The following is a 115,343-nucleotide window of genomic DNA, read 5'->3' as shown; positions in this document are numbered from 1 at the left end:
ATCAACTGGGTTCCGTCTGGCGCGGTGTACTGAATTTCGCGAGTTTTAATGCTGAGAGCCATGGATTTGATCCTTGTAATAAATAAAAAATGTCTAAATTAAAAAGATAGAAATGAATTTTCTTTAATGATTGTACAAGATCGTTCAGTTTTGGCAGCAACTATTCTGCATAAATTGAAACATGCTTTTAATTAACCAGGATATGTATCTAAATGTTGAATAAATATAGGGTTAATCTTATTTCTAGGGTGTGGCAAAAGAGAAAATAGATCGGCAGGATTTTAAAAGAATGACCTCTGCCAGCATGAAGTGCAAATGGTCTAATGCATTTCATCCATGTTAAAAATGGCGAGCAGCCCTAACTGTGGGGGGGGGGCAGGTTAACTCACTCGCTATTTTTACATGAAACAGGGGCTGATCGATTACTTGCTGGATTTAGGCAATACTTCAAGCAGTTCGACATCAAAAATCAAGGTGCTATTCGGTTCAATCACATCGCCGGAACCAATTTGACCGTAGCCCAGCTGTGCCGGAATGAAAAAGCGGTATTTGGCCCCTTCTTTCATCAGCTGTAAGCCTTCCGTCCAGCCTTGAATCACCTGGCTGACCTGAAATTCCGCTGGCTGGTTCCGGGCGATTGAACTGTCAAACACGGTTCCATCAATGAGCCGACCTTCATAATTGACTTTAACCACGGAATTGGCCTTCGGTGATTTTCCTGTACCCTGTTTTAAAATCTGATATTGCAAACCGGATTTGGTGCTTTGAACACCTTCTTTTTTGGCATTGGCTGCTAAAAATTCCGCCCCAATTTTGGCATTGGTTTCGGCCTTTTGTTTTAATTCAATCAGCTGTTTTGCTTCACTCTGCTTTTTATGCTGGTTCAAAACACGAGCCATTTCTTCATCGGTCAGGGCAGATTTACCGCCTTGCGTGGCTGTCTTTAGACCCAGGATGAAAGCCTCCAAGTCTAAATCTTTAAACGAGTCAGCATTGCTACGTCCCATTAAGTAACCGAAACTGTAACCAACCTGTTCCTTTAAACTGCTGCTATTAGTCACCGTTTTTGCAAAACTTGCCGTGGTACACATGCATAAACAAAGGAGTGTTATAGATGTTTTCATTTTCTTATCTCAAGATAAATAAGGAGAGCAAAAGCTCTCCTTAAAATTTTTATTTTACTTTAATCAGTTCAACATCAAAAATCAGGGTGCTATTGGCAGGAATCATGCCCGGAACACCTTGTTCGCCGTAGCCCAATTGTGAAGGAATATAAAGGGTAGCTTTACCGCCTTCCTTCATCAGTTGTAGACCTTCAGTCCAACCCGGAATGACCTGATTGAGCGGGAATTCAATCGGTTGTCCACGTTCAATCGAGCTGTCAAATACCTTGCCATCGACCAGTTGGCCTTTGTAATGAACGGTAACAACAGAAGTTGCGGTCGGCTGTTTACCGGTACCTTCTTTGGTGATTTTGTACTGCAAGCCTGAAGCCGTGGTTTTCACACCCGGTTTTTTCGCATTTTCAGCCAGGAAATTGTCACTTGAGGATTGAGCTGTTTTGGCTTGATCCAGCTGTTTCTGTTGCATCTCTTTCTGGAACTGCTGATAGGCTTGTTGAAGTTCTTGTTCTGTATAAGCCGGTTTATTACGAGCATGTCCTTCACGCACACCTGTAACAAAGCTGTTAATGTCTAATTCAGGCGGGGTTTGATGTGCGACTTCATAACCGAGCGCATAACTGATTTTTTCAACAGCAGAGGCATTTTTTGATGCTTTTGATGTCACAGTAGCCGGGTTTTGAGTTGCATAATAAACAGGTACAAGTGCAGCACCGCCTAAAAGAACAGCGACAGCGATGGGTAAGGCTTTACTCATAGGTTTTCCCAAAATCATTTTATATTAAAAAAGTTGCATTAATTTTAGCAGACTTTTCTATCCAGCACGTTTCGAGCGAATCGTGGTGTATAGAAACCCAATATATTCTTATCAACCCAACTATTCTATAACAGTCTGAATATATAAAACATTTCTCATACAATAAAATATCTGTTTTTTATTTTTATAAAAATAATTATAAAAAACAAAAGCCAGTGATTTCCACTGGCTTTTAGCCTGCAACACTTTAAATTATATTCATGAAACAGATTTAATCATTATTTTTCGAGGTCTTATAACTATAAGCATAGTTATAGCCATATCCATAGCCATAAGCGCCCGAGCCACGTTGAATATCATTCAGAATAAAGCCATTCACTTTCACATTGACCTGTTCAAAACGATTGACCGTTAATTCCAGTTCTTTCATCTGCGATTTTGCATATCGTGCAATAACTAAATTCACACCCGCATATTGTGAAATGATAATACCATCTGTTACTGCCAGTACAGGTGGGGTATCGATAATAACATGATCATAACGGGGTGAAATTTGCTCTAAAAGTTCCGAAAATTTTGCCGAACTCAAAAGCTCTGAAGGATTGGCTGGGCTTTTGCCACGAGTGATCACATCCAGATGGGTAACTTCAGTGGATTTAACAATACTCTCAAGTGCTTGTTGGCCATTTAAATATTCAGCCAAACCGGATTGATTGTCTTGGTTAAAATATCGGTGTAAATAACCACGACGCATATCGCCATCAATAATTAAGACCCGCTTATTACTTTGCGCCAAAATTGTCGCTAAATTGGCCGAAATAAAAGATTTACCCACTTCAGGGGCAGGGCCGGAAATCATGATGATATTGTTTTTGGCTTCGCTTAAAGCAAAATGAATGGCGGTACGCATACTGCGTAAGCTTTCAATCGCGATATCATCGCTATTTTTAATGGCTAAGATAGGAATATGCTTTTTCTTTTTCAGAAGCTTAATCCGACTTTCTTGAATCGGTGAACGTGGAACAGTGGCATAGACCGGCAAATCCAGTTCATTTTCAATTTGATCGGAATCTTTAATTCCAGAGTGCATCATATTGCGTAATAAAGCCAGTAAGGTTCCCAGGAAACCACCCAGGAATATGGCCAAAATTAAAATTTGCAGTTTCTTTGGCGCAATAGGCTTAATGGGTTCAACGGCTGTATCCACAACCCGGACATTGCCAATTTCACCTGCTTTGGCAATACGCAATTGCTGGTATGAGTTAAGCAGGGCAGTATAAAGCTGCTGTTTGACTTCAACTTCACGGTAAAGCTGCAAATAGCGGCGCTGCAAATCAGGCAACTGTTTTAAGGTGCCATTCAGCTCACCAATTTTTTTGTTGATTGCACCCAGTTGAGCATTCATCTGTTCCATCACCGGATGTTCATTGGTGTATTTTGCAGAAGCTTCCGCCAGTTTCTGTTCCAGTTCAGCTTTAGATGTTTCAAGCTGAATGCTCTGGGTCAAATATAGTTCGGATTCTTTGGTTACATCAACAGTATTATATTGTTGACGGAATTTGTTGAATTCGCGTTCAGCCACATCAAGCTGCTGCTTTAATTCCGGTAACTGTTCTTCAAGAAATTTAAGCGTTTGCGCAGTTTCAGCAGAACGGCGTTCAATGTTTTGATGGCTATAGGCAACCAGAATTGAGTTAAGAACTTTGGTAATATGTTCTTTATCTTGACCTTGATAATTTAGGCCCAAGATGCCAGTCATTTTGCCTTTTTCGGCCACAGAATAGTTATTTGTGATTGAACTCATGGCTGCGGGTAAAGACATTTTTTGAATGTTGTAGCTGTCTTTTAGCTGGCCTTGAGTATAAATGGCGACTTTCCAGGTTCCGGATGCTGAGCTGTGTTGGTTCTCCTGGTTGATCGGGCCACTAATAACCACTTGCTGAGTTGTTGCATCCGTTAGAGTGAATTTATTGTCATTAAAATTGAGCGACAAATTTTTGTCTAAATAGGCAGGTGGAACTTCAAACTTGCGAACCTCAAAAGACTGGGCATCATCCTTAAATAAAACAGATTTGTTTTGATATTGGGTTTGATAATCATGGGGGTGTAATAAACGATCAAAAAAACTGTTTTCTGTACCTGAAATTTTTAAATCGAGGTTTAAGTTTTTAATAACAGAACCCAGTACCAAACGGGATTTGAGCAGTTCTATTTCAGCTTGAGCTGGTTGCTTCTGCTCAATCATATTGGATAAATCACCCAATAAAGCGGCAGAGGTTCCTTTACTTTCCTCTACTTGTACCAAAGCATCCACTGAATAGGTATCCGGCGTTGTTTTTAAATACAGCAGTGCAGAAACCAGACTTAAAATGATGCAGAGTGCAATAAGTTTCCATTGCGCAATCAGTGAAAATAAAAGTTCTTTTAAATCAATAGTATCTTCAGTATTGGTATTTTGGCTCATAATTTTGCTATCAAAAAGTTAAATATGTTGTGTCCAGTCACTAATACAATCCTGTATTAACTGACAGGTTTCATCAAAGACCAATTGCTCATGCTGGTAAGGGTCAGGAACGTTTTTGCCTTGCCAATGCCCTAAGCGAAAAGTTTTTCCTTTCGCAAAAGGCCAGGTCTGCTCTATATGCTTTTGCTGATTTTGACTCATCACTAAAACCAAGTCTGCTTGCTTGATTTGCTTTGCATCCAGTTTTTTTGCAATATGAGCACTTATATCAATACCTAGATGCTGCATACAAAGTGTCGCTTTGGGGTCTGCGTTATGGCCGACTAAAGCGGCAATACCTGCAGACTCAATATGCAGTTGCGGATATTGCTGTTTTAAGAAATATTCAGCCATCGGGCTACGACAGATATTGCCTACACAAACTACAAGAATGTTCTGAATTTGCATTATTGCCCCAGGCGATCCAAATTATAAAGTGCGTTCGAGAAGGGAATAATTTGGTTGACCACACGTTGCCAGCGGGCTAAACCTGAAGCATCGACATAGACAATATCATTGCTGCGCATTTTGAATTTATTGGCCAAACCAAAATCGGCAATACTGGTTAAATCCAGTTGATACACTTCTGTGGAGGTATCTACAGCATTGCTACGGACGACATAAATTTTACTTCGACTTGCAGACAGCGGATTTAAACCTAAACTTTCACCTAAAACATCACTTAAACTCATGCCCTGATCGCGCATTGGCAGGGATTGGTTTTTACCCGATTCACCCATCACATAAACTTTTTGGTTTTCACGTGAATTGACATATAAAGTGTCATTGGGTTGGAGCAGCAGGTTATGTAAGGACAGTCCGGCTTTTTCCAGCTCAATACTATTGAGCTGATAGCTACGACCTTGTCTGACCAGCGTTATAGAAGCATTATCCCCTTGCTGGGAATTCACCCCACCTGCCATACCTAAAGCTGTATATACGCTGACAGGTTGGTCGCTGAGCGCAAATTGTCCGCCTTTCATCACATTGCCTTGCACGGAAAAGCGTTGACCTTGATAAGACAATACCCGGGCAATCACATCCGGTGTTTTTAAATAATGGGAAAGCTGGTTACGCAACTCCTGGTTGACCTGAGTCAATGACTTTCCTGCGGCCTTATAACGCCCAATCATGGGAAACTGGATATAGCCATTTTGGTCAATTTGATAACCGTTGGCCTGAACGGCTTGTTCGTTGCTGATTGTATTGGTAGGCGGAGTAATTTCAGGATAGGCCCAAAGATAAATGGAAAGAATATCTCCAGGACTCAATTTATAATTTTTATGGGAAATATTAAATAAATGGGCATAATCCTGACGAATATTGATTTCAGCAGGCTGTACGGCAAACAACGCTTCTTGGGTGAGCTTGATTACATTGACTTGAGTGCCCAAATCCGTTTGATAAACTCCTTCGCTTGGTAAGTCATAAGTTTGAAGACCTGATGTAATAGCACAACCTGCCATGGAACAACTTAAAACCAATAAAGCAGTAAACTGAATTTTTCTCACTCTAAATCCTGTTGTAAAAATTATTAAACACTTCAAGTGAAAGCATTTTACCTTTCAAATTAGAAAAAAAATATAACAAATTGTAAGTTATTTAAGTGGAATAAAAAGATGATACTTATTAAGTAAAAAAAGATAATTTAAATTTAAATTAAATAAAAATGATTTTCTTTTGATTAATGTCATTCATTTTTTAATGGATTTTTATATAAAATGGCAACAAAAAAGACGGGGTTTTCTGCTATAGTACAACCCGTTTTTATTTCCCTTTTAGATTATATAAATAAGCAAGGCTCAAAAATGCTAACTCTATCAGAACTTAAGATTGCCGTTATTGGTTTAGGATATGTCGGTTTACCTTTAGCGGTTGAATTTGGAAAAAAAGTAGCTGTAGTTGGCTTTGATATTTATCAGAAGCGTATTGATGAACTCAAAAGTGGGCAGGACCATACATTAGAAGTTTCTCCAGAAGAATTAGCGCAGGCAAATCACTTAACCTATTCAGCAAATTTAGAAGAATTAAAAGACTGTAATTTTTTTATTGTGACTGTGCCCACCCCTATTGATGAGTTCAAGCAACCGGATTTGACTCCTCTTGTAAAAGCGTCGACCAGTATTGGTAAGGTGTTAAATAAAGGAGATATCGTTGTTTATGAGTCAACTGTTTATCCTGGGGCAACAGAAGAAACCTGTATTCCAGTTTTAGAACAAGTATCGGGTCTTAAATTTAACCAGGATTTTTTTGCCGGGTACAGTCCGGAACGGATTAACCCGGGTGATAAACTACACCGCGTAACCAATATCTTAAAAATTACTTCGGGTTCTACTCCAGAAGTTGCCGACTTTGTTGACCAAGTCTATAACCTAATTATTAAAGCCGGTACGCATAAAGCAGCCAGCATTAAAGTGGCCGAAGCTGCAAAGGTGATTGAAAATACCCAGCGTGACGTCAATATTGCCTTAATTAATGAACTTGCCATTATTTTCAATAAAATGGGTATTGATACAGAAGCGGTTTTACAAGCTGCAGGAACCAAATGGAATTTCCTACCATTCCGTCCGGGTCTGGTTGGCGGTCACTGTATTGGTGTAGACCCCTACTATTTAACCCATAAAGCACAAGCGATTGGCTATCATCCTGAAATTATTTTAGCCGGTCGCCGTTTAAATGATTCAATGGGTGCTTATGTCGTGACTCAGCTTGTTAAGGGTATGATTCAGAAGAAGATTCAGGTTGAGGGTGCAAAAGTCCTGGTGCTTGGCTTGAGCTTTAAAGAAAACTGTCCGGATATTCGTAACACCAAAATCATTGATATTGTAAATGAACTGAGTGAATACCATATGAATGTCGATGTTTATGACCCATGGGTGGATGCACAAGAAGCTGAACATGAATATGGAATTACCCCTGTACAATCTGTAAATGAAAATACTTACGACGCAGTTATTTTGGCAGTTGCTCATCATCAATTTAAAGAGATGGGCGTAGAGGCAATTCGTGCTTTAGGTAAAGGTCAGCATGTTTTGTATGACTTAAAATATGTGCTGAATCCAGCTGAAGCTGATATTCGTCTATAACTCTAAAATAAGGAATAAATATGAGCCAATATCAAACTGTATGTGAGCAATTAAAACAGGCACCTAAAACGTGGTTAGTCACTGGTGTTGCAGGTTTTATTGGCTCCAACTTGTTAGAAACCTTATTGAAGTTGGATCAGAAAGTTGTAGGGCTAGATAACTTTGCAACCGGTCATCAATATAATCTGGATGAAGTGCAGGGTTTGGTTACTCCTGAGCAGTGGGCAAACTTTAGCTTTATTGAAGGTGATATCCGTAAATTTGAAGATTGTCAGAAAGCTTGTGCTGGCGTGGATTATGTCTTGCATGAAGCAGCTTTAGGCTCAGTACCACGTTCGATTGCCGACCCGATCACCACCAATGAAACTAATATTAGTGGCTTCCTGAATATGTTGACTGCGGCACGTGATGCGCAGGTTTCAAGTTTTACTTACGCAGCCAGTAGTTCGACTTATGGTGATCACCCAGCCTTGCCAAAAGTAGAAGAGCATATTGGCAATCCATTGTCACCTTATGCAGTAACTAAATACGTCAATGAGCTTTATGCTGATGTATTTGCACGCACGTACGGTTTTAAAGCGATTGGTTTACGCTATTTTAATGTTTTTGGAAAACGTCAAGACCCAAATGGTGCTTATGCCGCAGTCATTCCAAAATGGACAGCGGCCATGATTTCCGGTGAAGACGTGTTTATTAACGGCGATGGTGAAACCAGCCGTGATTTCTGTTTTATTGAAAACACCGTTCAGGCCAACATTTTAGCTGCAACAGCAAATGATGAAGCTAAAAACCAGGTTTATAATGTGGCGGTCGGTGACCGTACCACTTTAAATGATTTGTTTAATGCCATTAAAGCTGCATTAAATGAAAATGGTGTGACTTATACTAAAGAGCCTGTATATCGTGATTTTCGTGCTGGGGATGTTCGTCATTCACAAGCAAGTGTTGAAAAAATTGAAAAATTATTAGGCTATGATCCAAAATTTTTAATTTCACAAGGAATTGATCAAGCAATGCCTTGGTATATTAGCTTTTTAAAATAAAGTTATGTCAATTAAAAAAAATATAGCTTTACTGATGGGGGGAACTGCATTAGCCCAAATATTCACTTTTGCAATTTCTCCCTTATTGGCTAGATTATATAATCCTGATGATTTTGGGGTTTTAGGTATAGTTTTATCTGCCAGTAGTATTATAGCTGTGATTGCACATTTAAGACTAAATCTAGCAATAAACTACGCTAAAAATATAGGTGAGGCATATGTAATTTTAATAACAGCAGCAATATTATGTATTCCTATTGTTTTTTTAGCTACAGGTATATTAAGTTGTTTTGTATATCTATTTAATATAAGCGGTTATAGTCTAATAATATATTTTTTTATTATTATTTTAGCAATATTAAATGCATATATAGATCTACTTACATATTGGAATAGTTATTTACATAATCATAAGATTTCTGCTAAGAATTCAGTGGTAAGAAGTTTTCTTACAGGTTTTTTTCAATTATCTTTTTATAAATTTTCAGGTTTGTCTTTGATATTAGGGGTTATATTTGGAACTCTTATTTCTTTTATATCTTTTTTAAAAGATAAACTTATATTTAAAGAACTAAGATTTTTGCACTTAAAAGAAATAAAAAATACTGTATTTAAATATAAAGAGTTACCTCTATATAGTATGCCACAAGGATTCCTTGCCTCTCTAAGCTTGAATTCTGCACCTATATTATTAGCTAGCAATTTTAGTGTAGCTATAGCAGGTCAATATTGGTTGGCTTATAGGTTATTAATTGCACCTATATCAATTATTGGTACTACCTATAGGCAAGTAGTGATGCCAATTTTTGTTAAAAATGATTTTGCTTATAATAAAAAAATTGTCTTTAAGCATACAACTTATTTATTCCTTACAATACTTCCAATAATTATTATACTATTTTATGTTTTTCCTCTAATTTTTAGTATAGGCTTTGGTGAGAAATGGAAAGTTGCAGGTTATTTTGCAAGTTGGTTAGTACTAGGTTTTGGGTTTGATATAATTAAGGTTCCAGTATTCTGTTTTTTACAGGCATATAATAAACATAAGTTTCTACTGGTATATGAAGTAATATTAGGTTTGTTTAGATTTTTTGCTTTATTTATAGGTAGTATGTTTTTAAATTATATAGATGTTATTAGTGTTTTTTCTGTAGTCAATATGATGTTTTCATCTATCTTAATAGTTTCTTGTATTTTTTCTAAAAATATGCCGAGTAATTAATTTTATGATATTTATTATATATTTCCCACTTATTTTGATATCATTATTTAATTTAATATATTTTTTATCTAAGAAACCACACAATATTGGTTTACACATTTTAAATTTTATATATTTCTTTATATATGGTTTGGCTGGTTGTTATAGTATATTTCAATATAATGAACAATTAGATCTATATGTTAACTTAAATAGACAAGATTATTATATCGTATTTTCTTGTATTTTGGTAACTCTATCATATTTTATTTCTTTATATTTTTATAATTTTTTTCAGAAAATTAGTTTCTTAAAATTAAATTTAAAACTGAATTTTAATTCAATAAAAGTAGCGTCAATAATATCATTTTTTTTGTGCTCAATATTTATATTGGTTTATATCTCTCAATATGGTGGATTTACTAAAGCACTAGCAGCTACATCAGCTATTCGAGCGGGATTTGGTGAGTTAGAAGAAGGTGCATCCGGAGCAACTTTCGTTAAATACCTTATGCCAATAGGTGTGTTCCCTCTTCTCTATAGCACTTTCATGCTATTAGATACTAATAATAAAAAATATATATTACTTTTTATTATTAGCTTTTTACAAGTATTTATAGCATTTTTATTAATGGGCGGTAGAACGAGAATTGTTATTTATTTAACGTCTATAATAATAATTTACTTATATATGAAGGGAAAGAGTATAAGATTTTATCATATTATTAAATTCTCTCCTATTTTCTTGCTAGTTTCTTTTTTTATTATTTTTGGAAAACAGTTTTTTTCATCATTTGATGCTATTATCAAAGGTGAAAGTATTAAGGAAACTTTTTTAGAGAAAGAAAGCTCAAGTTTTTTTGAGTCATCTGTTGGGTACTTTTGCCATCGGACCTATTCAATAGAAATGGCATTGATTGAGTTTGATAAATCTAATTTTATATATTGGTTTAAAGATAATTTTCTATCTTTATTATACTTTATACCTGAAAGAATTACAGGTATTGTTAAACCAAATAGTATTAGTTTATATAATACTGAAATGTTAACAGGTATTAGTTCGTCAATGATTCCCCCAGGAATAATTGGTTATGGTGTATATAGTTTATGGTTTCCAGGAGCTTTTATAGCTGCAATTATATATAGCTTTATTTTTTCTTTTATGGACAGAATTTATCTGTCAAATTTAGATAGAAAATATTCATTGATTATTGTGCTTCCAATATTAATTGTTTGGGGGCTATATGGTTCTACTGGCGATTTTAAGATTATAGTAAACTCGATCTCTTATATATTAATATTTCTAATTATTATGTTTATCTACTCTAGGATTAAAGGATGATGAAAATAATTAATCTAGTTTTTGATTTGTTTTTCTATATGTTATTAGGCTCAATAAAATACGCTAGGAGAAGAGGAGTCAAAGTTGGTGAAAATTGTCGACTATATACCAAAAATTGGGGCTCTGAACCTTTTCTAATTAGTATGGGAGATAATGTAACAATTACATCGGGTGTAAAATTAATAACACACGATGGTAGTACCTGTTTAGTTAAAAATGCAGAAGGTAAACGTTATCAACGTTTTGCTCCAATTGAAATTGGTTCAAATGTTTTTATTGGAGTAAATTCTATTATTATGCCTGGTGTTACAATTGGATCAAATGTAGTAATTGGTGCAGGCTCTGTGGTTACTAAAGATATTCCCGATGATAGCGTAGCTATTGGTGTACCAGCAAAAGTGGTTTCAAGTTTTGCTGACTATCAAGTCAAAATTCAAAATACTTGTGCTAATGATAGTGAGTTAGCTGGAATTACTAATTATTTTGAGCGGGTTGAGCGTTCATTAGAAATTCAAGCGCAAAAATCGAATTAATTGTTAATTATATATTTAAGGGGCTAATTATGTTGAGTAAAGTTATGTTCTTTTTGCCAAGCTTGGGTGGTGGTGGTGCAGAACGTACAGTCATTCAACTGGCAAATAGCTTTGCTGAACAAGGATTAAATATTCATTTAGCTGTCTGTAACTTAAATGGTGAAAAAGCTAAATTGTTACCTGAAGTCAGTCCTAAAATTGAATTGATAAATTTGAATTGTGGTCGAGTGATGAATGGCATTACGCCATTGAAATTATGCCTGCAAGCCGAGCAATACGATTGCCTAGTCGCTACCCAAACTCATACAAATATTGTGGCAGGAATTGCGAAAAAATTGGCAGGGGTAAATACTCGACTGATTTTCCGTGAAGTATCCACACCTTCAAAAAATATAAAGCTGCAAGGCATTGCCAAGTTTGTGTTAAAAAGCTTAGTAAATTGGACTTACCCAATGGCACAGCAAGTGGTATGCGTATCTAAAGGCGTTGAAGCAGATTTTCGTGACTATTATGGTTATAAGAAAAATAATCTCAACACGATTTATAACCCTGTGCTGGATGATACCTATTTTGAAAAACTCACAGCGCCTGTAGCACACAAATTTTTTAATGAGACGAATAAAGTCATTTTAGCAGTGGGTCGTCTGACTGAAGCCAAAAACTTTGGTTTTCTAATTCGTTCTTTTAAAGCCTTGCATGATCAGCATCCTGATACGCGACTCATTATTTTGGGTGAAGGTGAACTACGTGCTGAGTTTGAAGCTTTAGTTGCAGAATTAAGCTTAAAAGATGTTGTCGATTTACCGGGCTTTGACTCGAATCCTTATGCCTATTTTAAATACGCTGCGTTATTCGTTTTAAGCTCAAATTGGGAAGGCTTACCGGGCGTATTGATTCAAGCACTTGCATCTAAAGTGAAAGTGGTGAGTACCGATTGTCCAAGCGGTCCGATGGAAATTTTGGACAATTCCAAATTTGGCTTCTTGGTGCAATGTAATGATCAAGCAGGTCTAACACACGCCATGCAACAGGCAATTTTTGCTGACTATGTACAATATAAAGAGGCTGATTTTACAGCACACATTCAGCAGTTCCATAAGCAAACGATCTTGAAGCAGTACCTGAATATGATGGAGTCTGCATCATGAGCAAGCCTGTAATGGTTCATGTGATCACCAACTTTGCGGGTGTCGGCGGGGCAGAAATGATGCTGTCACGGCTGATTCAGCAAACCCAGTATGAATATGATCATGTGATTATTGCATTGATGAACGTATCTGATGTTTATGCCGATACGCTGGCTTTGTGTCAGTCATACTACGCTTTAAACTGGAATGGTCTAAACACTTTAAGTATCCTCAAAAAGCTGCGTAATTTACTGCAAGCATTGGCTCCAAAAGCGGTGCAATGCTGGATGTATCATGCCAATGTGCTGACCAGTCTCAGTGTTATAGGGTTAGCGAATCAACCAAATGTGTTTTGGGGGATCCATCATTCGCTCGCTTCACCTAAAGATGAATCCATCAGTACTAAAGTTGCTTTAGCACTGAGTAAAATACTCGCAGTGAAGCCCAGAGGCATTGTTTATTGTGCGCATTCTGCTTTGGAGCAGCATCAAAACTTTGGCCTGAACAATGCCAATTCACAGGTGATTGCCAATGGCGTATCTCTGGATAAATTTCAGCCTAATCCTGCGCTTAACCATCCCACAGTGATTGGTTTTGCCGGACGTTATCACACGGCTAAAGGCTATCCCTATTTATTTGAGGCTATGGCCAAACTGAAAGATCAGCCGGTGATGTTTAAAATCGCAGGCAGTGGCGCGAGCCTGAGTAATCCTGAGGTTAAAGCTTTATTTGAGCAATATCAATTGGATGAAAACAAAGTGCAGTTGCTTGATCAAATCTCTGATATGCCGGCCTTTTATCAATCCATTGATGTTTTCCTGATGACCTCGATTACCGAAGGTTTTCCTAATGTGCTGGTGGAAGCGATGGCATCCGGTTTACCTTGTATCAGTACCGATGTCGGTGATGCAAAATATATCGTGCAACAGCTGGGTTCAATTGTTCAGCCACGCGATGCTGCTGCCTTGGCAAAAGCCATTATGGATTATGTTCATTTAAGTCCAAGTCAGAAACTTGAACTGAAGCAGTTGACCCGTCAGCGCGTGGAACAGAATTTTAGTATCGAATATGTCAGTCAGCAGTATCTGGCAGCGTGGAGACAGCAGGCATGAAGTTTTTAATGATTTGTAGCTATCTTCCTTCAGCCTTGAACTTTAGGGGAAAACTGTTAGAGGCGATTCATGCTCAGGGTTATGAAATTCATGTGTTTGCACCTGATTTGACGGATTTTCCCGATGAATTAAAGCAGTTGCAGCAGATGGGTTATCAGGTGCATTGCATCCCCATGCAGCGCGCAGGCACCAATCCACTGGCCGATCTCAAGCTGCTGCAAAACCTGTATCAGATGATCCGCCAAATTCAGCCGGATATGGTGCTGAGCTATACCATTAAACCGGTGATTTACGGGACACTGGCGGCATGGTTGGCGCGGGTGCCTAAACGTTTTGCCTTGATTACCGGGCTGGGTTATGCCTTTCAAAATATTGAATCGGGCAAACGCAGCCTATTCCAGAAACTGGTACATGGGCTCTATGCCCAGGCACTGAAACATGCTGAAAAAGTCTTTTTCCAAAATCCGGATGATCTCAAGCTATTCCAAGACATGAACTTGCTTGATGCCAATAAACCGACAGTGGTAGTCAATGGTTCAGGGGTGAATGTGCAGGATTTTGAGCTCTTGCCTTTACCACTCAATGAAGAAGGGCAGGTGAAAGCTTCATTTCTATTGATTGCCCGTTTGCTCGGTGATAAAGGTGTACGCGAATATGCCGAAGCTGCCCGCATCATCAAGGCTCAATATCCTGAAACGGAATTTCATCTGGTCGGCTGGATTGATGACAATCCCTCTGCGATTTCGCAAGCTGAGCTGGATACCTGGGTACAGGAAAAAACCGTGAAGTATTGGGGTAAACTGAGTGATGTGCGTCCGGCCATCGCTGTAAGTTCGGTTTATGTATTGCCTTCTTACCGGGAAGGAACTCCGCGTACGGTCTTGGAGGCTATGGCGATGGGTCGTGCCATTATTACCACCGATGCACCGGGCTGCCGTGAGACGGTGAGTAAGGGCGTAAATGGCTATCTGGTGGCGGTTAAATCGGTCGATGATCTGGTGCAAAGCATGCTGTATTTTATTGAAGATACCCAGCTGATTACCTATATGGGACAGCGTTCCCGGGAAATAGTACTCAATAAATATGATGTGCATCAAGTGAACCGGCATATGCTGACAGAAATGCAGATCATTGCTAAGCCATGATCGAGATGAGTTGGGTGCACAGGATAAATAATTCAGAGATGGTCTTATGATCGTGAAATACATTAAAAGTGACTTGTATCGTTATACCGGAAAGATCAGCTTTAAACTCTTTTTAAAAAATTATTTGTTTAATCGTGGTTTTAACTTTTCAGTCTGGTTGCGACTCGCCAGCGCAAAATCCATTTGGGCAAAATTTGCTTATCCCATTTATTATTATAAGAAAAAGCAATATGGCATTGATATTCACATCACCACAAAGATTGGCTATGGTTTGTATATCGGTCATGGCGGGCCATTGGTGGTAAATCCTTCAACAGTCATTGGGAATAATGTAAATTTGTCGCAATTTAGCACCATTGGTGCGAATGGGGGACGTCAGGCTGCCGAAATCGGCGATAATGTTTATATTGGTCCTCAGGTCTGTATTGTGAACCAGGTTAAAATTGGATCTAATGCAACGATTGGGGCGGGTAGTGTCGTCACCAAAGATATTCCAGACGGTGCCACCGCTGCGGGCAATTATGCGAAAGTGTTGCATATGAACAATCCGGGTAGATTAGTGAATAGACGTTGGACCAATCTTTAATATATAAAATGAGTGAAATGAATGTTAAAGCGTGTTCTGGATTTTGTGATTGCCTCTACAGCCTTGCTGCTGTTGTCTCCAGTCTATTTTTTTGTGGCCTATAAGGTACGTAAAAATTTAGGCTCACCGATCCTGTTTCGTCAGGTACGTCCAGGTTTAAATGGCAAGCCCTTTGAAATGATCAAGTTCCGAACCATGAAGGATGCTGTGGATGAACAGGGTAATCCATTACCGGACAGTGAACGTTTAACGCCTTTTGGTCAAATGCTACGTTCTACCAGCCTGGATGAAATGCCGGAACTGTGGAACGTGATTAAGGGTGATATGAGTATTGTCGGCCCGCGCCCTCTGCTGATGGATTATCTGCCACTTTATAGCCCTGAACAAGCCAAACGCCATGATGTACGTCCGGGCATGACAGGTCATGCACAGGTCAATGGCCGTAATGCAATTAGCTGGGAAGAAAAATTTAAGCTGGATACCTGGTATGTTGAAAATCAATCCACATGGCTCGACTTTAAAATCATGTTTAAAACAGTACATAAAGTTTTAGCAAAAGATGATATCAGTGCCGAGGGTGAAGCGACCATGACACGCTTTACTGGCTCACAACACAAGGACGAAACATAATGAAAGCTTTATATATTGGTGTGTATGGTGCAAGTGGTTTTGGTAAAGAAGTTATGCCATTGGTTCGTCAACAATTTCCAACCTTTGCCAAAGATAACTTTGTTTTCATCGATGATGGTCAAGCTGGCAATAGTTTAAATGGCTATGCTGTTCTAAGTTATCAGGATTTTCTCGCTCAACCAAATACACATAAGGCTGTAACAATTGCTATCGCGAATAGTCAAGTTCGTGAAAAACTGGTTCAGCGTTTAAATGAGGACCAGATACAGCATCTAGATGTTCATGCAGGCAATACAGTTATTCTAGATGAGGTGCATATTGGTGAAGGGAGCTTACTTTGTCCTTTCACTTGTCTGACATCCAATATCAAAATTGGAAAATTCTTTCATGCCAATATTTATAGCTATGTCGCTCATGATTGTGTCATTGGTGATTACGTTACCTTTGCTCCCGGGGTGAAATGCAATGGCAATATCCATATTGAAGACCACGCCTATATTGGTACAGGTGCCGTGATTAAACAGGGGACACCCGACAAACCTTTAGTAATTGGTAAGGGGGCTGTAGTGGGTATGGGCGCTGTAGTCACCAAAAGCGTTCCACCGGGTGTAACAGTTGTGGGTAATCCTGCACGAATTCTAGAGAAAAAATAAGCTTTTCAATTTTAAAAATTCAGGAAACATCATGTTAAACACTGCATTTGAACCATGGCCAAGTTTTACTCAGGAAGAAGCGGACGCGGTTTCCCAGGTTTTATTGTCGAATAAAGTCAACTACTGGACCGGACAGGAATGCCGTGAGTTTGAAAAAGAATTTGCCCAGTTTGCAGAAACTAAATATGCAGTCGCCCTGGCTAATGGAACGGTAGCGCTGGATGTCGCACTCAAGGCATTCGGTATTGGCGCAGGGGATGATGTGATTGTGACTTCACGCACCTTTCTGGCCTCAGCCAGCTCTATTGTGACGGCTGGGGCAAATCCGGTCTTTGCCGATGTCGAGCTGGACTCCCAGAATATCTCCCATCGTACCATTGAAGCGGTCCTTACACCCAATACCAAGGCCATTATCTGTGTGCATCTGGCAGGCTGGATGTGTGACATGGACCCAATCATGCAGCTGGCTTCCGATAAAGGCCTGTATGTGATTGAGGACTGTGCCCAGGCGCATGGCGCAAAATATAAAGGCAAATCTGCCGGTTCAATCGGCCATGTCGCGGCCTGGTCTTTCTGTCAGGACAAGATTATGACCACAGGCGGTGAAGGCGGCATGGTGACCACCAATGACGAAACCCTGTGGAAAAAAATGTGGTCCTATAAAGATCATGGCAAAAACTTTGACAGCATCTATAACAAGCAGCATCCACCGGGTTTCCGCTGGCTGCATGATTCCTTTGGTACCAACTGGCGCATGATGGAAATGCAGGCAGTTATTGGGCGCATTCAACTGAAAAAAATGCCGGAGTGGACTGCAAAACGGCTTGCCAATATGCAGAAAATTTATACCGCATTTGCAGACAGCCCATATTTTACTGTCCATCGCCCATCCGATGACTATGTACATGCTGCCTATAAATGTTATGTACAAGTCAATAATGAAAAATTGCCTGAAGGATGGTCACGTGATCGCATTATGGGTGAAATTAATGCGCTGAATGTGCCTTGTTTTAGCGGTTCCTGTTCAGAAGTCTATCTGGAACATGCGTTTGATGGCACGTCATGGCGCCCGGCACAGCGCCTGGCGAATGCACAAAAACTTGGCGATAACAGTCTGATGTTCTTGGTGCATCCTACCTTAAGTGATGAAAGTATTAACAAAACTGTGACGGTAATTCAACAGGTCATTAATAGAATAGTTGCTTAAACTTTTGCAAGAGAAATGCACCGTATTCGGTGCATTTCTCTATTATCACTCTAAGTTACCAATAGAATCATGATTCATTAAAAATTTATTAGAATTGAGACAACGTACCCAGTGAAATCGATCATTACGCCTTTCGTAGAATCACCGCGAGCCGCCAAACTTGCATTTTTAATTATTCTGGATTTTTGTACTTTTCCGGTCTTGATCTGGCTATGTTATGCGATTCGCCTTTTTGATTTAGGCGCAGAGGTAGTGCCTCATCTGGCTTTTGGTGCAGTTTGGGTGAGTGTCATTGCCGTTGCATCGCTTTTGCTCTGTGGGGTTTACCGCTTTATTGTCCGTACTTATAATGAAGTGTTTATGATCAAAATAGGACTGGCGACTGCATTGGCTGTCTTCGGTCTTTATGCCTTGGCTTATTTTACCCCGGCATTTATTCCGACCTCTATTCCGCTGATGTTCGGCTTTATGATGTTTGCCTGGATCTGGTTTAGCCGTGGCATTATCCGCTTTATTATCCGTTCCTATTTGCAGGCTGACGTACAGAAAAAACGCATTGCGATTTATGGCGCGGGTAATGCAGGCCAACAGGTTGCTGCTGCACTTTATCGTTCCAATGAGCATTTACCGGTCATGTTTATTGATGACAAACGCTCATTGACTGGACAGCAGCTGGGGCGACTTAAAGTCTATGATGCCCAGACAGCCCTAAAGCTCATGAGTAAGCAAAAAATTGATGAAATTCTGATTGCTTTGCCTTCAGTCGGACGGGTCCGTAAAAGTGAAATCATTAAATTTTTAGAACCGGCACATTTAAAAATTACCGAGATTCCGGGATTGACCAAACTGGTCGATGGTGAAATCCGGATTTCTGATATTCAGGAAGTAGATATTATTGACCTGCTGGGACGCGATCCGGTGCCGCCCGTAGCAGAGCTTCTGGCCAAGAATATTAAAGATAAAGTGGTGATGGTCACCGGTGCAGGCGGCTCTATAGGTTCAGAGCTGTGCCGGCAGATTGTGAAAAACCAGCCGGCAAAAATCATTATTTTCGAGTTAACCGAGTTTGCCCTGTATAGCATTGATAAAGAATTACGTTTAATGTCTCAGTGTGAGATTATTCCGATTCTGGGCTCGGTGCTGGAGCAGCAAAAACTGGAACGTGTGATTGAGCAGTATGCAGTGCAAACCGTCTATCATGCGGCAGCTTATAAGCATGTACCGCTGGTAGAGTGTAATCCGCTAGCAGGGCTTAAAAATAATGCAGTAGGGACAGCATTCAGCGTTAATGCTGCGGTCAAAAAAGGCGTCGAAACCTTTGTCCTGATCTCAACCGATAAAGCTGTACGTCCAACTAACGTCATGGGTGCCAGTAAGCGCATGGCAGAACTTTACTGCCAGGCGATGGCAGAAGCGCAACAGCAGACCCAGATCAGTATTGTCCGTTTTGGTAATGTGCTCGGTTCTTCCGGCTCAGTGGTACCCTTGTTCAAGCAGCAGATTGCCAAGGGTGGACCGATTACAGTCACTCATCCGGATGTGACCCGTTACTTTATGACTATTCCGGAAGCCTCACAGCTGGTGATTCAGGCCGGTGCCTTAGGCGTTGGTGGTGATGTGTTCCTGCTAGATATGGGCGAGCCAGTGCGTATCCAGGATCTGGCCCGTCAAATGATTGCCTTGAGTGGGTTGAAAGTTCGTGATGAGCAGCATCCGGAGGGCGATATTGAAATTCAGTATGCCGGTCTGCGTCCAGGTGAAAAACTCTATGAAGAATTACTGATCGATCAAGAAGACACTGAAATTACCCAGCATAGCCGTATTCTTAGATCTTTTGAAAAGCATTATGCACTGGATGAACTGCTTCCTGTGTTTGATCGCCTGAATATTTTAACTGCGATTCCGGAAGATATTGATTGGGCCTTACAGCGCATGGAACAGTATGTCGATGGTTATCAACGTGGTAAAGAAATTAAAGTTAATTAAGTGAAGTTTATTTATGATCAAAAAAGCCATTCTCCCGGTTGCAGGCCTCGGTACACGTTTCTTGCCTGCAAGTAAATCCATTCCTAAAGAAATGGTCACTGTGGTTGACCGTCCAGCGATTGAATATGTGGTACGTGAGGCTGTCGCAGCAGGAATTGAACAGATTGTTCTGGTGACCCATTCATCTAAAGCATCGATTGAAAATTATTTCGACCGGAACTTTGAGCTAGAAACGACGCTTGAAAGTAAAAAGAAATTCGATTTGCTGAAAGAAATTACCGAGATTTTACCCCCTCATGTGAGTGTAATCAGCGTGCGTCAGCCCCAACCACTCGGTTTAGGTCATGCCGTGCTCTGTGCCAAAGCAGTGATTGGAGAAGATGACTTTGCTGTTTTACTGCCCGATGTACTGGTGAAAGATTCTGATTCGGTTAATGACCTAAGTTTAATGATTCAGCGTTTTAATTCATCTCAAGCCTCACAAATTATGGTGGAAGCTGTGCCTGATCATATGGTCGATCAATACGGTATTGTCGATGTTGCAAGTTCACCTTTAGAGGGTGAAAGTATTAAAATGCAAGGGATTGTAGAAAAACCGGCAGTCGGCACGGCACCCTCCAATCTTTCTGTGGTTGGGCGTTATGTCCTGCCTGCCAAGATTATGCAGTTATTGGAAAATACCCCCAAAGGTGCAGGTAATGAAATTCAGCTCACCGATGCGATTGCGGAATTACAAAAGACCGAAACAGTTGAAGCCTATCGAATGAAAGGTCAAACCTTTGACTGCGGCAGCAAACTGGGTTATTTGAAAGCCGTGTTACATTATGGCGTAGATCATCCTAAATTGGGGGCAGACTTTAAAGCTTTAATTCAAGAACTTGCTTTATAAGCTTACAATATGAAAGTTGCAATATTTGGCCAAACAGTTTATGCCGGTATGATGTCTGCACTGCTTTTCGAATGTGGACATCAGGTATAGGCGGATCTATTTCAGCAGTCAATTGTTTACTGAAAAAAGCTGGAAGTGGGTTGCTTAAATATTGTAACTTTTCTGATTTGAGTCTGGAGATAGATGCCTATTTTTTCTGTTTCAATCCGACTAAAGAACACTAGAGCTAGATCTTTTAGAACAATTACAATAGTACTGAATTATTTATGTTTCAACTTCGGTGATGGATGGAACTGAAAAATTTAGGAAAATGCTGATAGATGATCATTGGATTTATCTGCCAGATGTTATTCAGGAATGCAATGCGTTACAAAGTATGGCAAAAGCCGAGCCATTGATAGTAGGCTGTAACCCATCTGAAGTTTAAAACAAAGTCAGGAAATGGTTACATCTTTTATTTCCCATCAGCAATAATACCTATTTATGCCTGTTTTTAATGCTGAATTGACTAAACTTAATATTCGGGAGGGTTGTAACACGGATTGGTTATATCAATGATTGAGCTGTAGTTTAGAGCGATTAGATAGAGTTAGATATTTTTCAATTACTTATATAAAAAATGAACTTGATGTTTTCCAGACATAGTTTAGGGGGGTACCTTTAGTCGGAAAATGCTTCTTCGATTGTTCAACTATTAAATGAAAAATTGATCATAAGAAGCTCCTGTATTACTTGAATTGAGTAAAAAGAAGCATCTTCGAGCTGATGTATTTCAGACGTATATTATGCATGAACGCTAAAAAAATGTAGTACAAATATCCATCAAAAAAAGATCAATTCTTGATTTATGAGAGAGATTGAGTAATTTAAAAGTGGGTTGATGTAGAGGGTAATAATGTGGAAGATAAATTGCATAATTTGGTACATTCGCATTTGTCTTGGCATAATTTAAAATAAATCTTTAATTTTTTTGATAATATACGCGGGTGCCAAGTATTCATAATATTATTGAATAATTGAAATTATTATCTGAAACTTTTTAGAAGAGGAGCAGATGAGCGAGTTTTTAGATTCGAGATGCTAACGGTGAATGCTGATCATATTAAATTTATAGGCAGGATTGATTCTAGAAGGAAGTCTGAAGGCTTAAATGCTGGAGATGTTTCTATAGGTACTCTAACTGAAGGGGTGTATGAACTTGGTGTCGCAATAAAAGCCTACTATTTATTCTAGGGCGGCTAATAAAATGGAATAAGGAATCTGAAGGATCTGCTTTGATTAAGAAGCATAGTTTGGGTTGGTAGTTCATGATAGAAATCCCAAAAGTTGGCTAAAAAGTTTTTAAAAATTAATGATGAATTTCATAATATGAAACATATTTCTGCAAAGCAAACTTTAATAGAGCATTATATTGAACCGGTAGCTATGAAAAAAATTATTTCAATAATAAATGAACTTTATTAAAAATAAGGCCGTAGAGAATTTGTTATGAAAAGACTAATAGATTTTATTATTGCATCTATCGCTCTTATAGTACTTTCGCCTATTTTTGTTTTTGTGGCGCTTAAAGTCCGAAAAAATCTTGGCTCGCCTGTCTTTTTTTATCAAGAACGACCTGGTAAAGATGGTAAACTTTTCAAAATGATTAAGTTTCGTTCTATGAAGGATGCCTTTGATAAAGAAGGTAATCCGTTACCAGATGAGCAACGGATTACTGCTTTTGGACAAAAACTCCGTTCCACAAGCCTAGACGAAATGCCACAGCTTATAAATGTTTTAAAAGGTGAGATGAGCGTGGTTGGTCCACGACCAATGCTTAAGGAATTTGTTGAGCTTTATTCTCCTGAGCAAGCTCGACGTTTGGAGGTTAGACCGGGAATGACCGGCTTGGCACAAGTAAGCGGTCGTAATGAACTGGATTATGAAGATCGTTTTAAATGTGATGTTTGGTATGTAGACAACCATAATATTAGGATAGATTTTAAAATTATGTGGAAAACAGTGGGCGTAATGACAAGGGGTGATGGTATTAATGCTCCTGGGCATGTAGGACCTTCATTGTTCCAGGGTAATGAACCTAAAGATGACTCAAAAGTATGTTAGGTTAAGCTTAGTTAATATGATCAAAAAAGCTATTCTCCCAGTCGCAGGTCTAGGCACACGTTTTTTACCGGCCAGTAAATCTATTCCTAAAGAAATGGTCACTGTGGTTGACCGTCCAGCCATTGAATACGTGGTACGTGAGGCTGTTGCAGCAGGCATTGAACAAATTATCCTGGTAACCCATTCTTCCAAAGCCTCCATTGAAAATTATTTTGACCGGAACTTTGAGCTGGAAACCACACTTGAAAACAAAAAGAAATTTGATTTGCTTAAAGAAATTACTGAAATTCTCCCTCCCCATGTCAGCGTGATTAGTGTACGTCAACCACAACCCCTAGGTTTAGGTCATGCCGTGCTCTGTGCGAAAGCAGTGATTGGAGAAGATGACTTTGCCGTGTTACTGCCTGATGTATTGGTAAAAGATTCAGATACGGTTAATGATTTAAGCTTGATGATTCAACGTTTTAACGCATCTCAAGCTTCACAAATTATGGTGGAAGCTGTGCCGGATCATCTGGTCGATCAATACGGCATTGTAGATGTTGCAAGCTCACCTTTAGAAGGTGAAAGTAGCGTGATGCAAGGGATTGTAGAAAAACCGGCAGTTGGGACTGCACCCTCCAATCTTTCTGTCGTAGGGCGTTATGTGTTACCTGCCAAGATTATGCAATTATTGGAAAATACCCCCAAAGGTGCAGGCAATGAAATTCAGCTCACCGATGCGATTGCAGAATTACAAAAGACCGAAACGGTTGAAGCCTATCGAATGAAAGGTCAAACCTTTGACTGCGGCAGCAAACTGGGTTATCTCAAAGCCGTGTTACATTATGGTGTAGATCATCCTAAATTGGGTGAGGACTTTAAAGCGCTTATCCGGGAACTTGCATTATAAGGCGGTGAATGATGAAGGTTGCAGTATTTGGACAAACCCTGTATTCAGGTGTTCTGTCAGCATTGTTGGCCGAATGCGGCCATCAGGTGTATTGGTGTGATTTTCTAAAAAAAAGTGCTTTAGAACAAGCCTATGCCCAAGATGATGCAGTCAAACAGTTACTGGATAAACAGGAAAAAAATGGTTTTTTAAAATACTGTCACCTGAATGACATTGCCTTGGATATGGATGCCTATTTCTTTAGTTTTAATCCGACTGAAGAAAATTTAGGCATTGAAATATTAAAAGAAATCGGCCAGCGTCAAATTATTCATCCTAAACTGATGATTAACGCGTCCACACTAGGCTTGCATGGTACCGACGAATTACAAAAGTATTTACCTGAAGATGACTGGGTGTATTTACCCGATATTATTCAGGAGGGGAATGCCTTGGCCAGCATGACTCAAGCCGAACAGTTGATTGTGGGCTGTGAGCAAAGCAAGGTTCAACTCAAAATCCAGGAATTATTGCGTCCATTATTTCCACGCCATCAGCAATATCTATTTATGCCCATTTTAGATGCTGAATTTACCAAACTCAGCATTTCAGGCATGTTGGCGACACGCATTAGTTATATCAATGACCTGGCTGTCGTGGCTGAAAAACTGGGGATTGATATCGAGCATGTGCGTCAGGGCATGGCAGCGGATAGCCGGATCGGGTCGTCCTATCTGTATCCAGGTGCGGGTTTTGGCGGAGAGAACTTCTCGCATGATATTCTTACTTTGGCCAATACCGTGTCCGGGACAGGGGCTAAAAGTCAGCTGTTGGCTCAGGTTTGGGAAATCAATGAACAGCAAAAAGAGTTGCTGTTTAGAAAACTATGGAATTATTACCATGGCAATTTAAAAGCTAAAACGGTGGCAATTTGGGGTGCCTCTTTTAAAGAAAATACGGCACGTATCCAGCAGTCCCCCATTCATACCATGCTGAAAGCCTTATGGGCACAGGGCGTAACGGTCAAGCTGCATGATCCGCAGGCCTTGGCGGAAATTGAGAAAGTCTATGGTCATCGTGCGGACCTGATTTATTGTACTGACCAGTATGAAGCCGTAAATGGCGCACATGCCTTATGCCTGTTAACTGCCTGGAAACAATATTGGAGTCCGGATTACCCGACTTTATTAAAAATCATGCGGCATCCGCTGATTTTGGATGGTCGAAATATTTATGATCCAGACTATGTGAAAGGTCAGGGATTTGCCTATATGGGGGTAGGGCGTTAATGATGAATCAAGCACAACCTTATCCAGTAGAAGAGATTGATAGTGTTCTAAACAAGCTGCTGAACTTGAAAAATGAATTGAAAAATAAACATTTAAGCGATTACTTTGCAGAAGATCATGAGCGTTTTCAAAAATTCTCTGTAAATTTAGACAATGTGATTTTTGATTTTAGCAAGCATCGGATCAATCAGGCGGTACTTGACCATTTGGTTGAATGGGCACATGCACAAGAGCTCAAGCCCTGGATTAAACGGCTATTTTCTCGTGAAGCCATTAACTATACCGAACAGCGTGCAGTGATGCACTGGGCATTGCGTTTGCCTCCGCATGATCAACAGCATGCTGAAGTTGCAGCGCAGGTTCATCAGCAACTTCAGCGCATGTATGCCCTGGTGGAAAAAATCCATGCCGGTCAGTTTCGCGGTGCGACCGGGGAAGTGATTCAGGATGTGGTCAATATTGGGGTGGGAGGGTCAGATCTTGGACCAGTGATGGTCAGCCATGCTTTATCAGATTTTAAAAAACAGACCACCAAGCCTTTAGATGTACACTTTGTCTCGACCATGGATGGCAGCCAGCTTTCAGCGTTGTTGCATCAGCTGCGCCCCGAGACCACTTTATTTATTATCTCATCCAAGTCTTTTGGCACCATTGATACTTTATCCAATGCACAAACCGTGCGTTTGTGGCTGGAAAAAGCACTTGGTCAGCATCCGCATATTCTCAAGCACCATTTTATCGGAGTATCCACCAAACCCGAGAAAATGACCGAATGGGGCATTGCGCCTGAAAATCAGTTGTTGCTCTGGGACTGGGTCGGCGGGCGCTATTCGCTCTGGTCGTGTATTGGTTTGCCGATTGCATTAACCATTGGGATTGAAGGCTTCAAGCAGCTGCTGGCCGGGGCTTATGCCATGGATCAGCATTTCCGGAATGCTCCTTTTGCACAGAATATTCCGGTGTTGATGGGTTTGCTGGGTGCCTGGAATGCCAACTTTCTAGATATCCAGACCCATGCCATTTTGCCTTATGATGGCCGTTTAAAATATTTTGCTTCGTATTTACAACAACTGGAAATGGAATCGAATGGCAAATCGATTCAACGTACAGGTGAGCATGTTGAAACCAATACTTGCCCGATTGTGTGGGGCGAGGTCGGACCGAATGCCCAGCATGCTTTCTATCAGTTATTGCATCAAGGTACACAAGCGGTCAGCTGTGATTTTATTGCTCCTGTAAAACGCTATAATGCCCAGCAATTTACTTATGTAGACAATGCCGAGGCCTTGATCGAGCAGCATCATTTGGCACTGTCCAACTGTCTGGCACAGTCGCGCTTGCTGGCATTTGGCAATCAGGCCTTGGATCAGGCTGAACTTAATGATTTACCGGCCTATAAACAATATGCAGGCAATCAGCCCAGTAGCACCATTTTACTTAAAGAGCTGACACCCTATAGCCTGGGGATGCTGATTGCCATGTATGAACATAAAGTGTTTGTACAGTCAGTGTTATGGAATATTAATCCCTTTGACCAGTGGGGCGTTGAAAAGGGCAAGGAAATTGCCAATCAACTGCTGCCGATTTTAAGTGGCGAAAGTCAGAACATTTCAGAGCTGGATGCCTCGACTCAAGGTTTATTAAAGATACTATTAGGAAAAACCCATGGCTAAAATTTTGGTGACTGGCGGTGCAGGCTATATTGGCTCGCATACCTGTGTAGAGCTGTTAAATTCAGAGCATGATGTCATTGTGCTGGATAATCTCTGCAATAGTTCGGAAGAATCTTTAAACCGTGTACAACAGATCTGCGGAAAAACCCTGACTTTTGTGCAAGGTGACATTCGCGATGCACAGGTTCTAGATCAGGTTTTTCAGCAGCACCACATTGATGCTGTGATTCATTTTGCCGGTTTAAAAGCGGTAGGGGAAAGCCAGCAAATTCCACTGGCATATTTTGACAATAATATTTCTGGCTCCATTCAACTGGTACAGGCCATGCAGCGCGCTGGGGTATTTAATCTGGTCTTCAGTTCATCGGCCACCGTGTATGATGAGGCCAATGTCTCGCCTTTAAATGAAGACATGCCTACAGGTATGCCAAGTAATAACTATGGTTATACCAAACTGATGGTTGAACAGCTTTTACAGAAATTGTCCTTGGCAGATGAACACTGGTCGATTGCTTTATTACGTTATTTCAACCCGGTCGGTGCGCATAAAAGTGGCCTTATTGGGGAAGATCCGCAAGGCATTCCGAATAACCTGATGCCATTTGTTACTCAGGTGGCAGTGGGCCGCCGTGAAAAACTGGCGATCTTCGGCAATGATTACGATACAGCTGATGGAACTGGCGTGCGCGATTATATCCATGTGGTGGATTTGGCGAATGCGCATTTGTGTGCTTTGAATAATCGCCTTATGGCAAAAGGCTGTCGTGCCTGGAATATTGGAACAGGTCAGGGGTCATCGGTTTTAGAAGTGGTGAAAACGTTTGAACGGGTCAACCATGTGCCAGTCGCCTATAGCATTGAGCCGCGTCGTGAAGGCGATGTGGCAACTTCATTTGCAGACAATAGCCGTGCCGTGCAAGAGTTAGGCTGGAAACCGCAATATACTCTGGAAGATATGCTGGCAGACAGCTGGAACTGGCAAAAGCAAAATCCGAAAGGGTTTATCTAAGATCCGATCATGAACAGACAGGTGAATTCGATGATCTTGAAATTAATTTTGAGTGATTTATATCGATATACAGGCAATCAAAAACTGAGTTCTTTCATTAAAAATTATTTTTTTAATCGAGGGTTTAATTTTTCTGTCTGGCTTAGAATCGCCAGTTCCAAAACCTGGCTTGCCAAGATTGCCTATCCTGTTTTTTATTATAAAAAGAAAAAATATGGCATTGATATTCATGCCAATACAAAAATTGGCTTTGGCTTATATATTGGTCATGGCGGACCATTGGTGGTGAGTCCAACGGCAACCATAGGCAATAATGTAAATTTGTCGCAATATACCACCATCGGTGCAAATTTAGGTCCGGCGGCGATGATTGGGGATAATGTCTATATCGGGCCGAATGTGTGTATTATTGAAAATGTTAAAATTGGCAATAATGTCACCATCGGTGCGGGCAGTGTAGTGACCAAAGACATCCCTGAAAATGCGACTGCTGCGGGTAATTATGCCAAGGTGCTTAATTTTGAACAGCCAGGAAAGTTTGTGAACAAAAGATATAAAATTTAAATGACTGGTTTTTAAAATAAAAAGAGCTCAAATTGAGCTCTTTTTATAAGATGGCAATACCAGGCGATTGCCATCTTATTTTTAATGATTGCCTTGAATCAGCAGGGTCAATTCATCGACATAATCCTGTATCGGTTCAGGATTTCTATCTGCACGGCTTTCAATATTTAAGCGCAGTAATGGCTCGGTATTGGAAGCACGTACGTTTAAACGCCATGCGCCAAAATCCAGGCTCACACCGTCTGTTCGATCAATGACCGGATTTTGACCGGCATAGTGATCAAAAATCTTGTGAATGGTCGTTTGGGTATCTGCCACTTTGAAGTTGATTTCGCCTGAACATGGGAATTTTGCAATCATTTCTTCTACCAGGGCGGACAACGGTTTTTGGGTTTCAGACAATACTGACACCGCTAACAGCCATGGAATCATGCCGCTATCGCAATAGGCAAAGTCACGGAAATAGTGGTGCGCACTCATTTCTCCACCATATATGGCATTATGCTCGCGCATTTTTTCTTTAATGAAAGAATGGCCTGATTTAGACTGGATCGCTTCACCCTGGTATTGTTCAACAATGTCAAAGGTATTCCAGACCAGACGCGGGTCATGCACAATTTTCTCACCCGATTGTTTCAGCAAGAACGCTTGTGCCAATAGACCCACAATATAATAGCCTTCAATAAACTGGCCTTTTTCATCAAACAGGAAGCAACGGTCAAAGTCGCCATCCCAGGCAAGCCCCATGTCAGCCCCATGCTCAATGACGGCTTGACGCGTGCTATCCCGGTTTTCAACCAGCAGCGGGTTGGGAATGCCATTCGGGAAGGTACCATCGGCTTCATGGTGAATTTTAATAAATTCTACCGGTACATTCAGAACCTTGAATTTTTCTTCAATCGCATCAATTACATGACCTGCTGCACCATTACCCGCATTTACCACCAGTTTCATCGGTGCGATCTTGCAAGGTTCGATGTAAGTCATGAGGTGATCTACAAATTCAGGCAGGATATTGTATTTTTCAGTCGTGCCTTTTACGGCAACGTCATTAAATATGCCAGATTCAGCTAGAACTTGAATCTCTTTAAGGCCTGTATCTGCACTGATTGGGCGGGCATTTTCACGCACCAGTTTCATACCGTTGTAATCCATCGGATTATGACTGGCAGTCACTTCAATGCCACCTTGAACATCGAGGTGGAAGGCAGCAAAGTAGACTTCTTCCGTTCCCGTCATGCCTAAATCGAGTACCTTAACACCTGCATCATTTAAACCGCGAATGGTCGCCTGTTTCAGGCTTTCACTGCTGAGACGAATGTCACAACCAATGACCACTGTTTTAGGTTGATAGATTTGTCCATAAGCCCGGCCAATTTTATAGGCAATGTCTTCATTTAATTCTTCACCCAATTTTCCACGAATATCGTAGGCTTTAAAACAACTCAGGGTCATATTCTTTTACTCTTTCCTTTGCAAGAAAAAGGCCGGTTACCCAGCCTTATATCAAAATTTATTATTCCACCGTGACCGATTTTGCCAGGTTACGCGGCTGATCGACATCCGTTCCACGTAAGACAGCCACATGGTAGGACAGCAGCTGTACAGGAATACTGTAAACAATTGGCGCAAGAATCGGACTGATACTTGGTACATGAACCACATGCTGACGGTCTTTGCCTTTAATGCCGCTGTTTTCGTCGGCAAAGACAAACAGTTCGCCACCACGGGCCTGAACTTCTTCCATATTGGATTTGAGCTTGTCGAGCATGTCGTCTTGCGGAGCCAGAATCACCACCGGCATGTCATTGTCTACCAGTGCCAATGGACCATGTTTCAGTTCACCTGCTGCATAACCTTCGGCATGAATATATGAAATTTCTTTCAGTTTTAATGCGCCTTCAAGAGCAATTGGGAACTCGGTACCACGGCCTAAAAACAGGCAGTGCTGTTTTTCTACAAACAGCTCGGATAAACGCAAAATGTCTTTATCTTGCTGTAGGGTATCTAGGATAACTTTAGGCGTATGCCATAAATCAGTGGTAATGGCAGTAATTTGTTCAGCCGAGATGCTTTGCTTCACTTGACCAATCTTCAGTACCAACAACATGAGTGCGGCAAGCTGCGTGGTAAATGCTTTGGTTGACGCAACGCCAATTTCAGGTCCGGCCAGGGTTAGCAGGCTATAATTGGTTTCACGCACCATTGAAGAGGTAGCCACATTACAAATGGTCATGGTGGTAATGTTTAAACTTTTTGCAGCAGCGCGTTTTTGGGTATCGCGCAGTGCAGCCAAAGTATCGGCAGTTTCACCAGATTGAGAAATACACACATACAGTGTGTTATTGACAATCACAGGGGTGCGGTAACGGAATTCGCTGGCAATTTCCACCTGACAAGGCAGGTCAATCAGCTGCTCAAACCAGTATTTTGCAATCATGCCGGCATGGTAACTGGTCCCGCAGGCAATAATTTGCACCTGTTGAATTTTTTCAAAATCGCCCACCGCATTTTTCAAGAAATCTTCGCGCAAATCGTTGCCATTCAAGGCTTGGGAAATGGTTTGCTGAATCGCTTCAGGCTGCTCATAAATTTCTTTGAGCATGTAGTGTTTATATTCGCCTTTAGATGCATTGCTGACGGTGGCATCCAGCTCTTTTACTGGACGGTTCACCAATTGCCCATCCACAAACACTTCAATGCTGTTGCGGGTTAAACGTGCAATATCACCTTCTTCCAGGTAAATAAAACGGTTGGTAATTGGCAGCAGCGCCAATTGATCCGAACTGATAAAGTTCTCGCCAATCCCGACCCCAATGACCAGAGGTGAACCTTCACGAACGGTAATCAGTTCATTCGGATGATCGGTATGCACGATACCCAGTGCATAAGCCCCTTTGAGCTGGGGTACAACCTGCTGAACCGCTTCTAGAAGGCTAGAGGTTGATTTCAATGCATCATTGACCAGATGTGCGACAACTTCAGTATCCGTTTGTGAAGTAAACACATAGCCCAGGGTTTCAAGATCATCTTTCAGTTCTTGATAGTTTTCAATAATGCCGTTATGCACCACAGCCACCGTTCCAGAAACATGCGGATGGGCATTATTTTCAGTCGGTTTACCATGGGTTGCCCAACGGGTATGGGCAATCCCCAGTGAGCCTTCGATATTCGATTCACTTACCGCCTGTTCCAGATTGATCACTTTACCTACACGGCGTTCGCGCAGGACATGACCGCCATTGATCAGCGCAACACCCGCTGAATCATAGCCACGGTATTCAAGGCGCTTTAAGCCTTCAATTAAAATATTGCTAATATTACGTTCTGCAACGCCACCGACAATTCCGCACATATTTATAATCCTCTTATTTTTTCAGTTTTTGGGGGCGTTGATAGTTTTCTTTAGCCACTTGTTTAGATCGTTCAAAGGCCAAACTATTTTCTGCTACATCACGTGTGATGACTGAGCCAGCGCCGACAGTTGCACCATTGCCAATACTGACCGGGGCAACCAGGGAACTGTTCGAGCCGATAAAGGCTGAATCACCAATAATGGTTTTAAATTTATTGGCCCCATCATAATTGCAGGTAATGGTACCGGCACCAATATTTGAACCTGCGCCCACTTCGGCATCCCCTAAATAGGTAAAGTGATTGGCTTTGGAGCCGAGGCCAATCGTGGAATTTTTAACTTCAACAAAGTTGCCAATATGCACTTCATTGGCAAGCTTGGCACCTGGGCGTAAACGGGCAAATGGACCAATTTGCGTATCTTCACCGACCACGGCATTGTCGAAAATACTGTAGGGTTGGACCTTGGTGCCTGAAGCAATTTTACTATTCTTAATTACACAGCCTGCACCAATTTCGACATTGTCGCCGAGTTCACAGTTACCTTCGATAATCACATTGATATCGATTCGCACATCTTGACCAACCACTAAGTTACCACGCAGGTCGAAGCGGCTTGGATCAATGATATGCACGCCTTGCTGCATCAGAAGCTTGGCCTGATAGGCCTGGAATTCACGTTCCAACGCTGCCAGCTGAAGACGGTCATTCACGCCTTCAACCTCAAAGGCACGTTCCGGTTCAACAGAAGCCACTTCAAGACCATCGGCAATCGCCATGGCCACGATGTCGGTCAGGTAATATTCGCCTTGGGCATTGTTGTTGCTCAATTTTGGTAACCATTGATGCAATTTTGCATTGCTGACACAGTAAATCCCGGTATTGATTTCCTGGATTTGACGCTGTGCATCGCTGGCATCTTTATGTTCAACAATGGCCTGAATTTTATTGTTTTCACGTACGATACGGCCATAGCCCGTTGCATCCGCTAAAGTCAGGGTAACCAAGCCAATGCCTGTTTCACGTGAAACAGCCAGCAGCTTTTCCAGGGTGTCTTGACTAATGCAAGGTACATCACCGGAAAGAATGAGTGAAACGCCATCGGTAGGAAGTACCGGTAACGTCACTTTAACCGCATGACCTGTACCCAGCTGTTCGGCTTGTTCTACCCACTGTACATTTTCCTGTGCAAAGGCTTGTTGAACTAAATTACCGCCGTGTCCAAAAATGGTAATAATATTTTTGGCATTTAATTTTTTAGCAGTTTCAATGACATGACCGAGTAGAGGGCGTCCTGCGAGCGGCTGCAATACTTTGGGTAGGCTCGAACGCATTCGAGTTCCTTTGCCGGCAGCAAGAATAATCACAGAAGTTGACATAATACACCTTAAAAACTTGGCTTAAGCCATTGAAATGTTGAGGTACACGAGAATACAGATTGCGGCCCAAATGCCGGCAATAATATCGTCAAACATAATGCCGAAACCGCCACCGACCTGACGGTCGATGACACGAATAGGCCAGGGTTTCCAGACATCGAATAAACGGAACAGGACAAATCCGACAAGTACCCAAAACCAGCTCATTTGTGTAAAGTAAATCAGGGGCAGAAACGTAATTGACTGTCCAGCAAATTCATCCCAGACAATGCGGCCATCGTCATGTACGCCCATGACTTTAGCGGTTTGTCCACAAATATAAATGCCAATAAGTGACATTAAAATCATGGCAATAATGGAGGCGGTAAAGCCAATTGCAAGCCAGGCCGGAATAAACAGCAATGCAAAGGCCGAACCAAAAGTGCCTGGCGCTTTGGGTAACAACCCGGAACCAAATCCGACACCGCAAAAAACGATAAAGCGGTTGTACCAGGACATGTCTTTAAAGTGAATCGCAGGTTTATGCAAAGTGTTGATATCCATGAAGTTGCAGCGAATGATCTACGCCATTCTGCACAAAAGTTAATTCAGTTTGTTGGGTTATTTGTCCAATCTTGCTAATGTTGACATCTAATTGTTGTTGCAAAAGCTTTTCATAATTTTGCGGGCTTATTGTAAAGCATAACTCATAGTCATCGCCACCCGCGAGGGCATATTGCCATTGCTGTTCTTGAGTTAAATTTTGTAAATCTGGACTGATCGGCAGCTGATTTAATTCCAGCGTTGCCCCTACCTTTGACGCTTTTAAGATATGGCCTAAATCTTGTGCCAATCCATCAGATACATCAATCATGCTGGATGCCAGGCCCTTTAACTTTTGACCGAGCTGACAACGTGGGGTTGGATAATCCAGACGCTTTTGTAGCGGATGTCCTAAATTGTGCAGGGCAAATGCGGCATCGCCGACTGTACCAGAGACACAAACATAATCGCCGGCTTGTGCGCCTGAACGTGTGATGGCTTTGCCGGTTTCTATCCAGCCAAGCGCGGTAACCGAAATAGTGAGATGAGGACTTTGGGTGGTATCGCCACCAATTAAACTCACACCAAATTGATCGCAGCAATCATATAAACCCTGGCTAAAGTCTTTGAGCCAGTCATGATCAATTTGGGGTAGGCTCAATGCCAGTAAGATGCTGTGCGGTTTGGCACCCATTGCGGCAATGTCAGACAGATTCACCGCGACAGATTTCCAGCCGATGGCATGCGGATGGGTATCTAGGGGAAAATGTCGTCCGGCAACCAATGTATCGACACAGATGACCAGTTGTTGCTGAGGAGGAGGGGTGAGCAAGGCTGAGTCGTCACCAACACCTAAATCGACCGACGCAGAAGTCTGCCGATGAAAATAAGTATCAATGATCGAGAACTCAGCCATACAACAAATCTACTTTATTTAGTTGGTTTGTTGCTTTTCTGCTGCACGTAAAGTTGTTGCTAAACGATCCAATACACCATTGATGTATTTATGGCTGTCTGCACCGCCAAAATGTTTAGCCAGCTCGATTGCTTCGTCCAAAACAACGCGATATGGAATTTCAAGATGTTCTTTCAATTCATACGCACCCAGACGAAGAGTAGCGAGTTCAACGCCGTCAAGCGCATCAATTTCGCGGTCAAGCACAGGGATTAAGAGCGCATCCAATGCTTCATGATTGGCAACCACTTGAGTCAACAATTCATGATAATAGCCGAGATCCACTTTGTGCATGGCATTTTCCACACGTGTACGTGCTTCAATTTCATGTACCGGATTGTGGCTCATCTGCCATTCATAAATTCCTTGTACAGCAAAACGACGTGCTTTGCGTTTTGCTGCATAAGTTGCTTGAAGTGTTTGCGACATAGCGTTAAATAGCCTTTAACAAGTTAACCATTTCAATTGCAGTCAAGGCAGCTTCACTGCCTTTATTACCTGCTTTTGTACCCGAGCGTTCAATCGCCTGTTCAATACTATCCGTAGTCAATACACCATTAATGACTGGTAAGCCAGTGTCCAGGCCAACCACGCCTAAACCTTTGGCACATTCACCAGCAACAAAATCGAAGTGAGGCGTGCTACCACGAATCACTGCGCCAAGCGCAATAATGGCATCAAAACGATCAGCAGCAGCCAGTTTTTTAGCCACCACCGGAAGTTCCCAGGCGCCAGGTGCATGAACAACGGTAATATTATCCTCTGATACACCATGACGTTTCAATGTATCAATTGCACCTTCTAAAAGATGTTCGACAACAAAACTATTAAAACGACCCACTAAAATCGCGTAACGGCCTTCGCTCGCGAGATGTAACATACCTTCAATACGGCGAACTGCCATAGCAACCTCGATTATTTCTCTGTTGTTTGATTTGCGGCGACGTATTCCACCACTTCTAAATTAAAACCTGATAATGCATTAAAACGTAATGGAGAGCTGAGTAGTTTCATTTTCTCAACCCCTAAATCACGTAAAATCTGTGCACCGACACCAATGGTTTGGTACTGCTGTGACAATGCAGCATTGGATTTGGATGGCTTAGGTGTAGTCAAGCTTTCCAGTGCTGGACCGAGGTCCTGTAAATGACGCTGACCAATCCAGACCAAAACACCGCGCTCGCTAGATGCGATCTCTTTCAGTGCTTTGTCGAGATTCCAGGCCGGTTCGCCATTTTGCTTGTTAATTTTCAGCAAGTCACGTGCCGGACTAAAGCCATGTACGCGAACGGTAGTGACCCCCTGTTTAGGCTCACCTTTGACCAGGGCTAAATGAATATCCGGGTTACCAATTTCACGGTAACGGAACAATTCAAACGTACCGTATTCGGTATCTAACGTTTGTTGATCCAGACGTTCAACCGTTTGCTCATTGGTCATGCGGTAGTGAATGAGATCCGCAATCGTTCCGATTTTCAAACCATGCTTTTCAGCAAAAATTTCAAGGTCAGGACGGCGCGCCATGGTGCCATCTTCTTTAATGATTTCACAAATCACTGAAGCAGGTTCGAGTCCTGCAAGACGGGCCAGATCACAGCCGGCTTCGGTATGGCCGGCACGGTGCAATACGCCGCCTGGCTGTGCCATCAGCGGGAAGATATGCCCCGGTTGTACAATGTCCGCAGGCTTGGCATGTGCGGCCACTGCCGTCTGAATGGTATGTGCACGTTCAGCGGCTGAAATACCGGTGGTAATACCGTTGGCAGCCTCAATTGAAAGCGTAAAGTTAGTCCCGTGCTGTGCGCCGTTGGCATCGACCATGAGCGGAAGATTGAGCTGCTGGCAACGGTCGCGGCTCAATGTGAGGCAAACCAGACCACGGGCGTGGGTGATCATAAAGTTGATGTCTTCAGGACGTACGTGTGTCGCAGCAATCACCAGATCGCCTTCATTTTCACGGTCTTCATCATCCATCAGGATGACCATTTTTCCTGCACGGATATCTGCTACGAGCTCTTCAACGGTATTGAGCGGCATCAACCTTCACCTTCTTTTTGTCTCAAATGACATTTTACTTGCATTGATTGTTGCATAGTCTACCGTTTTTTTACGATGTTTGCCTATGCTTATCGGTTTCCATTCCCGGTTCATTGTTATACACAGTGCCTGAACACTTGAAAAGGGGACTTTATTTTAAAAAGCCACGATTATGCTGAATCTTTAAGCAGTTGAAATACATAAATAATGACAAGCTTATGCGAAATGCTGCTGATTTATGGGGTGGGGTATACTATTGGGATAAAAAAAGCCCCAATCTTTAGATCAGGGCTTTTTGAATCTAGAGCGGGAAAGGAGACTCGAACTCCCGACCCTAACCTTGGCAAGAGTCACCGACATAAAATACACTAAATTACATAATTGGTATGTTAATAAACTCTATATATAACAGTTATATAGAGTTTTAATTTTGTGTGACGTAATTTAAGGTGGGGTAGGGTACTTTGATTTTTGGTCACTAATTTATTGTGATAATCAACAATAATAACCAACATTCATATGCTTAATCTAAGAGTGTTTTCTCTGTACAANGTTTGGATACACGAGTGTGGCAGGGATGCCACACGTTATCCATCATAATAGGGATGTTATGTATGGGTAACAAAGGCTTTTGCTTTCTTTTGGCTTATCAAAAGTAAGGGTATTGCCTACACAAACACCTTTTATACTTTATTAAAAAGTTGAGGCGGTGTACGCACCTAATTTTAAATTGGATAAAAAGAAAAATTAGATAAAACTTTATATCTCATTCGTAAATAAATTGACTAATCAACATAGGAAAAACATCTCCACGTTTTAAATAATACTCCGAAACTGACTAAGTGCTTTTCTATCTTTTTCTCATGATTTTAGATTTCATAAAAATTATCTCTGTACACNTTTGATTTTTGGTCACTAATTTATTGTGATAATCAACAATAATAACCAACATTCATATGCTTAATCTAAGAGTGTTTTCTCTGTACAAGACAAATTTCATAGGATCCTTGTCCTATCAGGCTTTTTCTTTCTTAAAATTGCTAGCACTTTCTTAAATTTTTCTTTTTTCCAAAACCAATCAAACGTAGAATAGCCATTTGAACATAGTCCAAACCGTAGCGAAATAAACTTACTGAAAGTCGTCCATGCTTCTTTATTTTTATCGCTTTTTTCCGATCATGTTGCCATTCACCTGTTAAATAGCACCAACAGAAACCGATAGCTAGCACTGCTATCAATTTCTTGACTCGTCTAGGGTGGGTCTGTTAAACGAGTATTTTCAAGATTGAATCCACGTCCTTTGAGACAACTAAATAACGTTTCGATTTCCCAGCGTAATGCATAATCACGAATAGCAGAAGCATTAAACATAGGAGAAACAACAAGTAAAAGTTCTCCATCTTCTAATCGTAGCGCACTAATATACAGTTTCACTCGACCAACCCAAATACGTCGTTTACGACATTCAGTTTGACCAACTTGAAGATGACGAAATAAATCACTAATTTTATGATTCTTGGCTAAGTGATTGGTCACAATAAAGTTTTTTTAACACGTATACAGAAGTTAATGTCATTTTCAATTAACCATGTAAACCATTTCTCACCGATAAATTCTCTGTCTGCAAACACATTCACAATACGATCTTTACCAAAAATGGAGATAAAGCGTTGAATCAAAGCAATACGCTCTTTTGTATCTGAATTTCCACGTTTATTGAGCAATGTCCAAACAATAGGTATCGCTATTCCACGATAGACGATGGCTAACATCAAGATATTAATATCTCGTTTTCCCCATTTCCAATTAGTTCTATCCAAAGTTAATTGGACTTTATCGAATGAAAATATATTGAAAATTAACTGAGAAATTTGACGATAATCGAAATACTGATCTGCAAAGAAGCGTTGTATACGTCGATAAAATGATTGTGGTAAGCACTTGATGGGTAAGGCTTTAGATGCAGAAGAAAGATTACATGTCTGTTTTACAATTAATGCAAGCATAATCAGTGTAAAACATTTTGCATGTGACTTGTTCCACTTTAGATATTTGTTTAAGATGAGATGTAACTCATTGAAATGTGTCATCATATTCGTCGTCAGAAAACAAGTATTATGCCATTATTTCAATGAGTTATCTTTTTTTGTCGTGTACAAAGGTATAAACATTTTTGGTTTCTGGTAATTATGTCCTCATTGATCAATTTTCTATCTCGGTTTAGTACTGCAACTCTTCAGCGCAGTCTGAGCTATGCTAAACACATTGATAGGGAAACGATTGAGTTCTTTGAGGAAAAAGATGGGGTTACGATGTATGCCCAAATTGAAGGGACAGATTATTACGATACTGCAATTACCTATAATCCCCAAAAAGACCGTTTAATCGATGACGACTGCACTTGTCCGGTTGGATATAACTGTAAACATGCTGCTGCTTTAGCGCGGTTATTCTTTCAGGAATATCGCCAGGAATTTCAGCAGCGTTATGCTGACTCTCAATCCCCGCAGGGAATCGCAAAGCGCCAACGTGGGGATGATCAGGCACAGCGCTGGTTGAATGATTTTAAACGGTATTTACAACAGACTGAACCAGAGCAATCTGTCAAAACAAACAATTATTTAATTTACCTGCTAGATCAGTCGGTCAGCTTAAAGAAATTGACAGTTGATGTTCAGAAGGCCAGACGCAATAAAAACGGCTCAATTGCGGGGGAAAGTTATTATACCCAATATGAAAATATCACCAGAAAGCATCTGACCTTACCTGAACAAAAACGACAATTATTTAACCAGATTTATTATTACGCCAAAATAAACAGCGACGAACGCTTTTATCAAAGCAATCTTGATATCTCCGGAATTTTATTGGAGCATTTCAAATCTTTTATTCAAAGTGGCGATGTATACTGGCAAAAAAAGAGCCATACTGCACTTCAATGGTCAGAACAAGGCTATCACATCGAACTGATCTGGCAACAAGGTGTAAACAAACAGACAGAGCATTTAAACATTGAATTGGTCAATGGTGATATTCGACTCGATTTAAAATCAAATCCTCATATTCAGATTCTCGCGAGCCATCCACCATGTTATGTGGATATTCAACAGAACACGGTGGGCCAGTTATATGGTGAATATACGGCAAATCTTCTGTACCATTTTTTACAGATGCCTGATCTTCCATCTATGCTCTTGCCAGAGTTTGAGAAACTGACTCATCAATATTCAGACGTGAAAAATCTGCCTCAGCCCGAGTCTATTCAGCATATTGATGTCCTTGAGGGTAGTCCCCAGCCAATTTTACGCTTCGGTGTTTTAGATAAATTTGATTGGAAATGGGAAGAGTCTGTTTGTGCTGAAATTGAATTCTCCTATGCAGGCGGAAGAATAAAAGCAGGTACATCAGGCGACAGTTTTATTGGTGAGCAGCATGGCAAAATGGTGCGACAGCTTCGGGACTTAGTTCAGGAACAACAGTCAATCCAGCGTTTACAGCTATTGGTCGAATCACTGAAGTGGGTGAAAGATATTAGTAGTTATTACCAGCAATTAAAACTGGATAAACAACGTCTTGATTCTATGGTTTTTGCTTTCTATGGAGACTGGATCAAACAGCTGATGCCCATCAATCAAATTGAATTGATGGGATGGCAGATAGAGCATCTGGAACACAGCCCATTTAAGCTGCAATATGTTGAAAATTTAAATATTTCTATCACTGAATCTGAAAGCCAACAAGACTGGTTCAATATCGGGGCGACCGTTCAGGACAGTGCAGGCAATAGCTATGATTTACTCGATGCACTTGTGGCTTTGGTGAAAGAACAGCCTGATTTACTTGATCCACGGATTTTTAGTCATCTGAATGATAGTCAAATTTTCACCCTGAAAACTGCAGCGGATCAACCCGATTTGGCTTTATCCGCAAAGGACATTAAGCCGGTATTGTTGCATCTGCAGAGCATTTTACAGCAAGAAGAGCGCAGTATTGATCGCTATGATGCGAGTCAATTATTAGAATTGCAGCATAATCTTGGGATGACATGGCAGGTCAGTGATCGCCTGCAGCAATTTGTACAGAAATTCAAACAAGGCTACCAGCAACAACTGCCGACACCACAAGGTTTTCAGGGGGAGTTGCGTCCATACCAGCAGCAGGGCTTAGGCTGGTTACAGTTTTTAAGAGAAACCCAGCATGGCGGGATTCTGGCAGATGATATGGGCTTGGGGAAAACAGCACAAACTTTAGCCCATTTACTCATGGAAAAGCAGGCTGGTCATTTGCAGGACAGACCCGCCTTAATTGTTGCACCCACATCGCTGATGCATAACTGGTTCAAGGAAGCGGAGAAATTTACCCCTGAGCTCAAGGTATTGCTGCTACAGGGCCCCGACCGCCATCAGTATTTTGAGCAGATTCCGCACTATGATATTGTGTTAACCACTTATCCGCTTCTAGCGAGAGATGAAGAACAATTAAAGCAATATGAATATCATCAACTCATTTTAGATGAAGCGCAGAATATCAAAAATCCGCGCGCCAAAGCTGCACAGGTAGTACGGCAATTAACAGCGCGACATCGTCTATGTCTAACCGGTACACCTATGGAAAATCATTTGGGTGAGCTGTGGGCACTATTTTATTTCCTGATGCCAGGATTTTTATATTCACAAGAAATTTTTAATAAAAAGTACCGTCATCCGATTGAAAAGCGCGGTGATGAGCAGTTAAGACAAAAGTTGGTCAACCGGATTAAGCCCTTCATTTTACGTCGCTTGAAAACTGACGTAGCCAAAGAGTTGCCAGAAAAAACCACGATTGAAGTCAATATTGATATGAATGACCAGCAATCCAAGTTATATGAGGCTGTTCGTGCCACGATGCAGGCAAGCATTCAGAAAATTGTGGCAGAAAAAGGCTTTAAACGTAGTCAAATTCAAATTTTAGATGCCTTACTGAAGCTACGTCAGGTGTGCTGCCATCCTAGCTTACTAAAGCTGGATTCAGTGAAAATTGGGCAGGCAAACTCTGCCAAACTTGAACAGTTGATGGATATGGTTGTTCCAATGGTGGAAGAGGGGCGAAAAATTCTTATCTTCTCTCAGTTTACCTCAATGTTGGAACTGATTGAACAACAGCTCCATCACGCAGAAATTGGCTATGTGAAGCTGACTGGAAAGACCAAAAAGCGAGATGAAGTCATTACAGCGTTTCAGTCTGGACAAGTGCCGGTATTTTTAATCAGTCTGAAAGCAGGAGGGGTCGGTCTGAATCTAACTGCCGCAGATACGGTCATTCACTATGATCCATGGTGGAACCCTGCTGCTGAAGATCAAGCTTCAGATCGTGCATGGCGGATTGGACAGGACAAGCCGGTATTTGTGTATAAGCTGATTACTAATAAAAGCATAGAAGAAAAAATTCTTGCCTTACAGCAAAATAAAGCAGAACTGGCACAGTCTATTCTAAGCACAGATCATGAGGGCGAAGCGAAACTGACGGAAAATGACGTGATGAACTTGTTTGAGAAATTTTAGCTTGGTTACAGGTTTCCTCTAATCATCTGTAAGTATCTGAAAGTCTGGATGCAATTTTTTCCAATGTTCTCTTAATTTTTCTTTATGAACAGAAATCATAGGTAAGTCTAGTAATAGCACTGGCCATACTGACCGTGCTTTGTCCATGATCGCGTGAAGTTGTTTTTCAATAACACGCCATGGAACACCGATTTTTTCAGCCCATTGTTCAAAGTGTTTCATCTCAGCTAAATACCAATCTTTATTTTTGGCAAGATTCAATGCGAAATGACGCTCATTTTCAATATATACACTAGTCATCAATATATCGTATGCGGGAGATAATCTTGGTGATCTTTTGTTCTGATAAATCATACTCCAGTTTTTTAAGTGTGCAGCTCCATTGGCGAGCAAAATGTTGACAAGTAAACGGCTGGCAAATTGCTGAATATCAAGAATTTTGTTATCTGAAAATTGATAAATGATCTTTCCTATCTGCTCATAATTTGTGGTGCTGTATTTCTGCTGTGGATATGAACCAAAGATCTGAGCAAAATCTTCAATATGAATAAGCTCTGTAGTATTAGCAGTACTCTGCCTATCGAATCTCTTAATTGCAAAAGCATATTGCTCTTGGGGTAGATTTAATGGTGGAAGGTCTTGTAAGAGTGCCATATCTACCAAACGAATCTCTGGGATATCTATTCCGACCATTTTGGCAAGGATCATCATAGAGTATTCATTCAGCGGAACAAAAGCATGTCTGGTAGAAGGAGTTTTGACAATCCAATCACCGAGTAGGCTGGATTCCGTTGCCTGTGCTAATGTAAAACGCCCATCTTTGGCTTTCATGGAAAACTTCATTTGGACGCCAGCCAAGGAAAACTTATTATTTGTCCGAATCTCTTGTTTTAATATCTGATCTGGATTCGAGATCTGCAGTTTAAATTTTATTTCATCTGGAATTTCTTCTGGATCTAATGGAGTCGCAATGAGTGCTCCAGGTAAATCATGACCTAAAGCTGCCAATAACTGAAATTCATTATCTATATGTACTTTGAGGCTTTGTGCAATGAGTTCGCGTAATGCACCTTCTGGTAGCAAGTTTGATAGCAAGGGGTGTAAGCGCTGATGTGTAACATAGGTCTTTTCTAAAATTTTATCCGCTTGAGGATACAAGGGGGAAGTCAGCAGGCTCAAGGTCGGACGTTGCTGATCAAAGCGGAAAGAATCTGTAAAAACCAGAATATTTTTTCCGCTCTGAAATCCTGCCAAGTATCCAACGATACCGTGATGTAATGTTAATTTCAGGACGGCAACAGTATTCATGGTTCCTCTCCTCCGAGAAGACCCTTCCATGGGTTAGTCATTAAGTCATCCTGATCTTCAATAGTGACTTTAATTTCATCATTCAATAATTGTCTGATCAAATGAACCTTATCATCAGGGATGAGCATCAGTTGAGCATTTAATCCTGCCGCTATAATTTCTAAGGTCTCTAATCGAGGGTTGCCCTGACTTTCCAGTTTTTGGTACTGCTGTCTTGAAATGCCTGTACGGGATTGCATATCAACTTGCTTTAAGCCCAATTGGGTTCGTCTTTTTTTGATTTGCTGAAGTAAAGACTTATTCATTGTAGATACATTTATTGCTTTTAGGTCCTTTAAGAAACATATTAGTTTCTTTTTTTTTGAAAAGCAATTTATGACTTTATCATTTCGATCTGTAAAAGCCCTAGCTACGTAGTGATCTGAAATCACTCTGAAAATACAGTTAAAATACGCGGTTCAATTTAGCTTAATCTCCTTACGGAATTGGCAGCCAGATCTGAACTGTCGGCAACTCTCTGGCAAAATTTCCTGGCAGCCCTGCATTTAACTGCCTAGCGCAATCTGATAATAAATAATAACAAACCCGCCGTGCAGTTAGCATACAGTAAGTAAAGGAATGGTTGACTGTGATCATAAAAATAGCATATCAAGCCGGAGGGAAACTAGATGGCTAAGTATAGTAATATCAATAGTTTTAATACTTTAGAAACATTAACCGTCGGTTCAGAACACTATCAGATTTTCAACCTGTCCAAATTGCAAGTGCAGTTAGGTGACCTGTCCCGACTACCAAAATCTTTAAAAGTCTTGCTAGAAAATTTACTACGTTTTGAAGATCAGCTCACGGTGAAAACCGAGCATATTCATGCATTGGCAGGGTGGCTAAACAACCGAACCTCAGAACAGGAAATCCAGTATCGTCCGGCACGGGTGCTGATGCAGGATTTTACCGGTGTTCCCGCAGTGGTTGATCTTGCCGCGATGCGTGCCGCAGTGGCCAAAGCCGGTGGTGACCCGGAAAAAATTAATCCGCTGTCACCGGTGGATTTAGTCATCGATCACTCGGTTATGGTCGATTACTTTGCCAGCCCGCAAGCTTTTGAGCAGAATGTCGCAATTGAGATGCAACGCAATGGCGAGCGCTACCAGTTTCTACGTTGGGGGCAGGCTGCGCTCAATCAGTTTCGCGTGGTGCCGCCAGGAACCGGGATTTGCCATCAGGTCAATCTGGAATATCTAGCACAAGTGGTCTGGAGTAATGAGGTCGATGGTCAGCGCTTTGCCTTTCCTGATACATTAGTTGGTACTGACTCACATACCACCATGATCAATGGCTTAGGCGTGTTAGGCTGGGGGGTAGGCGGTATCGAGGCGGAAGCGGCCATGCTGGGCCAACCGATCTCCATGCTGATTCCGGAAGTGATCGGCTTTAAGCTCATCGGTAAACTCAAAGAAGGGATTACCGCAACTGATCTGGTACTGACCATTACCCAGATGCTGCGCCAAAAAGGCGTCGTTGGAAAATTTGTCGAATTTTATGGCGATGGCCTGGCCGATTTACCCTTGGCGGATCGTGCCACGATTGCCAATATGGCACCCGAATATGGCGCTACCTGTGGCTTTTTCCCGGTTGATGAGGTGACGCTTTCCTATTTACGTTTAACTGGACGTCAGCCGAAAAGAATTGCCTTGGTAGAAGCCTATAGCAAGTTGCAAGGATTATGGCGCAATCCGGGGGATGAGCCCGTCTTCACCGACACGCTGGCTTTAGATATGTCGACGGTAGAAGCCAGTCTGGCGGGTCCGAAACGCCCGCAGGATCGTGTGCTCTTGTCGCAAGTGCCAAAAACCTTTCATGCCTTCATGGATCTGACCTTAAAACCGGTCAAGGAAGAAAAAGAGCGTCTGGAAAATGAAGGAGGTGGAGGTACGGCTGTTGAAGCGAAACAGGCCAACCTGCCCCATGAAAATGCTTTTTGTGTAATTGATGGTACAAAATATCCGTTGCAGCATGGTGATGTAGTGATTTCAGCGATTACCTCCTGTACCAATACCTCGAATCCCAGTGTCATGTTGGCAGCAGGGCTATTGGCCAAAAAGGCAATCGAAAAAGGTTTACAGCGGAAACCCTGGGTGAAAAGTTCACTGGCTCCAGGTTCCAAAGTGGTCAGCGATTATCTGCATGCAGCAGGGTTGACGCCTTATTTGAATCAGCTGGGTTATAACCTGGTGGGTTATGGTTGTACCACCTGTATTGGTAATTCGGGACCTTTACCTGAAGTGATTGAAGAAGCTGTGCAATGTTTTGATTTGAATGTAGCTTCAGTGCTCTCCGGAAACCGTAACTTTGAAGGACGGGTGCATCCTCTGGTGAAAACCAACTGGCTCGCCTCGCCACCCTTGGTAGTTGCCTATGGTCTGGTCGGGAATATTCGAACTGATCTCACGACTGAACCGATAGGTGAGGGCTTTGATGGCCAGGCGGTTTATTTAAAAGATATCTGGCCGACACAGACGGAAATCGATGCCGCACTGCAAAATGTGAATACCGAGATGTTCCATAAAGAATATGCGGAAGTTTTTGAAGGCGATGCCAAGTGGAAAGCGATCCAGATTCCACAAAGTCAAACCTATGCTTGGGATGAACAATCCACCTATATCCGGCATCCTCCCTTTTTTGCAGAAATTGATCAGCCGCTACAACCAATTCAGCAGATCAGCCAGGCACGGATTTTGGCGGTATTAGGTGACTCAGTCACGACAGACCATATTTCCCCGGCGGGCAATATCAAACAAGATAGTCCGGCCGGACGATATTTGCAGCAACAGGGTGTTGATGTAAAAGACTTTAACTCTTACGGATCCCGTCGTGGTAACCATGAAGTGATGATGCGAGGTACCTTTGCCAATATCCGCATTAAAAACGAAATGCTGGGTGGCGAGGAGGGTGGCAATACCCTGCATATTCCAAGTGCAGAAAAACTCTCGATTTATGATGCGGCAATGCGCTATCAGGCAGAACAAACCCCACTCGTGATTATTGCCGGGAAAGAATATGGTACCGGTTCTTCACGTGACTGGGCGGCTAAGGGCACCAACCTGTTGGGGGTGAAAGCGGTGATTGCTGAAAGTTTTGAGCGGATTCACCGTTCCAATCTGGTCGGCATGGGGGTGTTACCTTTACAGTTTGTGGAAAGTCAGAACCGGCAGATATTGAACCTGACCGGACATGAAACCCTATCAATTTCAGGCTTGTCGGATGATATTCATCCGCATCAAATGCTGGATGTAGAGGTGCAACATAGCGATGGTACGTGTAGTCATTTTCAAGTGTTGTGTCGTATTGATACCTTGAATGAGGTGGAATACTTTAAGGCCGGTGGGATCTTGCACTATGTCTTGCGCAATTTACTCACTTTCTAAATTGAATGATGAAAGCCCGATACCTACCACAATGCCGGTCAGTTAAGAATTGAAAAACTAAAATTATGCTCAATAAGACATAAATTTAGATCAATTTAAATTCAAATATACGGAAATTTAGATTTATTTTTAATCCAAATTTCCTTAACTGACTGGCATTAATCTTTTGATGGCCTTTTTATAATCTAATGGATAGCGCTGACCATTGGAACTATGCCTATATTATTAGGCGTAGATATCAAATGTGAATATAGATCTAATAGAATTTTTTATTGAATCGAATAACAAAGGAAGAAGAATTTTTAAAAACTATAATAAAATCAACATAAAAAAAGCCCCAATCTTTCGATCAGGGCTTTTTAGAATCTGGAGCGGGAAAGGAGACTCGAACTCCCGACCCCAACCTTGGCAAGGTTATGCTCTACCAACTGAGCTATTCCCGCGGAGTCTATAAAGTTTTTTAAGTGAAAAAACTAAATGAAAAAATTTTGAGCGGGAAAGGAGACTCGAACTCCCGACCCCAACCTTGGCAAGGTTATGCTCTACCAACTGAGCTATTCCCGCGGAGTCTATAAAGTTTTTTAAGTGAAAAAACTAAATGAAAAAATTTTGAGCGGGAAAGGAGACTCGAACTCCCGACCCCAACCTTGGCAAGGTTATGCTCTACCAACTGAGCTATTCCCGCGGAGTCTATAAAGTTTTTTAAGTGAAAAAACTAAATGAAAAAATTTTGAGCGGGAAAGGAGACTCGAACTCCCGACCCCAACCTTGGCAAGGTTATGCTCTACCAACTGAGCTATTCCCGCATGCCGTGTATAATACATTATGCAAAAATAGGGTCAATAACTTTGTGAAAAAACTTATGTCGATTGCATAAAATAAAACCATTCTGCTTAAATTTGTTGCTTTTATAAACAAAATTGAGATTTAAAAAGAAATTTTTATCTTGAAATGCAGGAATGATAGGGTAGACAGACACGAAGATTGAGTCGGAACACGCTATACTGAAGCCAGAGATTGAGCTATTTGGGAGCATCTTGATGAATTTAGAACAACAGTTGATTCAACGCCTGCAAGAGTTATCACCGGTTCATTTAGAAGTAGTGAACGAATCCTCCGGTCATGGCGGCTATTTCCCGGGTAAAGAATCGCATTTTAAAGTGATTGTGGTCAGTGACATTTTCCAAGGCTTGCGTTTAGTGCAACGTCATCAAAAAATTTATGCAGCAGCAGGGGACTTGCTTGCGCCAAGCCGTATTCATGCCCTGGCGATTCATGCTTTTTTGCCATCAGAATGGCAAGGACAAGACAAGCCAAGTCCTGAATGTGCACATGCGCCCAAAGCAGAATAATAAGGAAGATTAAACAATGGATATGCAGCTGACGGTAAAAATTGTGCATATGATTGCTGTGACCTTATTGATTGGGGCAATCCTTGCACGTGCTTTTACTTTATTTGTTGGAGTCAAGGACAATCAGCCCAATCCGGTGGCACGAAAATTCCTGGTCGCTTGGCAACATCTTGCCATGACGGTTATTGTTTTGACCGGGCTAACTTCAGTAGTGATCAAGAATTTTGAAGTACAATCCTGGTTTTATGCCAAGATCATCCTGTTTTTGGTGTTATTTTCTTCCCTGATTAAAGCCTATAAAAAAGATGACAGTATTTTACTGGTGCAGCGTCGCGCAGGTTTAATGATTGCAGTGGTCGCACTGATCGCCATTATGGGATTAGTCATCATTAAGCCGAATTTTGGCTAATTGTTAGACATGATTATTTTAGATGTAAGACGTGTGAGTTAAACTGCAATTCATAGATAACTATAAATGATAGGGGCTTCCAATGCTGATACGTGTGGTTTTTAATCAAAAAGGTGGGGTAGGCAAGTCCAGTATTGCCGTCAATCTGGCTGCAATCAGCGCACATCAGGGGTTGAAAACCTTGCTGATTGATCTCGACCCACAAGCCAATTCCAGTCAATATCTATTGGGGGATGATGCGACCTATACCGTGGATAAACCGGCGCTGGAACCCAATATTGAAAACTATTTTGAAGAGGTGCTGGGGACCACCCAAAGCAAAGGACTTTTAGGCAATGCCATTGGTTCGATTTTAAAGAACCGGGATAAAGGTCTGGAGCGCTATGTGCATCAATCTCCTTTTAAAAATCTGGATGTGATTCCTGCAAGTCCGACTTTGGGTGCGCTGGCACATGCCTTGGAGTCGAAACATAAGATTTATAAATTGCGGGATGCCTTACAGCAACTGCAAGGGCAATATGACCGGGTGTATATCGATACGCCGCCGGCTTTTAACTTCTTTACCTTGTCGGCGCTGATTGCAGCCAGTCGCGTACTGATTCCTTTTGATTGCGACGTATTTTCAAAACGTGCCTTGCAGACCCTGATTGAAAATGTCATTGAAACTCAGGATGACCATAATGAGCGTCTGGAAATTGAAGGGATTGTGGTAAATCAGTTCCAAGCACAGGCCAAATTACCGCGTGAAGTGGTGCAACAGCTGAAGGATGAAAGCTTGCCTGTATTAGACAGCATGTTGCCGCCGTCCATTTTAATGAAGGAATCGCATCTTAAAAATCAGCCTTTAATCCATTTGGCAACGGATCATAAATTGACGCAAGCCTATCAATCGTTGTTCAATGAAATTGAGCATATATAAGTATTGAGATTTCTCATGAAAACGATTTATCTAGGCTTCCTTGTGGGAAGTACGGTTTTATTGGGTGCTTGTGCAACGACGGTGAAACCGAGTTATGTTTCTCCGACCCAGTATCAAGCGCTGAATTGCCAGCAGTTGCAAAGTGAATATAACCGTATTCAGCAATATATCGATAATGGTGTGCAGGCACCTAAACGCACTGGCGTCGGTGTGGGTGTCGGTGTTGGCGGCGGTTGGGGCAGTCATGGCGGCTGGGGGATTGGTCCGAGTGTTTCAGTCAATATGGGACAATCTTCCAATACCAAAAACACTGAATTGGCACGTCTATTGGGTGAACAGGAAGCTGTGGTTCAGGCGGCAAAATTCAAAAACTGCCCAATTATTGTTCGCAATAAAGTTCAATAATTCATCAATTTATCCCGCTGTTGAGGTGCTGTGCCCGACAGCGAGGTGATAAAATATTAGCAAAATGTTTCAATGTAAATATTATTAATATCAATTGGTTGTTGTTTTTCGATGGAATCTTTAAACGCATCAGGTGATGTTTTTTTATCGAGAAATACTTGTCACTTTTCATCTGTTTCATATAAGGTGTGCCCCTAATTAAGGGTAATGTCGGGTATGTATGATCGAGAGTTGGCTTTTTGTCTTGGCGGTGATTGCGGTATTGATGATTCCGGGTCCAACCAATGCATTACTTGCAAGCTCGGCGCATCAACAAGGCATTGCCAGAACCAGTCTGTTTATTCCGGCAAAATTGCTCGGCTATTTTTATGCCATTAATTTGTGGGCATTACTGATTCATTTATGTAGTCCGGTGTGGCCGAACTTTATTCATATCCTGCATGTTTGCAGTGCTGTTTATGTGGTATGGCTGGCCTTCCATTTGTGGAAAGCGTCAGATTTAGAAAAGCATAATCAACATCATCGTTCTATTCAGCCGCGCCAACTGTTCTTTTCTACTTTCAAAAACCCGAAAGCCTTATTATTTGCTGCCGGTGTTTTACCGCTTGAAACCTGGAGCAATCCCACCAATTTTATTTTGGTATTTGCAATGTTCAGTCTGGTCCTGTTACCTACAGTGGTGTTCTGGATGTTTTTTGGGCGGGCCATTCTGGCGGGTCAGTCCAGACAAATAAAAGCCGATCTCTTATATAAAGGATCGGCCATGTTACTGATTATGTGTATGTTGCCCGTTGTAATTCGCTTCTTTTAATGCGCCTTTTTAAGTTTCTGGCGAATAAAACCAATAATGCCCGGCAAGACACTAATAATAATGATGCCAAAAATCAGATGGGTAAAATTGTCTTTAACAATCGGCATATTGCCAAATAAGTAGCCCAAAATTACAAAAGAACCGACCCAGCAAATGGCACCAATGATATTAAAGCTCAGGAAATATTTATAATTCATGTGACCTGCACCGGCGACAAACGGGGCAAAAGTACGGGCGAAAGGAACAAAGCGGGCAAAAATAATGGTTTTACCACCATGTTTTTCAAAGAATTTTTGCGTATACATTAAATGCTTTTTATTAATGAAACGGGATTCAATTTCAAAGACACGCGGTCCAATAAATTTACCAATATGATAATTCAGCGTGTCGCCCAATACTGCGGCAATAAACAGCAAGATGACCAGAATATAAGGATTCATTGCGCCTGTGGATGCCGCTAAGGCTCCTGCCGCAAACAGCAGGCTGTCACCCGGCAGAAATGGCATCACCACCAGACCGGTTTCCACAAAAATAATCAAGAAAAGAATGGCATAAATCCACACGCCGTAATCGGTGATAAATTCGAGCAGATGGGCATCAACGTGTAAGATAAAATCAAGCAGTTCCATGGCGCTACAGATAGCAAAAATGTGCTGAAATCCTAGCAGTCTGGGGCATGAAAGTCAGTACCAAAAAGAAAATTAATTGCATTTTCATCTTTCCTTTTTTGAGCAACGATTTATCTTACAAATTATTTATTGACCCTGATAAAAACAGGCTTAGGATGTAGAGGTCATTAAAACAAAAATCAAAAGGTGACCTCATGTTTAATCCGAATACTTTTATAAAAAATCTGGTGCAAGGCCTGCAAACCGATGCCTTTATCGCTTTGGTTGCACGTGTTTTGATAGCCTATATTTTTCTGATGTCTGGCTGGATGAAAATCAATGCTTATGCTGCAACGGCCGGGTATATGGAATCTAAAGGTGTCCCAAGCAGCCTGCTGCCTTTGAGTATCCTGGTCGTTGCTGGCGGTGGTCTGGCCCTATTGTTTGGTTTTCAGGCCCGTCTGGCTGCCTTGGGCTTAGCCATTTTTACCTTTATTTGCGGCTTTATTTTCCATGGCACCGGGACTCCGGATGATGCCATTCACCTGATGAAAAATATTGCCATGACCGGTGGACTATTGTTCCTGATGCTGCACGGTGCAGGTAAATTCAGTGGAGATGACATGCTAGAGAGACTATCGCCAGCATTGAGAAAAATTGAAGGTTGATTCTTGCTTGTACAGATTTTTGTAATTACATAAAAGCTGTGCACACTACATAAAAGCTGTGCACACTACATAAAAGCTGCGTACAAATTGCCGGAATTTTGCTTCAATAAAGCTTGATGAAGCTAGCAAAGTGGAGTCAATCATGAAGCAAATGTTATGGGTCATTTTTATCTCTGGTGTTATGTTTTCTACAGCCTCCTGGGCGGGTAAAAGTGATCAGATGATTGTGAATGAAGCTGCCCAAAATACGGTCACGATTGCAGAAGCAAAACAGCTGGCGGATGAAACTGCAGTGACCTTATCCGGCGTTATTGTCAAACGAATACGGGGCGATCATTTTCAGCTCAAAGATGGTTCCGGTTCAATTGACATTGATGTAGATGATGATTTCTGGAAACCGATGGGTTTAAAAGCCGGTGATCAGGTGAAAGTGATGGGTGAAGTGGATACCCAGAGTGGCCAATCTGCCAACATCGATGTCGTTAAAATAGAAAAACTGGCCAATCGGAACGATCAATGGCTTTGGTATAACCAGAACTAAGCTGCAAGATTTTACTTAATAACCAAAGTCCTAGAGAACATAAGGCAAGATCAGACTGATGGAGTGGGATGATATCTATCATGACGACATTGAGCGATATCCAAATCGCAAAAATAGAAAAATGGTAAAACAAACAAGGCATCCGGAGGGGTGCTTTGTTGTGCCAGAAATATAATGCAATCAACGAATTGAAAGCCTTGTGCGAATAGTGTGCTTAATGCGCCGAAAAATGATAGAATGCAGCGCTTATTTCGTTTGCCTTGCATAGTTGTTTGTCATGACTACCAATACTCAAATCACTGAAGACCGCATCCTGATTCTGGATTTCGGTTCTCAATACAGTCAGCTTATTGCACGTCGTGTACGTGAAGCTGGCGTATATTCTGAAATGTATGCCTATGACATGTCTGAAGAAGACATTCGCGCATTTAAACCAAACGGTATCATCTTGTCGGGTGGTCCGGAAAGTGTTCATGAAGAAGGTAGTCCACGCGCGCCTGAAGTTGTATTCAACCTGGGTGTACCTGTATTGGGTATTTGCTACGGCTTGCAAACCATGTCAGAACAGCTTGGCGGTAAAGTAGAGCCAGGTACCGTACATGAATTTGGTTATGCTGCGGTAGATGTTTTGGTTCGTGACCAGCTTTTGGGTGATTTAGACGATGGCGAAAACAAACTCAATGTTTGGATGAGCCATGGTGACAAAGTCAGTGCGATTCCGGAAGGTTTCCAGGTGACTGCAAGTACACCAAGTTGTCCATTTGCAGCAGTAAGCGATGAAAAACGCCGTTTTTATGGCGTGCAGTTCCATCCGGAAGTGACTCATACTGCAAAAGGTGCCGAATTGCTGTCTAACTTCGTACACAGCATTTGTGGTTGCCGTAATCTCTGGAACTCTGAAAACATCATCGACCTGCGTGTTGAACAGTTACGTGAACAGATTGGCGACCAAAAAGTATTGCTTGGTCTTTCAGGTGGCGTAGATTCATCTGTAGTTGCTGCGCTTCTTCATAAAGCCATTGGCGATCAATTGACTTGCGTATTCGTAGACAACGGTTTGCTACGTTTGAACGAAGGCGAGCAAGTGATGGACATGTTTGCGAAAAACATGGGTATCCGCGTGATTCGTGCCGATGCTGAAAACCGTTTCTTGTCTGCGCTTGCAGGTGAAGTGGACCCTGAGAAAAAACGTAAAATCATTGGTCGTGAATTCATTGAAGTATTTGCTGAGGAAGCGCGTAAGCTTGATGGCGTAAACTTCTTGGCTCAAGGCACAATTTACCCGGACGTGATTGAATCTGCGGCAACTAAAAACGGTAAGGCACACGTAATTAAATCACACCACAATGTGGGCGGTTTACCAGATGATTTAGCCTTTGAACTGGTTGAGCCAATCCGTGACCTGTTTAAAGATGAAGTACGCCGTTTGGGTACTACTTTAGGTTTGCCACACGAGATGCTTTATCGTCATCCGTTCCCGGGTCCAGGTTTGGGCGTGCGTATTTTGGGTGAAGTGAAAAAAGAATATGCCGACATTCTTCGTCTGGCGGATGACATCTTCATGCAAGAACTTCGTGCCAGCGGTTGGTATGACAAAACTGCACAAGCCTTCGCGGTATTCCAGCCGGTTAAATCTGTTGGTGTAGTGGGTGATGGCCGTCGTTATGCGTGGGTGATTGCACTTCGTGCCGTTGAAACCGTGGACTTTATGACTGCACGTTTCGCGCATCTTCCATATGAATTGGTTGATAAGATTTCGACTCGTATCATGAACGAAATTAAAGATGTTTCACGTGTTGTTTATGACGTGTCATCTAAGCCACCAGCGACGATTGAATGGGAGTAAAACTGGGCTTTCACGAAGCACTGCTTCGTGCCAGTTTTACGCCAAGCGCTGTGCGCGCGGCAGTTTGGGAACCTGGAATTATTCAAATAAAAAAGAGCGCTTAGGCGCTCTTTTTTGTCTAAAAATATTATTTTGTGGGTGGTGTTGGTGGCTTAGGAGTTTCTACTTGTGGAGAGGTAATTGTAGTTTGAGTGCTTTTATATCCAAAATAATAAGTGCCGCCTGCAGCAGATATAGCAATTAATATTCCAATAATTACTGTTACTTTTGAGAAACTCCATTGAGAGTCTTCTTTATTAATTTTTTTCGCCTGGACAATTAAGCAATTAGCAATTGCTCGAAATTGTTTTTGAATTAGCTCAAGTTCGTCAATTTTTTCAACAATTTTCTTATAGTGAGTCTCTCTATCATTTTTGCTGATCGCAAATTGATTGACTGATTCAGTATCAGTTGAAATATCAAATTGACCAATTTCATGTACTGAGTCTATCCAATTGAAAAAATCAGGGAAATGATCGGTAACGACTATGTTGAGATCTTGAAATTTTGTTTCATAAGCTGAGAGCTGAGCTGATATCTGTTGTGTAAGTTGATCAAGAGAGTCAAAATAGGCACGCAATAAATGTTTATATGCAGAGCGTAGGTCGTCAATATTTACTAAAGATTGATCAGGACTTTCTATAGGAAAAAAATTAGATTTACTCAGTACTTTACTAATGTGATAACCTGCATAACGCATTTGATTAATCGCAGCGATAGGCACATCATCTATAATATTTTCGACACGTTTTGCCCATGTCTCAGCATTTTGGAATGCTGCATGAAGTTCATCAAACATGCTTTTTATTTCATAGTGTGAATACGTTATGACTGATGGTGTCGAAGTTAGAGTGTTTGGAGTGACATCCACAATCTGATTCATATTCATCCTTAAAAAATTGAATAAAAAAGGCATCTTAGATGCCTTTTTTTGAAATGTAAAATATTTATGCTGATGCTTGTTTTAATCGTGAATTGATAGAAAAACGCCCGGTTTGTAAGCGAACATTTCCTTCAGCTAAGCGTTGAGTGACTTTGTGAGCAGCTTGGTCACGTACTTGAATATATAACTCTTCTTCAGTCATACGAGCTAATTGAGCTGCTAATTCTTTACGGCGTTGAGCAAGAAGTTTCACTTTATAACCCTTTTTAAAGGTGACAAAAAAAGACTTAAACCTACACAGTCAAGTCTTAACTAAAGCTTATAATTAAATTATAAGCTATTAATTTTTAAATAATTTATTGGGTAAAACCAATATTGTTGAGCTAATTATATACAATATATATTTTAAATCAATCAGTGGGTGTAAAAAATTACAGAACTTTGATAAGCGGTAATTTTTAAAAGTTATTAAAATAGTATTTTCTATATAAATATAAAAAGTAATTTATCTATCTAAAAAATCAATTTGATGAAGAAAACTTTTAATGACTTGTTTTAATTATTCATGGGTATAAATCGCCACCTGATTGCGTCCATTTTTCTTGGCTTGATAGAGGGCAATATCGGCATTTTTAATCAGCAGGTTTAAATCACTTTGGTTCGGCTGCAGTTGGGATACCCCAATCGACACACTGAAATTAAAGAAGCACTTATCTTTCACACAAATTTGATGGCTTTCAATTTTTCGGCATAAACGGTTGGCGATGTTTATCGCATCTTCCAGTGTGGTATCGGGCAGCAAAGCAATAAATTCTTCACCGCCAAAACGGGCCAGTACATCACTATGACGCATTTCCCGACGGGTAATATCAGCCAGTACCCGCAGCACCTCATCCCCCACATCATGGCCATAGGTATCATTAATATTCTTAAAAAAATCGATATCAAACATCAATAGACAGGTTAAATTATATTTGGGCCATTGCTGTATGTTCTGTTCGGCCAGCTGCAAAAATTGTCGGCGGTTATACAGCTGGGTCAGTTCATCTGTATGCGCCATTTCAGTTAAGGTGTAATAGTTCCAGTCGTTGAGTAACACCCGCAAAAAATTACGTTTCGAATTCAAGGTGTTATTCCAGCTGATATACATGCTGAGCAATAAAACCGGCGCGTAAATGAGTGAAAATAAAATTAGTTCCTGGACGCTGACCAACCTGAATACGCCATTAAAAATTACCGCGCTAATCAGCAGGGAACTAAAAATGGAATTACGAAAAGACACCTGTACGCATAAATTGCCCAATAAAATAAAAATGATGCTGGCGTAGAGATAGGTACTCACAAAGGGACTATGCGACAGATACAGCAGTTCAAGCCAGATTGCAGCTGCAGCTGCAACAGAGGCCGGCAGCAGGCTGTCCAGAACTTTAATATTCTTGCAGTAGCGGAAAGCCAGCCAGTTGACCAATAAGGCAAAAATGACAAGACTGAGCCGTGCAATACCGGACAGCATGCCAATGTCCGGTAATAAAACCCAGTCGACAAAGAAATAACTTAAAAACGTCAGCTGACCAATAAGATTGACGCATTTCAAAAATTGGCGCTGGTGCTTATTTTGATAGTCCAGATAATATTGTTGAAACTGCTCCGGAATACGGGTTGTAGGATGCTCTAATTGTTGTTTGATCAATTTTTTATTGTCAAGCGTACACAGCCGCTTCGGTAAAATGGCAGTTCCGATATTTGAATATTTGTCTTCATTGTCCCCAATATGGTTATGTTCTTGATTTTCGGGGCAATGAGCATTTTCCTGCTGTCCTTGGGACATGATTATCCTCTTCTATAGCAAGACTGGTCAGAGGGAAATAGTATGCTGAGGAAAAATATCTGTATACAGAAGACTCGGTAAGTCGTCGCTATAATTGTGACAAAAAATTTTTTTCCTATAAAATTCATATGAATAGGGTAAAAATAGTCAATAATTTATCGCGTTTAAACCTTGTTTTATGAAGAAAATTTCAAAAATAATATTGTCCTATCCCTGGTATTCACTGTATTAACTTAACTATAGGCTGAATGACGAAGAATCTATATGATTGATGACAATAGATTAAAAACTGTCAAGAACAGTCACGTTCATGAAATTCAGGGATAGGCATATGACCAATAGCAGCTATACGGAGCTTTCCAATTCGGACGATTGTGAAAAATATGTAAACCGGTTTATTCAGGAGTTTCCTTTGCGTAGTGCGGAAATTGGACAAGGTACCGTGATTAAGCGTGCCTTGCCCAGCCGGCATAAGCGTTTAATTGGGGCATGGTGCTTTCTGGATCATGCCGGTCCAGTGGTTTTTCCCCAAGGTGATGGATTAGATGTCGGACCCCATCCGCATATTGGCTTGCAGACTTTTACCTGGATGATTGAAGGTACCATGATGCATACCGACAGCCTGGGGACCAAACAGCTGATTCGTCCCAAACAGGTCAATTTAATGACTGCAGGGTATGGAATTTCCCATACCGAAGTGGCACCGGAAACCGAAACCCATATGCATGCAGCCCAGCTCTGGATTGCCTTGCCGGATGACAAGATTAATATGGCACCGCGTTTTGATCATTATCCCGAACTGCCGGTAGTGGAAAGAGATCAGGTTGAATTTACCGTATTGGTGGGTGAGTTCTTACAGACCCAGTCACCGGTTGCGGTGCATAGTGAATTGCTGGGTGTGGATTTAACCGCACAGGAGTCCACAACCACCCGAATTCAATTGAATCCAAAATTTGAATATGGTTTTATGGCACTCGAGGGTGCAGCTGAAGTCAATGGACATGAACTGACGGAAGATAACATGGTGGTGCTGGAGCCAGGCATGACTGAAATTGACATCCGCTTGCATAAAGGCAGCCGCGTTTTATTGTTGGGTGGGGAACCCTTCGAGTCACCAATATTACTGTGGTGGAACTTTGTCGGGCGGACTCAGGAAGAGCTTTGCCAAGCCCGTGACCACTGGATTGCTCAGGATGACCGTTTTGGTACCATTCCTGACTATCCTGGCCCCCGTCTGGAAGCACCCGCATTCCCCGATAAGATGCGTGCTTCAAAATAACGATAAAATTCAGGATTTTGTGAATATGTCAATTATTGCAAATGCAGAAGTACAGAGCTTGGCTGAACCCTGGTCAGGCGAAGTGAAAAGCGGAAAACACCAGTTTATTACCGACAAACCCGAATCCTTTGGCGGGCAGGATCAAGGTCCTGCACCTTATGATTGGATTTGTTCAGGACTGATTTCTTGCACCATGATTACCTTGCGTATGTATGCCCGTCATAAAGGCATAGAGCTCGGTCAGTTTTCAGTAGAAGCCGATTTTAATGCCAATAAGGAAGGCAAAGAATGGATTGAGCGTCGCTTGTCTTTTGCTCAGCCCTTATCGGATGAGCTACAGCAAAAAGTTTTAGACATCAGCAGTAAAACACCAGTGACCAAGACACTGTTACGCAGTCTGGAAATTAACACGGTTCTGCTTTAAATACGTGACCCGATACACCTGACATTGTGGGCAAAGAAATGTCATTTTTTAACATGACCGGTCATAAGCAAAATATAAAAATAGGGATCAACAGATAATGATTACACTACACCATTTAGATCAATCTCGTTCTTTTAGAATTTTATGGGCTTTAGAAGAACTGGCTCAAGATTACCAGGTCAAATTTTATAAACGTCTACCCACGCTGGCTGCACCGCCTGAATTAAAACTGGTTCATCCTTTGGCTAAAGCACCCATCTTGACCGATGAAGACCAAACTATTGTTGAATCGGCGGTGATTTTGCAACATTTGCAGGAAAGCTATGATACAGCGCAGAAATTTAAACCGACGGCCAAAAAAGATCAGCAACAATACCGCTACTGGATGCACTATGCCGAAGGTTCATTAATGCCTTTATTGGTGATGCAACTGGTGATAAGCAATGTGCCCAAACATGTTCCTTGGCTGATTAAGCCGGTGGCACATAAAATTACTGCTGGGGTGAAAGCAGGATTTATTCATCCGCGTTTAAAAGAGCATATTGCTTATCTAGAAGATTATTTATCCAAGCATGAATATTTTGCCGGAACATTTTCTTTTGCCGATATTCAGATGTGGTTTCCACTTGATGCCATTCAATCCAGAGTCTCCGGTTCATATCCGCATATCGCTAAGTATCTGAAACGTCTTGAGGAACGTCCTGCCTTTCAGCGAGCCAAGTTTAAGGAACAGGGCCTGACTTAATACAGGCAGGTGGACTGTGCTTTAATCGGGGGTTAAAACAGGCAGGTCTAGCAGGGTTTGTACAGGCGCTCTTTAGGGAAAATGACTTTAAAGGTCGAGCCTTGGTTCTCTTTGGATTCAATTTCCAGATGTGCGCCGTGTTGCATCAGCACATGTTTTACAATGGCCAGACCCAAACCGGTGCCACCGGTTTGACGGCTACGGGCGCTATCGACCCGATAGAAACGTTCGGTTAAACGTGGCAGATGTTTGGGATCAATTCCGATGCCGGTATCTTGAACGGTAAAGATGCCGTGTTCACCGTCATCATGCCAGCCCATGGTGATGGTTCCACCTTTAGGGGTGTACTTAATGGCATTGGTAATCAGGTTGCTAAAGGCACTCGCCAGTTCAGTTTCGGAGCCAATCAGGTCGCAATGGCTGTCAATGTCCAGATTGAGCGCATGGTGGTAGTCGACATTGTAGGCCTGTGCGTCGTCAAACAGCTGGTTCATCAGGCTGGGCATTTCAATAATCTGGTTCTTCGCGATCTTTTTGTCATTTTCCAAACGCGACAATAACAGTAAATCATTCACCAAGGCATTCATGCGCTTGGTTTGCGCCTGCATCTGGTCGAAAGCACGTTTCCAGCGCGGGTTTAAATCTTCCTGGTCGGTAAAGGTTTCAATATAACCGCTGAGTACGGTAAGCGGGGTACGTAATTCATGGGAAATATTGTCGACAAAATCTGTGCGCATCTGTTCCAGGTTATGCATGCGGGTCACGTCATAAGCGACCAATAGGCGGCTTTCTCCACCAAAGCGGGTCATCTTGACCTGTACATAATGGTCTTCAAAGGCTGAAGATTTCATTTTCAGGCCATCAGGTGCCTCGTCAATATGGTTAAAATATTCAATGAAACTGGGTTGGCGCAGAATGGTTAAAATATTGCGACCGCGATCCAGCGGTTGAATACCGAGTAATTTTTCTGCGGCCGGATTCCACCATTCAATTTGGTGCATTTCATCAATCAGCACCACCGCTTCGGCCAGCGCCACCAGTGAAGATTGCGCCCGGTCAATCAGACCGACCATTTCTGCCTGAACAATACGTTCCTGACGCTGCGAACGGTAGACATTAAACAGCAAGGCTCCCCAGATGCCGTTTAAACTGGGCGGCACATCATAAGGACGGTTGGAAATCCATTCATTGACCAGATACAGCGAACGTAACTGCAAGGCAAAAAACACTGCAAAGGCAATGAGAATAAAAATCCAGAAATACCCAATCCCTAAACCGATTAAACCTGCAATCAGCAATAAAAAGGCGAGCAGGCGTAAATCTTGCTTGGCAAAAGTCCATAAACTGCTGTAACGAAACTGTTTATGTTCTCGTGCAAGTTCTGGGACGGGGTAGGGTTCATACATAAAACACAATTGACCTAAACGATGACTAACCTAGAGCGACATCTGCGCGGGTAGAAAAACGGTAACCTGTACCACGAACCGTCTGTACATAACGGTCTGCGCCAAACGGTTCCAGCACTTTACGCAAACGGCGGATATGAACGTCAATGGTACGGTCTTCAATATATACGTTACCACCCCAGACCTGATCCAGCAATTGAGCACGGGTATAGGCACGTTCCGGATGCGTCATGAAAAAGGCCAATAGACGATATTCTGTAGGTCCCATTTCTAAAATATTCGGACCATGACTGACCCGCTGGCTGACAGGGTCGAGTACCAGACCATTGGCATCAATGGTTTTTTCACCGCTTAGGGCATTGGCACGGCGTAACACGGCCTTAATGCGGGAAACCAGTTCACGGGTGGAAAACGGTTTGGTCATGTAGTCATCTGCACCGGCATCCAGACCTTGTACTTTATGGTCTTCTTCAGCGCGGGCAGTAAGCATGATCACGGGAATTTCTGATAGGGTTTCATCGCGTTTCAGACGGCGGCACAGGTCTACACCGCTGACACCACCAGGTAACATCCAGTCGAGTAGAATAAGCACAGGGCGTTGATCCACAATCATCTGGTGGGCCTGCTTGGCATCTTCAGCCTGTAGGCATTGGAAGCCCGCCATATCCAGCGAGGTATGGATCATTTCCCGGATCGGGAGCTCATCATCGACGATTAATATATAGTCATCTTTCACAGCGCAATACCCTATTTCACGTAAACGGTGGACCGTTTTATATTTATGACAGGCTTATTACAAAGATTAATTATGACAGTATCATTGCAGAATAGGTAGTTCGGCTGGATTTCGCAAAAAATTGTCACAATTTTAATAAGATACAATCAAGAATTTAAAATAAATCAGTTAGATAAATATATTAAATTCAAGGCGTTGAGCATTTTTTACGGTTTTGTGAAAGTCGCCGCGCTTAAATCATATTTTTTCTTTTTCTGAAAAAGTATCGAGCAGCGCTAAAAAAACCACACTGCAAGAAGAGAGAACCTCCTCCATTGAGGGTTTAAAACCACTGACGACCCAGCGAATGGCAATTTGGGTGACATAGCCATTCAAGCCGGTCGAGATCATCGAAATTTCACGTTCAGAGCGGTTAATGTTGGGCATCATCAGCATCACAAAAGCATGAATCATGCGGTCAAAACGCAGCATAGTTTCATGGATGGTGGCCTGGTTATGCAGTTCCTGCACCAGCATGGCATCGATATAGATAATCCGCGCCATGCGTGGATTGTCTTTTAAGGTAGTGAGCAGGGCAGTGAGACCGGCTTCGATCATTTTCTTGGGATCGGTCGAAGCCTGCATAATGGCCTGCATGACATTGTGCTGCAACTGGTCAATCAGCTTTAAAAAGATGGTCTGAAACAGTTCATCACTTTTCTTAAAGGATTCATAGAAATAGCGTTCGGTCAGTTTGGCTTCATTGCAAATATCTTTCACAGTCACTGCAAAAAAACCATGCGTACCATAGGCTTCAATCCCAGCTTCAATCAGTTTTTCACGACGCGCCTGTTTACGCTCGCTTAAAGACAGGCCTTTAAATTGACGTTCTTTGATTTTTGCCGGTTTATTTTGATTTTCTTCGAAATTTTTGTGCTGTTCAGTCATAAATGTGGTGTGCCAAATGAAATCGAGGTTTTGCCTTATATTAACAATAATTTATCTTCAGACCTATGTGTAAAACAAAGCCGCAGATTTTCCAGCAGGGATGGATAGACGATATATTATATTGACAATGATTATTGTCAAAATTATATTGGATGGATGAACTGCAATCTTCCAGACAGAAAAACAATCGAGATGTTTAGCTGGCTGAGGCAGAAAACTGAATAAGGATAGCTCATGAAAAATTTTAAAAATAAAGTCGCAGCCATTACCGGTGCGGGGTCGGGTATTGGGCAGCAATTGGCCGTACTTTTGGCGCAGCAGGGCTGTCATTTGTCCTTGAGTGATGTCAATGAACAGGGTTTGGCAAAAACAGTTGAACTGGTCAAAGACAGTCATGTCCGTGTGACCACGAAAAAAGTCAATGTGGCCAAACTGGAAGAAGTGCGTGACTGGGCTGCTGAAACCGTTCAGGACCATGGCTCGGTCAACATGATTTTTAATAATGCCGGTGTGGCATTGGGTTCAACCGTGGAAGGCGCTTCGTATGAAGAGCTGGAATGGATTGTGAATATTAATTTCTGGGGCGTGGTGTATGGGACCAAGGAATTCCTGCCTTTAATCAAGCAATCGGGTGAAGGGCATATTATCAATATTTCCAGCCTGTTTGGTCTAACGGCACAGCCGACCCAGTCTGCCTATAATGCCACCAAGTTTGCGGTACGTGGTTTTACCGAATCGCTGCGTCAGGAACTGGACCTGGAAAACTGTGGCGTGAGTGCACTCTGTGTGCATCCGGGCGGCATCCGGACCAATATTGCCAATGCGGCAAAAATGAATGACAGTATTCGAACTTTGGGCATGCATCCGGAAAAATCGGCCAGGTCTTTTAACAAATTATTGCGTTGTCCGCCTGAAGAGGCTGCCCGCCAAATTATTGAAGCTGTGCAAAAAGACAAGCGCCGTCTGCTGATTGGCAACGATGCCAAAACCTTGGATTTAATCCAGCGCATTTTACCGACCGGTTATCAGCGTGTCACAGCATTTGCCACCAGATTAAGCAATAAAGGCAAAAAATCTGCTTAAAACAACAGGCTTTTAAGAACCCGCAAATTGCGGGTTTTTTTACGGCTGAAATTTTCATCAGAGCAGTGATCTATGCAGAAATTCTTTATTCATAAAATAGAAAATGAAAGTGTATTTACAGCTGAATTGATATAAGCAGGTGTTGAAAAATCAACAGTAAAACCGATGGAAAAGCAACATAAATACTCGGGATTATTTTAATAAAAATATATAAAACAATGACTTAAATTGTTGGCACGCTTGTTGTAATAACAGGGAGGTGTAATGATAAGAAATTAGGTAAACCTCATGACAATTTTAAAAGATTTAAAGGCAAAACAATCGCGTGCGGCTCAATTGCGTTCTCAGCTCGATTTTCCAGTGATTGATACGGACATTCATACCAATGCCTACAGTCCTGCACTTGAAGACTATATTGCGCAGTACGGGGGTTCACGTGTGGTGGATGTGTTCCGTAGCCATTTAAAAAGTAACGGTTTAAATGCTTTGGCGGCAGAGTGGTACAACGCCAGCCCAGAAGAACGTCAAAACCGTCGTTTGTTCCGCCCGCCATTTTGGGCATTGCCTTCAGAAAATACCTATGACTTGGCCACGGTTGCTTTGCCGGGGCTATTGTATGAGCGTTTAGAAGAACTCGGAACAGACTATGCCGTGCTGTATCCAAACCTGGCTTTGTTCCCAATCAATTCATCCAATGACGATTTACGTTTGTCTTTAACCCGTGCGATTAACCATTTCCATGCGGATATTTATAAACCCTATGCCGACCGTTTAACCCCAGTGGCTGCGATTCCACTGAATACCCCACAAGAAGGCATTGAAGAGCTTGAATTTGCCCAAAAGCTCGGTCTAAAAGCAGCGTTAATTCCGGGAGCAGTACGTCGTCCAATTCAAGCCGTCGCAGAGAAATATCCCGAAGATAGCGATCTGCGTCGTTATGCCTATTGGTTGGATTTCTTTGGTATCGACAGTGAATATGACTACGACCCGTTCTGGCAAAAGAGCGTGGATTTGGGCATAAACCTGTCGACCCATTCGGGCAGCCAAAGCTGGGTAGCACGCAACTCGCCAAGCAACTACATGTTTAACCACATTAACCACTTTGCCGATGCCTCTGAAGCCTTGGCCAAAGCCCTGTTCTTTGGTGGCGTGACTGAGCGTATTCCACAGCTTCGTATTGCCTTGCTAGAAGCAGGCGCAGCATGGGGTCAAAACGTGTTGACGCATCTGGTTGACCGTTTTGAAAAACGCGGTAATGAGCATGTGCAACAGTACAACCCTGAACGTCTAAACCGTGAATTGGCGTTAGAGCTTTATCGTCAATATGGGCATACCCTGTACCAGGGTCGTGAGCTGAATGACCAAGAAATCATTGAAAGCTTGTTTGGTGTGGCATCGACCTCACGTTTCCAGGCGCAAAAACCTGAAGAAATCAATGATTTTGCCTTGGCCAAAATTCAAACCAAACAGGATATCTGGGACCGTTGGGTACCGAACTTCTATTTTGGCAATGAAGCAGACGATCGCACCATCGTGGGTGCATTGAATCCCAAAGGTAATCCATTTGGTCAAAAAATTAATGCCCTGTACTCATCCGATTCAGGCCATTGGGATGTGCCTGAATTAACCGAGCCCTTGGCAGAAACTTGGGACTTGGTGCAAGAAGGCGCCATTACGGCAGAAGACTTCAAGTCCTTGGTGTTCACCAACCCATACCAGTTCTATACCGCGAACAATCCGGACTTTTTCAAAGGTACGCAGGTTGAACACAAACTGAAAAACAACCAGGCCGCTTAAACCTAACTACTCAGGAAATTGAAACAACCTCATGCCTCTGGCATGAGGTAGGGGAAATTTTGTTTTTTAAATAATAGATGAAGTGAATGTAACAATGAGAAAGACGAGTTTAACTGTTGCGATTGGATTGATTCTGACGACGACATCGAGTTTTAGCTTTGCCCAGGATGCCACTCTCAACAAGCAATTGGAGGGACTTAAACAGCAGATTGAAGTTTTGCAGCAGCGTTTAAATGTAGTGGAAGCAAAAAGCTCAACAACCACAAAAAAACCGCCGGTTGTAAATGCAGATAACAGCGAAGAGCTGACAGCTCAAGACAGCGAAACTGGTGATGAAGCCCTAACGGCGGAAGCAACCCCTGCAACATCCGACGACATTGAAGGTTTAAGAACCGATATTGAAAACTATAAATACGACCAGTCGCGTCAGTACGAACGCCAAACCGTAAAGTCGACCCGTGATACGACTTTATTCGGTACGGTGCAATTGCGTGCCAATGTGCAGGACAATAACACTGCACCCAATACGCCTAAATCGAGCTTCGATGTGGGTACGGCATTGCTGGGCGTGCGCGGTAACTTGTTTAAAGATTATAACGAAGGCAAAAACCTCGATTACCAGGCCTCTTTTGGCTATTCAAAACGTAATGATGGCAGCAACAACAGTAACTTTAACTTGCTGGATGCTTACCTGCGCTATCACGTATTTTCCACCAATGGCGGTGCAGAAGTTCCCAGGCTGAACCTGACTTTGGGTCAACAGCTCTTGCCATTTGGTCTGGATGTGCAGTCTCCGGAAGACTTGCGCCCCACTATCAGTACCGCATCTGCACCGACGTATTTGGGGCTGTTTACCCGTCAAAACGGTTTCATTGTCCGTGGCGATGCCAAGCCCTTTGTGGACTATGGCGCGAACTACCGTGCGCCTTTATTTGAATATGCACTTGGGGTGACCAATGGCAATGGCAGCAACAAAGCCGATGACAACAACAGCAAAGACTATATCGGTCGCGTGGCCTTTACCTTGCCTGTCGATTATGCCAGCTGGCTTCGTGAGCTGAAATTTGGCGCTTCCTATATTAAAGGTGAAGCAAAATTATCCGGCTCTGGTATTAGCGATAACCAGGCCAAACGTGACCGTCTCGGTTTTGACCTGTATTACAACCATGCACCGTTTGGCGTGACTTATGAATATTTGCAAGGCAAAACCGATTACATCGACACGACTGTAGCTGCCATAAAAGAAGCCAAAGCAGAAGGTCATACCGTAACAGCGTTCTATACCTTGGGTGACCAGTTCTATAACAGCATTAAATCCAATGCCAAGTTTGATGATTTCTGGCCGAAATCGGTTCAGGGTTACTACCGTTACGACAGCTATAACCCGAATAAAAATCAGCAAGATTATCTCGATAGCGCAAGTGGCCGTGTAGGTGAATATGACATTCACTCACTCGGCCTAAACCTGTTTTTTGCGCAGACCACCAAATTCCAGTTACAGCTCAATCACTACATCTATGACATTGAGACTGCAACCCAAAAAGACACCAACGAATTGCAGGCGCAATTCCAGTACACCTTTTAATTTTGATTGTTAAGGAACAGATTTAATGAAACTTTTTTCTAAAAAAATTGCGGCCACATTTCTAGCCCTCTCCGCATTCGGTCTAAGTTTACACATCCATGCAGCCAATCCGAAAGAAATCCGCATTTCTATGTCGGGTGCCGGTGAAGGCGGTAAGCCAAAAACAGGCGGGAGCTTTGTTGCTTCAGCGCATTTACGTGGTGTGTTGGAACAGGAATTTAAGAAAGATGGCATTGCGGTGAAGTGGTTATTCTTTCCGGGTGCAGGGCCTGCCACCAATGAAGCCTTAGCCAACGGTAAAGTCGATTTTGCTTTACATGGGGACTTGCCGTCATTGGTGGGTCGTTCAACGGGTCTTAAAACCAAGGTTCTGTTTTCAACCGGTCGCTTTGGTCCAACCTATGTGGTCGTTCCTGCGGGTTCAAATGCCAAGTCATTTGCAGACTTAAAGGGCAAGAAATTTTCAATCTTTAAAGGGACAAACCAACAGATCGTTTTTAACCGTGTTCTGGCTAAATATGGCTTTACTGAGCGTGATTTACGCGTGATTTCACAAGACGCTTACTCTGCGCGTACAGCACTGGCCACCGGAGATATTGATGCCGCGATTACGTCACCCTTTAGTCTGGTTTCACGTGGAGTCGCCAAGACCTTAATTGAAATTAAAGATCCGAAAGTTGCCCCACTGGCACATTTTTGGGTAACCGAAAGTTTTGAAAAACAGTACCCGGAAGTGACGCAGCGTGTCGTTACCACGCTGATCAAACAGGCGAAATGGAGCTCTGAAGAAGCCAACCGTGTCACCCAGTATAAGCTGTGGTCACAAAGCGGTATTCCACTGGTCGACTATCAAAAAACCTGGGATGGCTGGAACCTGAAAGACCGTACTTCGCCATTACTGGATGAGTTTCATCGTGCACAGATTGACAGCGCATTAAAAATTGCCAAAGACGCAAGACTCATCCGCCGTGATGTGGATACCAAAACCTGGTACGAACCCAAGTATTTAAACAATGCTTTAAAAGAACTGAATTTGCAGAACTATTGGCGTGCATTTAATGCCAACGGTCAGCCGAAATAATTCAGGACCTGGTTATGAATCCCATTGAAAGCAATGTTGTGACCACTCCGCTGACCGCAAAATTTATGAGCAGTTTTGTGCTGCTCACGATTATTGCCGGTTTGGGCGTAGGGGTGGCACGGGTCCTGATTTCACTTTATGCCGTACACCTGAACGCATCTGAACTGCAACTCGGTTTGATCTCTGCAGCACAAAACATTGGCATTTTATTGATGGCCTTGCCGATTGGCGTTCTGGTACAGCGTTTAGGTTCATTGAAGGTATTTAGCATCGGCAGTGTAGTGGGGGCCGTATTGTATTTTCTTACCCCCTTACACGCCAATGCCTGGTATCTGATGATTTTAACCGCACTGGTGAGCTGCTTCTTGCCGATGCGCTTTGTCTCCATCAATACCGTGTTTTTAAGCAATCTGAAGCGATTAGGGCCAGCCAAAGCCGGCTGGTTCCGTGGTTCACACATGATGGGGTTCTTTCTGATTGCTCCTGCTTTAAGTGTATTGCTGATCGAGCATTTTGGTTATAGCGGCAGTTTTTACTGCGTGGCATTGCTGTTTTTGGGCACATTATTTTTTGCACCGTTTTGCTTTCAAAAAGTTCATCACCACACTCAAAGTACGCCGAGTTTTCAATGGCGAGACGTGGTTGCACCACTGGCCTTGCTGAAAACCCATGCGCCATTACGGGTGATTTGCGCTCTGGAATTTTTAAGCAGTGTCGCGAATAACTATTTTGGCTTTTTTATTGTGGTGATTGCGATCCAGAGTTTCGCTTTACCGGAATCTATGGCGGTGATGTTGCTCACCACACAAGGCATCATTTTTGTCGGTTCACTTTTTACCCTGGGCGGTTTGGCGGAACTGGTGGGATACCAGAAATTTTACTTGATCGGATTAGGCCTGATCAGTAGCGCCTTACTGATTTTGGCATTGACACCGGTCACGCTCTGGATGTGGCCTGCATCGCTGATGTTGGGACTCGGTTTGGGCATGCTGCATATCGCAAATTTCATGTCCTTTGCCAAAGTGGGTGAACAAACGGCAATGGCAAAAATCTCCCCAATTTTAGCCCTGGTTGGACCAACCGGCGGCTTGTTTGGCGGATTTCTGGGAGCGGCATTGGGTGCCAGCATCGGTCTGCAAAACCTATTTTTCCCGATTGGTCTGGCATTTCTGGCATTAATTTTACTGATCTTGCGAGATCAGGCATTTATTTCTTTTTTAAAACCTGATGGTTCAAAACATATAGCAGAAGGACAAGAATCATGAGCCTTACGAATGTAACCGCACATTCGGTACAGTGGCAAAGTTACCGTAGTGCATTTGGATTTTTTAAGAAGTACCTGAGCGTAACCTTGCAATTGGCTTGTGGTCTGCTTGTACCCGTGCTGCTGCTGGGACTCTGGTATGTGGCCACCCTACGCCAATGGTTGCCGGAACAGATTTTACCGGCACCGCAGCTGGTCTGGAGTACAACGGTTGAACTCTGGCAGTCAGGTGATCTGCAATTTCATTTCCTGGTCAGTACAAAACGCATTTTCTGGAGTGTGGCTTTAGGGGTGAGCCTGGGACTCGGTCTCGGAGTCTGGTTTGCACTGTCGCAACGTGCACAGCGCTTTGTCTTGCCGACGATTCAGCTCCTGACCCAGTTTCCGATTATTGGCTGGATTCCACTGCTGATGATTTTTTTAGGTATTGATGAAGCTTTAAAAATTGTGGCCATTTCTTTGGCTGTGGTATCTCCGGTGCTGATCGCAACCTTTAAAGGCATTCAGCAGGTTCCGAGCCGTTTAATTGAAGTGGCACAGGTCTACCAGTTTTCCAAGTTCCAGACTTTTTTCCAGGTGATCTTGCCTGCAAGCTTGCCCGCCATCATTAGCGGCTTACGCCAAGGCGTGATGCAGGCCTGGTTGGCCTTGGTTTTTGTTGAACTTTTGGCCAGTAGTGAAGGGATTGGTTTCCTGATGGTCTGGGGCCGTCAGTTGATGCAGCTGGATATTGTGTTTATGGGCATCATTTTCATTGGCATTACGGGCTTTGTTCTGGACAGCGTGTTGGCTGCCTTTGAACGCCTTGCTCGTTTTTATGCAACACGGGTAGGGGGTTAATCATGTCAGAACTCAGTCTTGAAAAGTCAGCTATCCGTGTAAATCCAGCTGTGGAAAAAAGCATTAAAGTGCTGCAAGCCTTGATTTTACCCTTGGTATTTATTGCACTTTGGGCGACCGCTTCCGTCTTACAGTGGCTGGATGCCAAACTGATTCCATCTCCCCTCACGGTATTCAGCAGTGCAATCCAGAGCTTTAGCCAAGCCGAATTCTGGCAGGGTTTTGCGGCGAGCTTAAGCCGTAATTTTGCGGGTTATGTCATTGGCGCCAGTCTGGGTGTTGCTTTCGGTGTGGCCTTAGGCACCACACGCTGGATCAACTGGTTATTTGCACCCGGCTTTAACGTATTACGTCAGGTCTCACTGTTTGCATGGTTGCCTTTAATTTCAACCTTTTTAGGTTATGGCAACGGCGCAAAAATCCTGTTTATCAGCCTTTCGGTATTTTATCCCGTGGCACTGCATAGCCTGGAAGGCGTGAGCAGCATCAGCGTGAAATACAGTGAAGTCGCAAAAGTCTATCAATTTCCGAAACTGTATACCTACCGCAAGCTGATTTTACCGGCAGCCAGTCCGCAGATTTTTGTCGGTCTGCAACTCGGTTTGATTTTCGCCTGGCTGGCGACCGTGGGTTCAGAATTTCTATTGGCCAATTACGGGGTCGGTCTGGGTAACCTGGTGATCCGCGGGCGGGAACAGTTCAACGTATCTCTGATTATTTTAGGCATGTTCAGCATCGGCATCATCGGTGTGATTTTAAATGCAGCGCTGACCCGTATTGAAAGCAAAGTGCTGCGCTGGCAGCAACGTGTATAGGAGCAAATAATAATGAAAATACTTCCTAAATTTTGGCAAAAAGCCTTAGCAGCTGTAACCATCAGTGCCAGCATTATTGCGGGTTGTAGTAGCCAGCAGGTGGAACCACAAAATGCGAAAACCACGCCTACCTTACGCTACCAGAGTTATCCGGGCTTAGTGTCTTTGCCGGAACTGGCACAGGATCTGGGTTATTTCGGCAAGATTAAATTGGACTATGTCGGTACGGTGCAAGGTGGGCCACAAGATTTACTCACCCTGGTTGCTGGCGATGTCGATTTTGCCTCAGCCTTTAATGGGGCTATGGTGAAAGTCATCGCTGCAGGGCTGGATGTGGTTCCTGTGGTGGCCTCCTATGGCAGTGATGCGGAAATGAATGTGGGTTTTTATGTGCTTGAAAACAGTCCGATCCGTAAAGCACGCGATTTCATTGGCAAAAAGGTTGCGGTGAATGCCTTTGGCGCACACTACGAGTTTGTGATTAAAGATTATTTGGCACGTCATGGATTAACCTCGGAAGAAATCCGTGAAGTTGAACTGATTGTGTTGCCGCCAGTGAGTACCGAACAGGCACTGCGTAATGGACAAATTGATATTGCCGTGTTCTCGGGCATTTTGGAAAAACGCGCCCTGAAAACAGGTGGCGTGCGTCCAATCTTTAAAGATATTGAATTGTATGGAGCATTTACTGCAGGCAGTTATGCGATGCGACACGATTTTATTCAACAGCATCCAGAAATTGCCAAAACTTTTGTGAATGGCGTGGCACGTGCCCAAGAGTGGCTACATCACACGCCTAAAGAACAAATTATTGCGCGTATGGAAAGCATCATTGATAAGCGTCAGCGCAATGAAACCAAAGTGCTGATTCCGTTTTATACCGGCACGGGTGTCGCTGAAATTGGCGGCGTACAAAAAGATGCAGACTTCGAGCCTTGGGTCAATGCGCTGGTAAGTGAACAGAAACTCAAAGCCAATCAGCTCAATGTAAAAACCTTGTACAGCAATGCCTTTAACCCATATGCAACTGTAAAAATTAAGAAATATAAGGAATAAAATCATGACCAGTGCTTTAAATCTAGATCATGTGCGGAAAGTTTTTCCTGCACAGAACCATCCCAACAGCAGGAATTACAAACCGGAATTTGTGGCAGTGGAAAATGTCACGCTGGATATTCAGCAAGGTGAATTTGTCTCGATTGTGGGGCCAAGTGGCTGCGGTAAATCGACCTTGCTGGACCTGATTGCCGGGCTGACCAGACCTTCTTCGGGGCAGATTCTGCTCAGTGGTAAACAGATTACCCAACCGGGTCTGGACCGCGGCATCGTCTTCCAGCAATATGCCTTATATCCCTGGCTGACCGCTCTAGAAAATATTGAATTTGGCCTGGAAGCCAAAGGTGTCGACAAGAAAACCCGCCGTGAAAAAGCCCAGTATTATCTACAACTGGTGGGGCTGTCCGGTTTTGAAAAACATTATCCCAATGAACTTTCAGGCGGCATGAAACAGCGTGTCGCGATTGCACGCAGCCTTGCCTATGAACCTGAAATTTTATTGATGGATGAACCCTTTGCTGCACTGGATGCACAAACCCGTGAAACCCTGCAAGAAGAGCTGATCAAGATTTGGCAGTCCTCTAAAAAGACCATTGTTTTCATTACTCATAGTATTGATGAAGCAATTTTCCTGAGCCAGCGCGTGGCGATTATGACCTCTAGACCGGGACGAATTAAGGAGATCATCGATATTCCGGCCAGCCTGAAAGCCAAAGATGAGGACATCCGTTCAACGGCTGAATACGGCAAAATTCGTCATCAAATCTGGTCGCTTTTAAGCGAAGAAGTGATTAAGGCACAAGCACTCGAAAAAGATAAACAGCTTGCTCATGCATAAATAAAATTGAGGATTATTCATCATGTCATCGACTCAACAGGCGATTCCGCATAGCCCGACCTTTAGCCCGTCAAAACCACGCCTGGAACTCAGCTGGCTGAACACCATTTTTAAACGCAGTATCGCCATCATATTATTTTTATTGCTTTGGGAAACCTTACCTCGAACAGGTGTGGTCAGTCCGGCATTTTTACCGCCATTATCCACCGTATTGGAAACGGCCTGGCAGCTCTATCAAAGCGGTCAATTGGGTACGCATTTCTTTGCCAGTATTCGCCGTTCAATTGTCGGTTTTGTACTGGCACTGGCGATTGCCATTCCACTGGGTTTGGTGATCGGCTGGTACAAACTGGTGGCAGAAACTCTCAATCCATTACTGGAACTGTTTCGTAATACTACAGCGCTGGCCTTAATGCCGCTGTTTATTTTATTTTTAGGCATTGGTGAAGCCTCGAAAATCAGTTTACTGGTTTATGCCTGCACCTGGCCGATTCTTTTAAATACCATTACCGGTGTACAAACGGTTGATCCACTATTAATTAAATCTGCACGGACCATGGGCTTAAAACCCTATCAACTGTTCCGTAAAGTGATTTTACCTGCTTCTGTACCGACTATTTTTGTCGGCATCCGCTTGGCCGGAGCGATCTCGATCCTGGCTTTGGTGGCAGTAGAAATGTTTGGTGCCAAAGCAGGACTGGGCTATCTGATTATGTATTCACAATTTAGTTTTGAAATTCCGCAAATGTTCGTGGGAATTTTAGTGATTACCTTAGTCGGATTATCGTTTAACTATATTTTAATTGGTCTGGAAAAATACTTTACGGCCTGGAAACGTAATTCCGTAGAATAATAGAAATAAAAATCATTAAAATAGACTTCTTTCATAATTATTCACACCCTCTTTATTTTTCTCACTAGGGGTAAATAAAGGCAATTTATAAAAGAAGTCTAATAAAAAACCTCGATAAATAAATCGAGGTTTTTTATTAACTGGTTAAAATTTAAATAGCAAAATAAAAGCGGAATAAAATAAATGAGTGGATATTTATAATAAACCATATTTAATTAACCGGGTACGAATGACATTACGGGTCACGCCTAATAATTTTGCAGTATGTACCTGGTTGTACTGGCAGTACTCATAGGCACTGCGAATAAATTTTTCTTCTATCAGCTCATTGATATTAGTCTGCTTAAACTGTTCCGAAGACTGAAAAATACTTTGAAATGTCTGTTCCAAAAGTTGTCCTGCATCCTGAAGATCCTTAATCGTTCCATTCACCGCAGAAATTGAAGCAAAGCTAAAAGGTTCAGCTTTCTGGGCAACCGATTGAATACTGGAAAACGTAATATCTTCCGGTTCAATCACGCCATTTTTACTGACTAAAACGGCATGGTGAATGGTGTTTTCCAGCTCGCGGATATTGCCGGGCCAAGAGTGTAAAGTTAGTTTCTTAAGCGCCAGTTGGCTGAGGCGCAACGGGGTCGCATGCGGGTCGGTCTGGTAGACCTGAATAAAGTGTTTGGCTAGCGGCAGAATGTCATCGCGACGCTCTGAAAGCCTTGGAATTTTGAGTAAGGCTACATGCAGGCGATAGAATAAATCCTCCCTGAAACGTCCGTCCTGCACGGCTTTTTCCAGATCGACATTGGTCGCGGCAATAATGCGCACATTGATCGGAATCGGCTTGAGTGAACCGACGCGCACAATCTCGCGTTCCTGTAACACCCGTAATAATTTGACCTGCATCGACAGCGATAAATCGCCAATTTCATCCAGAAACAGGGTGCCATTATGCGCCGCTTCAAACCAGCCCACGCGGGTATGGATGGCACCGGTAAAAGCGCCTTTTTCGTGTCCAAAAAGTTCACTTTCCACCAGTGATTCTGTGAAAGCGCCACAGTTCACCGCCACAAACGGGCCTTTGGCGCGATGGCTGAGCTGATGGATTTGCCGGGCGACCAGTTCTTTGCCTGTACCGGTGTCGCCAATAATCAACGCATTGGCTTCACTTGGCGCAATCTGTTCAATACGGGCAAGCAGCGCCTGTGATAAAGGGTCTTCAAATACCGTCGCCGTTGCACGCTTATGCTTCAGGGCAGAGGGTACATTGGGGTGGGTTAAAATAGACATGAGATTCTTATACTTGTTGAAAATGTTGATCATCATGAAATATTTAAAATGGAATGATAAATAATATATCGGTATTTGATTATCGCTTTCAGATATAAATTAAAGCTGGGATTATTTATCTTTTAAAAAGATAAAAAAAATAGGGATAACTAAAGGATAAATCAAGATAAAGCAAATCAATAATCTGTTTTATATTAGAGATCTTTAAATAACAAAAGGCATAACTAAAATGGCAATTACTTCCGTAAATGTACGTAACCAGTTTAAAGGCATTATTCAAGAAGTATTAGAAGGTGACGTGGTTTCAGAAATAAATGTGGAAACCAAAGCCGGTCTGTTCACTTCAATTATCAGTACCCGTTCAGTCAAAGACCTGGACCTTAAAGTCGGTTCTGAAGTGGTGGTGTTGATCAAATCGACGGAAGTGTCCCTGGCGAAGCTTTAATTCGCCATTGCCTCAAGCTTTACAGGAGAATTGAGAGATGACACAGCAAGCAACCGGCCATGTATCTATTCAGCAGCTCAGGAAAACCTATCCCACACAAAACAATGACGCTTTAACCGTGCTGGAGGATATTAATCTGGATATCCAGCCGGGTGAGTTCATTAGTATTGTCGGCAGCAGTGGCTGTGGTAAATCCACACTGTTACGCCTATTGGTGGGACTGGAAAACAGCTATCAGGGCCAGATTCAGGTGGATGGCAAAAAGATTTTTGGCACCAGTTTACAACGCGGGATCGTGTTTCAGGACCACCGCCTTTTTCCCTGGTTAAGCGTGCGTGAAAATGTGCGTATTGCACTGCATCAGAGTAAGCTGACACGGGCTGAAGAAGACCAGCTGATTGATGAACATTTGCAATTGGTCAATCTGACCAGTTTTGCCAATGCCTATCCATCCCAGCTTTCAGGCGGCATGAACCAGCGTGTGGCGATTGCCCGCAGCCTGGTGAACCGGCCGGAAATCTTATTTCTGGATGAGCCTTTTGGTGCACTGGATGCCTTAACCCGTCAGAACCTGCAGGACGAATTACAGCGGATTTGGCAGACAGAAAAAATCACCATGGTGATTGTGACCCATGACGTAGAAGAAGCGGTATTTTTAGGGGATCGTGTGGTGGTGATGCAACCCCATCCGGGCCGGATTAAACGTATTGTTGATGTTCCTGTTGCGCATCCGCGTAAACGTGAAGATGTCCGTTTGCACAATATTAAAAATGACATTTTGACGGATTTTAGCGATCCGTTAAAAGACCAGTTACACCGCAATAAACCGGCAGCGAAATTTTCTGATTATCAATTTGCTTGGTAATCTTTTTTCTGTTTGATCCAAAAGCCTGCGTAAAGTGGGTTTTTTTATGTCGATTGAAAAGGATCAGACATAAAAAATCCCTCATGAATGAGGGATATTCAACTGTTTAAATTAAGATGCTTTGACTTGCTGAACAGCCAGCACATACTGGTTTTCAGGGCGTTTCAAACCTAAGTTTTCGCGTAAGGTTTTGCCTTCATACTCGGTACGGAACAGGCCACGACGTTGCAGTTCAGGTACTACCAAATCAACAAAGTCATCCAGGCTGGCAGGCGTGGTTGGCGGCAGAATATTAAAGCCATCCGCGGCTTCATTTTCAAACCAGGCTTGTAATTCATCCACCACCTGTTCTGGCGTACCAATAATGGTCCAGTGACCACGCGCACTTGCCACCCATTGATAAAGCTCACGAATAGTGAAATTGTTTTTACGTGCAATCTCTAGAATCAATTGGTTACGGCTGGCGCCATTTTCTATTTGTCCAATATGCTCAGGGAGAGGCTGATCCAGATCAAATTTTGACAGGTCTTCGGTAAAACCGCCCAGTTGCTGGATTAAAGACAGACCCAAGCTCGGATGAATATAGCTGTTCAGTTCATCATATTTGGCCCGTGCTTCTTCTTCTGTTTTGCCGACAAAGATAGATACGCCCGGCATAATCTTCAGGTCATCCGCATGACGGCCGTATTTGGCCAAACGGCCTTTCACATCCTGGTAGAACGCTTGGGCATCTTCAAGTTTTTGCTGGGCCGTGAAAATCACTTCCGCAAATTTTGCTGCCAGTTCACGACCATCTTCCGATTGACCCGCCTGAACAATCACAGGATAACCTTGGGGTGGACGTGCCACATTCAATCCACCATGTACCGCAAGATGCTTGCCTTTAAAACGCGGTGGGTGGATTTTCTTGCCATCAAAGAATTGTCCTGTTTTTTTATTATATTCAAAGGCATCATCTTCCCAGGTATCCCAAAGTTTTTGTGCCACCTGGATAAATTCATCGGCACGTTCATAACGCTCTTTCGGGTGTGGAGCATCGCTTAAACCAAAATTTTTAGCCACAGGGATGCCCGCAGTCGTGACCACATTCCAGGCAGCACGGCCTTCGGATAAATGATCGAGTGAAGCAAACTTGCGTGCCAGGTTATAAGGCTCTTCATAAGTGGTCGATGCTGTAGCGATAAAGCCTATATGCTTGGTCACAGCTGCCAGGGCAGAAAACAGGGAAACAGGCTCAAGCCCCGCAGAAAAACCGCCGGTTAAACCCAGGTTCGGTGTGGTCTCCGGATCGACGGTCACGGGAACATCCGCCAGGAAATAGGCGTCAAATAAGCCGCGTTCAGCCGTTTTGGCCAGTTCTATAAAATAGTTTAAGTTGTGACTGTCTTGTGGACGAGCTTGCGGATGGCGCCAGCCGGCAACATGTTGTGATGTTCCGGGTACAAAAGCCCCTAAGCGTATTTGACGTTTTGACATGTGAAAACCTGTTCTATGTGGTGGGGTATGGTTTTATCTAGTTCAAAGAGCGTGCCAAGAAAATAAGTATTAAAAATCATATATTTAATATTTTTTGTTTAATTTATTGTTGTTATATCAACAGCTTGGCTGTTGTTGTGTTGTCATGTATTCAGCTTAAAATTTGCATTGAATATGCTGAGGATGAAAAAGGCATAATTTTTTTATGGGTATAAAACACATGCTCCAAGCGGAACATGTGTTTCAGCTCAATCAAGACGCTTTGCTTGCCTGTCTGGCAAGGATATACTGATTTTCAGGGCGTTTTAAGCCCAGATTTTCACGCAAAGTAGTTCCTTCATATGCAGTACGGAACAGACCGCGACGCTGCAATTCAGGCACAATCAAATTCACAAAATCGTCCAGGCCGGCAGGGGTAGACGGCGGCAAGACATTGAAGCCATCTGCGGCTTCATTTTCAAACCACTGCTGTAATTGATCGACCACTTGTTCAGGTGTACCAATGAGTGTCCAGTGACCGCGTGCCGAGGCAATATATTCATACAGCTGGCGAATGCTAAAGTTATGCTTGCGTGCAATATCAATCATCATCTGCTGACGGCTAGAGAAGTTGAGGTCGGCTTCTTCCAGTTGCGGGAAGGGGGCATCCAGGTCAAATTTTGAAAGATCAATATGGCCTGCCAAACCGGAAAGTAAGCCTAGGCCAACATCCGGGTGAATCAGGCTGTTTAATAACTGGTATTTTTCCTGGGCTTCCTGTTCAGTTCTTGCCACAAAAACCGATACGCCCGGCATGATTTTTAAGTCATCTGGATGGCGACTGTATTTCAACAGACGGCTTTTCACATCGCGATAGAACTCTTGGGCGTCTTCCAAAGTCTGCTGTGCGGTGAAAATGACTTCGGCATATTTTGCTGCCAGTTCGCGGCCATCTTCCGACTGACCGGCTTGCACAATCACCGGGTAACCTTGTGGTGGGCGAGACACATTTAGTGGACCTTGCACGCTGAAATGTTTGCCTGTATGCAGGGGTTCATGCACTTTGTCTGCATCGAAGAATTGACCGCTTTCTTTATCATAAAGAAAAGCATCATCTTCCCAGGAATCCCAAAGCTTTTGTGTCACTTCAATAAACTCATCCGCGCGTTCATAACGGATTTTTGGGTCAGGGTGTTTTTCTAAGCCGAAGTTGCGTGCTGTATCCGCCGAAATGGTGGTGACCACATTCCATGCTGCACGACCTTTGGAAATATGATCTAAAGAGGCGTATTTACGGGCCAAAAGGTAGGGATCTTCATAGGTGGTGGATGCAGTGGCAATAAAACCGATATGTTTTGTCACAGCTGAAATGGCAGCAAACAAGGTCACCGGTTCAAAACCGACCACCTTGTCGCTATAGCCAATACTTTGCTTGCTTTTGGAAGCCCCATGACTCCAATTCACCGACAAACCATCGGCAAGGAAGTAAGCATCAAACAAACCTTTCTCGGCAGTTTTTGCCAGTTCAATCGCATAATCAATGCTTAAATGATGCTGTGGACGTGACTGCGGATGGCGCCAGCCCGCAGCGTGCTGTGAAGTGGTTGGAATAAAAGCACCCAGTTTAATTTGTCGTTTTGCCATGGTCATACTCTGTTGTAATCATTGATTTTCAACAGGTTTATAACAAGGAACAGCAGGCTTGAAAAATACGATAAAATTAAATCCTTATAACCTATATGGGATAAGAGCATTCATCCTATTTCTAAAGCATTCCGGCAAATCTTTTTTAAATCAGTAAGCAGTTTAAATGAGGGCGGTTACAGTCTTTTTCTTCCACACAAATTGGTAATACAGCCCTTGCATGATGCACAAGATGACGAAGGCCAAAGCATAGGCATACCAGATCCCTTGCAAACCCCACCATCGGCTGAACAGGTAGGCACAGGGCACTTCAATCAATAAAATCGCGGCGATATTAATCAGCATGGGGAGGGTCACGGTGCCACTGGCACGCATGATGGAAGCAAAAATGGCGCTGGCCCCAAAAAACAGGATGGACCACAGCACGATAAACAATAATTGTTGCCCCAGGACCACCACCGTCGGGTCGGTGATAAACAGCGCCATCAGATATTTGGAGAACAGATAAGCCAAAGCCACTAATCCGCCGGTAATGACGATATTCATCCCGAGTGCAGTACGCGTAACCTTGTTGAGCAGATCCGACTTTCCTGCACCAATGGCCTGTGCTGCAAAAATGGAAGCGGCAATTGAAATAGACAGGGCGGGAAATTGAATGTAGTTCAGCACCTGATTGACTGCCCCATAGGCCGCGGTTGCATGTGAACCATAACGGTTGACCAGTCCGACAATGACCAGTCCGGCAACCGAAGTGGTCACCATCTGCACCCCGGTAGGAATGCTCAAACGCAGAATAATTCTACTCAGTTCTGGGTGATGGCGAATATGGCTGAGCAAATGACGGTCAGGCTTGAGCGGATGATCCTTTTTATTCAGATACATGGCCAAAAACACCAGTACCGCCAGATAACCGACAGCGGTCGCAATTGCCGGAGCAATAATGCCCATTTTCGGAAAGCCAAAATAGCCTGCAATCAGCACAGGCGTAACGAGCACACCAATCAGAATAGTCATGCCAGAAGCAATTAGCGGGGTGGTACTGTCACCGACGCCACGTAAAATGGAGGTGTAAATAATATAAATAAATAATAAGGGGCTACCAGCCATCATCCACTGTACAAAAGGCAACGACAGGTGCATGACATCAGGCGCTGTACCCAGAGCCAGTAAAATATGCTTGGCAAAAAGCACCCCCAACAGCGCAATCATACTGCCGCCAGTTAAGGTCATAAAGAGGGTAGACCCCACCACATAGCGCACTTTTTCAATATTTTGCGCTCCCCAGGCCTGCCCAACCAATACCGTTGCTCCTGAGGAAAGTCCAATCACAAAAGCCAGCAGGCAGAACAAAATCGGAAAGAATACAGCCACCGCTGCAATGGCCTTCACCCCCATCATTTGCCCGACAAAAATGGTATTAATGGTTCCTGACAGGTTTTGCAAAATATTGGTCGCAATCAAGGGCAACAGAAAAACTAAAAATGTTTTCCAGAGTTTCTGCTGGCTGACCAGAGGTTGATGATGGGGCATGGAACATCCTGTAATTTTTTTATATCTTTTGGTTCTATTGCTAACCCTACCTGAGTTAGCTTAAACAAGCCTTAGTTTTTCGGTAATCAAGGCGGAATTTGATTGCAAATGATGCATTTAAACAGCCGATAAAATGGCGGTTGCCTGCTCTAAAGTTTCATCTTTTTTGGCAAAACAGAAGCGGATTAAACGTAAATTTTCCGGTGCCTGCTGATAAAACACCGATATGGGAATGGCAACAATGCCATGCTGTTCGGCCAAGAACTTACACATCTCGACATCATCCAGATCGGGGCGGATGGCACTGTAATTCAGGTTCTGGAAATATGTCCCTTGTGAAGGGGTAAAATGAAAGCGCGAATTTCGCAGGCCTGAATTAAACAGGTCACGTTTATCCTGATAAAACTCTGCAAGTCCCTCAATATGCTCCGGATGCTGCTGCATAAACGTGGCCAGCGCCATCTGTACCGGTGTCACGCCGCAGAAACTGGCAAACTGATACACTTGTCTGAATATTTTCGTCAGTTCAGGCGAGGCAATGCAATATCCGGTTTTCCAGCCGGTCACGTGAAAGGTTTTACCAAATGAACCGATTACTATGCTGCGGTCGCGAAGTTCCGGAAAGGACAAGGCTGAATAATGCTTCTGACCGTCATAAATCAGGTGTTCATAAACTTCGTCGGATAGGACAATGATATTTTTATCCCGAATCAGTTCAATTAAAGTTAACCAATCCTGACGTGACCAGATGGCACCGCTTGGATTGTGCGGGGTATTCACAATGATCATCCGGGTCCGGTCATTGATGGCATCTTTTACCCGGTTCCAGTCCACTGAAAATTGTGGGGCTGTCAGGGAAATGTGAACGGCCTTACCCCCCACCAGTTTCACGCTGGGACCATAACTGTCATAACAGGGGTCGAAAATAATCACTTCATCTTCAGCATGAATCAGCGCCTGAATGGCAACAAAAATAGCAATCGTGGCTCCAGGCGTGATGGTGATTTCAGTAATGGGGTCAATCACCAGTTGATCGCGTTTTAAAAATTGCTGGGCCACCTGTTCACGTAGTGAAATCAAGCCATCACTGGGTGCATATTGGTTGAAACCATCCATTGTCGCCTGGCTTAAGGCTTGGAGTAGGGCAGGTGGTGCGGCAAAGTCGGGAAAACCTTGAGAGAGATTTAAGGCATTCAGGCGATGCGCCATGGCGGTCATTACGCTGAAAATGGTGACACCCTGTGCCGGTAGTTTGGAATGAATCTCAATCATGACCCGAGCTCTTCAATATTCTTATGCTTTTCAGTGTAACAGCAAGCGTCTCGCAGCAGAATAAAGCAATGGCTTTAATCTCTGCACATTTTTTATCTAATTTCATTCATTTAACAGAATTGCGCTGATGGATAAAATTAACAAAAAACCTACTGGACTAAAAAAACAACATTTTCTAGAATGCGTCTCAAATTAAAATAACCCTATAACAATAATAAATCATGATGTTAAAGAATATTCACATGCTGATGGACAGTATGGGCTTAAGTTTGCAAAAGCGCGCCCTGCACATCCAGTTTTCCAATGAATTGCTGAATGCTCAGGTCTTTATTCAACGCATTGAAGGGCAACACCGCATCAATCAGGGCTTAAAAGCTGAACTGATGTGCCTGTCGACGCATGCCCATATTGCGCTCAAACAATTTATTGGCGGGCAGGTGGCTGTGGACCAGGTGACGGATACCGGCGAGTTGTCCCGGATGACGGGCGTGATTACTGCTGCCAGCCAGGGTCAAAGTGATGGCGCACTGACCCTGTATCAACTGACCCTTGAAGATGCGACGGCACTGTGGCACAAGCGCCGTAATAGTCGTGTATTTATCAACAAAAGTGTACGCGATATCAGTGAAATCCTGTTTAAGGAATGGCAAGGCAAAAGTCGCCTGTTTGCAGCCAGCCTCAGTTTAAATATGCAAGGTCTGAGCCGAGACTATGATGTACGTCCTTTTGTGATGCAGGCCAATGAAACCGATTATGAATTTTTAACCCGGCTGTGGCGCAGCGAAGGCATCAATTGGCTGATTGATGAAGCCGAACATGTCGTTGCCAGTTCGGCCACAGCAATTCAAGCGCAGAAATTACGTTTAATTGATGAAAAACATGAGTTTAATGCCTTAAAAAGAACATCGGTGCGCTTTCATCGCAGCCATGCAACAGAGGCTTTTGACAGCATTACCGGTTTTATTGCCGAACGATCCTTGCAGTCGACCGCCGTACAGGTACAGCGCTGGCAAGCCCAGACCTTATCGCAGGATCAAAGTCATTCTCTGCTTAGCCATCATCAACATAGTGAATTGCAAGACAATGAAACTTTAAGTCTGGAACAGGTCTGGAGCATGAGTCCTGCATGGACAGCGGATTTAACCGGTGCGGATCAGGCCACCACTGCAGGCAGTCAGCAACTGGAAAAACTGAATCGGCAACTGAGCCAGTACCAGGACTTGCAGGCCAAATATTTTACTGCGCAGAGCAGTGTGCGTGATGCCCATGTCGGCTACTGGTTTGAATTGCTGGATCATCCTGAAATTGACCGGCATTCGGGTTCAGACAAGGAATTCCTGATTTTAGGCAAGTCGTTTTATAACCAGAATAATTTGCCGAAAGACATTCATCGGCAAGTGGATAGCTTGGTAAGTTTAAGCCGTTGGCAACCGTCGGGAGAGGAACGGCAGGGGAATGAGCTGTATCTGGTGCGACGCAATATTGCTGTGCTGCCTGAATATCATCCCCTAAATCACCGGCCGGTTGCCTATCCGCAACGGGCCAGAGTGGTCGGTCCGGAAGGTGAAAGCATTTATGTGGATCAGTGGGGAAGAATCAAAGTCCGCTTTATGTTTACCCGTAGCGAAGATCATGCACATGATGGCGGAGCCGGCAGCAATGACAATGATACCGATTCAGCCTGGGTAGATGTGCTGACCCCGTGGGCAGGTGAAGGTTATGGTGCACGTTTTCATCCGCGGATTGGTGAAATTGTGGTGATTGACTTCTTTGAAGGGGATGTGGACCGGCCTTTTGTGGTAGGGCGGATTCATGAGGCGGAACGCCATCAGAGCATGTTTGATCGCAAGGGGCAGTTACCGGACACCAAAAAGCTCAGTGGTATTCGCTCGCAAGAGGTGGATGGAAACGGTTTTAACCAGCTACGTTTTGATGACACCACTGGACAGATCAGTACCCAATTGCAAAGCAGCCATGGCGCAAGTCAGCTGAATTTGGGGCATCTCAGCCATCCCAAAGCTGCCGAGACCAGTGAGGGCCGTGGAGAAGGCTTTGAGCTAAGAACGGATCAATGGGGCGCTGTTCGGGCGGGTGAAGGTCTGCTCATTTCCACACATAAACAAGATACCGCGACAGGTCATCATTTGGATGTGAATCAGGCTAAACGTCAGCTTGAAAATAGTTTCAATTATTCAAAAAGCTTAAGTGATGTGGCGAAAAATCAGCAAACGGATTCACTCACTGTTCTAGACAATTTAAAGCATTTCCTGGAGCAGATGGAACACAGGGATGAAGCTAAAGCAAATGCTTTTAAGCAGGCCTTGATGATTCTGGCAGCGCCAAACTCCATCGCTTGTGTAAGCAATCAAGATTTACATCTCTCGGCAGATGGACAGATCAGCCAAACTGCCAGAGATGCAATTAATTTTTCAACGCAAAAATCATTCATTAGCCATGCTCAAGACAAGATCAGCCTGTTTGCAGCGCAGCAGGGGGTGAGGGCATATGCTGCGAAAGGCAAAGTCGAGCTGCAGGCACAGGATGATGCCATTGAAGCCATAGCCCGTAAGGTTGTTAAGCTGATTTCGACCGAAGATAGAATTGAGCTTATCAGCCCACAAGAGATTGTACTGACAGCGGGTGGTTCACAGTTAAAGATTAATGCAGAAGGTATTTTTACGACTACAGGTGGCAAGTTTGAAAGTAAGGCAGGGCAGCATAGTTTTGTGGGAGGGGATAAAGTGCCGACACCTCAGGTAAGTTTACCAATGCTTGAAACGCCTTATAGCAATCAAATTGATTATATCTGGAACCGACCTTCTATGGGTGAAAAGGAAATTTTTATCGTGGATAAATCAGAGGGGAAATTAATTAAAAGTATTAAAAATGAATTAGATATCAATAAAAATATGAGTTCATTCAGGTTCTATACGCCACAACAGGCAGAATTTACCGCCTTGGGATTTAACTCTTTAAATACTTATTTAAGTCAGGACATATCAAACGATAATGGTGATGAGCTGATAGAAGAAACAGAAGAGGAAATTTTAGAAGACGATGAAGTTTACACAGAAGAGGATTTTGATTAATGAGTAGTTTGGTCACAATTATTTCTAAATTCTATGATAAATCCGGTCAACGAATTATTAATCTAAATGTAAAGTCCCGTTATCAAGGATCAAACAGAGAAAACCAGCAAAAGACAGATAAAAAGGGTTTTTTCATCTTTCAGGCTTCTGCTAATAGAACAATCGAAATTTTAGCTAAACCACCGAATGCTAAAGAATATACAGTTTTTAAAATGATGAATTCATCTGTAAGCTCATCTGCCAGTCATCCGGTAAAAGTCTATTTACCCAAAACGATTGAAGAATATCGACAAGAAAACATAAAAACTCCTCAGAGGAAAACCGTAAAGAGTTTTTTTAAGGTGGTTGATCATCATGGAAAAGTGATGAGCAACTTTCCTATACAATCGCGTCCTAAAGGGAAAAAGTCTTTTGAACGTTCTACGAATGAAGAAGGACTTGTAGAAATAGAATCTTCTCCAAATCGGGACATCGAAATTTTAGTTCTGACATCGGGTGATACATTTATTTTAAAAAAATCTGTAAATTCTGGTAGTGGTTTTAAACAGCCAATGCTTATTCAATTAGATGAACCTTACGATAATTTTAAGAGTTTATCGACGATCACTTTGCTAGATAGAAATGACAATAAATATATTGTAGAAAAAACCAATGTTGAAATATTGGCTTTAGAGGGTAAAGAAAAAAATATAATCACCACTTCAAATGGAAAAATTCTAGTTCGTGGTCATATTGGAAAATGGTTGAAGATAACAGTATATAAGCCTGATGGCACTCCACTCAAATCGGTAAATTATTTACCAAAAAGAATAAAGGAAAGTTCAGTTAAGTTGCATTTAGATGTGGATTTAACGAATGGAAGTACTCAGCAACATAAACCAGTCATAAATAAAAGCATTAACCATAAAGGTTGTTCTTCTGAATGTATTGTCCAAACATATTCTTTTGAAACATCTTTAGGCACAATGATTATTTCAAAAGAATCTCTTGAATCAATTTTAAAATGGGAAAAATATGAATCTCAACCTTATGTGCCGAGTAAAGGTGGAGATGGTAGAAGTGGGGTAACACTAGGATATGGTTATGATTTGGGACAACAGAGTACAGAGCAGATTAATAAAGATTTAGCTCTGTATTATACTCCAAATCAGATTCAACGCTTACTAAAAGCTCAAGGGAAAAAAGGTGTATCTGCACAAGCCTTAGTTAGTGGTCTATCTGATATTACGATAAGTAAAGATAAAGCTTATGATATGGTAATGATAGTAAAGAAAAGATATGCAGAAGATACATTAAAAATTTACCCCGATATTTTAAAATATCATCCTCATTGTCAAGGTGCTATTTTATCGCTTGTATATAATCGATATATAGGTCTTAAAGGAAATAGACGAAAAGAAATGAGAGAAATTCAGGAAGACTTGAAAAAAAGGGGAACTAATGTTCCCATATCTTTAAGAAGTATGAAACGTTTGTGGACAACAAAACAAAATAGAGGTTTACAAGCAAGACGAGAAGATGAAGCAAAAATTTTTGAAAAAGGATTAAAATGTGATTGTTATAAATAAATTTTTATTTTGTTTAATTTTATTGGTTTCTTTAAATGCTTATGCAGTTATTCCTGAAGATTTTTTGTATAAAGATGCTTTAAAAGTAAAATGTAAAGAAGGAAGTCCCATGCAAGAGGATTTAATGTATTGTGTTTCAAGGGATTATTTAGAGTCAGATAAAATTTTAAATATAAATTATAAAGAAAAAATTAAACTAATGAATAAGGTTAAGAAAAAAGAACTATTAATAAGTCAAAGAGTATGGTTGGAAAACCGAAAAAATAAATGTACAGCTGAATATAAAGAGGCCGAAGGTGGGAGAGAAGCACCCATTTATTTAATTGATTGTTATGCTCAAGAAAATCATAAGAGAATGAAATTTTTAAAAAACTATAAATAGACAAAAGAGCTGATAAACAATTAATTTAAAAAGGAATTGTGATAAAGTCAAGGTGAAAATATAAGTTAATTTCCGAGACTGTAAATTAAAAAAGATAAATTATTTATAATTTTATTATTAATATTGATGAGATGTTATTAAAAGCTTCAACTAAATTTATCTTAATTGAAGCTTTTTTAAAAAATTATTATATTCACCCTTCCAAAACTTCTTCTAGCAACTCTTCACTCGGCGCAAAGTAATAAGCCCCGTCCATTGGTGTCACAAAGTGAAGCAGGCGGTCATGAATGCCATCCCCAGCTGTACCAAACATATGTTCCAGCATATGGTCAATAATGTTTAAGTTTTTGGTATAGGCAATAAAGAACAAACCTTGGTCACCACGGCCTTCTCCATAAGGAAGGGAGTGACGTAAAATTTCCATTTCGTCGCCTTTATCATCTTCAATCACAACCCGGGCAATATGGGCATTTTCCGGCTTCACCTCATCATCCAGTTCAATCGACTCTAACTTGGTTCGACCCATCACATTTTCCTGAGCGTCCACTTTTAATTTTTTCCATTTTTCCAGGTTGTGTGCATAGCGCTGTGCAAATACAAATGAACCATCAGCAAAAACTCCGGCATCTTCACCGAGTAAAGCGACTTCGGCACGGTCATCCGGGAATTGCGGATTTTCCGTACCATCGATAAAGCCGGTAATGTCACGCCCGTCGAAATAACGGAAACATACCCGTTCATCCAGTACTTCCACTTTGTCTTGAATGCCTTCAAAAAAGGACTGGCTTAAGGCAAAACAGATGTCTGCGCGTGCACTAGCAATATGAATCAGCACGTCAGCAGGAACAACAGGCATCTGGAATGCACCTTGAATGGGATCTAACTGCTTAAAGCCGGCAGGAGTTTGATGATAAAGTCTTGTCCAAAGCTCCGGACCAAAGGCGACCCCTGTTTTAATCTGTGCATTTGGGTGCTGCGTGATTAAACGGTCACGTGTGCTAAATAAATCTGCAAGTTTTTCTTTTAACTCATCAATCGTTAAGTCTTTTAAACGTAAAACAATAAACCGGGCATGATCTGAAGGTAACGGTAAAATTACAGATTGGGCAGTCATACAAGGCTCCTAACAATTTTTATAAAATACGTGGCTGGCTTTATTGTGCCTTATCACTGCCAAGGTGAATAGCCCAATGCTTATTTTTGAAGATCAATTTTTCAAGCATTTAAAAGGTGAAAAGTCATATAATAAGCCGGTCTTTTTATCTCCTTATCTTTTATGTCTTACCAAGTTTGGCTCGCCTATATGCTGGCATGTTGGGTCATCAGCATTTCTCCTGGAGCAGGTGCAATTGCTTCCATGTCCAGTGGTCTGAATTATGGCTTTCGCCGTGGCTATTGGAATGCACTGGGTTTACAGCTGGCACTCTTAGTACAAATCGGAATTGTTGCTGCAGGGGTAGGGGTGCTATTTGCCACCACACCTTGGGCTTTCTTGGTGGTGAAATGGTTTGGGGTGTTGTACTTGTTATATCTGGCTTATTTGCAATGGCGAGCACCTGCACAATCTATTGAAATTCAGCAGGAACAGCCGAATAAGTCGATTCCTAAACTGGTTTTGTATGGCTTTCTGGTCAATATGAGCAACCCGAAAGCCATTGTGTTTTTATTGGCCGTATTGCCACAGTTTCTAGACTTGTCTAAACCGCAGTGGATTCAGTATCTGATTATGGCAGTCACAATGGTTACAATTGACCTGATTGTAATGGCGGGCTATACAGGCTTGGCGGCCAAAGTTTTGCGTTTGCTGAAATCGCCGAAACAGCAGAAAATTTTAAACCGTACCTTTGCCGTGTTGTTTGCCTGTGCGGCGAGTTTGTTGAGTCTGGTGCATCAGTAAAAATAGTTTTCCCTCTCTTTTAAGAAAGTAACAATCTTCAAGATATGCTGAGTTCGCAAAGGAGAGATTTTAAAAAATAAAAGTACCTTAAAAATGATGGATATATAGGAAAGACTAAGCCATCTTCTTCACTTTCTGCACGGCAAAAATCACCGCAAACAAAATTGCCATGGTCAGGACAATGGTTAAGCCTGTTGAGGTGTCTAAACCGGCACTGGACCATAGCCCGACACTAATCCCGATTTGTGCAATCACAAAAGCCCACACCACCATCTGTTTAGGCGAGTTTGCCAGTAAACGTGCCGTTAATGCCGGAATCACCAGTAAAGCGCCCATCAACAATGAACCGACTGCACGCAAAGCCAATACGGTAAAGAGGGCTAGCAGCAACATAAACACCAGACGTTGCCATTTGGCATTTACGCCTTCGCTCACCGCCATATCCGGGTCAATCGCAATCTGAATTTGGGCTTTCCAGTTTATATACAGCACCGCTAAAGCGGCAATGATCACCAGTGCAAACACCGGCAAGTCTGACCAGGAAATTTGCAGCAGATCTCCAAACAGATAACTCAGCAGTTCAGGTCTTAGGCTTGGAATATGTTGAATAAACAGTAAGCCTGAGCAGAGCAGGGTGGCTGAACATAAAGCCAACAAGGCATCATTCGGCAAGCGCGGGTCATACAGTACCCATAAAATGGCCACCAGTAAAAAGGCCAGAAAGCTCACCCCTAACCATAACGGCAGGCTTAAAGCACCCGCAATCGCTACGCCCAATAAAGTGCCATGTGCCATGGTATCGGCAAAAAAAGACATCCGTCGCCATAACATTAAACAGCCCAGCGGAGCCGTCAGAAACACCAACAGGGTTCCCATGGTCCATGCAGGTAACAAGAGTTGTAACCATTCCATCATGGCTTAAGCTTCCGGTTCAGGGTGAATATGTGGGCGAGAATCGTGCTGACAAGGTGTCGCACTGTCACCATGTGCGCAATGGTCATGATGATGCTGATAGAACACGCGGTTGGTACCAAAAATGGCCTGATATTCGGGGTGTTGCTGCACGTTTTCCGGCAAGCCGCTACAACAGATGTGTTTATTTAAACACACGACCCGATGTGTACCCTGCATCACCCACTGCAGGTCATGGGAGACCATCAACACGGCACAGCCATATTTGATCGGCAGGCTTCTGACATATTCATACAGTTCGGCTTCAGACTGAATGTCCAGACCCTGCATCGGTTCATCCAGCACCAGTACATCGGGCAAACGCAGTAAAGCTCGTGCCAGTAACACCCGTTGCCGTTCCCCGCCTGAAAGCTGCTGAACTTTACAATCCTGCAATTTGGTAATGCCGGTATCGCGAATAATTTCTGCTTTGATATCCGCATCGCAGTGTTCTAAAGCCAGTAAATCCTGCACACGCAAAGGCAGACTGTGTGATGGATTAAACTTTTGCGGCACATAGGAAAACTTGAGTTTTTTATGGCTATGAATTTTGCCTGAATTGGCTTTTACAATCCCCAACAGCACTTTAATCAGGGTAGATTTTCCCGCGCCATTCGGACCGATCAGCGTGACAATTTCCCGCTCATGCAAGGCGAAATCTACATTCTTTAAGATGTCACGGTCATCAATCCGTACACTGATTTTATCCAGGGCAATCAGCGGATTGACGGTTACTGTTTGTTGTGGCACTGCTGACATATCCCAGAAATTTCAATAATACTGTGTTGTGCAGTAAATTGATCAGAGGCTGAAAGTTCATCTAACTGTTTTAATAAACCCTGAGCCGAGGCTTCTTTTACATTTTTGCAAACAGTACAGATTAAAAATGCCGCCTGATGTCCTTCACGCGGATGACAACAAGGAATATAGGCATTAATCGAGGTGAGACGATGGATTAAGCCTTTTTCCAGTAAAAAGTCCAAAGTACGATATACCGTTGGTGGCGCAGCAGGACGGTCAGATTCGCTCTTGATTTTAGCCAGCAAGTCATAGGCACCCATGGGGCCGCTGGCATTTAGAATCAGTTCCAGCACTTCTTTGCGTAATGGGGTTAAGCGTGCGCCAGTCATTGCACAGAGACTTTCTGCTTCAGCAAGGCGTGTTGCTATATTATGATGGTCATGTACGCCATGTAATGCATTGTGATGTTCGTGCGAACATAAGCTCATAGCAAAACCTCAAGTGCGAAATTTATAAAAATCAAAGGACATTAAATCTTAACATGAAGCAATACCCGTTTCGATTAAACGTAGGTATTTTTGTCGATTCGTTATATTATAACACTTATTGAATATTTGGTGATTTTCTTCTATGTCCCGTTTTTTTGCATTTTGTGCGCTAGCCTTATTCAGTAGCTTTGGCTGGACACAAAGTCTGGTGGTTTCTACGCATCCAATTTATCTGATTGCTCAGGAAGTGACTCAGGGCGTGGAGAAGCCTGTGCTCTTGCTGGGAGATCAGTCTGGACATGACATTACCCTGACGCCAGCGCATCGCAAAGCCATTCTGGACGCCTCACTGGTGATCTGGCTGGGTAAGGCACATGAAGCGCCCCTGAACAAGCTGTTATCCGATACGCCCAAAGCGATTGCCATTCTGGATTCAGGGATTGTGCAAACCCTGCCGCAGCGTACTACCCGTGGCGTGGCGTTGAACAATACGGTCGATACGCATGTGTGGCTCGATCCCAACAATGCGGTACGCATCGGCTTTTTTATTGCAGCCCTGCGTTCACAGCAATTACCGGAATATAAAGAAGCCTACTGGGCCAATGCCAAACGCTTTGCCCAAGAGATGCTGCTGAGTGCACAGCAATACAATAGCAATGCGACAGTGAAACCGTATTGGGCATATCACGATGCCTATCAATATCTGGAACGTGCTTTAAACCTGAAGTTTTCCGGTGCATTGACTGATGATCCGCATGTGGCACCGACTATTGCCCAAATCAAGTATTTAAATGATAGCCGTCCGGCTCGCAATATGTGCCTTCTGGCAGAAGGGCATGCCAGCAAAAACCAGTACCAGAAATTGAATCCGGTGACTTTCCAGGCGGTTGATGAAAGTATGGGCGGGGAAGGGGATTTCGTGCTGGCGTGGAAGAAACTTGCCGATCAAACCTATAAGTGTGTACAAAATGCACGGAAATGATGCAAAAATTAAGCAGCAATGGATGAGTTGAAAAGCGATTTATGCAACGAAAAAAATCCGACTTAGGTCGGGAAAAGATTGCATGTTCAGGGGTGTAACTCTATAATGCCTGCGATTAAAAACGATCATCAGCTAAATTTGTCAAGCATGAATGCTGTGAGTGAATAAATAATGAGCCGAACTAGTCGCATGATTGACCGACGATTAGCGAAAGCTTTAGTCATTTTACAAGCATGCATGATTCCTGTTTCAGCCTTGATAGCGTGGGTCGTGAAAGACTCAACTGCAGCTTACAGCGCCGCACTTGGTGCGTTGGTGTGCTGGCTTGCAAGTTGTTATTTTTCTTGGCAATCGTTTCGAGCAGCAGGTGCACGGGCTTCAAAACAGGTTCTGTCGAACATGTATAGAGGCTTGATGGGCAAGTTTGCAATTGTGATTGTTGGTTTCATTTTAATTTTAAGCACTGTCAAACCGTTGTCAGCGGTGGCATTGTTTTGTGGATTTATACTTGTTCAGACGATGACGTGGGTCGCACCTTTTTGGGCGTCACGACTCCGGAAATAAGTTTAAACACAACAAAAAATTGAAAAGTTTTTTAGGAGATGAACGAGATATCAGGCAGCACGCGATGTTCGTTCTCTCTATTTAGTATTTGACATTGACCAGGTGTGATTTATGGCTGCTGAAGAACATGCCCTTACTTCGACCGAGTACATCAAGCATCACTTGACCAATTTAACCTATGGCAAAATGCCTGATGGTTCTTGGAAATTGGCTGAGACTGCTGATGAAGCTCAACAGATGGGGTTCACTGCTATTCACTTGGATTCAATGGGTTGGTCTATCACTCTCGGTGTGGTTTTCTGTTTGTTGTTCTGGTTAGTAGCGAAAGCTGCAAACGCTGGTGTTCCTACCAAGTTCCAGTCTGCAATCGAAATGATCATCGAGTTTGTTGACTCAAGTGTCCGCGACACTTTCCATGGCAAGTCACGCTTAATTGCACCACTTGCATTGACCATTTTCGTGTGGATTTTCCTCATGAACGCAATGGACTTGATCCCGGTTGACTTTATCCCGTATACAGCTCAACTGATCGGTGCAAATGTATTTGGCATGGACCCGCATCACGTTTACTTCAAGATCGTTCCATCTACTGACCCTAACGTTACCCTTGGTATGTCATTGTCGGTATTTGTGCTTATCTTGTTCTATAGCATCCGTGAAAAGGGCATCGGCGGTTTCGTCGGCGAGTTAGCACTCAACCCATTTAACCCAAGTAACCCAGTTGCAAAAGCGTTGCTCATTCCAGTGAACTTGATTCTGGAACTCGTAACATTCCTTGCACGTCCAGTTTCATTGGCTCTACGACTTTTCGGTAACATGTATGCAGGTGAGTTAATCTTCATCCTCATCGCGTTATTACCGTTCTGGATCCAGTGGGCGTTGTCTGTGCCTTGGGCGATCTTCCACATTCTTGTTATTACGTTACAGGCGTTCATTTTCATGATGCTGACTATCGTATACTTGAGTATGGCTAGCGAAAAACATTAATGGTATTGCCTGACTGTCAAAGGATGGTTGGGCTTAATTTTTTACTTTAATTTGGTATATACCTAACCTCTGAGGAATTATCATGGAACTCACTTTAGGTCTAGTTGCAATTGCATCTGCTATCTTGATCGCTTTCGGTGCTTTAGGTACTGCGATTGGTTTTGGTCTTTTAGGCGGTCGCTTCCTTGAAGCTGTTGCTCGTCAACCAGAATTGGCTCCACAACTTCAAACTCGTATGTTCTTAATCGCGGGTCTTCTTGATGCTGTGCCTATGATCGGTGTTGGTATTGGCTTGTTCTTCATCTTCGCTAATCCATTTGTAGGTTAATCAGCTTAATTCCTAAATTAAACCATTGAGGAATAGCAATGAATATCAACCTCACATTGATTGGCCAAGCGATTGCATTTGCGATTTTCGTCGCATTCTGCATGAAGTTTGTATGGCCACCACTAATCAATGCGATTAGTGAGCGTCAGCGTAAAATCGCTGATGGCTTAAACGCTGCTGAAAAAGCAAAAGCTGACCTTGCCGATGCGCAAGCTCAAGTGAAAGCTGAATTAGACGCAGCTAAAGCACAAGCGGCTCAATTGATCGAACAAGCGAACCGTCGCGGTGCGCAATTGGTAGAAGAAGCGCGTACTCAAGCAGCTGCTGAAGGTGAGCGTATTCGTCAACAGGCGAAAGAAGCTGTTGATACTGAAATCAATGCTGCTCGCGAAGAATTACGTCAACAAGTTGCTGCTCTTGCAGTTGCCGGCGCAGAAAAAATTCTGACCCAGCAAGTTGACGCAGAAGCTCACAATGCCATGCTGACTCAGCTGGCTGCTAAACTTTAAGAGAGGCGGATTATGGCTGAACTCTTGACGTTGGCACGCCCATACGCTAAAGCAGCATTTGCTTACGCTTCTGAGCAAGGTGCAACTGACGCTTGGTCAAATGCATTAACTTTGCTCAGTGCTGCGGTGCAAGACGAAGCATTTTCAGCTTACTTAAATCGCCCTGAGCTTACTCCTGCAGAGCAGGTGAGTCTTTTTGCTAAAGTTTTAGGTGAAGATCAAACCGCAGCAGTGTCAAACTTTTTGACATTGCTTGCTGAAAATGACCGTTTGACTCTTCTTCCTGAAATTGAAGCAGAATACGAACAGCTCAAATCACAGAATAACAACACTGTGGATGTTGTGATTGAATCAGCATTCCCATTGTCTTCTACACAAGAACAAGTACTTGCAGATGCGTTGAAAAAACGCTTTAACGCTGCGGTAAATGTTTCTGTAGAAGTTAAACCAGAATTAATTGCTGGTGTAGTTATTCGTGCAGGCGACCAAGTGATAGATGATTCTGCGCTTAACAAGCTTGAAAAAATGCGGACTCGTCTTCTTGCGTAATTATTGATAAAAAATTACTGCGTAAAAGAAGACTGAACTTTAAAAAGATTGAGGTATAGCGCAATGCAACAACTGAATCCATCCGAGATCAGTGCGCTCATTAAACAGCGTATCGGCGATCTGGACACCAGCGCGACCGCTAAGAACGAAGGGACCATTGTTATGGTTTCCGACGGTATTGTGCGTATTCACGGCCTTGCTGATGCAATGTACGGTGAAATGATCGAATTCGACGGCGGCTTATTTGGTATGGCACTGAACCTAGAACAGGATTCAGTGGGTGCCGTTGTCTTAGGTAACTACTTAAGCCTTCAAGAAGGTCAAAAAGCGCGTTGCACAGGTCGTGTATTAGAAGTTCCGGTTGGTCCAGAACTTTTAGGCCGTGTAGTAGATGCTTTGGGTAACCCGATTGATGGTAAAGGCCCTATTGATGCAAAACTTACTGATGCTGTTGAAAAAGTAGCACCAGGTGTAATTTGGCGTCAATCAGTGGATGAACCTGTACAAACTGGTTATAAATCAGTAGATACAATGATCCCTGTAGGCCGTGGTCAACGTGAGTTGATCATTGGTGACCGTCAAACTGGTAAAACAGCAATGGCGATCGATGCGATCATCGCTCAGAAAAACTCTGGCATTAAATGTGTATACGTAGCTATTGGTCAAAAACAATCGACTATTGCTAACGTAGTGCGCAAGCTTGAAGAAACTGGCGCTATGGCGTACACAACTGTTGTAGCAGCTGCTGCAGCTGATCCTGCAGCAATGCAGTATCTGGCTCCTTATGCTGGCTGTACAATGGGCGAGTACTTCCGTGACCGCGGTGAAGACGCGCTTATCATTTATGATGACCTGTCTAAACAAGCTGTTGCTTACCGTCAAATTTCATTGCTTTTACGTCGTCCACCAGGTCGTGAAGCATATCCTGGTGACGTATTCTATTTACACAGCCGTTTACTTGAACGTGCTTCTCGTGTATCTGCTGACTACGTTGAGAAATTCACTAACGGTGAAGTTAAAGGCCAAACTGGTTCATTAACTGCATTGCCGATTATTGAAACTCAAGCCGGTGACGTATCTGCATTCGTACCAACAAACGTAATTTCGATTACTGATGGTCAGATCTTCCTTGAAACATCATTGTTCAACGCGGGTATCCGTCCTGCTGTGAACGCGGGTATCTCTGTATCTCGTGTTGGTGGTTCTGCTCAAACCAAGATCATCAAGAAATTGTCTGGTGGTATCCGTACCGCTTTGGCGCAATACCGTGAATTGGCAGCGTTTGCTCAGTTCGCTTCTGACCTTGACGAAGCAACTCGTAAGCAACTTGAACATGGTCAACGTGTAACTGAGTTAATGAAGCAAAAACAATATGCTCCTTACTCAATTGCTGACCAGGCTGTTTCAATTTATGCATCTAACGAAGGCTACATGGCTGACGTTGAAGTGAAGAAAATCGTTGCATTTGATGCTGCGTTAATTGCTTACTTCCGTTCAGAAAATGCTGCGTTAATGCAAAAAATCGATGAAACTGGTGATTACAACAAAGACATCGAAGCTGCAATCAAAGCAGGTATTGAAAGCTTCAAAGCGACTCAAACTTACTAAGTTTCAACTTTGTTGAATTTAGTTCTGGTTTGGTTCACGGATCAACCTTCGGAAGCTCGAAAGAGCTTTCGAATACTAGGTTAAGCGTATGGCAAATTTAAAAGAAATTCGCGCCAAAGTAGCTAGTATCAAAAGCACGCAGAAAATTACTCGCGCGATGCAGATGGTAGCAGCTTCTAAGATGCGTCGTGCGCAAGAGCGCATGGCTCAAGGCCGTCCGTATGCCGAAAATATGCACCGTGTAATTGCTCATTTGGTACAAGCGAACCCTGAATACAAACACCGTTATATGGTTGAACGCCCGGTTAAGCGCGTTGGCTATATCATTGTGTCATCAGATCGCGGCCTTGCTGGTGGCTTGAACATTAACTTGTTCAAAAAAGTGGTTAAACACGTACAACAGCAACAAGAGCAGTCAATTGAAGTTCAATTTGCTTTAATTGGTCAAAAAGCGGTTTCGTTTTTTAAAAACTACGGCGGTAAAGTGCTTGGTGCAACTACAAGCGTAGGTGATGCACCAAGTCTTGAACAGTTAACTGGTTCTGTACAGGTGATGTTGGACGCTTATGATAAAGGCGAGTTAGATCGTATTTATCTGGTGTCAAACGGCTTTGTCAATGCCATGACTCAAAACCAAAAGATCGAGCAGCTCGTTCCTTTAGCAGCTGCTGAAGAAAGCGAAGGCCTGAACCGTCAATACGGTTGGGACTATATCTATGAACCAGAAGCTGAAGAGCTTTTAAATGGTTTATTGGTTCGTTACATCGAGTCTATGGTTTATCAAGGCGTGATTGAAAACATCGCGTGTGAACAGTCTGCACGTATGGTTGCAATGAAAGCTGCAACAGATAACGCGGGTGAGCTGATCAAGAGCCTACAACTTATTTATAACAAGCTGCGTCAAGCCGCGATTACTCAGGAAATTTCTGAGATCGTTGGTGGTGCCGCTGCCGTTTAACATTATTAGTTTGAATTGAGGAGACAGCAATGAGTAGCGGTCGTATCATTCAGATCATCGGCGCGGTTATCGACGTCGAGTTTGAACGTAACAGCGTTCCTAAGATCTATGACGCTCTCCAAGTTGACGGTACTGAAACTACATTAGAAGTTCAGCAACAACTTGGTGATGGCGTAGTTCGTACCATCGCAATGGGATCTACTGAAGGTCTTAAACGTGGTTTGAACGTAACTAACACTGGCGCGCCTATCTCTGTACCTGTAGGTACTGCATGTTTAGGCCGTATCATGGACGTTCTTGGTCGCCCTATCGACGAAGCTGGTCCAGTTGCAACTGAAGAACGTTTGCCGATTCACCGTCAAGCACCTTCTTATGCTGAACAAGCAGCATCTACTGACCTTTTAGAAACTGGTATTAAAGTCATTGACTTACTTTGCCCGTTTGCTAAAGGTGGTAAAGTTGGTCTGTTCGGTGGTGCCGGTGTTGGTAAAACTGTAAACATGATGGAGTTGATTAACAACATCGCTAAAGCGCACTCAGGTTTATCTGTGTTTGCTGGTGTTGGTGAGCGTACTCGTGAAGGTAACGACTTCTATCACGAGATGAAAGACTCTAACGTACTTGACAAAGTAGCGATGGTTTACGGTCAGATGAACGAGCCACCGGGTAACCGTTTACGCGTAGCGTTGACTGGTTTGACCATGGCTGAGTACTTCCGTGACGAGAAAGACGAAAACGGTAAAGGCCGTGACGTACTATTGTTCGTAGACAACATCTACCGTTATACACTGGCAGGTACTGAAGTATCAGCACTTCTAGGTCGTATGCCATCTGCAGTAGGTTACCAACCGACTCTTGCAGAAGAGATGGGTGTTCTTCAAGAACGTATTACATCGACTAAGTCTGGTTCTATTACGTCAATCCAAGCGGTATACGTACCTGCCGATGACTTAACAGATCCATCGCCTGCTACTACCTTCGCTCACTTGGACGCAACTGTAGTATTGAGTCGTGATATCGCATCTTCTGGTATTTACCCAGCGATCGATCCACTTGACTCTACTTCACGTCAGTTAGATCCATTAGTTGTAGGTGCTGAGCATTACGAAATTGCTCGTTCAGTTCAAAACGTTCTTCAACGTTATAAAGAATTGAAAGACATCATCGCGATTCTTGGTATGGACGAATTGGCTGAAGAAGACAAACTTACTGTATACCGTGCACGTAAGATCCAACGTTTCTTCTCTCAACCGTTCCACGTAGCTGAAGTGTTTACTGGTGCTCCTGGTAAACTTGTACCGCTTAAAGAAACAATTCGTGGCTTTAAAGGTCTTCTAGCTGGTGAATACGATCACATCCCAGAACAAGCGTTCTATATGGTTGGTGGTATTGACGAAGTGATTGCTAAAGCCGAGAAACTTTAATTAGCTACCTAATTTAGGAGATTCTCATGGCGACTATGCAATGTGACGTTGTAAGTGTTAAAGAGTCTTTGTACTCAGGCACTGTAACTATGCTAATTGCTAAAGGTGCTGGTGGTGAGTTGGGTATTATGCCTGGCCATGCTCCGCTGGTAACTTTACTCAAGCCGGGTGCAATCCGCGTTCTGCTTGAAAATGGTACAGAAGAGTTAATCTATGTATCTGGTGGTGTACTTGAAGTTCAACCGCACGTTGTTACTGTACTTGCAGACACTGCAGTCCGTGCTGACAACCTTGATGAAGCCGCAATTATTGAAGCTCGTAAACAAGCTGAACAATTGCTAGCAAATCAAAAGAGCGACTTGGACTCTGCTGCTGCGCTTGCTGCTCTTGCAGAAACCGCTGCACAGCTGGAAACCATCCGCAAAATCAAAAACCGCGCTCAATAAGACACGGTTCGAGATTGAAAAACCACCCGAAAGGGTGGTTTTTTTATTTTTAAATTCTTTTTACTTCCCCAAGAGATTATTCCTGCTTAAAAAGCAGAGTGAATTTTCTATATTTAATTCTATTTTTCTTTAAAGAAAGCCTGTCTGAGTTGACCGAACAACATATCACTCACTTTGTCATCTTGTGTTTTAATCAGTTGCTTCAATTTTTCAGCTTTGGGTGTATCTTCCGGAACGATAATTTCTTCTCCAGATTGGTCAGCATATGAAATAGGTTGCGGGTTTGCTGTGGCCAGATTGGATGAAGCGGGATATTCAACATGCCAAAGCTGAGTTGAAAGCGCCATGATGTATTTATATTCATCCGTATCTGGCTGAAAACGTTTATACAGTTGCAAATCTTGTAATGATTCTAAACGATCCCCTGGGGCAGTGGAGGAGGGATTTTGCCCTTCGACAATGATCGGGTGAATTTCATGTTGCATCAAATGGTAGTCAAGCCAGTCACCAAGCAGGTTATGGTCAATATCTGCAACATAATCGCTGTTTTGTTGGACCAATTGTTGTAGCCGTTGCAATACGCTCATTTCTTGTTGTTGAAGTGCGTAACGTGCTTCAGTGTCCAGTTGTTGCAATTCTTTCATGGGCAAGTCTAAAAAACGTTGTTGCTGTTCAAAAGCATCAACAATATTGCTTTGATAGAGATTATTCCATTGTTGCAAGGCATGAATTTCCAATTGTTGAATTTCTTTAAATGCTTTGCTTTTGTAGTGACTGAGTTTAATACGCTGAATATTTTGTTGATTCAATTCAATTCGTTGTTTGATGTATTCAACATAAGGACCAGTTTGCTTTGGGCTGACCGGTTGGATGACATCCACCAATAACAACTGCTGTTGTTGATTATGTTTGAGCCAGTCTTGAATCAGTTGAACATCTTTTATAGGGTGAGAAAAAAATTGATTTAAGCGTGGCATAGCTTTTTCAGGCATGATGAAATGCAACACGCCATACGCCATGATTGCTAAACAGACCACCACTAGAATCATTTTTTTCATGTTATAAAATATTTTTCTGTGTTTGCTATTTATACATATAATAGAAAAAATGAGGGGTGGCTAACGTTTTTTATAAAAAATATTAATTATATATAGTGAAAATGGAAAACAGAGCAGAGTTAATAAATGTTTAGCTTAAAAGCCTCTCATTCCCTCCTTCATTCAAACTTGGTATCTCGACCTTTTTAGATTACCTATACCCATGTTTTTACTTCCAGAAAATTGGCTTTTGCCGGGATATTTCAAGCCAATAAATTTCATTTCAACAATGCAGAAATAATATCTAAAGTTGCATAGCTTATAAGCAGATATTGGGTATAGATTAAAAGTATCTACTTTGAATGCTTATGGTTTTAGATGAACCTTATCGAACATGAACCGCACTTTTGGGAACTTTACCAAGAAGATATTCATTATTACCTTAGTATTGCAGTGGATATGAGCTCGGTCGTATCCTGCTGGGACCTGGTTTTAACGCAAGATGAAATCCTGGCCTATAAACAGTACGGTCGGAAGAGTATTGAGGAACTGGCAAAGTCGATGGTTGCTGCAGCGTATAAAGGTGATTTTTCTGCTATGGAAAGCCGTCTAGCCTCATCTAAAGAAAAACAAGCGATGCAGGCTGCTTTTAAACAATGGCGTGTACAGTAAAATCCATGAGTCGGTAAGGATGAACCTCATCGCTAAGATGAAAAATCACCTTTAATAATTATGTTCACTCTCTATAAATCTTAGTAAAAATCTAAGTTAAACGTGACATGTCTAGTTCTTATCCGTTGCCCGAATCCCGACTTTAGCAAGATTGGCTATGCCTTGCTGTTATTTATAGTCTTACCAGTGATTTTTTTCAAATCAGCTTCAAAATAAGAAACAATCATTTTAGAGCCGGCACACCTTGTACTGCTGAACGGCAAACACATCTAAAGTGATCAAATCCGATACAAATCCACTCATTTTGATGATTTATTGTTCGATATAGTAGGGCTGTGGCTCCTCTAACAAGAGTCTTCTCAGTATGCGTAATATGGAGAACATCAATATGGCGAATACAATGAAAGCCGCGGTGGTTACGGCATTTAACCAGCCGCTGCAAATACAAGAACTGGAAATTCCGAAAATCAGTCCGGGCAAAGTACTGGTGAAAATTATTGCAACAGGTGTTTGTCATACCGATCTGCATGCCATGCATGGGGATTGGCCGGTAAAACCGACTTTACCTTTTGTTCCCGGCCATGAAGGTGTGGGTGAAGTCATAGAGGTCGGTGAGGGTGTAGAGCATTTAAAGGTGGGAGATATTGTAGGTGTTCCGTGGCTGTATTCTGCATGTGGTCATTGCGATCATTGCTATGCAGGCTGGGAAACCTTGTGTAAGAAGCAGCAAAATTCGGGTTATTCAGTGAATGGCAGTTTTGCTGAATATTGCCTAGCAGATGGTGACTACGTCGGCGTGATTCCTGAAGGTGTTGATCTGCTGGAAATTGCTCCGATTTTGTGTGCTGGCGTGACAGTCTATAAAGGTTTGAAAATGACAGAGGCCAAAACCGGGGACTGGGTGGCCATTTCCGGGATTGGTGGCCTAGGCCATGTGGCAATTCAGTATGCCAAGACCATGGGTTTTAATGTGGTGGCAATTGATGTGGATGATTCTAAACTGGAACTGGCCAAAAACTTGGGTGCCGATGTAGCCATTAATGCCCTGAACGTGGACGTCAAGGAAGAAGTCATGAAAGCCACGGGTGAGGGTTGCCACGGGGTTTTGGTGACCGCGGTATCGCCAAAGGCATTTGAACAGGCGGTGGCAATTGTTCGTCGTGGTGGTACGATGGTTTTAAACGGTTTGCCAGCAGGAACCTTTGACTTGTCGATTTTTAATATGGTGCTGGAAGGGATTACCGTGCGCGGTTCGATTGTCGGAACGCGTCTGGACTTGAAAGAAGCACTGGATATTGCAGCGCGCGGCAAGGTTAAGGCGCATATCCATGTTGAACCGCTTGAAAATATTAACGATATTTTTGAACGTATGGAGCAGGGTAAAATTGATGGCCGTATCGTAATTGATATGAGACTTTAATCTTCAATTTAAACAGACCAATTCTGCAGGACCCTGAATTGGTCTTTATTTTTAGAGGCTTTATTTACAGGGGAATTAACTTTCCTGATTAGATTCATTTTGCCCTGAATCATTCTGACCTTCAGGAATCATCATGCTGGCCAGTTTAATCATTTCCATCTGGATCGTACCCATCTGTTGTTCAATTTTCTTCAAATCGACCTGAGTCAAGTCAAGCTCGCCATTTAAAAACGGCGTAGCCAGTACTTGCTGATTGGCCTGCATCAAATTTTGACGAATGGAATCAATTTCCTGACTTTTCAGGTTCAGGCTGCTGAGTGCCTGGTCAAAGCCTTTTAACTGGGTTTTTAAGGATTCTGCAGTGTTTTGTAATTGCTGCTGGTCATGATTGGAAACCGCTGCTTCTAAATCCGTTTGGGTCTGTTTGAGCTGTTCAATATAGTTACCGGTTTTCAATTGCATATCGGCAACATCACGGACGATATAAAACATGTTGCCGCTTTTCAGTTCGGCTGTAGCTGAAGGTTCTGTAGCAGACTGGGTAGAGACCTGTTCGGAGACTTCGCTGGAAGGTGACGTTTCATTTTCTGTTGCATCCAGTTTATTGGCCTGTTCACAACCAATCAACAAAAGGCCCGCACTAAACATCACAAAAGGAGAAACCGCATTTTGGATGAATTTTTTCATATCTCTTTCATTTCAGCTTCAATCAATACCTCACAATATGGGGACAAAATGTGGAGAAAAAACTGATTGTTGCAAAGCAATAACAAATATTTTAAATATCAGCGGATAGGTGATTAAAAAAGAGCGCCGCAGCGCTCTTCAGATTTAGACAATTTACTCAAATCAATTTGACATAATTTTCACAATACTGTGATTAAGCGTGTTAATCAGGACATAGTCTCCATTAACGCGAATCCAGCGCTGATTTTTGCCCGGTTTGCTCAGATTTTTATAACGCTTATGATCAATGGTGTAGCCTTGACCATAATAATGTGAAGGCAGGGCCTGGCCTGCTTTCCAGTCGCGGGATGGTTTTAAAACCCGGTCCTGTACCATGTCATGATGACGCTGTTCAGCGTGCTGCTGGCCATGTGTATTACCCGAATGCATATTTTGGGCATGACTGTTATTTTCGTGGGCATGAGCAGGTGGCGCAGCGATTGCTGCAGGTGCTGCGAGCACGGCAGTGGTTAAAGCAAAGAGTCCAGCGTGGACTAGTTTTTTCATGGATTTACCTATATTTAAAATAGCGATCTGCCAATATTTTTATTTCACCCCTAAGTTAAAGAGAAAACGTGAATAATCTATTGTATAAATGTAACTTGCCAGCTGCTCTGAAGCACGGATGACATGGAATTCTCCGAATCATTTCCTTGACTTGAGTCTGCCAATTTCTCTTTGCTTGCTGATCAGGAATTTTTCCAAGGGGTAGGGCAATCGGTTTTCATTATCCGTAAGTAGCTTGTTTTGTCTGGTGATGATTTTGATCGGCATCTCATATAGGGCAGCTTATTTCACCCGTGTGATGATAAAAACTGGGGATAAGAAGGGGATAGAAATGGCCTGACCTTCGCCCGGTTCTGGGCCATGTTTAACCGATTTCATGGCTGGACGGTTTTTTGAAAAGTAAAATAATTATATAAAAAATAAAGCCGGCTTCAGCTTGAATTAAACAAGATGAGCCGGCCGGTCTAGAACATGCTTTTATTTGGCAAGTTCAGCATTAACCGCATCAACAATACGCGGATCATCGGCTGTGATGTCGGGGGCAAAGCGTGCAACCACTTCACCTTTTTTATTGATCAGGAATTTTTCGAAGTTCCATAACACTTCAGGCGGCTCATTTGGAGTCAGGCCATAATCGACCAGGTCTTTCCACCAAGGCCCTTCGCCGATACGTTCAGGAATGGCCTGGGTCAGGGTTTGATAAAGCGGGTGCTTGTCTTCCCCTGCGACGGAAATTTTAGAAAATAGTGGAAAATCCACCTGATAATTCACAGAGCAGAACTCCTGGATTTCTGCATCTGAACCCGGTTCCTGCGCTAGGAAGTTATTGGCCGGAAAACCTAAAATCTCTAGTCCCTGGTCTTGCTTTTCTTTATACAGTTTTTGCAGACCTTCATATTGTGGGGTTAAACCGCATTTAGATGCGACATTCACCAACAGCAAAACTTTGCCTGTATATTGATTTAAGGTGATGTCCTGTCCGGCAATGGTCTTGACGGGAATGTCATAAACAGATTGGCTCATAGAAAGTCCTTGAATATTTAAACTTGAATGACTGCTTTGTTTTAAAGCTTATTGGGTCAATCGACAAGTCTTTATTGATATCTCATCAGAAATCTTTTATGCCGGACAAAGAAAAACAGGCCAATTGACCTGTTTTTATCATGTAATGCATTATTGTGCGGTTTTGACTTTATTTTCCAAGGCCTGCATGTCGGCGACCAGTTCTTTTTGCAATTGCATCGCTCGGTTTCGCAGTTCATCAATTTTTTTCATATCCGGTTTTTCCGCTATGCTTTCTTCGGAAAGTTCGATACCCAGATTATTGGACTCTTTGATTTTTTCCCGCACTTTGTCTAGCTCGGTACTTTTCAGGGATAAAGCATCCAGGTCCCGGTTAAAGTTGGCAATATAGGTTTTCATTTCTGCAACGGTCGTGCGTAGACTGGCTTTATCGCCTTTTTGCGCAGCCTGATTGGCTTTATCCTGTAAGTCTAAGGCCTCTTTGGAACGATTTTGGGAGAGGGTCTGGATTTCAACTAAATCATTTTTAATATCTTTGAGATTGTTTGTACTCAGCGCTACAGTTGCAGGTTGTGTAGTTGCAGGGGAGGAAGTTGTGGCTGCTGACGATGCGGGTGCTTCATTGGGTTTTTTATCACAGGCCGTTAATGCCAGAGCGGCAACACAGAGTGAAGCCAGTAATGGTGTTTTCATATCGCATCCTTATAGATCCAATGACAACATCAGACCTAACTATTTAAAAAAATTAAAAACATTAAAAAAATTAAAAACATTAAAGACGTGAAGAAATATATTCTAGAGACACCTTTCAATAGCGTGCTTTCATCAAAATGGCATAGGACTTTAGCCCGTGACTAGGGCATTTTTGTTGTGAAGCTGCTGCAAATTGCAAAGCAGGTGATTTAAGTTCATATAAGTATTAGATATCACGCAGTTGTGCAGGTGTCTGTTCAGTATAGCGTTTAAAAAACTCAATAAAGCTGGAACTGTGCTGATAACCCAGTTCATAGGCCAGTTTTTTCACTGTCTTGCCTTGGCGAACTTGAGCGATCGCATATAAAATTTTGGCCCGATTGCGCCATTCGGATAAGCTCAATTGCAATTCTTGCTGGCTCAGGCGCAGTAAATGCCGTTCGCTCATCGGCAAGCCGCTAAGAAGTTGCTGTAAACTCCTGTGAAATAGCTGTGGATCGGCTAATTGCTGCAATAGCGGCTTAAGCAAAACATGGTTGGTTTGCGGTAAATAGTGATCGTATGCTGTTGCAGTTTTGAGTTGATCCATCAGTACCAGTAATAAATGCTGATAATGCAGTGTGGTTATCCCCTGTTGTTTTTGCTCTAGGATTTCATGCACCAAATGCCGCAGAAAGGGGCGAATACTTAAGGTTTTGGTATCGGGGGCGAAATGCCGACATAAACAGGGATGGACCCGAATACAGACATAGTGGGTGATTTGTTCATCCAGTGCGATAGAGGTATGAGCTGTTTGTGGCGGAAGCCAGAGACCATAGTTCGGTGGCGACAGATAAATCTGTCCTTCAATTTCATATTCCAAAATACCATTCAAACTAAAATTGAAATCACCCCATAATGAACTGTGTGGCGCAATAACTTCATCTTTCTGATAAAAGAAATCATCCACTTCTATATAGTTTTGAATCTGCTTAAGCATTTGAATGTCCTTGATTTTTATGTCTGCGTCTATTCATGCCTGAAAGAGCTTGGCTACCATTTCAATTGCCATCACCCCATTCTTCAGTGTCCTGAGCGCAGTATTAATGTCTGAAATTCGATATTCTAATTATTTCAGACTTCAGTAAAAATAAAAATTGAACATTCAGGCATGGTACAGGGCATGACACAGCAACACAAAACAGTCTGGTGGGCATTCACTTTGCCATTACTCGCCGTTTTAATCTGGTCCATGAATATTACCGTAACACGCTATGTGGCGGACTATATTTCACCTGTCAGTATCAGCTTCTATCGCTGGCTGGTGGCTTTTTTGGTCTTAACCCCATTTATGCTGGGCAAGGTCTGGCGTGAACGGCAGCTGGTTTTGGCGCACTGGAAACAGCTGGCGGTACTGGGGGCTTTTGGCATGGTGCTGTATCAGGGTCTGGGTTATAGCGCAGCGCATTATACTACCGCCACCAATATGGGTATTATTAATGCCTTTATCCCGGTATTTACCATCTTTGTGTCCATGCTCATGCTGAAGGACATTCCCAACCGTTTTGCCGTTGTAGGCAGCATGCTGTCTTTTGCCGGTTTGCTCTATGTCATGGCACAAGGGAATTTCAGCCAACTTGTGCAGTCCGGGGGACATCTGGGTGATGTGATGATGGTGCTGGCGGTGTTTTTTTATGCCTTTTATGGGGTTTTTCTGAAAAAGTGGCAACTGCAGATTCCCTTGCTGATTAGCCTGTATGTACAGATTATTTTTGCCCTGCTTTACCATTTGCCCTTCGTTTTATACTTGGGGCTGGATGCAATTGATCAACACAATGTAAGCAGTGTGCTGTATGCCGGTATTTTCCCCTCTTTAATTGCACCACTGGTGTGGATGCTGGCGGTACAGATAATCGGGCCGAATCGTACCAGTATTTTTATGAATTTAATGCCGGTCTGTACGGCCATTATTGCCAAACTTTGGTTGGGTGAAGCATGGACGATTTACCACAGTATTGGAGGACTGGTCATTTTATCGGGCATTTTATTGGCTCAGAAAAAAGAGAGCATCCTTAAAACGGCCAAGTTAAATACATAAGGGTTAAATAATGGATTAAAAAACAGACAAACGAATTGGTTTTTAACAATTATTTTTTATGGAAATAAAGTCTGAGTAATGAGTATAAAAAGCATTTTAAATGGATGTTTTGCTAAAAGATAATTAAAAAATAGTGAGATAATTTAAATTGTTAATAAAAAATGATAACTATTTGATAGTTTTTAACTGTCTTTTTAGATAAATAATATATTTGTATAAAGAAATTAATTATTACATAATATTTATATCGTGAATGTTTAAGTTATTCTTAACAATCTTTAAACCTTCACAATCAGATTCACAGACCCTCTGGATGTGATTTATACACATCCTTTTTATGCTCAACCGTCCCTATATGGTTGAGCTTTTTTTTTGCCTGAAAATAATGTTCAGCACGCATCCTACCAAAATGATCCGCATTAAGCGCGGATCACTTCACCTGTTTCAGCATCCATAATACGGCTAGGTTCTTTGCTCAAACCCAAATCGCCATTTAAATAATCCAGCTGACTGGAAAAATACTGGCTGGCTTCCTGAAGGGAGCGGGCAGGGCTTCCCCCTGCAGGATTGGCACTGGTCGAAACAATAAACCCGTTAAAGGCATTGCAGAGCGCAACGCATAAGGGATGTGTGGTGACCCGTACCGCTACTTTGGGATGGTTGCCTTTAATCCATGCCGGAATATGGTTGCCTGCAGGTAACAGCCATGTGGTTGCACGTTCAGTAGGAGAGCGATGGCTCCAGGAATCAATGACCTGTTGGCGCATTTCTGCGGTCAGCGGTTTTAACAGAGGTTCGACTTGTGCAATTTGCGCTGCCAGTAAAATTACCCCTTTTTCAATGGGACGTTGCTTTAAGCGTAAAATTTCCAAGAATGCTTGTTCGTTAAAAGGATCACAGCCTAAGCCCCAAACTGCCTCTGTAGGATATGCTAAAACATGTCCCTGTTTTAAACATTGAGCAGCTTCGGCAACAGAGGTGGTAATCATCAGATTTTTTTCCCTTCACATTTGTTAAAGTGCTATTGTGAACCTTATTTTTCGGGACGACAACGTAGATATAAGCCTGCTTGCTGGGTACACAAGCCAAGTAATTCCAGTTCCATCAATTGGCTGGTCAGTGTGGCAACGTCTAATTGTAGATGAGTAACCAGCTCATCCAGATGTTGTCCGATCCAGTCTAGCTGATTATACAAAGTGCTTAAATGCGCTGGCAGTTCGGGCTGGGCATCCAAAGGTGCGAGTTTACTGGTCTGTTCAAGATGCTGTTGAGCTTGCCATTGTGTCGGCAGGGCCAGATCTTCAATCACCTGTTCAGGATGATCGACTAAAATGCCACCTTCACGAATCAGTTGATGGCAACCTTGATGATGCTCGCTATAAATATGTCCCGGAATGGCAAACACCAATTTTCCCTGTTCCGCTGCCAGTTTTGCCGTAATCAGTGAACCACTTTTTAAAGTGGCTTCGGCAACAATGACCCCTAGGCTTAAGGCACTGACAATACGGTTGCGCCGTGGAAAATGGTGCTGTAAGGGAGGGGTTCCAGGTAAAAATTCGGTAATCACCGTGCCAGCCTGAGCAAGAATCTGCTGTCGCAAAGACTGATGTTGTGTCGGATAGGTTTGATCCAGGCCGGTACCCATCACGGCAATGGTGCGATTGTGCTGCAAAGCCCCTTGATGCGCGGCTTCATCAATGCCTTGTGCCAAGCCACTGCCAATATAAAAGCCCTTTTCACTGAGGTAATAGGCAAAGTCATAGGCCACTTGCCGCCCGTGATTGCTGGGTTTACGGCTACCGACAATGGCAATTTGCGGTTGCAACAGGGCTTGGGCATCGCCCTGGCCAAACAGGATCGGCGGTTTATCGGCATAGGGCAGCAGCTGCTGCGGGTAATGTGCATCTTCCTGCAACAGCACAAAATCACTCTGTTTCTGGATCAGATCAATACAATGCTGAAATTGCCGCTGCGATTCAGGAAGATGAAAATCTCGCAGCCGCTGAATATGGTTTTTATGAATGCCAAGCTTTTGCCAGGTTTCGATTTGATCGGGCTGTGCTGCCTCGACCAGATGGCTGTAGTATTCCTGAATTTTATAAAAGCTGGTGAGCGAGTGTTGTACCAGAAACCATAGCCGAATGTAATCCAGCTGCAAAGAGCTTAATGAACTGAGCATAACGAGACCTTGAAAGATGTCTTCTTTTTATTGTTTAAATTATTGTTTAAAAAATAAAATGAGGCTGAATCTCAGCCTCATTTTATTTTGATTGAAGGATTATTCATCCATCAGTGGTGGTTGAATGCCAGCACCGACTTTAATCGGCAATTCGCTATCCAGTACATAGGCATAACTCAGGTTATCAAAGCTCTTAAATACCATGATGTTACCAATACGCTGTCCAGGGAGCTGAATACGCTCTTTGGTTTTCGGGTCAGTCACGACTTCGCCTTTCTGGGTTACCGTCAAGACTTGTCCGGCTTGAACCCCTTGCAAGCTACCACGGTCAATCGTCACCACACTGTGTTTTGCAGCGGTGCCAATCGAACCCATTACGCGAACCACTTGTCCACCGGCAGCAACATCTTCAGCATTGGTCGGGTAGAACAAGGTTGGCAGCATTGGATCATATTCAGGCAGTACACGGTCACCACGACGAACTTCAGCATTATAGGTATCTGTCAGTTCAAGTGTAGTAATGTCATTTTCACCACGGACGGCAACACCAGATGCCACCTGAATTAATTCAAGGCCGGCATTGTATTTTTTGCCTTTAGCATCGGTAAACATATACGGTTCACCTTCACGGTAAACGGCATAGCGTTGACCCACTTCCAGGCCATTGCCGCGTGCATAAACGGTTTGACCTTGAGCCGCCAGAACCCGTTGATCCGCCGTGCCTAAAATGTATGGCGTACCGGTGATGGATTCAGGTGCCACAATCGTGCTGCGTTCCAGCCACTGCTTGATGTATTCCAGTGGAATGACCGGAATGGCATTGTTTAATGATTCCACCCGAACCTGAGGCTGCAACTTGGTGCCACCGGTATAACGACGGATAATCCCTTCACAGCCATCACCTTCATCTTTACCGATGATCGGTTTGCCATTATAGGTACACATGAGCAGGCGGTCGCCCGGGAAAATCCAGTGTGGATTTTTCACATGTTTATTGCTGGCCCAGATTTCAGGCCAACGTACCGGATTCTTCAAAAATCTTTTGGAAATATCCCATAAAGTATCGCCTTTTTTCACCACATATACTTGTGGTGCTCCGGCTTTTAATGCAGGTGGATTGATATTGCGGGCAGGTGCTGCTTCAGCAACGCTGACCATGCCGGCCCCAACACTTACACATACGGCAAGTGCCAATAATTGTTTTTTAAACCCCAAGGCACTAAAAGTTGGCATGCCCTTCAAAACCTTTTTCATTATCATAATTCCTAAAATTATGTATGTAGTTGCGTTATAATAACGATATTACACACATTTTTTTGATGAAGCATTCCTTCATTTTGTTTTTTGATCAATGGCATAAGTGAGGACACCGTATGGCCTTATTACCTATTTTAAGTTTCCCGGATCCCCGTCTTCGTACCATTGCTAAACCAGTCGAAGAAGTCACTGATGAAATTCGTCAGCTCGCAGCCGATATGTTTGAAACCATGTATGAAGCCCCAGGTATTGGTTTGGCAGCTACACAGGTGGATCGTCATATTCAGCTGATTGTCATGGATTTATCTGAAAATAAAGATCAACCCATGGTATTCATTAACCCCAAAGTTACGCCATTAACTGAAGAAACTCAGCCTTATGAAGAAGGCTGTCTGTCAGTGCCTCAAATATACGATAAAGTTGAGCGTCCGTCACGTGTAAAAATCGAGGCAATTAACCTTGAGGGTCAATCATTTGAGCTGGAAGCGGACGAACTTCTCGCTGTTTGTATTCAACATGAAATGGATCACTTAAATGGTAAATTATTTGTTGATTATTTATCGCCTTTAAAACGTCAACGTGCACGTGAAAAAGTAGAAAAAGTGGTGCGTCAGCGCCAAAAAGAAAAAGTCGCGGTGAAACGCTAATCCATACAACTTCTGGATTAAATAGCTTAAAAAAAAAGCCCAATTCAAATTGGGCTTTGTTATACTGGCCTCCGACAAATTTTAGGATTTGCCTGTGCTTTTTCGTAATGGTCTACTGCTATCCTGTATAGCCGTATTTTTACAGATTGCTGTGTTTTTACAGCCTTTGCTGCCGAAGCAATATCAGATTGCTCCGGTCTGTGAAACCATTACGCGTGCATTATTGCAAAAACCTGCTTCACCGCACATTTCCGCATCTACACATGCACATCATCAGTTGCATCAAGATCATCAACAGCAATCTGTAGAACATGATCATCATGATGCCAGTCATCAATGTCAGTATTGTACTGTCTACGGCAATCTGGTTTTGCCGCCAGAGCTTGAAGTCAAAGAAGTTTTAGACCGTATTCAAGTGCGGTTACTGGCATTCCAGAAGACCTTTGGTCATGTCTGGTTTGTTCTACAGCGACTCTTTCTCATTCCTCAAGGCCGAGCCCCGCCAATATTCGCTTAAACCATGTTTTATACGCCGGGTCTTCACTGACTTAGGCACAGTTATATTTATGATTTAAGTGAGAAATAAAATGGCTCAGCCAAAATTCTTTTTACAGCCACTTGCGGCTGCGATTTGTGTTGCCTGTTATTCAGCTTCAGCCTTTGCTGAGCAGCAAATGGCAACAGTGCAAACTTTAGCTCCTATCGTGGTGACTGCTCATCAGGGCAATGATGCCAATGGCTTGATTGTGCATGCCGATCCCAAACAGCCCATCCAGCCGATTCCAGCCAGTGATGGAGCAGACTATCTGCAAAGCATTATGGGATTCAGTTCGATCAAAAATGGCGGCACCAATGGCGATGTGACTTTCCGTGGCATGTTTGGTTCACGGATTAAAATTTTAGCCGATGGTTCGGAAAATCTGGGTGCCTGTCCAAACCGTATGGATGCACCGACATCTTATATTTCACCGGAAAGCTATGACCGTATTTCGGTGATCAAAGGACCGCAAACGGTGCAATATGCCAATACCGGTTCGGCTGCGACAGTGCTCTTTGAACGTGGTCCGGAAACTGAATTAACGGCTGAAAAAAATTATCGTGGTCAGGCCAGTGTGCTGGCAGGTTCATATGGACGACTGGATCATAATCTTGAAGCTGCTGTTGGCGATGAGCAGAAATACGTTCGCCTGAATGCCAACCGTTCTGTGTCGGATAGCTATAAAGATGGGGATGGCAATACAGTTCCTTCAGACTGGGAGCGCTGGAATGCAGATATCGCTTTAGGTTGGACACCGGATGAAAATACCTGGGTGGAACTGACGGGTGGCAAGGCTGATGGTGAAGCTGTTTATGCAGGCCGCTCGATGGATGGGTCGAAATTTGCCCGTGAAAGTCTGGGACTTCGTCTCGAAAAGAAAAATGTCACCGATGTGATCAAGAAAATCGAAGCACAAGTGAACTATAGCTTTAATGATCATGTCATGGATAACTTTAGCTTACGTGAATTTAAACCAGATGGCATGATGAATATGCCTATGGCTTCCAACGTGGCACGAGAAACCTTAAATGCCCGTCTGGCTGTTACTCATCAATGGGATAAACTGCAATTCATTACAGGTGTTGACAGTCAAAATAACCAACACTCTAAGCGCAGTGGCAGTTTGATGAAACCCTATCAAGATCAAGCACGTAGCAAAGATATGAAATTCCGCTCATATGGTGCCTTTGGCGAGCTCAGTTATCAACTGAATGAGCAAAATAAATGGGTGGGTGGTGTTCGTGTCGATCAGGTGAATGTCAAAGACTTACGCTCTGAATCTGTAGACAAAGGCTATAACCTGGAATTAGATAAAACATTACCAAGTGCATTTATCCGTCTTGAAAATCAGCATCCAGAACATGATGCCAAAACTTATATTGGTTTAGGTTATGTTGAGCGTATGCCGGATTATTGGGAGCTGTTTAGTACTGCGCATGGTAATCCCGGAACTGTGAACTCATTTAATGGTATCGACACTGAAAAAACCTTGCAGCTTGATTTGGGTTATCAACATGAACATGGCGCAGTCAATTCCTGGGTTTCTGCTTATGCGGGCTTAGTCAATGATTATGTGTTGATGAGTTATCATGTCCATAGTATGCCGGGCATGATGAGTCATGGCAAAACTGCAGGTGCTAAAAATGTCGATGCGACCATTGCTGGTGCAGAAGCCGGAGTGGGCTATCAATTTACCGATCATCTGCAGGCTGATGTCAGTGCGATGTATGCCTGGGGTAAAAACACCACCGACGATAAACCTTTACCGCAAATTGCACCTTTGGAAGGACGGGTAAATCTTCGTTATATTCAAGATAAATACACTTTGGGTGCATTATGGCGAGTGGTTGCAGCACAAAATCGTATCAGTCAAGATCAGGGCAATATCGTAGGTTATGACTTGGCCGAAAGCAGCGGTTTCGCAACCTTGTCGTTGAATGGTACTTACCAAATTCGTGATGGTGTCGATTTGTCTGTAGGTGTAGATAACCTGTTTGATAAAACCTATAGCGAACATTTAAACAAGGCGGGTAGTGCAGGTTTTGGTTTTGCTGCAGATGAGCAATTCAACAATATTGGCCGAAACTATTGGGCACGGGTGAGTATGAAGTTCTAATCTGTCTTTAAATTAAGCTAAAAGCAGGAGTATTCTCCTGCTTTTTTAATTTTTTTAGTTTACAAAATTTATATTTTTCATGAACTTAAATAAAATTGGTATTTCTAAATAAAATAATGAATATTTTTATTTAAATAATTTAATTATATAAAACATGAACTTATTAATTTTATGGATTATAAAATAAACACCCGATTCAACTGATTTTAAAAAGGTGTTGCAAGCCCCTTAAAATGCTGTAGAATGCACATCCATCGGCGGTGATGAAGATTAAAACTTCTGATAAAACAGCAACTTAGTTAAAATTGATTGAGTTGGGTTTTAGAGAGAAAGTTTAAAATAATTTGAATTACTGATTGACACTGGGAATATCTAGTGTAATATAGCCGACCTAGCTTGCTGGTGACGAACCAGGAAGAAGATCATTAAGAGATTATGAAGAACAACTTGTGTGGATTTTTACTGGTTGATTGATCGAAATTATTTTCATTGATTGA

Annotated in this window: 106 protein-coding genes, 4 tRNA genes and 1 pseudogene (1 of these 111 running past the window's edge); 65 read left to right on the top strand and 46 right to left on the bottom strand. The window is 42.6% G+C overall.

The genetic code is table 11. The features are described 5' to 3' along the window. The 6 genes from H4I94_RS07850 to H4I94_RS07825 form a co-directional block, all read right to left on the bottom strand. On the bottom strand, positions 1 to 62 hold the 5' portion of the coding sequence (locus H4I94_RS07850; RefSeq protein ID WP_261182689.1) for a dienelactone hydrolase family protein. It extends 679 nt beyond the left edge of the window; only the first 62 of its 741 coding nucleotides appear in the window; the start codon lies at positions 60 to 62; its stop codon lies beyond the left edge, outside the window. A gap of 360 nt (positions 63 to 422) precedes the next feature. Further along, positions 423 to 1,124: an FKBP-type peptidyl-prolyl cis-trans isomerase gene (locus H4I94_RS07845; protein WP_092820101.1), complete on the bottom strand. Its 702-nt coding sequence runs from the start codon at positions 1,122 to 1,124 to the stop codon at positions 423 to 425. Positions 1,125 to 1,173: 49 nt separating this feature from the next. Beyond that, on the bottom strand, positions 1,174 to 1,878 hold the full coding sequence (locus tag H4I94_RS07840; protein WP_092820100.1) for an FKBP-type peptidyl-prolyl cis-trans isomerase: 705 nt from the start codon (positions 1,876 to 1,878) through the stop codon (positions 1,174 to 1,176). 271 nt (positions 1,879 to 2,149) lie between these two features. Then, positions 2,150 to 4,342, bottom strand: a complete 2,193-nt coding sequence (locus H4I94_RS07835; protein WP_261182686.1) for a polysaccharide biosynthesis tyrosine autokinase — start codon at positions 4,340 to 4,342, stop codon at positions 2,150 to 2,152. 18 nt (positions 4,343 to 4,360) lie between these two features. Continuing rightward, positions 4,361 to 4,789: a low molecular weight protein-tyrosine-phosphatase gene (locus H4I94_RS07830; protein WP_261182685.1), complete on the bottom strand. Its 429-nt coding sequence runs from the start codon at positions 4,787 to 4,789 to the stop codon at positions 4,361 to 4,363. Beyond that, complete coding sequence (locus H4I94_RS07825) at positions 4,789 to 5,847, bottom strand: polysaccharide biosynthesis/export family protein (RefSeq protein ID WP_261182718.1); 1,059 nt, start codon at positions 5,845 to 5,847, stop codon at positions 4,789 to 4,791. The genes H4I94_RS07830 and H4I94_RS07825 overlap by 1 nt, the downstream gene beginning before the upstream one ends. 342 nt (positions 5,848 to 6,189) lie before the next feature. Between H4I94_RS07825 and tviB the strand changes: the two genes are divergently transcribed. From tviB to H4I94_RS07725, 20 genes are all read left to right on the top strand, one after another. Next, complete coding sequence (tviB, locus tag H4I94_RS07820; RefSeq protein ID WP_261182684.1) at positions 6,190 to 7,467, top strand: Vi polysaccharide biosynthesis UDP-N-acetylglucosamine C-6 dehydrogenase TviB; 1,278 nt, start codon at positions 6,190 to 6,192, stop codon at positions 7,465 to 7,467. 20 nt (positions 7,468 to 7,487) lie between these two features. After that, a complete protein-coding gene (locus H4I94_RS07815) occupies positions 7,488 to 8,510 on the top strand; it encodes an NAD-dependent epimerase/dehydratase family protein (RefSeq protein ID WP_261182683.1) in 1,023 nt (340 codons plus the stop codon). Positions 8,511 to 8,514: 4 nt separating this feature from the next. Next, positions 8,515 to 9,732, top strand: a complete 1,218-nt coding sequence (locus H4I94_RS07810) for a lipopolysaccharide biosynthesis protein (protein WP_261182681.1) — start codon at positions 8,515 to 8,517, stop codon at positions 9,730 to 9,732. A 370-nt stretch (positions 9,733 to 10,102) separates the two neighbouring features. Further along, positions 10,103 to 11,053: an O-antigen polymerase gene (locus H4I94_RS07805; RefSeq protein ID WP_261182680.1), complete on the top strand. Its 951-nt coding sequence runs from the start codon at positions 10,103 to 10,105 to the stop codon at positions 11,051 to 11,053. Beyond that, positions 11,050 to 11,586 (top strand): acyltransferase, encoded by a 537-nt coding sequence (locus tag H4I94_RS07800; RefSeq protein ID WP_261182679.1) that lies wholly within the window; start codon positions 11,050 to 11,052, stop codon positions 11,584 to 11,586. Before H4I94_RS07805 ends, H4I94_RS07800 begins: the two co-directional genes overlap by 4 nt. A gap of 29 nt (positions 11,587 to 11,615) precedes the next feature. Further along, complete coding sequence (locus H4I94_RS07795) at positions 11,616 to 12,734, top strand: glycosyltransferase (protein ID WP_261182678.1); 1,119 nt, start codon at positions 11,616 to 11,618, stop codon at positions 12,732 to 12,734. Continuing rightward, complete coding sequence (locus H4I94_RS07790; RefSeq protein WP_261182677.1) at positions 12,731 to 13,825, top strand: glycosyltransferase; 1,095 nt, start codon at positions 12,731 to 12,733, stop codon at positions 13,823 to 13,825. The genes H4I94_RS07795 and H4I94_RS07790 overlap by 4 nt, the downstream gene beginning before the upstream one ends. Next, positions 13,822 to 14,970 carry a glycosyltransferase family 4 protein gene (locus H4I94_RS07785; RefSeq protein WP_261182676.1) on the top strand — a complete coding sequence of 383 codons (1,149 nt, stop codon included), beginning with the start codon at positions 13,822 to 13,824 and terminating at the stop codon, positions 14,968 to 14,970. Before H4I94_RS07790 ends, H4I94_RS07785 begins: the two co-directional genes overlap by 4 nt. A 46-nt stretch (positions 14,971 to 15,016) precedes the next feature. Further along, positions 15,017 to 15,556: a serine O-acetyltransferase gene (locus H4I94_RS07780; protein WP_261182675.1), complete on the top strand. Its 540-nt coding sequence runs from the start codon at positions 15,017 to 15,019 to the stop codon at positions 15,554 to 15,556. Between the two features lie 21 nt (positions 15,557 to 15,577). Then, on the top strand, positions 15,578 to 16,186 hold the full coding sequence (locus tag H4I94_RS07775; protein ID WP_261182674.1) for a sugar transferase: 609 nt from the start codon (positions 15,578 to 15,580) through the stop codon (positions 16,184 to 16,186). Next, the gene (locus H4I94_RS07770) at positions 16,186 to 16,839 is read left to right on the top strand and encodes an acetyltransferase (RefSeq protein WP_261182673.1); all 654 of its coding nucleotides are present in this window, start codon (positions 16,186 to 16,188) and stop codon (positions 16,837 to 16,839) included. Before H4I94_RS07775 ends, H4I94_RS07770 begins: the two co-directional genes overlap by 1 nt. Before the next feature lie 31 nt (positions 16,840 to 16,870). Further along, on the top strand, positions 16,871 to 18,046 hold the full coding sequence (locus H4I94_RS07765) for a DegT/DnrJ/EryC1/StrS family aminotransferase (RefSeq protein ID WP_261182672.1): 1,176 nt from the start codon (positions 16,871 to 16,873) through the stop codon (positions 18,044 to 18,046). Between the two features lie 111 nt (positions 18,047 to 18,157). Further along, positions 18,158 to 20,032: a polysaccharide biosynthesis protein gene (locus H4I94_RS07760; RefSeq protein ID WP_261182671.1), complete on the top strand. Its 1,875-nt coding sequence runs from the start codon at positions 18,158 to 18,160 to the stop codon at positions 20,030 to 20,032. A 13-nt stretch (positions 20,033 to 20,045) separates the two neighbouring features. Continuing rightward, the gene (gene galU, locus H4I94_RS07755; protein ID WP_261182670.1) at positions 20,046 to 20,921 is read left to right on the top strand and encodes a UTP--glucose-1-phosphate uridylyltransferase GalU; all 876 of its coding nucleotides are present in this window, start codon (positions 20,046 to 20,048) and stop codon (positions 20,919 to 20,921) included. Between the two features lie 1,488 nt (positions 20,922 to 22,409). Then, positions 22,410 to 23,024, top strand: coding sequence for a sugar transferase (locus H4I94_RS07750; protein ID WP_092820071.1), 615 nt, complete (start codon positions 22,410 to 22,412; stop codon positions 23,022 to 23,024). 16 nt (positions 23,025 to 23,040) lie between these two features. After that, positions 23,041 to 23,916: a UTP--glucose-1-phosphate uridylyltransferase GalU gene (galU, locus tag H4I94_RS07745; RefSeq protein ID WP_261182668.1), complete on the top strand. Its 876-nt coding sequence runs from the start codon at positions 23,041 to 23,043 to the stop codon at positions 23,914 to 23,916. Between the two features lie 11 nt (positions 23,917 to 23,927). Then, positions 23,928 to 25,184: a nucleotide sugar dehydrogenase gene (locus H4I94_RS07740; protein ID WP_261182717.1), complete on the top strand. Its 1,257-nt coding sequence runs from the start codon at positions 23,928 to 23,930 to the stop codon at positions 25,182 to 25,184. Positions 25,185 to 25,186: 2 nt separating this feature from the next. Next, on the top strand, positions 25,187 to 26,857 hold the full coding sequence (gene pgi, locus H4I94_RS07735; RefSeq protein ID WP_409976732.1) for a glucose-6-phosphate isomerase: 1,671 nt from the start codon (positions 25,187 to 25,189) through the stop codon (positions 26,855 to 26,857). After that, complete coding sequence (gene galE, locus H4I94_RS07730; protein WP_261182666.1) at positions 26,850 to 27,866, top strand: UDP-glucose 4-epimerase GalE; 1,017 nt, start codon at positions 26,850 to 26,852, stop codon at positions 27,864 to 27,866. Before pgi ends, galE begins: the two co-directional genes overlap by 8 nt. A 30-nt stretch (positions 27,867 to 27,896) precedes the next feature. After that, positions 27,897 to 28,430, top strand: coding sequence for a serine O-acetyltransferase (locus H4I94_RS07725; protein WP_261182665.1), 534 nt, complete (start codon positions 27,897 to 27,899; stop codon positions 28,428 to 28,430). Positions 28,431 to 28,511: 81 nt separating this feature from the next. On the opposite strand, the gene H4I94_RS07720 is transcribed toward H4I94_RS07725, so the two are convergent. From H4I94_RS07720 to H4I94_RS07680, 9 genes and pseudogenes are all read right to left on the bottom strand, one after another. Next, positions 28,512 to 29,885 carry a phosphomannomutase CpsG gene (locus tag H4I94_RS07720; RefSeq protein WP_261182664.1) on the bottom strand — a complete coding sequence of 458 codons (1,374 nt, stop codon included), beginning with the start codon at positions 29,883 to 29,885 and terminating at the stop codon, positions 28,512 to 28,514. Positions 29,886 to 29,946: 61 nt separating this feature from the next. Further along, positions 29,947 to 31,785 carry a glutamine--fructose-6-phosphate transaminase (isomerizing) gene (gene glmS, locus H4I94_RS07715; RefSeq protein ID WP_261182663.1) on the bottom strand — a complete coding sequence of 613 codons (1,839 nt, stop codon included), beginning with the start codon at positions 31,783 to 31,785 and terminating at the stop codon, positions 29,947 to 29,949. A gap of 13 nt (positions 31,786 to 31,798) precedes the next feature. Next, complete coding sequence (gene glmU / locus H4I94_RS07710; RefSeq protein ID WP_261182662.1) at positions 31,799 to 33,163, bottom strand: bifunctional UDP-N-acetylglucosamine diphosphorylase/glucosamine-1-phosphate N-acetyltransferase GlmU; 1,365 nt, start codon at positions 33,161 to 33,163, stop codon at positions 31,799 to 31,801. 21 nt (positions 33,164 to 33,184) lie between these two features. Continuing rightward, the gene (locus H4I94_RS07705; RefSeq protein ID WP_261182661.1) at positions 33,185 to 33,706 is read right to left on the bottom strand and encodes a phosphatidylglycerophosphatase A; all 522 of its coding nucleotides are present in this window, start codon (positions 33,704 to 33,706) and stop codon (positions 33,185 to 33,187) included. Further along, a complete protein-coding gene (gene thiL, locus H4I94_RS07700) occupies positions 33,684 to 34,601 on the bottom strand; it encodes a thiamine-phosphate kinase (RefSeq protein ID WP_261182660.1) in 918 nt (305 codons plus the stop codon). Before thiL ends, H4I94_RS07705 begins: the two co-directional genes overlap by 23 nt. A gap of 18 nt (positions 34,602 to 34,619) precedes the next feature. Then, complete coding sequence (gene nusB, locus H4I94_RS07695) at positions 34,620 to 35,069, bottom strand: transcription antitermination factor NusB (protein WP_092820062.1); 450 nt, start codon at positions 35,067 to 35,069, stop codon at positions 34,620 to 34,622. A gap of 4 nt (positions 35,070 to 35,073) precedes the next feature. Next, positions 35,074 to 35,544 (bottom strand): 6,7-dimethyl-8-ribityllumazine synthase, encoded by a 471-nt coding sequence (gene ribE, locus H4I94_RS07690; RefSeq protein WP_092820061.1) that lies wholly within the window; start codon positions 35,542 to 35,544, stop codon positions 35,074 to 35,076. A gap of 11 nt (positions 35,545 to 35,555) precedes the next feature. Beyond that, a complete protein-coding gene (gene ribBA / locus H4I94_RS07685; protein ID WP_261182658.1) occupies positions 35,556 to 36,677 on the bottom strand; it encodes a bifunctional 3,4-dihydroxy-2-butanone-4-phosphate synthase/GTP cyclohydrolase II in 1,122 nt (373 codons plus the stop codon). 996 nt (positions 36,678 to 37,673) lie between these two features. Next, positions 37,674 to 38,767 (bottom strand): annotated as a pseudogene (locus H4I94_RS07680) (IS4-like element ISAba33 family transposase). A 99-nt stretch (positions 38,768 to 38,866) separates the two neighbouring features. Between H4I94_RS07680 and H4I94_RS07675 the strand changes: the two are divergent. Continuing rightward, the gene (locus H4I94_RS07675; RefSeq protein ID WP_261182657.1) at positions 38,867 to 42,217 is read left to right on the top strand and encodes a DEAD/DEAH box helicase; all 3,351 of its coding nucleotides are present in this window, start codon (positions 38,867 to 38,869) and stop codon (positions 42,215 to 42,217) included. An 18-nt stretch (positions 42,218 to 42,235) separates the two neighbouring features. Here H4I94_RS07675 and H4I94_RS07670 read toward each other — a convergent pair whose 3' ends face one another. Then, positions 42,236 to 43,525: a type II toxin-antitoxin system HipA family toxin gene (locus H4I94_RS07670; RefSeq protein WP_261182656.1), complete on the bottom strand. Its 1,290-nt coding sequence runs from the start codon at positions 43,523 to 43,525 to the stop codon at positions 42,236 to 42,238. Continuing rightward, the gene (locus H4I94_RS07665; RefSeq protein ID WP_004282130.1) at positions 43,522 to 43,830 is read right to left on the bottom strand and encodes a helix-turn-helix transcriptional regulator; all 309 of its coding nucleotides are present in this window, start codon (positions 43,828 to 43,830) and stop codon (positions 43,522 to 43,524) included. Before H4I94_RS07665 ends, H4I94_RS07670 begins: the two co-directional genes overlap by 4 nt. Positions 43,831 to 44,193: 363 nt before the next feature. Here H4I94_RS07665 and acnA point away from each other — a divergent pair, with 363 nt between their 5' ends. Continuing rightward, entirely contained in the window at positions 44,194 to 46,950 is a 2,757-nt protein-coding gene (gene acnA, locus H4I94_RS07660) for an aconitate hydratase AcnA (protein ID WP_261182654.1), read from the top strand. Positions 46,951 to 47,317: 367 nt separating this feature from the next. Here acnA and H4I94_RS07655 read toward each other — a convergent pair. From H4I94_RS07655 to H4I94_RS07640, 4 genes are all read right to left on the bottom strand, one after another. Beyond that, positions 47,318 to 47,393, bottom strand: a tRNA-Gly gene (locus H4I94_RS07655). Between the two features lie 48 nt (positions 47,394 to 47,441). Beyond that, a tRNA-Gly gene (locus H4I94_RS07650) sits at positions 47,442 to 47,514 on the bottom strand. A 48-nt stretch (positions 47,515 to 47,562) separates the two neighbouring features. Continuing rightward, a tRNA-Gly gene (locus H4I94_RS07645) sits at positions 47,563 to 47,635 on the bottom strand. A 48-nt stretch (positions 47,636 to 47,683) separates the two neighbouring features. Further along, positions 47,684 to 47,756 (bottom strand) — tRNA-Gly (locus tag H4I94_RS07640). Positions 47,757 to 47,990: 234 nt separating this feature from the next. Between H4I94_RS07640 and H4I94_RS07635 the strand changes: the two genes are divergently transcribed. The 5 genes from H4I94_RS07635 (at position 47,991) to H4I94_RS07615 (ending at position 50,846) form a co-directional block, all read left to right on the top strand. Then, positions 47,991 to 48,302, top strand: a complete 312-nt coding sequence (locus H4I94_RS07635) for a BolA family protein (protein WP_261182653.1) — start codon at positions 47,991 to 47,993, stop codon at positions 48,300 to 48,302. A 16-nt stretch (positions 48,303 to 48,318) separates the two neighbouring features. Further along, positions 48,319 to 48,711: a SirB2 family protein gene (locus H4I94_RS07630; protein WP_261182652.1), complete on the top strand. Its 393-nt coding sequence runs from the start codon at positions 48,319 to 48,321 to the stop codon at positions 48,709 to 48,711. Between the two features lie 82 nt (positions 48,712 to 48,793). Continuing rightward, positions 48,794 to 49,630, top strand: coding sequence for a ParA family protein (locus H4I94_RS07625; protein ID WP_261182651.1), 837 nt, complete (start codon positions 48,794 to 48,796; stop codon positions 49,628 to 49,630). A 15-nt stretch (positions 49,631 to 49,645) separates the two neighbouring features. Further along, on the top strand, positions 49,646 to 50,035 hold the full coding sequence (locus H4I94_RS07620) for a hypothetical protein (protein WP_261182650.1): 390 nt from the start codon (positions 49,646 to 49,648) through the stop codon (positions 50,033 to 50,035). Positions 50,036 to 50,255: 220 nt separating this feature from the next. After that, positions 50,256 to 50,846, top strand: coding sequence for a LysE family translocator (locus H4I94_RS07615; RefSeq protein ID WP_261182649.1), 591 nt, complete (start codon positions 50,256 to 50,258; stop codon positions 50,844 to 50,846). Here H4I94_RS07615 and H4I94_RS07610 read toward each other — a convergent pair. After that, positions 50,843 to 51,475, bottom strand: a complete 633-nt coding sequence (locus tag H4I94_RS07610) for a DedA family protein (protein ID WP_092820052.1) — start codon at positions 51,473 to 51,475, stop codon at positions 50,843 to 50,845. The genes H4I94_RS07615 and H4I94_RS07610 overlap by 4 nt on opposite strands. 194 nt (positions 51,476 to 51,669) lie before the next feature. Here H4I94_RS07610 and H4I94_RS07605 point away from each other — a divergent pair, with 194 nt between their 5' ends. From H4I94_RS07605 to guaA, 3 genes are all read left to right on the top strand, one after another. Further along, a complete protein-coding gene (locus H4I94_RS07605) occupies positions 51,670 to 52,122 on the top strand; it encodes a DoxX family protein (RefSeq protein ID WP_261182648.1) in 453 nt (150 codons plus the stop codon). A 142-nt stretch (positions 52,123 to 52,264) separates the two neighbouring features. Continuing rightward, complete coding sequence (locus tag H4I94_RS07600) at positions 52,265 to 52,663, top strand: NirD/YgiW/YdeI family stress tolerance protein (protein ID WP_261182647.1); 399 nt, start codon at positions 52,265 to 52,267, stop codon at positions 52,661 to 52,663. Positions 52,664 to 52,940: 277 nt separating this feature from the next. Then, the gene (guaA, locus tag H4I94_RS07595) at positions 52,941 to 54,509 is read left to right on the top strand and encodes a glutamine-hydrolyzing GMP synthase (protein WP_261182646.1); all 1,569 of its coding nucleotides are present in this window, start codon (positions 52,941 to 52,943) and stop codon (positions 54,507 to 54,509) included. A gap of 127 nt (positions 54,510 to 54,636) precedes the next feature. Here the strand turns inward: guaA and H4I94_RS07590 are convergent, their stop codons facing one another. The 3 genes from H4I94_RS07590 to H4I94_RS07580 all read right to left on the bottom strand — a co-directional run bounded on the left by H4I94_RS07590 (position 54,637) and on the right by H4I94_RS07580 (position 57,259). Next, positions 54,637 to 55,431, bottom strand: a complete 795-nt coding sequence (locus H4I94_RS07590) for a hypothetical protein (RefSeq protein ID WP_261182645.1) — start codon at positions 55,429 to 55,431, stop codon at positions 54,637 to 54,639. A 64-nt stretch (positions 55,432 to 55,495) separates the two neighbouring features. Next, positions 55,496 to 55,684 carry a hypothetical protein gene (locus H4I94_RS07585; protein WP_261182644.1) on the bottom strand — a complete coding sequence of 63 codons (189 nt, stop codon included), beginning with the start codon at positions 55,682 to 55,684 and terminating at the stop codon, positions 55,496 to 55,498. A gap of 306 nt (positions 55,685 to 55,990) precedes the next feature. Continuing rightward, on the bottom strand, positions 55,991 to 57,259 hold the full coding sequence (locus H4I94_RS07580) for a GGDEF domain-containing protein (RefSeq protein WP_261182643.1): 1,269 nt from the start codon (positions 57,257 to 57,259) through the stop codon (positions 55,991 to 55,993). A 331-nt stretch (positions 57,260 to 57,590) separates the two neighbouring features. Here H4I94_RS07580 and H4I94_RS07575 point away from each other — a divergent pair, with 331 nt between their 5' ends. The 3 genes from H4I94_RS07575 (at position 57,591) to H4I94_RS07565 (ending at position 59,707) form a co-directional block, all read left to right on the top strand. Further along, positions 57,591 to 58,538, top strand: coding sequence for a pirin family protein (locus H4I94_RS07575; protein ID WP_261182642.1), 948 nt, complete (start codon positions 57,591 to 57,593; stop codon positions 58,536 to 58,538). 25 nt (positions 58,539 to 58,563) lie between these two features. Then, a complete protein-coding gene (locus H4I94_RS07570; RefSeq protein ID WP_092820130.1) occupies positions 58,564 to 58,962 on the top strand; it encodes an OsmC family protein in 399 nt (132 codons plus the stop codon). A gap of 97 nt (positions 58,963 to 59,059) precedes the next feature. Then, the gene (locus H4I94_RS07565; RefSeq protein ID WP_261182641.1) at positions 59,060 to 59,707 is read left to right on the top strand and encodes a glutathione S-transferase; all 648 of its coding nucleotides are present in this window, start codon (positions 59,060 to 59,062) and stop codon (positions 59,705 to 59,707) included. A 47-nt stretch (positions 59,708 to 59,754) separates the two neighbouring features. Here the strand turns inward: H4I94_RS07565 and phoR are convergent, their stop codons facing one another. From phoR to H4I94_RS07550, 3 genes are all read right to left on the bottom strand, one after another. Then, positions 59,755 to 61,113: a phosphate regulon sensor histidine kinase PhoR gene (phoR, locus tag H4I94_RS07560; RefSeq protein ID WP_261182640.1), complete on the bottom strand. Its 1,359-nt coding sequence runs from the start codon at positions 61,111 to 61,113 to the stop codon at positions 59,755 to 59,757. Positions 61,114 to 61,138: 25 nt separating this feature from the next. Beyond that, on the bottom strand, positions 61,139 to 61,849 hold the full coding sequence (phoB, locus tag H4I94_RS07555; protein WP_092820044.1) for a phosphate regulon transcriptional regulator PhoB: 711 nt from the start codon (positions 61,847 to 61,849) through the stop codon (positions 61,139 to 61,141). 237 nt (positions 61,850 to 62,086) lie between these two features. After that, positions 62,087 to 62,776 carry a TetR/AcrR family transcriptional regulator gene (locus tag H4I94_RS07550; RefSeq protein ID WP_261182639.1) on the bottom strand — a complete coding sequence of 230 codons (690 nt, stop codon included), beginning with the start codon at positions 62,774 to 62,776 and terminating at the stop codon, positions 62,087 to 62,089. Positions 62,777 to 63,010: 234 nt separating this feature from the next. On the opposite strand from H4I94_RS07550, the gene H4I94_RS07545 reads away from it, so the two are divergent. The 10 genes from H4I94_RS07545 (at position 63,011) to H4I94_RS07500 (ending at position 73,988) form a co-directional block, all read left to right on the top strand. Further along, on the top strand, positions 63,011 to 63,859 hold the full coding sequence (locus H4I94_RS07545) for an SDR family NAD(P)-dependent oxidoreductase (protein ID WP_131273491.1): 849 nt from the start codon (positions 63,011 to 63,013) through the stop codon (positions 63,857 to 63,859). A 288-nt stretch (positions 63,860 to 64,147) separates the two neighbouring features. Continuing rightward, a complete protein-coding gene (locus H4I94_RS07540; protein WP_261182638.1) occupies positions 64,148 to 65,656 on the top strand; it encodes an amidohydrolase family protein in 1,509 nt (502 codons plus the stop codon). Positions 65,657 to 65,750: 94 nt separating this feature from the next. Beyond that, positions 65,751 to 67,241, top strand: coding sequence for an OprO/OprP family phosphate-selective porin (locus tag H4I94_RS07535; protein ID WP_261182637.1), 1,491 nt, complete (start codon positions 65,751 to 65,753; stop codon positions 67,239 to 67,241). A gap of 25 nt (positions 67,242 to 67,266) precedes the next feature. Beyond that, positions 67,267 to 68,322, top strand: a complete 1,056-nt coding sequence (locus H4I94_RS07530; RefSeq protein ID WP_261182636.1) for an ABC transporter substrate-binding protein — start codon at positions 67,267 to 67,269, stop codon at positions 68,320 to 68,322. Positions 68,323 to 68,336: 14 nt separating this feature from the next. After that, entirely contained in the window at positions 68,337 to 69,587 is a 1,251-nt protein-coding gene (locus tag H4I94_RS07525; RefSeq protein WP_261182635.1) for an MFS transporter, read from the top strand. Further along, positions 69,584 to 70,426, top strand: coding sequence for an ABC transporter permease (locus tag H4I94_RS07520; RefSeq protein ID WP_131273486.1), 843 nt, complete (start codon positions 69,584 to 69,586; stop codon positions 70,424 to 70,426). Before H4I94_RS07525 ends, H4I94_RS07520 begins: the two co-directional genes overlap by 4 nt. Positions 70,427 to 70,428: 2 nt before the next feature. Further along, entirely contained in the window at positions 70,429 to 71,241 is an 813-nt protein-coding gene (locus tag H4I94_RS07515; RefSeq protein WP_261182633.1) for an ABC transporter permease, read from the top strand. A 12-nt stretch (positions 71,242 to 71,253) separates the two neighbouring features. After that, positions 71,254 to 72,297, top strand: a complete 1,044-nt coding sequence (locus tag H4I94_RS07510; protein WP_261182632.1) for an ABC transporter substrate-binding protein — start codon at positions 71,254 to 71,256, stop codon at positions 72,295 to 72,297. A gap of 4 nt (positions 72,298 to 72,301) precedes the next feature. Next, complete coding sequence (locus H4I94_RS07505; protein WP_261182631.1) at positions 72,302 to 73,135, top strand: ABC transporter ATP-binding protein; 834 nt, start codon at positions 72,302 to 72,304, stop codon at positions 73,133 to 73,135. A gap of 22 nt (positions 73,136 to 73,157) precedes the next feature. Next, positions 73,158 to 73,988, top strand: coding sequence for an ABC transporter permease (locus H4I94_RS07500; protein ID WP_261182630.1), 831 nt, complete (start codon positions 73,158 to 73,160; stop codon positions 73,986 to 73,988). Between the two features lie 195 nt (positions 73,989 to 74,183). Here the strand turns inward: H4I94_RS07500 and H4I94_RS07495 are convergent, their stop codons facing one another. Then, complete coding sequence (locus H4I94_RS07495; protein ID WP_261182629.1) at positions 74,184 to 75,272, bottom strand: sigma-54 interaction domain-containing protein; 1,089 nt, start codon at positions 75,270 to 75,272, stop codon at positions 74,184 to 74,186. Between the two features lie 229 nt (positions 75,273 to 75,501). Here H4I94_RS07495 and H4I94_RS07490 point away from each other — a divergent pair, with 229 nt between their 5' ends. Together H4I94_RS07490 and H4I94_RS07485 are read left to right on the top strand one after the other, a co-directional pair. Beyond that, complete coding sequence (locus tag H4I94_RS07490) at positions 75,502 to 75,717, top strand: molybdopterin-binding protein (protein ID WP_086176493.1); 216 nt, start codon at positions 75,502 to 75,504, stop codon at positions 75,715 to 75,717. Between the two features lie 37 nt (positions 75,718 to 75,754). Further along, positions 75,755 to 76,582 (top strand): ABC transporter ATP-binding protein, encoded by an 828-nt coding sequence (locus H4I94_RS07485; protein WP_261182628.1) that lies wholly within the window; start codon positions 75,755 to 75,757, stop codon positions 76,580 to 76,582. Positions 76,583 to 76,693: 111 nt separating this feature from the next. On the opposite strand, the gene H4I94_RS07480 is transcribed toward H4I94_RS07485, so the two are convergent. The 4 genes from H4I94_RS07480 to H4I94_RS07465 form a co-directional block, all read right to left on the bottom strand. After that, complete coding sequence (locus H4I94_RS07480) at positions 76,694 to 78,058, bottom strand: LLM class flavin-dependent oxidoreductase (RefSeq protein WP_261182627.1); 1,365 nt, start codon at positions 78,056 to 78,058, stop codon at positions 76,694 to 76,696. Between the two features lie 252 nt (positions 78,059 to 78,310). After that, positions 78,311 to 79,681, bottom strand: coding sequence for an LLM class flavin-dependent oxidoreductase (locus tag H4I94_RS07475; protein ID WP_261182624.1), 1,371 nt, complete (start codon positions 79,679 to 79,681; stop codon positions 78,311 to 78,313). 162 nt (positions 79,682 to 79,843) lie between these two features. Beyond that, positions 79,844 to 81,211, bottom strand: a complete 1,368-nt coding sequence (locus H4I94_RS07470) for an MATE family efflux transporter (protein WP_092820029.1) — start codon at positions 81,209 to 81,211, stop codon at positions 79,844 to 79,846. Positions 81,212 to 81,328: 117 nt separating this feature from the next. Further along, on the bottom strand, positions 81,329 to 82,483 hold the full coding sequence (locus H4I94_RS07465; protein WP_261182623.1) for a methionine aminotransferase: 1,155 nt from the start codon (positions 82,481 to 82,483) through the stop codon (positions 81,329 to 81,331). A 224-nt stretch (positions 82,484 to 82,707) separates the two neighbouring features. Between H4I94_RS07465 and H4I94_RS07460 the strand changes: the two genes are divergently transcribed. The 3 genes from H4I94_RS07460 to H4I94_RS07450 are packed head-to-tail and all read left to right on the top strand — an operon-like array spanning position 82,708 to position 87,522. Further along, positions 82,708 to 85,572 (top strand): type VI secretion system Vgr family protein, encoded by a 2,865-nt coding sequence (locus tag H4I94_RS07460; protein WP_261182716.1) that lies wholly within the window; start codon positions 82,708 to 82,710, stop codon positions 85,570 to 85,572. After that, positions 85,572 to 87,140 carry a pesticin C-terminus-like muramidase gene (locus H4I94_RS07455; protein WP_261182622.1) on the top strand — a complete coding sequence of 523 codons (1,569 nt, stop codon included), beginning with the start codon at positions 85,572 to 85,574 and terminating at the stop codon, positions 87,138 to 87,140. The genes H4I94_RS07460 and H4I94_RS07455 overlap by 1 nt, the downstream gene beginning before the upstream one ends. Then, complete coding sequence (locus tag H4I94_RS07450; RefSeq protein WP_131273476.1) at positions 87,124 to 87,522, top strand: lysozyme inhibitor LprI family protein; 399 nt, start codon at positions 87,124 to 87,126, stop codon at positions 87,520 to 87,522. Before H4I94_RS07455 ends, H4I94_RS07450 begins: the two co-directional genes overlap by 17 nt. Positions 87,523 to 87,715: 193 nt before the next feature. Here H4I94_RS07450 and H4I94_RS07445 read toward each other — a convergent pair whose 3' ends face one another. Then, positions 87,716 to 88,636, bottom strand: coding sequence for a Dyp-type peroxidase (locus H4I94_RS07445; RefSeq protein ID WP_261182621.1), 921 nt, complete (start codon positions 88,634 to 88,636; stop codon positions 87,716 to 87,718). Between the two features lie 162 nt (positions 88,637 to 88,798). Here H4I94_RS07445 and H4I94_RS07440 point away from each other — a divergent pair, with 162 nt between their 5' ends. Then, entirely contained in the window at positions 88,799 to 89,419 is a 621-nt protein-coding gene (locus H4I94_RS07440) for a LysE family transporter (protein WP_261182620.1), read from the top strand. Positions 89,420 to 89,533: 114 nt separating this feature from the next. On the opposite strand, the gene znuB is transcribed toward H4I94_RS07440, so the two are convergent. From znuB to H4I94_RS07425, 3 genes are read right to left on the bottom strand one after another with little or no spacing between them, the layout of a single operon-like run. Then, positions 89,534 to 90,334 carry a zinc ABC transporter permease subunit ZnuB gene (gene znuB, locus H4I94_RS07435; RefSeq protein ID WP_261182619.1) on the bottom strand — a complete coding sequence of 267 codons (801 nt, stop codon included), beginning with the start codon at positions 90,332 to 90,334 and terminating at the stop codon, positions 89,534 to 89,536. Between the two features lie 3 nt (positions 90,335 to 90,337). Continuing rightward, entirely contained in the window at positions 90,338 to 91,129 is a 792-nt protein-coding gene (znuC, locus tag H4I94_RS07430) for a zinc ABC transporter ATP-binding protein ZnuC (RefSeq protein WP_261182618.1), read from the bottom strand. After that, a complete protein-coding gene (locus H4I94_RS07425) occupies positions 91,102 to 91,599 on the bottom strand; it encodes a transcriptional repressor (protein WP_092820021.1) in 498 nt (165 codons plus the stop codon). Before H4I94_RS07425 ends, znuC begins: the two co-directional genes overlap by 28 nt. Before the next feature lie 142 nt (positions 91,600 to 91,741). Here H4I94_RS07425 and H4I94_RS07420 point away from each other — a divergent pair, with 142 nt between their 5' ends. From H4I94_RS07420 to H4I94_RS07375, 10 genes are all read left to right on the top strand, one after another. Continuing rightward, positions 91,742 to 92,581 carry a metal ABC transporter solute-binding protein, Zn/Mn family gene (locus H4I94_RS07420; RefSeq protein ID WP_261182615.1) on the top strand — a complete coding sequence of 280 codons (840 nt, stop codon included), beginning with the start codon at positions 91,742 to 91,744 and terminating at the stop codon, positions 92,579 to 92,581. A 171-nt stretch (positions 92,582 to 92,752) separates the two neighbouring features. Further along, a complete protein-coding gene (locus H4I94_RS07415) occupies positions 92,753 to 93,145 on the top strand; it encodes an ATP synthase subunit I (protein ID WP_092820019.1) in 393 nt (130 codons plus the stop codon). Positions 93,146 to 93,256: 111 nt separating this feature from the next. Continuing rightward, positions 93,257 to 94,132: a F0F1 ATP synthase subunit A gene (gene atpB / locus H4I94_RS07410; protein WP_092820018.1), complete on the top strand. Its 876-nt coding sequence runs from the start codon at positions 93,257 to 93,259 to the stop codon at positions 94,130 to 94,132. 82 nt (positions 94,133 to 94,214) lie between these two features. Continuing rightward, on the top strand, positions 94,215 to 94,460 hold the full coding sequence (atpE, locus tag H4I94_RS07405) for a F0F1 ATP synthase subunit C (RefSeq protein ID WP_000424060.1): 246 nt from the start codon (positions 94,215 to 94,217) through the stop codon (positions 94,458 to 94,460). 38 nt (positions 94,461 to 94,498) lie between these two features. Continuing rightward, on the top strand, positions 94,499 to 94,969 hold the full coding sequence (locus H4I94_RS07400; RefSeq protein ID WP_092820017.1) for a F0F1 ATP synthase subunit B: 471 nt from the start codon (positions 94,499 to 94,501) through the stop codon (positions 94,967 to 94,969). Between the two features lie 12 nt (positions 94,970 to 94,981). Next, the gene (locus H4I94_RS07395) at positions 94,982 to 95,518 is read left to right on the top strand and encodes a F0F1 ATP synthase subunit delta (protein WP_092820016.1); all 537 of its coding nucleotides are present in this window, start codon (positions 94,982 to 94,984) and stop codon (positions 95,516 to 95,518) included. Positions 95,519 to 95,581: 63 nt separating this feature from the next. Then, on the top strand, positions 95,582 to 97,126 hold the full coding sequence (atpA, locus tag H4I94_RS07390; RefSeq protein ID WP_092820015.1) for a F0F1 ATP synthase subunit alpha: 1,545 nt from the start codon (positions 95,582 to 95,584) through the stop codon (positions 97,124 to 97,126). Positions 97,127 to 97,214: 88 nt separating this feature from the next. Beyond that, complete coding sequence (gene atpG, locus H4I94_RS07385) at positions 97,215 to 98,084, top strand: F0F1 ATP synthase subunit gamma (protein WP_131273470.1); 870 nt, start codon at positions 97,215 to 97,217, stop codon at positions 98,082 to 98,084. A 29-nt stretch (positions 98,085 to 98,113) separates the two neighbouring features. Beyond that, positions 98,114 to 99,508: a F0F1 ATP synthase subunit beta gene (atpD, locus tag H4I94_RS07380; protein WP_261182610.1), complete on the top strand. Its 1,395-nt coding sequence runs from the start codon at positions 98,114 to 98,116 to the stop codon at positions 99,506 to 99,508. A gap of 26 nt (positions 99,509 to 99,534) precedes the next feature. Then, the gene (locus H4I94_RS07375) at positions 99,535 to 99,954 is read left to right on the top strand and encodes a F0F1 ATP synthase subunit epsilon (RefSeq protein WP_086196636.1); all 420 of its coding nucleotides are present in this window, start codon (positions 99,535 to 99,537) and stop codon (positions 99,952 to 99,954) included. 119 nt (positions 99,955 to 100,073) lie between these two features. Here H4I94_RS07375 and H4I94_RS07370 read toward each other — a convergent pair whose 3' ends face one another. Beyond that, entirely contained in the window at positions 100,074 to 101,012 is a 939-nt protein-coding gene (locus tag H4I94_RS07370) for a hypothetical protein (protein WP_261182609.1), read from the bottom strand. 357 nt (positions 101,013 to 101,369) lie between these two features. Here H4I94_RS07370 and H4I94_RS07365 point away from each other — a divergent pair, with 357 nt between their 5' ends. Both H4I94_RS07365 and adhP read left to right on the top strand, forming a co-directional pair. After that, complete coding sequence (locus tag H4I94_RS07365) at positions 101,370 to 101,663, top strand: hypothetical protein (RefSeq protein WP_261182606.1); 294 nt, start codon at positions 101,370 to 101,372, stop codon at positions 101,661 to 101,663. A 388-nt stretch (positions 101,664 to 102,051) separates the two neighbouring features. Further along, positions 102,052 to 103,083: an alcohol dehydrogenase AdhP gene (adhP, locus tag H4I94_RS07360; RefSeq protein WP_261182605.1), complete on the top strand. Its 1,032-nt coding sequence runs from the start codon at positions 102,052 to 102,054 to the stop codon at positions 103,081 to 103,083. A gap of 75 nt (positions 103,084 to 103,158) precedes the next feature. Here adhP and H4I94_RS07355 read toward each other — a convergent pair whose 3' ends face one another. From H4I94_RS07355 to H4I94_RS07335, 5 genes are all read right to left on the bottom strand, one after another. Next, a complete protein-coding gene (locus H4I94_RS07355) occupies positions 103,159 to 103,770 on the bottom strand; it encodes a hypothetical protein (RefSeq protein WP_261182604.1) in 612 nt (203 codons plus the stop codon). 162 nt (positions 103,771 to 103,932) lie between these two features. Beyond that, positions 103,933 to 104,316: an RcnB family protein gene (locus tag H4I94_RS07350; protein WP_261182603.1), complete on the bottom strand. Its 384-nt coding sequence runs from the start codon at positions 104,314 to 104,316 to the stop codon at positions 103,933 to 103,935. A 477-nt stretch (positions 104,317 to 104,793) separates the two neighbouring features. Beyond that, on the bottom strand, positions 104,794 to 105,339 hold the full coding sequence (locus tag H4I94_RS07345) for a glutathione peroxidase (protein WP_131273466.1): 546 nt from the start codon (positions 105,337 to 105,339) through the stop codon (positions 104,794 to 104,796). A gap of 150 nt (positions 105,340 to 105,489) precedes the next feature. Beyond that, positions 105,490 to 106,032 carry a hypothetical protein gene (locus H4I94_RS07340; RefSeq protein WP_261182602.1) on the bottom strand — a complete coding sequence of 181 codons (543 nt, stop codon included), beginning with the start codon at positions 106,030 to 106,032 and terminating at the stop codon, positions 105,490 to 105,492. Between the two features lie 226 nt (positions 106,033 to 106,258). Then, positions 106,259 to 107,011, bottom strand: a complete 753-nt coding sequence (locus H4I94_RS07335; RefSeq protein WP_092820006.1) for an AraC family transcriptional regulator — start codon at positions 107,009 to 107,011, stop codon at positions 106,259 to 106,261. 183 nt (positions 107,012 to 107,194) lie between these two features. Between H4I94_RS07335 and H4I94_RS07330 the strand changes: the two genes are divergently transcribed. Further along, complete coding sequence (locus H4I94_RS07330) at positions 107,195 to 108,109, top strand: DMT family transporter (RefSeq protein WP_131273463.1); 915 nt, start codon at positions 107,195 to 107,197, stop codon at positions 108,107 to 108,109. 419 nt (positions 108,110 to 108,528) lie between these two features. Here H4I94_RS07330 and H4I94_RS07325 read toward each other — a convergent pair whose 3' ends face one another. From H4I94_RS07325 to H4I94_RS07315, 3 genes are all read right to left on the bottom strand, one after another. Continuing rightward, positions 108,529 to 109,098, bottom strand: a complete 570-nt coding sequence (locus H4I94_RS07325) for an L-threonylcarbamoyladenylate synthase (protein WP_261182601.1) — start codon at positions 109,096 to 109,098, stop codon at positions 108,529 to 108,531. 44 nt (positions 109,099 to 109,142) lie between these two features. Beyond that, on the bottom strand, positions 109,143 to 110,288 hold the full coding sequence (gene dprA / locus H4I94_RS07320) for a DNA-processing protein DprA (protein ID WP_261182600.1): 1,146 nt from the start codon (positions 110,286 to 110,288) through the stop codon (positions 109,143 to 109,145). 99 nt (positions 110,289 to 110,387) lie between these two features. Beyond that, positions 110,388 to 111,542, bottom strand: a complete 1,155-nt coding sequence (locus tag H4I94_RS07315; RefSeq protein ID WP_131273460.1) for a LysM peptidoglycan-binding domain-containing protein — start codon at positions 111,540 to 111,542, stop codon at positions 110,388 to 110,390. A gap of 119 nt (positions 111,543 to 111,661) precedes the next feature. Here H4I94_RS07315 and def point away from each other — a divergent pair, with 119 nt between their 5' ends. The 3 genes from def (at position 111,662) to H4I94_RS07300 (ending at position 114,846) form a co-directional block, all read left to right on the top strand. Then, on the top strand, positions 111,662 to 112,192 hold the full coding sequence (def, locus tag H4I94_RS07310) for a peptide deformylase (RefSeq protein WP_092820001.1): 531 nt from the start codon (positions 111,662 to 111,664) through the stop codon (positions 112,190 to 112,192). A 94-nt stretch (positions 112,193 to 112,286) separates the two neighbouring features. Further along, positions 112,287 to 112,709 carry a DUF2946 family protein gene (locus H4I94_RS07305; RefSeq protein WP_131273459.1) on the top strand — a complete coding sequence of 141 codons (423 nt, stop codon included), beginning with the start codon at positions 112,287 to 112,289 and terminating at the stop codon, positions 112,707 to 112,709. A 157-nt stretch (positions 112,710 to 112,866) separates the two neighbouring features. Beyond that, the gene (locus H4I94_RS07300) at positions 112,867 to 114,846 is read left to right on the top strand and encodes a TonB-dependent copper receptor (RefSeq protein WP_409976733.1); all 1,980 of its coding nucleotides are present in this window, start codon (positions 112,867 to 112,869) and stop codon (positions 114,844 to 114,846) included. The last annotated feature ends 497 nt before the right edge of the window (positions 114,847 to 115,343 follow it).

The sequence above is a fragment of the Acinetobacter sp. T_3_1 genome (assembly GCF_025377055.1).
Lineage (GTDB): Bacteria > Pseudomonadota > Gammaproteobacteria > Pseudomonadales > Moraxellaceae > Acinetobacter > Acinetobacter kookii.
This window is presented reverse-complemented; position numbering and strand designations above follow the sequence as displayed.

Bases quoted from the DNA above. Each gene is read 5' to 3' on its own strand.
- H4I94_RS07845 (WP_092820101.1), bottom strand. From the start codon at position 1,124: ATGAAAACATCTATAACACTCCTTTGTTTATGCATGTGTACCACGGCA.
- H4I94_RS07840 (WP_092820100.1), bottom strand. From the start codon at position 1,878: ATGAGTAAAGCCTTACCCATCGCTGTCGCTGTTCTTTTAGGCGGTGCT.
- H4I94_RS07835 (WP_261182686.1), bottom strand. From the start codon at position 4,342: ATGAGCCAAAATACCAATACTGAAGATACTATTGATTTAAAAGAACTT.
- H4I94_RS07830 (WP_261182685.1), bottom strand. From the start codon at position 4,789: ATGCAAATTCAGAACATTCTTGTAGTTTGTGTAGGCAATATCTGTCGT.
- H4I94_RS07825 (WP_261182718.1), bottom strand. From the start codon at position 5,847: ATGGCAGGTTGTGCTATTACATCAGGTCTTCAAACTTATGACTTACCA.
- tviB (WP_261182684.1), top strand. From the start codon at position 6,190: ATGCTAACTCTATCAGAACTTAAGATTGCCGTTATTGGTTTAGGATAT.
- H4I94_RS07815 (WP_261182683.1), top strand. From the start codon at position 7,488: ATGAGCCAATATCAAACTGTATGTGAGCAATTAAAACAGGCACCTAAA.
- H4I94_RS07810 (WP_261182681.1), top strand. From the start codon at position 8,515: ATGTCAATTAAAAAAAATATAGCTTTACTGATGGGGGGAACTGCATTA.
- H4I94_RS07800 (WP_261182679.1), top strand. From the start codon at position 11,050: ATGATGAAAATAATTAATCTAGTTTTTGATTTGTTTTTCTATATGTTA.
- H4I94_RS07795 (WP_261182678.1), top strand. From the start codon at position 11,616: ATGTTGAGTAAAGTTATGTTCTTTTTGCCAAGCTTGGGTGGTGGTGGT.
- H4I94_RS07790 (WP_261182677.1), top strand. From the start codon at position 12,731: ATGAGCAAGCCTGTAATGGTTCATGTGATCACCAACTTTGCGGGTGTC.
- H4I94_RS07785 (WP_261182676.1), top strand. From the start codon at position 13,822: ATGAAGTTTTTAATGATTTGTAGCTATCTTCCTTCAGCCTTGAACTTT.
- H4I94_RS07780 (WP_261182675.1), top strand. From the start codon at position 15,017: ATGATCGTGAAATACATTAAAAGTGACTTGTATCGTTATACCGGAAAG.
- H4I94_RS07775 (WP_261182674.1), top strand. From the start codon at position 15,578: ATGTTAAAGCGTGTTCTGGATTTTGTGATTGCCTCTACAGCCTTGCTG.
- H4I94_RS07770 (WP_261182673.1), top strand. From the start codon at position 16,186: ATGAAAGCTTTATATATTGGTGTGTATGGTGCAAGTGGTTTTGGTAAA.
- H4I94_RS07765 (WP_261182672.1), top strand. From the start codon at position 16,871: ATGTTAAACACTGCATTTGAACCATGGCCAAGTTTTACTCAGGAAGAA.
- galU (WP_261182670.1), top strand. From the start codon at position 20,046: ATGATCAAAAAAGCCATTCTCCCGGTTGCAGGCCTCGGTACACGTTTC.
- H4I94_RS07750 (WP_092820071.1), top strand. From the start codon at position 22,410: ATGAAAAGACTAATAGATTTTATTATTGCATCTATCGCTCTTATAGTA.
- galU (WP_261182668.1), top strand. From the start codon at position 23,041: ATGATCAAAAAAGCTATTCTCCCAGTCGCAGGTCTAGGCACACGTTTT.
- H4I94_RS07740 (WP_261182717.1), top strand. From the start codon at position 23,928: ATGAAGGTTGCAGTATTTGGACAAACCCTGTATTCAGGTGTTCTGTCA.
- pgi (WP_409976732.1), top strand. From the start codon at position 25,187: ATGAATCAAGCACAACCTTATCCAGTAGAAGAGATTGATAGTGTTCTA.
- galE (WP_261182666.1), top strand. From the start codon at position 26,850: ATGGCTAAAATTTTGGTGACTGGCGGTGCAGGCTATATTGGCTCGCAT.
- H4I94_RS07725 (WP_261182665.1), top strand. From the start codon at position 27,897: ATGATCTTGAAATTAATTTTGAGTGATTTATATCGATATACAGGCAAT.
- H4I94_RS07720 (WP_261182664.1), bottom strand. From the start codon at position 29,885: ATGACCCTGAGTTGTTTTAAAGCCTACGATATTCGTGGAAAATTGGGT.
- glmS (WP_261182663.1), bottom strand. From the start codon at position 31,785: ATGTGCGGAATTGTCGGTGGCGTTGCAGAACGTAATATTAGCAATATT.
- glmU (WP_261182662.1), bottom strand. From the start codon at position 33,163: ATGTCAACTTCTGTGATTATTCTTGCTGCCGGCAAAGGAACTCGAATG.
- H4I94_RS07705 (WP_261182661.1), bottom strand. From the start codon at position 33,706: ATGGATATCAACACTTTGCATAAACCTGCGATTCACTTTAAAGACATG.
- thiL (WP_261182660.1), bottom strand. From the start codon at position 34,601: ATGGCTGAGTTCTCGATCATTGATACTTATTTTCATCGGCAGACTTCT.
- nusB (WP_092820062.1), bottom strand. From the start codon at position 35,069: ATGTCGCAAACACTTCAAGCAACTTATGCAGCAAAACGCAAAGCACGT.
- ribE (WP_092820061.1), bottom strand. From the start codon at position 35,544: ATGGCAGTTCGCCGTATTGAAGGTATGTTACATCTCGCGAGCGAAGGC.
- ribBA (WP_261182658.1), bottom strand. From the start codon at position 36,677: ATGCCGCTCAATACCGTTGAAGAGCTCGTAGCAGATATCCGTGCAGGA.
- H4I94_RS07675 (WP_261182657.1), top strand. From the start codon at position 38,867: ATGTCCTCATTGATCAATTTTCTATCTCGGTTTAGTACTGCAACTCTT.
- H4I94_RS07670 (WP_261182656.1), bottom strand. From the start codon at position 43,525: ATGAATACTGTTGCCGTCCTGAAATTAACATTACATCACGGTATCGTT.
- H4I94_RS07665 (WP_004282130.1), bottom strand. From the start codon at position 43,830: ATGAATAAGTCTTTACTTCAGCAAATCAAAAAAAGACGAACCCAATTG.
- acnA (WP_261182654.1), top strand. From the start codon at position 44,194: ATGGCTAAGTATAGTAATATCAATAGTTTTAATACTTTAGAAACATTA.
- H4I94_RS07635 (WP_261182653.1), top strand. From the start codon at position 47,991: ATGAATTTAGAACAACAGTTGATTCAACGCCTGCAAGAGTTATCACCG.
- H4I94_RS07630 (WP_261182652.1), top strand. From the start codon at position 48,319: ATGGATATGCAGCTGACGGTAAAAATTGTGCATATGATTGCTGTGACC.
- H4I94_RS07625 (WP_261182651.1), top strand. From the start codon at position 48,794: ATGCTGATACGTGTGGTTTTTAATCAAAAAGGTGGGGTAGGCAAGTCC.
- H4I94_RS07620 (WP_261182650.1), top strand. From the start codon at position 49,646: ATGAAAACGATTTATCTAGGCTTCCTTGTGGGAAGTACGGTTTTATTG.
- H4I94_RS07615 (WP_261182649.1), top strand. From the start codon at position 50,256: ATGATCGAGAGTTGGCTTTTTGTCTTGGCGGTGATTGCGGTATTGATG.
- H4I94_RS07610 (WP_092820052.1), bottom strand. From the start codon at position 51,475: ATGGAACTGCTTGATTTTATCTTACACGTTGATGCCCATCTGCTCGAA.
- H4I94_RS07605 (WP_261182648.1), top strand. From the start codon at position 51,670: ATGTTTAATCCGAATACTTTTATAAAAAATCTGGTGCAAGGCCTGCAA.
- H4I94_RS07600 (WP_261182647.1), top strand. From the start codon at position 52,265: ATGAAGCAAATGTTATGGGTCATTTTTATCTCTGGTGTTATGTTTTCT.
- guaA (WP_261182646.1), top strand. From the start codon at position 52,941: ATGACTACCAATACTCAAATCACTGAAGACCGCATCCTGATTCTGGAT.
- H4I94_RS07590 (WP_261182645.1), bottom strand. From the start codon at position 55,431: ATGAATCAGATTGTGGATGTCACTCCAAACACTCTAACTTCGACACCA.
- H4I94_RS07580 (WP_261182643.1), bottom strand. From the start codon at position 57,259: ATGTCCCAAGGACAGCAGGAAAATGCTCATTGCCCCGAAAATCAAGAA.
- H4I94_RS07575 (WP_261182642.1), top strand. From the start codon at position 57,591: ATGACCAATAGCAGCTATACGGAGCTTTCCAATTCGGACGATTGTGAA.
- H4I94_RS07570 (WP_092820130.1), top strand. From the start codon at position 58,564: ATGTCAATTATTGCAAATGCAGAAGTACAGAGCTTGGCTGAACCCTGG.
- H4I94_RS07565 (WP_261182641.1), top strand. From the start codon at position 59,060: ATGATTACACTACACCATTTAGATCAATCTCGTTCTTTTAGAATTTTA.
- phoR (WP_261182640.1), bottom strand. From the start codon at position 61,113: ATGTATGAACCCTACCCCGTCCCAGAACTTGCACGAGAACATAAACAG.
- H4I94_RS07550 (WP_261182639.1), bottom strand. From the start codon at position 62,776: ATGACTGAACAGCACAAAAATTTCGAAGAAAATCAAAATAAACCGGCA.
- H4I94_RS07545 (WP_131273491.1), top strand. From the start codon at position 63,011: ATGAAAAATTTTAAAAATAAAGTCGCAGCCATTACCGGTGCGGGGTCG.
- H4I94_RS07540 (WP_261182638.1), top strand. From the start codon at position 64,148: ATGACAATTTTAAAAGATTTAAAGGCAAAACAATCGCGTGCGGCTCAA.
- H4I94_RS07535 (WP_261182637.1), top strand. From the start codon at position 65,751: ATGAGAAAGACGAGTTTAACTGTTGCGATTGGATTGATTCTGACGACG.
- H4I94_RS07530 (WP_261182636.1), top strand. From the start codon at position 67,267: ATGAAACTTTTTTCTAAAAAAATTGCGGCCACATTTCTAGCCCTCTCC.
- H4I94_RS07525 (WP_261182635.1), top strand. From the start codon at position 68,337: ATGAATCCCATTGAAAGCAATGTTGTGACCACTCCGCTGACCGCAAAA.
- H4I94_RS07520 (WP_131273486.1), top strand. From the start codon at position 69,584: ATGAGCCTTACGAATGTAACCGCACATTCGGTACAGTGGCAAAGTTAC.
- H4I94_RS07515 (WP_261182633.1), top strand. From the start codon at position 70,429: ATGTCAGAACTCAGTCTTGAAAAGTCAGCTATCCGTGTAAATCCAGCT.
- H4I94_RS07510 (WP_261182632.1), top strand. From the start codon at position 71,254: ATGAAAATACTTCCTAAATTTTGGCAAAAAGCCTTAGCAGCTGTAACC.
- H4I94_RS07505 (WP_261182631.1), top strand. From the start codon at position 72,302: ATGACCAGTGCTTTAAATCTAGATCATGTGCGGAAAGTTTTTCCTGCA.
- H4I94_RS07500 (WP_261182630.1), top strand. From the start codon at position 73,158: ATGTCATCGACTCAACAGGCGATTCCGCATAGCCCGACCTTTAGCCCG.
- H4I94_RS07495 (WP_261182629.1), bottom strand. From the start codon at position 75,272: ATGTCTATTTTAACCCACCCCAATGTACCCTCTGCCCTGAAGCATAAG.
- H4I94_RS07490 (WP_086176493.1), top strand. From the start codon at position 75,502: ATGGCAATTACTTCCGTAAATGTACGTAACCAGTTTAAAGGCATTATT.
- H4I94_RS07485 (WP_261182628.1), top strand. From the start codon at position 75,755: ATGACACAGCAAGCAACCGGCCATGTATCTATTCAGCAGCTCAGGAAA.
- H4I94_RS07480 (WP_261182627.1), bottom strand. From the start codon at position 78,058: ATGTCAAAACGTCAAATACGCTTAGGGGCTTTTGTACCCGGAACATCA.
- H4I94_RS07475 (WP_261182624.1), bottom strand. From the start codon at position 79,681: ATGGCAAAACGACAAATTAAACTGGGTGCTTTTATTCCAACCACTTCA.
- H4I94_RS07470 (WP_092820029.1), bottom strand. From the start codon at position 81,211: ATGCCCCATCATCAACCTCTGGTCAGCCAGCAGAAACTCTGGAAAACA.
- H4I94_RS07465 (WP_261182623.1), bottom strand. From the start codon at position 82,483: ATGATTGAGATTCATTCCAAACTACCGGCACAGGGTGTCACCATTTTC.
- H4I94_RS07460 (WP_261182716.1), top strand. From the start codon at position 82,708: ATGTTAAAGAATATTCACATGCTGATGGACAGTATGGGCTTAAGTTTG.
- H4I94_RS07455 (WP_261182622.1), top strand. From the start codon at position 85,572: ATGAGTAGTTTGGTCACAATTATTTCTAAATTCTATGATAAATCCGGT.
- H4I94_RS07445 (WP_261182621.1), bottom strand. From the start codon at position 88,636: ATGACTGCCCAATCTGTAATTTTACCGTTACCTTCAGATCATGCCCGG.
- H4I94_RS07440 (WP_261182620.1), top strand. From the start codon at position 88,799: ATGTCTTACCAAGTTTGGCTCGCCTATATGCTGGCATGTTGGGTCATC.
- znuB (WP_261182619.1), bottom strand. From the start codon at position 90,334: ATGATGGAATGGTTACAACTCTTGTTACCTGCATGGACCATGGGAACC.
- znuC (WP_261182618.1), bottom strand. From the start codon at position 91,129: ATGTCAGCAGTGCCACAACAAACAGTAACCGTCAATCCGCTGATTGCC.
- H4I94_RS07425 (WP_092820021.1), bottom strand. From the start codon at position 91,599: ATGAGCTTATGTTCGCACGAACATCACAATGCATTACATGGCGTACAT.
- H4I94_RS07420 (WP_261182615.1), top strand. From the start codon at position 91,742: ATGTCCCGTTTTTTTGCATTTTGTGCGCTAGCCTTATTCAGTAGCTTT.
- H4I94_RS07415 (WP_092820019.1), top strand. From the start codon at position 92,753: ATGAGCCGAACTAGTCGCATGATTGACCGACGATTAGCGAAAGCTTTA.
- atpB (WP_092820018.1), top strand. From the start codon at position 93,257: ATGGCTGCTGAAGAACATGCCCTTACTTCGACCGAGTACATCAAGCAT.
- atpE (WP_000424060.1), top strand. From the start codon at position 94,215: ATGGAACTCACTTTAGGTCTAGTTGCAATTGCATCTGCTATCTTGATC.
- H4I94_RS07400 (WP_092820017.1), top strand. From the start codon at position 94,499: ATGAATATCAACCTCACATTGATTGGCCAAGCGATTGCATTTGCGATT.
- H4I94_RS07395 (WP_092820016.1), top strand. From the start codon at position 94,982: ATGGCTGAACTCTTGACGTTGGCACGCCCATACGCTAAAGCAGCATTT.
- atpA (WP_092820015.1), top strand. From the start codon at position 95,582: ATGCAACAACTGAATCCATCCGAGATCAGTGCGCTCATTAAACAGCGT.
- atpG (WP_131273470.1), top strand. From the start codon at position 97,215: ATGGCAAATTTAAAAGAAATTCGCGCCAAAGTAGCTAGTATCAAAAGC.
- atpD (WP_261182610.1), top strand. From the start codon at position 98,114: ATGAGTAGCGGTCGTATCATTCAGATCATCGGCGCGGTTATCGACGTC.
- H4I94_RS07375 (WP_086196636.1), top strand. From the start codon at position 99,535: ATGGCGACTATGCAATGTGACGTTGTAAGTGTTAAAGAGTCTTTGTAC.
- H4I94_RS07370 (WP_261182609.1), bottom strand. From the start codon at position 101,012: ATGAAAAAAATGATTCTAGTGGTGGTCTGTTTAGCAATCATGGCGTAT.
- H4I94_RS07365 (WP_261182606.1), top strand. From the start codon at position 101,370: ATGAACCTTATCGAACATGAACCGCACTTTTGGGAACTTTACCAAGAA.
- adhP (WP_261182605.1), top strand. From the start codon at position 102,052: ATGGCGAATACAATGAAAGCCGCGGTGGTTACGGCATTTAACCAGCCG.
- H4I94_RS07355 (WP_261182604.1), bottom strand. From the start codon at position 103,770: ATGAAAAAATTCATCCAAAATGCGGTTTCTCCTTTTGTGATGTTTAGT.
- H4I94_RS07350 (WP_261182603.1), bottom strand. From the start codon at position 104,316: ATGAAAAAACTAGTCCACGCTGGACTCTTTGCTTTAACCACTGCCGTG.
- H4I94_RS07345 (WP_131273466.1), bottom strand. From the start codon at position 105,339: ATGAGCCAATCTGTTTATGACATTCCCGTCAAGACCATTGCCGGACAG.
- H4I94_RS07340 (WP_261182602.1), bottom strand. From the start codon at position 106,032: ATGAAAACACCATTACTGGCTTCACTCTGTGTTGCCGCTCTGGCATTA.
- H4I94_RS07335 (WP_092820006.1), bottom strand. From the start codon at position 107,011: ATGCTTAAGCAGATTCAAAACTATATAGAAGTGGATGATTTCTTTTAT.
- H4I94_RS07330 (WP_131273463.1), top strand. From the start codon at position 107,195: ATGACACAGCAACACAAAACAGTCTGGTGGGCATTCACTTTGCCATTA.
- H4I94_RS07325 (WP_261182601.1), bottom strand. From the start codon at position 109,098: ATGATTACCACCTCTGTTGCCGAAGCTGCTCAATGTTTAAAACAGGGA.
- dprA (WP_261182600.1), bottom strand. From the start codon at position 110,288: ATGCTCAGTTCATTAAGCTCTTTGCAGCTGGATTACATTCGGCTATGG.
- H4I94_RS07315 (WP_131273460.1), bottom strand. From the start codon at position 111,542: ATGAAAAAGGTTTTGAAGGGCATGCCAACTTTTAGTGCCTTGGGGTTT.
- def (WP_092820001.1), top strand. From the start codon at position 111,662: ATGGCCTTATTACCTATTTTAAGTTTCCCGGATCCCCGTCTTCGTACC.
- H4I94_RS07300 (WP_409976733.1), top strand. From the start codon at position 112,867: ATGGCAACAGTGCAAACTTTAGCTCCTATCGTGGTGACTGCTCATCAG.